Consider the following 115343-nt stretch of genomic DNA (forward strand, 5'->3'; position numbering starts at 1 on the left):
TCAGTAGTGAAACGAAACAGCGCCGATGATAGTGTAGCATTTGTTATGTGAAAGTAGGTCATTACCAGGCTCCAAATAAGAGAAAGCCCGACTCGAAAGAGTCGGGCTTTTTTACGTCTGCAGGAAAGTGAAATAGCTATAGGGTCTTAGGCTGTAAAAATTTCACCTCTAATTTAAATAAAGTGTCTAACCACTTCATTGTGCTCAAAGAGCATCCTTATAAAGGATATTGACTGACTTGTTACTTACTGTAACTATAAGCGTGTTTATTAGGTTGTAGTAAAGGAATAAGTTGTATGGCAACGGCGCAGATAGTGATCATTGAAGACGAAAAAGCAATTGCAGACACCTTGATCCATACGCTCGAGATGGATGGCTTTAGCGTCGTTTGGTTCGATACCGCAGGGGCTGGTCTTAGTTATATTAAAGCTACACAGATAGATTTACTGATTTTAGATGTTGGTTTACCTGATGCAAATGGTTTTGAGCTATGTAAGCAAGTTCGCGAATTTTCTTCTTTACCCATCATTTTCTTAACGGCGCGCAACGATGAAATCGATCGCGTTGTTGGATTAGAGATTGGCGCAGACGACTATGTCACTAAACCCTTTAGCCCTCGAGAAATGCTTGCTCGCGTTAAACTTCGTTTAAAGCCTTATGCTGTCAGAGAAACACAAATAAATACTTCTACTGAGCAATCAGGTCTGTACAGTAATAATTTTGATTACTACTTCAATAACACCCCGTTAAATTTAACGGCTTTAGAGTTTAAATTGCTTGATAAGCTAGTGTTATCCCCTAAGCAGGTATTCTCTCGAGAGCAACTGCTATCATCAGCACAATTATGCCAAGACAGTGTATACAGCCGCAATGTTGATAGCCATATCAAAGCCATTAGAAATAAATTACGCGCTGTATGTCATGAGCCCATGATTCATACTAAGCGAGGCTTTGGTTATTTTTATGAACCTATTTAAACGCTCCACGCATTCATTAGCTCGCTTAAAGCGTTGGCCTAAAATCCCGCTTGGGCTGAGATTGTTTTTGCTTTATTTTATCCTCGTGATACTAACGACTTACTTAGTTAGTTCAACGGTTATGCGCGAGATTAAGCCCACAGTTCGTCAGGTTACCGAGGAAACCTTGGTTGATATGGCTAATTTGCTTGCAGTGATGGCGCGAGATGATTTAGCTCGTGGTACGCTGTCACAAAGCCACTTTACTAATGTGGTTAACTCGTATGGCAGCAGGCAACCAAATGCAAAAATCTGGGGGGTAAATAAACAAGGGACAAATCACCGTATATATATTACGGATGCTGCGGGAATCGTTGTTGTTGATTCTTGGCAGCAAGATATAGGAAAAGATTTTTCACAATGGAATGATGTTTATCTCACATTACGGGGAGAGTACGGTGCTCGCTCGACCGCAACTGCTCAAGATGACCCACTTTCAACCGTCATGCATGTTGCTGCGCCCATAATCGATAATGGTAATATTATTGGGTCAGTCACTGTGGCTAAGCCCAATCGCTCTGTACAACCTTTTATAAACATGTCTAAGTACCGTGTATTAAGTTGGTTAGTCGTGATGAGTATTTTGGCATTAATGGTTGGAGCATTGATTGCCTGGCGAATCAATGGTGCCTTGTATAAGCTGGCAAACTATGCGGATAAAATGGGGCGAGGTGAAAAAGCATCTAAACCAAGGTTTAGGGTTTTCTATGAATATAGCTTGTTAAGTGATGCGCTAGAAAAAATGCGCAATCAGTTAGATGGCAAACGTTACGTTGAGCATTATGTTCAAACACTAACTCATGAATTAAAAAGCCCTCTATCTGCAATTAAAGGTGCAAGCGAGATTTTACAGTCTCCCCTAAGTACAGATAAAAAACAGTTATTTGCAAATAATATTGAGTCTGAAACAGTGAGAATGCAGCAGCTAATAGATAAGCTGCTTACGCTTACCAAATTAGAGCAGCTTCCTGAACTTGAACAGCGAAAGAAGGTGTTTGTAAAACCTTTATTTGAAGCAATTAAAGATTCTTTTATTGCCAGAACCACAACGCAAAATGTACAAGTAGTAATTAGCTGCGACACTAGCAGTGTGTGTTTAGGAGACGTATTTCTAATTCAACAAGCGCTATACAATATTTTTGATAACGCATTGGACTTTATCAACGAGGGGGGGGAGATTCACATTCAGGTAATACAAGAGCCATCCTATGTTCAAATCTATATTGATAACACGGGGCCTTGTATCCCAGATTATGCCCTTGAACGCATCACAGAACGGTTTTATTCACTCCCTAGAGCCAATGGTAAAAAAAGCACTGGATTAGGCCTAAACTTCGTTGAGCAGGTCGTTAAATTACATAAAGGGCAGCTCAACATAAAAAATACTAAAAATGGCGTCCGTGTTCATATAAATATGCCTACTCCATAAAAGCTCCATCTAAGCACCTCAGTAAATCCATATAGCTTCGTTACTCTATGCTTATGTAATAGATGGAGTACATAACAGTGAAACAAAAAATAGAAACCAAACTGATCATAATAATAGGGCTTATCGTGTTGTTATTGATCCCTATCTTTATGATCCAAAATCTAATTGATGAGCGATCAGAGTTGCAGCAGCAAGTTCAGGCTGATATAGCTAAGAGTAGCAGTGATGAACAGCAGGTTATTGGCCCATTTATTCATGCTCAGTACCTAGAAACTGTTACGGTTGATGGTAAAACGAGCGAGCAATTGATGAATATGACGCTTTTACCTGAATCGCTCAATGTCAGTAGTAATCTAGCAACATTTGAAAAGTACCGTGGTATTTATAAAGCGTTGTTATATCGTTCACAGAACCAATTTGAAGGACGGTTTAAAACAAGTGCATTAGCTGTCTTAGCGGACAAAAAGATAAAACGCCTCAACCTTATTTTAGCCATTTCTGATATCCGAGGGATAGGACAAGGATCACACATTAATGTTAACGAGCGAAGTTATGAACTACTCCCCGGTACCCAGCTAGATCAGTTACCACAAGGGATTCGTGTAGAGCTTGATTATAAAACCATTCTCAAAAGTGAGGTACTGCCGTATCAAATAGGCTTAAACCTGCAAGGTATGCGTCAACTTTCATTTGCACCGGTTGGTAAAAACAGCTCATTGACAATGCAAGCCGATTGGCCACACCCAAGTTTTGTAGGGGATTACCTGCCTATCGAGTCATCAATTTCGGCACAGGACTTTTCTGCGAGTTGGCAAACCAATTACTTTGCGACCAATTTAAAAGAGCTATTTAACCAATGTTTATTTCGTAATGAGTGCACCTTGTTCAAGCAACGTAACATGGGAGTTAATTTAGTCGATAGTGTTAATCACTACCTTAAAAATTATCGAGCAAGTAATTATGCCATCTTGGTTATTGTACTTATTTTTGCGAGTTTCTTTTTGCTCGAGGTACTGCGTGATGAGCCTATACACCCTGTACAGTATGGTTTTGTCGGGCTTGCTTTAGCGGTATTTTATTTACTACTGATTTCACTTAGTGAGCACTTGGGCTTTAATATTGCGTATTTATTATCGGCGCTTGCATCAGCAATTCTATTGAGTGTTTATGTTGCGGGTATGCTTAAAAATAGCAAGCATGGAGGGCTATTCTTATGTGGGGTGTTATTTCTCTATAGTCTTTTATACGGATTACTCAGTGCAGAGGATTACGCATTATTAATGGGCAGTGTACTGGTGTTCGTGGTACTCAGTTTAATAATGATGTTGACGCACAGAGTAAACTGGTACGGCAGGCAAGCGCAAGACGATGAAACAAACTAAAACCACCTAATTGAAAGGGGCTGACAGCTTTGCCAGCCCCTTTCAATTAGCTATTAGATAAAAACACCGTTAACTTCTCACCTATTTGCAAACGATCTCGCGACAGGTTATTCCATTGTTTTAGCTTAGTAATGCTGACGTTGTAGCGTTTGGCTATTTTCCATAAACTTTCGCCTGACTTTACTAAGTGTTCTACCTGTTGATCTGCTAGCATCGGCAGTATTAATTTCTTACCTGCGCGGATGCGATCAGTCTTCAAATTATTAAACGCTTTTAGCTGTTTAACGCTGATTGCATAACGTTTTGCAATCACGCTTAAACTATCCCCCGGTTGAATTGTGTAATGCTGCCATTGGCTGTAATCGTTTTCTTTTTGATTAGCCAACATACTCTTAAATTCGGCTTGTTTACTCGCTGGCACAACAATGTGAGGTGCATCAATGACCGCAGGAAAGCGGATAACGCCATAGTTTAACCCCTCTAATGACCGCCATTCTTCTTGGTTATCTAAAATAACTGCACCAGAGACGGGTAAGGCTACTATAGTCTGTTGATTGCTGATGGGTGGAAAGACCATTTTATTACTTTTTAAAAGTTGTGCCGCAGCTAGTAATTTTGGCACGTACTGACTGGTTTGTTTGGGCAGTTTTAAGTTGAAAAAATCAGTGGGTTTGCCTTGTTTTTTATTATTACTAATTGCTCTAAGTACACGGCCTTCACCTAAGTTATAAGCTGCTATTGCATGATACCAATCACCATCAAAGCGCTTGTACAAGTACTCCATAAAATCCAGCGCTGCGCGAGTGCTATCAATAACATCTTGTCGGCCATCATACCAAGGGGATATTTGCACTTTAAAATATTTAGCAATGGCAGGCGTTAATTGCCAAAGTCCAGATGCATGCTTGTGCGAATAGGCACTGGCATCAAAGTCACTTTCAATTAGCGGCATTAATGCTAATTCTATGGGTAAGCTCCGCTTTTCAACCTCTGTGACTATATAATAAAGGTAAGGCTCAGCACGGCGACTGATTTCATCCATGTAATTTGGGTGAGATAAATACCATGCAATGCGTTGTTGTACATCTGGGTGGCTAGAATTGGCAAATGTAAGCTGCGCTCGGATGCGTTGCCACACATCATCGAGTTTCTGAGGACTTAAGGGAGCTATTTGCTCAATATTTTCGTTTTGTTCTTTAACAACAATATTTGGGTTAGCTTTAATATCAGGTTGTGAAGAGGGCTGTTCGGGTGTGGTTTCACAGCCGGATAAAATAAATACTAATGGCAAAATGCGGATAAATCGATTTGAGAACACGTACTACACTACTCCGAAAATATAAATGCGGCTAACCTAAAGCAGGTTAGCTTAACATAGCGTGAGTTAAGAATGACTTGTAGTTGAATTTAACAGTTCCTTAAATTGATCTTTATAGCGACGCGATAAGTTAAGTATTTTTCCTGTTGTAAGTTTTACTTCACTATCTCCACTTGCTAATGGCGTGATTGATTCAACCGCGTCTAACCTAACCGCATGAGAACGGTGAATGCGGCAAAATCCTTGTGGTTCTAACTGAGTTATAAGTTGTGTCATGGTTGCACGAAAAGGGTAAATTCGAGCGCCAATATGTAGATTTACATAATTGCCATTTGATTCAAGCCAATCTACTTCTGCTACGCGAACAATAAATTCTTTTCCCAGCTTTTTTACCAGTAGCCTGTCTAAGTTTACATGTTCAGCAGTATCTTCGCCTTGACTGATCGGGGCTGCTTCACCTGTTAATTGGCTCACGACATATTGATAGGTTTTAATAACAACAATCAAAAATAAGAATCCCCACAAATCTTTGCGGTATTCATAAAGTAACTCAAACCATACTAACCCAAAGTCATATTGCATACCCTGCACGGTGTAAATGAGTTTGCGGATAGCGACCATAATACCAATATGTAATAACGAAAAAGCAATGCTCGCTACTAAGTACAGTAATATTGAATGAGAGATTTTTTGCCAATTAAAGGGCTTAGCTTTTAATAACCAAACTAAAGCCGGAAACAACAATAAAGTGCCAATAGCACTCGAGTATTCCCACACAAAGGGCTCCCAGATCATAAAAGGAAGTGCGCCATCACGTTGGGCTTCCATAATATTTGAGCTGGCATTAATCGTGTTGTTTATAAAAATATAACTAGATAAAAATAATGCCGCATACCATCTCTGGTAGCGCTGAAAGTGCGATAAAGTGATCATTATTATTGTAACTCTTTAAAAGACCGCAATTAGACTAGCAAGAGAGTGATAAAACACCAAGTTTATATCATCCCTGATATCCACCGCTTATCCCTATTGACTGTTTTATAAGCCTTTTGTGATTGCTTAACACAATGTGTTGTCCATAGTTGTTATTAATTAATCGTAAGTTAAATCTTCTATGAATCTTAAAATAGTCATTAAAAATACAACACGTACGCTATTAAAACCTTGGTTAAATGTGTTTAACCAAGGTGAAGAGTTACCATCTCGCCGTTATGATTTAGATTGGCTGAGAGTACTTGCATTTGGTTTATTAATTTTTTACCACACCGGTATGTTATACAGTGAAAATTGGGGCTTTCATTTTAAAAGTCAGTACTTATCCAGCGGTATTGAAAACATCATGCTTTTATTGTCGCCATGGCGGATGGGATTAATTTGGTTTATTTCAGGTGTGGCGCTGCGCTTTATTGTTGCGCGCTTTAGTCTAGGTATGTTTTTAACTACGCGAAGTGTAAAAATATTACTGCCTTTATTGTTTGGCATTTGGTTTATTGTGCCTATTCAGCTTTATGCGCAAATGAGCCAAGAAGCCAGTTTAGCTATGGGCTTTTGGCAGTTTTACAGCCAGTTTTTTGATTTAACCAACCCTTTATTCGAGCGCTATCAAGCAGGGATTTGGCCTCATGTCGATGTGAATCACCTTTGGTACTTACGTTCGTTATGGCAATTTACTTTATTGCTGGTGCTAGCAATGCCGCTGCTTCATCACGCTACTGTGCATACAATAATCACGCGTTTATGTGGGCGCTCGTTATTTACAGTTTTTATTGTATTGCTATTGCCGCTGTGTATTTTAAAACTGAGCTGGCCGAGTGATACTTTTCGATACCCCATGGGCGCGCTGTTCTTACTTTATGGTTACTTGCTTGCTTGGCAGCCTACATTTTATAGCCAGCTACTTCGCTATTGGCGAGTATTATTCGTGGTATTTACGTTAGGTTATATAGTTGTTGTGCTGTGTTATAACACGATTTGGCAAAACCCTGCTGCTAGTCAATGGCAAATTACCAGTATGGATATGCTGTATACTGCGCAACGATTAATGGGCGTGTTGTTAATGCTGGCACTAGCACAACATTTTTTGAATCACGATCACCCTAAACTGGCTTTATTAAACGGTGCAGTATTCCCTTTTTATCTATTGCATCAAAGTGTGATTATTGGCCTTGCGTTTTATTTGTCGAAGCTGCAATTAGGTGGTTTTGTGGAGCCATTACTTATACTCAGCCTCACTTTCATTATTTGTTGGCTGGTGTTTATTGTTGCGCGCCGTATCGACTTATTAAGCCCACTGTTAGGAATTAAAGTCACAGGTAAATATAAAGCATGGCAAGTTAGAGCTGGCTTTTATTGCGGACTTATATTGGTAAGCCCGGTGATCTTTAGGTTGATTTAGCATCAAAAATATAACTTAGAATATTTTATAAATGGTTGGTTTTAGGTGGTATGTGCTACAAAACTCGGTTAGATTAAAAGATTACTATGTGGTTATAACTACAACCTTGGCAAAGCAAATTTATTTTAGGGATGATTAATGCGTTTTTTCTTATTTGTATTTTTATGGGGCTTGACTAGCACAGCTTTTGCTACAACATCACCTAATTCAACGCCTGTAAATTCTGCTCCTATTATAGCTAATACGCAAAATAGCCAAGATTTGATGTATCAGCAACTGTTTAGTATGCAAAGCCAACTAGTTCGACTAGATGAAAAGCTACAGCAACAAAAATCACTCGGTAATGATTTTAAGACCTTAGAAGCCGCGCAGCAAGCACTCAAAGCTCAACTTGCTAACTTACAAACTAAACTCGAAACGCAAGAAAAGCTGCAAACTAATCAAATGAATGGAGTTGATGGACGGATTTCTGACATAGCAAGTAATACTAATATGTGGGGAATGGCATTTACCATTTTTGGTTTGATTATCACGGTTGCAGCAGTAGGGCTCGGCTTTAACGCAAAAAACAGAGCTGTATACGAAGCCAAGCAGGCTGCTAATACAGCCTCAGAAAGTCATATGGAAAAATGGTTATTAGATAATAAAGGTAAATTAATTTCAGAGACCAAAGTTGAGCTTGAAAAGGTGAGCCTTGAGCTAAAAGAGCGAGCCGAAAAGTTAGCAACAGAAGCGAGTGCTGCACTAAATAAAATTGAGCGTGATCTAATAGAAGAAAGTAAAAGAATTATTACTTCAAATAAAGGGGAAACAGGTAAAGGTTTAAGTAAACACAGCAAATCTCCTACAAGGGCTTCAGCTAAAAATTGGTTTAAAGTTGGTTTAAGTGCATTTGAAAAGAATGAATATGATGAGGCGTTAAAAGCTTGGGCAAAAGTATTGCAGTTATTAGATCAAAAAGAAGAGCCCGAACTTTATGCTGTCACACTGATGAACCAAGGTATTACTCATGGAAGACTAGCCAAGCCAGATGACGAGCTCAACAGCTATGAAGCTTTGATTGAACAGTTCAAAGACTCATCGAATGAAGAGATTCAAATTCAAGTGGCTAAGGCAATGATTAACCAAGGCATTGCTTATGGTCAGCAAGGCAAACCTGATGAGGAGCTAAGCAGCTACGCAACCTTGATTGAGCAGTTCAAAAGCTCAGCGAATGAAGAGATTCAAATTCAAGTGGCTAAGGCAATGATTAACCAAGGCATTACTTATGGTCAGCAAGGCAAACTTGATAATGAGATCAGAAGCTACGCAACCTTGATTGAGCAGTTCAAAAGCTCAGCGAATGAAGAGGTTCAAATTCAAGTGACTATGGCGATGTATAACCAAGGCGTTGCTTATGGTCAGCAAGGCAAACTTGATAATGAGCTCAGAAGCTACGCAACCTTGATTGAGCAGTTCAAAGGTTCAGCGAATGAAGAGGTTCAAATTCAGGTGGCTGAAGCGATGTGTAGCCAGAGTGCTGTATATGGTCTGAACAAAGACTTCCTCACAGCTCTAAAATCGCATTCAATGTTACTTGAAGCATTTCATAACTCAGAAAACAGTGAGATTAAAAAAATCATAGCTAATTCAAAAGCCAATATTGCAGAACAAGCATTACTTTATGAAACGCCAGAGCAAGTCCTTATTCGTGTTGCAGAGGCAGAAAAATACTCAGAGAACCCACAGCTCTTAGCCGTAATGCAGTTTATCCGCTTTCTACTTGACGATAAATCGATTGAAGAGGTGTTTACTGCCTTAACCAAAATCCCAACGGAAATGGAATTAAAATGGGCCTTTAGAGAGATTAACGATTATCTAACCGATAATTTTGAAGGTATAAAGCAACAACAGATTCAAGCTGTTGTACAGTATTTTGAGCAGCATAAAGATATTGAACAATTAAGGGTTGAATTAGGAATTAAAGGCTAGCTCAATATAAATTAAATATCGCCGTAAACGACGACCTTTAGGGCGGGCTTTAGCGTGTTAAATATCCTTGAGCTTTATCGCGGGGTTACCAGCAACAACAGTGTTCGCAGCCACGTCTTTGGTTACTACCGACCCTGCGCCCACAACAGCGTTTTCGCCAATGGTAACGCCAGCTAACACAATAACTCCCGCGCCAATCCACACGTTATTACCAATAGTAATCGGTGCTGCAAAGTTTTCTTTATTGAGTCGCTCTGTGGGGTTAACCGCATGAGATACGGCCAATAGTTGAACGTTTGGGCCGATTAAACAATCGTCGCCAATGCTTATGGCTCCTTCATTTATTGGCGCATCCAACACAGTGCAGTTAATGTTTATAAAAGTCCGATCACCTATATGCATTTGCGAGCCATAGTCACAATGAAAGCCCGCTTCAATAATTACTCCATCACCACAGTGTGAGCATAATTCTTTTATTCGCTTTAAATTACCTTTACTGGGGCTTTTATTAAATAAGCGGCAAATTTCGTGCACAGCTTTACGCTGCGCTAGATTCTCTTTACTAATACTATTAAATGACTGCATATCAATTTTGTTTAACTTAAATAATGGTGTCTAGCTTAACCTACTTTAAGCATGATGATAATTTGAATAAAACTGTGCTTTTTTTACGCATTCACTTGCCATTTATTATGTTTCGTTTAAAATTCACTAACTTTCGAAACGAAACTTAATTGTAATCACTTATGACCAAACGTAACACTCAGCAACGCCGCCATCTGATCCTCACTCAAGTTAATGAATTAGGTGAAGTGGCTGTCGATATTTTAGCTGAACAGTTTCAAACATCAGAAGTAACTATTCGAAAAGACTTAACCGCGCTTGAAAAAAGTGGCTTATTGCTGCGCCGTTACGGCGGTGCTATTGCTCTGCCTAAAGAGATTGTTAGCGATGAGATTGATTCTAAGCGCAAAGTCGCAATAGCAAAAGCTGCAGCGACGCTTATAAAAGATCATAACCGCATTATTATTGATAGCGGGCGTACTACGGCCGCCATGATCCCAGAACTTGCAAATAAACGCGGATTAGTTGTAATGACTAATGCGATTAAAGTGGCGAGTCGTTTACTCTCACTTGAAAACGAACCAACCCTTTTGATGACAGGTGGAACGTGGGATCCGCATTCTGAATCGTTTCAAGGGCAAGTAGCTGAAAATGTTCTATGCTCATATGATTTTGATCAGCTATTTATTGGTGCTGATGGCATTGATGTAGCGCGTGGAACAACCACGTTTAATGAACTTGTTGGATTAAGCCAAGTGATGGCTAAAGCGGCGCGCGAAGTTATTGTGCTGGTTGAGTCAGAAAAGATTGGCCGAAAAATACCAAATTTAGAATTACCGTGGCAAACAGTAACCACATTAATAACCGACAGTGGCTTAGCAAGTAATAAACGTGCAGCCATAGAGGCGTGTGGTGTAAAACTAATTTGCGCAGAAATTATGGAATAGCAACTAAAACGTAAGTTGCTAGAATTAAAAAATTAATGGAGACACTATGTGTGGAATCGTTGGGGCTGTTGCAGAACGTCCAGTAAATAAAATCTTAGTTGAAGGCCTTAAGCGTCTTGAGTACCGCGGTTATGACTCAGCAGGTGTAGCTTTACTTGAAGGCAATACACTTAATACAGTTAAAGCAGTTGGTAAGGTTGTAAACTTAGAGTCAGCACTTGAACAAGCTGGTGTTAGCGGCCACACAGGTATTGCACACACTCGTTGGGCGACTCATGGCGGTGTAACTGAAGCCAATGCTCACCCACATGTTTCAAGCAATCAATTAGCACTTGTACATAACGGAATCATTGAAAACCACGCAAGTTTGCGTGCAGCACTTAAAGGCGACGGTTACGAGTTTTTATCAGACACCGACACTGAAGTCATGGTGCATTTAATTCATCAGTTACGTCAGCAGCACACCACTTTATTAGCGTCAGTTCAAGCTGCTGTTAAGCAGTTTGAAGGTGCATTTGGTACCGTTGTGTTTGATAAAGCGAATGATAACGAAATTATTGTAGCTCGCTCAGGTAGCCCGTTAGTTATTGGTTTAGGCCTTGGTGAAAACTTTATTGCTTCTGATCAACTTGCATTATTACCAGTGACTCGCAGCTTTATCTTCTTAGAAGAAGGTGATGTAGCGCGTATTACTCGCGACACTGTAGAAATTTTTGATGCAGATGGCAACGCGGTTGAGCGTGAAGTTGTTGAATCAAACATCACACAAGATGCATCAGGCAAAGGTGATTACCGTCACTACATGCTAAAAGAAATTTATGAGCAGCCACTTGCAGTACGTAACACCCTTGAAGGACGTTTAAACGATGACCGCGTAGCGATTGATGCTTTTGGCGATAGCGCACAGCAAATATTTAAAGACGTAAAACACGTACAAATTATTGCCTGTGGTACGTCATACCACTCAGGTATGGTTGCTCGTTACTGGCTTGAGCAATATGCAGGTGTTAGCTGTAACGTAGAAATTGCCTCTGAGTTCCGTTACCGTCAGTCATTTGTACACGAAAATAGCCTACTAGTAACTATTTCACAATCAGGCGAAACGGCTGATACTTTAGCTGCACTGCGTTTAGCTAAAGAGCAAGGCTATATGGGGTCAATGACTATTTGTAACGTACCTGGCTCATCGCTTGTGCGAGAATCAGACCTTGCCTTTATGACCAAAGCAGGCGCTGAAATTGGTGTAGCCTCTACTAAAGCATTTACTACACAGCTTGTTGGTTTGTTAATGCTTACTGCGTCTATTGCGCAAGAGAAAGGCTTAGATCAAAGCGCGATTGTTAACGCTATTAAACTGCTACCAGCTAAATTAGAAGAAACGCTACTATTGGCTGATGGCATTGCAGACCTTGCTGAAGAATTTGCTGATAAACACCATTCACTGTTTTTAGGGCGCGGCTCACAATACCCAATCGCGATGGAAGGCGCACTTAAGCTTAAAGAGATTTCATACATTCACGCTGAAGCCTACGCAGCAGGTGAGCTTAAACACGGCCCATTAGCGCTTATTGATGCTGACATGCCAATTATTGTTGTAGCACCAAACAATGAATTGCTTGAAAAGCTTAAATCAAACGTAGAAGAAGTACGTGCTCGCGGCGGCATCATTTATGTATTCGCTGATAAAGACTCACACTTTGAGTCAGACGACACAATGCGTGTAATCAACGTAAACCACGTAGATGACGTAATTGCCCCTGTTGTATATACAATTCCACTACAGTTACTGTCGTACTATGTAGCGGTCATTAAAGGCACTGATGTTGACCAACCACGTAACCTAGCAAAATCGGTTACAGTTGAGTAAAATCAAAAGGTTATAGGTTTTTATTAATGTTAAAAAAGCGCTTAAGGCGCTTTTTTTGTGCCTGAAACTCTGTTAGCTTAAGTAACTTATTATTCTCTAAGGGGTTAGTCATGCGTTTATTAACCGTTATTTGTTTTGTTAGCTTTAGTATTTTTAGTTCACAAAGTGCCTTTGCACAATCTGGCACTAAACAGCAAAGTACAGATTACTCTCAGTACACACATACTATTAAATCGGTTGTTTTAAACGAAGAACGCACAGTTGTCGTGCAATTGCCTAAAAGCTACCAAGCTCAGCCAAATAAGGTATACCCAGTTGTTTATCGCTTAGATGGGGCGGGTAATATACCGCTTGCGAGTGTTGTTATTGAGCGTTTACAAAATGATAATCGTGCTCCAGAGGTAATTATTGTCGCTATTGAAAACACTAATCGACTTAGAGATTTTTATCCTACAGTGAACAAGGAACCGCAGGGCCCAGTTGGTGAAGGGGGCGGTGCATCAACGTTTTTAGCGTTCTTTGAGCAAGAACTTATTCCTTTAATAAATAAGAACTATCGCACGCATGACTATAAGGTTATATCTGGCGCCTCTGCGGGTGGTGTATTTGCGCTATACGCGTTGCAGGCAAACCCAAAACTATTTCAAGCGCATATTGCTTATAGCCCCGCAGTTTGGTGGAACTATGGCGCAATGGTAAAAAGCACAAAATCATTTATAGCTAAAACGAAAGACCTGAATAACTACGTGTACATCAATATTGGCGAAGAAGCCGGCATAATGCGTGAAAGGTACAATGAATTGAAGCAATCACTGCAATCGCATAAAGTGCCAGGGTTACGCTTCTCTAGTGATGCGTTTGATGGTATCTCGCATAACTTAACTTCCTCTGCTGGCGCATTTAATGCCTATTACAACTTATTTTTACCTAAACAAATGCCTATAAGTGCTTTAACTGACGATTTAGCGTCTATTGATACTTATTATCAAAACTTATCTCAGCAATGGGGTGAGCAAATATCTCCACCAGATCGCGCTGTTAGATTACTTGGTTATAACTTAACGGACAGCAAGCAGTTTACCCGTGCTATAGAGGTGTTTAAGTACAATATAAAAAATCACCCCAAATCAGTCGATGCGCTTTCAGCCTTATCATATGGCTATGAAATGCAGGGTGATACTCGCCAAGCGTTTGAACAGATGGAGTCGGCTTTAGCCATTGCAGATGACTCATATCCTTATTTAAATTACTTAAAAGAAACAAAAGTCAGGTTACAAGCAGAACTGAGTAAGAACTAATAATATTGCCAACTTAGTTGTTGGCTTTTTATGAAAGCCTCTTTAAGTTTGGAGTGCTCTCGGTGACAGTCAAATTAATTACAAGAGTAGGGTTTAGATTCAAAGAGTGATCTTTAACGTGATTAAAGCTTTACCAAACAAATTAGAAGAAGCAATATTACTTGCTGATGGTATTGCAGACTAAGAAGAGTTTACTGGTAAATACTCATACTGTGAGTCAGATGACTATGCGTGTAATCACTGTCGCACTATAAAGCGGTAATTAAAGCACAGATGTTGACGAACCACGCAATTTGGCAAAGTCGGCCTAAAAATTTTAAAATCAATAGGCGACAGGTTTGATGTAAAAGGCGCTTTGTGCTCCTTTTTAGTCTGCGCGATTACCTAAATCATAGGCAAAGTAGCCATAGGCAATTACGAACATCAAACCTATAAATGATATATGCATTACGCGAGCTAAAATTAGATCGATAGGTCTGGCGTGTCGCAAAATGGCTTCGTCATTAACAACCGTCGCTTTTGCGGGTTTTTGCCGCCTTATTACTTTGCCATACATGCTCACTCTTATGCCCAGCCCTTTATCCCAAAGTGGTTCATGTATCCCTTCCTCACGCATTTTTTTCTCAATATGTTTCATTGAAATACGAGTAAAGCATAAAGTTGAAATTAGATAGCTAATTATTATTGGTAAAGATATAAATAAAAAAATCTTTTCAGGCATCACATACATGATTTAAAACCAATTCATATCAGAGAAGTAAGCATATATTAAGGTACAAGTGATTTTCTGTAGCATAAAACCTTCTGCCTATAATTTCGTCATGAAATTAATAAGCGCGCTCACCTAAGTCATATGCAAAATAACCATATACAGCTAGGGTCATCATAATTACGAAAGAGTAATGCATTGTGCGAGCTAAAATTAAATCGATAGGTCTGGCGTGTCGTAAAATTGCTTCGTCATTAACAACCGTCGCCTTTGCGGGTTTTTGCCGCCTTATTACTTTGCCATACATGCTCACTCTTATGCCCAGCCCTTTATCCCAAAGTGGCTCATGTATCCCTTCCTCACGCATTTTCTTCTCTATGTGTTTCATTGAAATACGAGTGAAGCACAAAGCTGAAATAAGAAAAGCAATTATAAATGGCCCAGTTATTATCCAGTAAAAAGTTTCAGGCATAAGATACATAGCTTAAAACCAGCTTATATTAGAGCTAAGGTCATAAACTAGACCTGAGAAACCCTTTCCAACAGCATCACCAACTTTAGCTGCAGCATAACCAGCCCCCAAGCCTACACCTATAAGAATTACCCAGCCAACTGGACCCATTGCAATTGCTATTCCTACCCCTGCGGTTATAGTCGTACCGCCAACATATGCTCCTGCAGCTGTCCCTAAACCAAAACCTGTAGCTTCCCTTACTGCACTGCGCTGCCAGTCTTTACCTGCTTTGTAATCGTCATAAACGCTATCAGCTCGAAGACCAGCATCAATCGCAATGACAAACTTTCCTGCAATGTTGGATCCTTGCTCTAATTTACGTAAGTGCTGTATGTTAGCTAAAGAAGTTAATTGCAAGGGAGCTGAACTTCTTGCGCTTCTTGCTGTATCTATGCCTCGCTGCGCATTAGACCAGATATTACCCCGTGCAGATGCTTTCACTTTGCCTTTGAATTTAACCATTTCTCTTTTAAATACAGTGTTTAACTCTAGATGGGCTTGCTTTGCTTTGTTACCTAGTTTGATTAATTCTAATTTAGGCTGCTTGTTCTGCGATGCTTTTCTAATTTCAATTAAGCTAGTTTGGTATTTTAGAATCGCTTTTCCAAATGTACTTAATCTCACTTGGCTTGACTCTAATGAGGTAAGTGCTGCGCCAGTGGCAGTCAAGGTATCAAGATTTCTTCCAAGAACTTGTTGACTCGTTAAACCTCTTACTTTATCAACATATGGAGATATTTCCGCATCGTATAGCGCGGCAATAGCCAAAGCATCTTCATCACCGAAGTTGTTTACTATAGTACTGACATTTCTCTTTGTATGCTCAGGCCAAGACACCGTATTATCAAGTGCACAAGCTATGTCTGGACGAGAGCGCCTGAAATCACTCATATCCCCAGATTGTGGAGTTCTTAAAATGAACGGGGTTCCTTGAGGTATAAAGTTACCTATAATATGAGGGTTATCCTCTCTAAATCGCTTTAATTGCTCTAAGTCATTACTGTTAAAAGGTAAACTTGCTCGACTTTTCGTATTGAAACATAAATCAAATTGAGACATGACATTTCCTTGTATCTAAAATTAATCCATCAGGCCGCAAAAATAACACACTTGAAATGCTGAAATCAATAATACAGCGTGTTCAGCTATTATTTGTAATGATTGATGTATGTGATAAATAGTATTAATGCAAAGTGATATTCAGTGAATCATCGTTTAATAAAAAACAAGATGCATTTTATTTAAATCACTAACCTCTACTTAATAGCTGCTAAATACGCTAAAATTACAGGCTATTTTTAGCAATGAGCCCGCACCTTTTATGACCTCAGCCGCAAATCCTAGTAATTTCAACGAACTTGGCCTTATTCCAGAGCTAATTGCTCGTTTGTCTGATCTTGAATACACGCAACCTACGCCGATTCAGGCAAAAGCAATCCCAAGTATCTTGGCGGGCAGTGACTTAATTGCGGGGGCAAATACCGGCTCAGGTAAAACAGCAACCTTTGCTTTACCTATGCTACAAACGCTATTTTTAGCGCAAGGTGCTAATAAAGCGCCGAGCAAAGGCAACTTTGTAACAGGGCTTATTTTGGTACCTACTCGCGAGCTGGCAGTGCAGGTAGCCGATAGTGTTAAATCGTATTCTGCTAACTTTAATGGCGCCATTAAAACGGTGGCGGTATTTGGAGGTGTGTCGGTTAATACCCAAATGCAGGCACTTCGCGGCGGTGCTGATATCATTGTTGCAACCCCAGGGCGTTTACTCGACTTAATATCAAGCAATGCTATTAAGCTTGATAAAGTTTCAACCTTAGTGCTTGATGAAGCTGATCGCATGTTAAGCCTTGGCTTTACCGAAGAGCTTGCAGAGCTGTTGGCGTTAATGCCAGCTAAAAAGCAAACCATGTTGTTTTCAGCGACTTTCCCAGAGCAAGTCACACAATTAACACAAAAGCTGTTAACCAATCCTGTTGAAATACAAGTTCAAAGCAAAGACGAAAGCACTTTAGTACAGCGTGTATTTACGGTTAATAAAGGTGAAAAAACCACGGTTTTGGCGCATTTAATTAAGCAGCATAAATGGCGCCAGGCGCTGATTTTTGTCAACGCTAAAAAAGACTGTGAGCACTTAGCAGGTAAGCTTGAAAAACGCGGCGTGAACGCACAAGTATTCCATGGTGATAAAGGTCAAAGTGAGCGTACTCGCGTAATTGAAAAATTTAAAGCTGGCGAAATAGAAGTACTTATTGCCACCGATATAGCAGCCCGTGGTATAGATATTGCCAAACTGCCTGTTGTTATTAACTTTAACTTACCGCGTAGCCCCGCTGATTACATGCACCGTATTGGCCGAAGCGGCCGTGCTGGTGAAGTCGGTTTAGCGTTATCGTTAATTGATTATGAAGACTTCCATCACTTTAGAATTATCGAAAAGAAAAACAAACTTCGCTTAGAGCGCGAAGAGGTAGCAGGTTTTGCAGTAAACCAAGCCAACCTTGATGCGGCTGAGGCGCTAAAAAACGATAAGCCAATGGCCAAGCCAGAAGGTACAGGTAAGAAAAAGAAGAAAAAAGCCAACCAAGAAGATGATGTATGGAGCGGCTGGAGAAAAAGATAAGCCTTAATACATATAAGTCATTAAATCCAAGTCATAAAAAACCCTGCAAATTTGCAGGGTTTTTTTATTGGTATTAGCTTGTTTAGCTATGCAGCAAATTAAAACTTAGAAGGTGCTGGTGGTATCACTAAGGGTTGTTTAGGATTTTCTTTAAGCTCCTTTAATAACTCTTGTACAGCACGCTCTATTGATGGATCTTGGCCTTTATAAATAAGCTCTGGACGATCAATTACTTTAATATCTGGTGCAACACCTTCGTTTTCTATGATCCAGTTACCTTTTGTGTCTAAAATACGGAATGTAGCAGCAATTACTTGTCCGCCGTCTACAAGGCTTGGGTTACCAGAAATACCAATTAAGCCACCCCATGTACGGGTACCAATTAGCTTACCTAGACCAGCCTGGCGGAAGTAGTAAGGGATTGCGTCACCACCAGAACTTGAATAGCCATTTATTAGCATGGCTTTAGGACCATTGTGCGCAAACTGCGGTGTTTTAGTTGGCTCTACACCGCGGCGTTTCCAATAGTTAAGCGGTTTACGCGCAAGCCACGTGATTATATGCTCAGGAATAAAACCACCGCCATTGTAACGGTCATCAATAATCATGGCATCTTTGGTTGTTTGCGGCATGTAGTTTTTAAACATGGCGCGGTTACCCTCATAGGCTGTATTTGGCAGGTGCACATAGCCAATACGCCCATTTGATAGCTTATTAACGTAGGCTGCACGCGAGTTAACCCAATCTAAATAACGTAGACCTTGCTCACTGGCTACCGGTTTTACTGTTACTTGCCACGCACCTTTGCTACGCGGTTTGCTGTTTAGCACTAGCTCTACTTGCTCACCTTGGGTGTTTTCAAGGAGTTCGTAAAAGTTAGCAACGTCTTTTACCGAGCGGCCATTTACCGCAATAATGTAATCGCCGTTATGTGCTTTTACGCCTGTGGTGCCAAGCGGTGAACGGAAATCGTCATGCCAGTTTTCACCTTTAAAGATTTGTTCTATTCTTGCATAACCAGATGGGTCGCTTGCAAGCTTAGCGCCTAATAAACCATGGTTTTTACGTTCGGCTTTTGGCATATCGCCCGATTGCACGTAAATATGACCTGAGTTAATTTCGCCGGCAATTTCGCTAAGTACGTAATCAAGGTCGCTACGGTGGCTAATAGCATCAGCCATAGGTTGGTATTTAGCTAAAATAGCATCCCAATCTTGACCGTGGTGATTTTCGTCGTAGAACCAGTCACGCAGTGTGCGCCAGCCTTCTACGTACATTTGTTGCCACTCAGCTTGCGGGTTGATTTTAAGCGTCATTTTGCTTAAATCTAGCTTGTTGGCGTCTAGGTCTTGCTTTGGTTTAGGCTCTATTAAGCTGTAACCGCCACTTGTGCGTACAAGTAGGTGTTCGCTGTTGCTCGATATAGTGTAATTGCTAACACCTTTAGCGACTGTTTCTAGCTCACTGTCGTGCTCGGTACCTATAAGTTGTAATGCGCCATTAGCAAGAGTCAGTACGCCGTCTTTTACTGCGGTTAAGCCACGGTAATCGCCCGCTGGCGCGTTAAGATCGGTAACACGCTGCATAAAGTCGCTGCTTTGCAGTGCGTTTTTAACTTTTTTGTCGTCTTCTTTTTCGTCGTCATCGTCTTTTACAATCGTGGTTTCATCACTTTGTAAGGCAATAAGCGGTTTAACACTGTCGTTTACTGCGGCCGCATAAATACGGGTTGCACGATTAAACATGTAATCAAACTCGTAGCTACTAAATGCCAGGTTAAAGTCGCGCTCTGAGCTAAAGTAAAGGTATTGACCATCAGGCGAAAAAGTAGGGTTTTGCTCATTACTCATTTCGTCTGTTAAGCGCGTTACCTTTTCTTTTTTAAGGTTGTAGTGCCATAGCGAGGCATAACGGTTTTCGTTATTTTTAACAAATACAATGTCTTGGCTGTTAGGCGACCAAGTATATTGAGTAATGCCGTCTTCGTCGTAAATACCGGTATCAATTTTGTGTTGCTTGCCCGATTTTGCATCTAACCACCAAAGTGTGTTGTTTTTATCTGAAAACAACAATTTAGAGCTATCTGGTGACCAAATGGGCGTAAAGCGCCAAATAGTGCCATTGCTAGTGAGTTGCTTAATAGCATTATTTTTACTGCGATCTTTTAAGTAAATTTCGTACTCGCCGCTTTCATCGCTCATGTAGGCTATGTAGCGCCCATTTGGTGACCAGCTTGCATCTATTTCGCGGCTTTTTTCTGTGTAAGATAAGTTGCGTGTAGGCCCTTGTTTAATTGGTACACTAAATAGCTCACCACGGGCAGTAAATACAGCGCGTTTACCATCGTGAGAGAGCGACATAGAATCAATAAAATCGCTAACATTTTTGCTATACGGCATTGCGTACTGGCGCACGCCAGCAATGTTAATGCTTAGCTTAGCGCTTTCTTGTGTTTTTGCGTCAAAGCGATATAAATAACCGCCGTTTTCATAAACAATCGCATTTGGGCCAGCTGAGGGCCAAAGTACGTCAAAGTTTTTATAGTTGGTAAGTTTTTTTGGTTCGCTGCCTTTGCGGTACTGATAAAGGTTTAGCGTGTAATCACGGTCAGACACAAAGTAAATATCGTCACCAACCCAAGTTGGTTGCTGGTCGGTTGCACGGTTTGTAGTTAGTTGTTCTGATGTGTTTTTTTCTAAATCATAAATCCATACATCTTGCGCACGACCACCACGAGTACGTTTCCACGTACGAAATTCTCGATCAATTGGCGTATAAACATATTTGCTGCCATCTGGAGATAGCATGCCGCCACCAGTTTCTGGAATCGCTAATGGCTGTTCAAGTCCGCCATCTGCAGGAACCATGTAAGGGCGACCCATACGTTTCCCCCATGGTGTGCGGTTAGCTCTAAATACCACATTTTTACCGTCGGCGGTCCAATCTAAAACGCGGTAATCAAAACCTCCACGCGGTGGCATTGGGCCAACGTCATTATAATAAGTAAGTTGCTTTAGGTTTGAACCGTCACTGTTGATCACATAAATTTGTCGGCTACCGTTATACTCGGCTGAAAATGCAATGCGCTTACCGTCAGGGGAAAACTTAGGAAATGTTTCAAAGCCAATATGGTCGGTTAAGCGTTTGCTTTCGCCTGTTTGCGTATTCGCAATATAAATATCGCCACTGTAGACAAAGGTAACGGTTTGGTTATGGATATCTGGAAAGCGAAGTAAACGAGTGTCTTTAGTCTCATAGGCCGATACACCCGGCGCGATTGCTGCAGCCAAGGCAAGAGCCAATGTTGTTAGTTTTTTCATGGAATTACATCCTATATTAATAGCGATCCCATCATAACAATAAGGTGCAAAATAGCGATGCACTTACGATAAAAGGTCTGTTACAAAATGTGAATAAAAAAGGTTGGCAAAAAGCGCCAACCTTTAAGTAAATACAGATATAAAATTAATGTACGTGGTCGTGCTCTTCCTCTTGTGCAATACCTAACCAAGTGATCGCGGCTGGTGGGAATGTAAGTTCTAGTTCACCTTCAATCTCTAAGTCTTCTAGGTGTACTTGCACAACGTGTTGGGCTATTGGGTCGGCTACGTAAGCAAACTGACCATTTTGCGCTACTGTCATACTAAACTTCATGCCTTCAGGCATAGTTGTTACATCTTCTTGTGTAATATCAACTTGACCTGCTAGCTCCCAGTGTATGTGATCGTCGTGCGCATGCGCCTCAAGCACGTTTAAAAAACCAAGGCTGTCTAAAACTAAAAAGTGCTCACCGTTGGCAGAAAAAGAGTAAGAAACAGCGCTTGCGCCATCAGCTAGTTGCCATTCAAATTCTTCCATTTCAGCTTTCGCAGGATTTATACTCACAATCACAGCAGGGCCGCCGCCGTGACCAGATGCAACACCAATAAAGGTTTCGCTGCCCTCATGGCCGTATATACTACCAATGCGTAAGTCGCCGACGGCATCAATATTTATTACTTTTTCAGCGTGATATTCGTCATCATGCTGGTGGGCTAATAGCACACCGTCACTACAGCCGAACGCTACGTAATCATGGTTTTGTGCTGCGCCGTGCAAATCAGGGCATGTAAGTTCTAGCGTTTGTTCAAGTTCGTATTCGCCATCATGAAAATGATAAACACCCACTTGGTCAGGCAGGATTTTAGCGTTTGATGTACTTTGAGCATCATCGCGGCGAAGGGTCGCTAATAAGTGCTCACCACGCGGCTCTGCTACACCATGCATATTAATGTCGTAACTAATACCAGGTAAGGTCGCTGTTGCGTTTGTTATGTCGTTATCTGTTAATACTTCAACAGACGCAGTTGTGCCTGATGCTGCATCACCATCATAAAATACCGCTAACTGACCATCGTGCTTTACCAAGTGAGTAGGGCGACTGCCGCTAGTTAGCTCATAACTGCTAAACTCAGGGCTTTGTTCGTAATCATGAAGGTGTGCGCCGTGATCTTCACGCCATAAGCCACCGTCTATAAAGCCGAGGTAATCTTGAGCGCGGCTAGCAATCACGGCATAACGAAAGTCAGGCGACGACGATAGCGTGTTTGAATCATTAGTAAGAGTAAATGTATCAAGAAGCTCATTGTCGTCTAAGTCGAAAAAGTTCGCTTCGTTGCTATCGCCAGCAAGTATCGCAAGCCTACCTAATGAATCAATAGTGTATTCATCACCGTGGTCGCCACCATCGCCATGATCGTGGCCGTCATCAGGTACTTCTATTGGGTCTTTTTCAACAATGTTTGTTTCTGCATCACCACAAGCGGTGATTAATGTGCTGCTTATTGCCAGTGCAATTAATTTTAATTTGAATAGTTTAGTCATGTTAATTTCCTTTATTTATAATTTTTTAGCGCTTAAAAGTAACCGCGAATACCTAGTGCAAAGCTACGACCTGGACGTGGCGCTATATTCTTTAAAAATGAGCTATGCACGCGCGCTTCTGTGTCTGTTAAGTTAGTACCTCGTAGATACACAGACACATCTTGATTTAGCACTGATAAGTCATATGAAACGCTGGCATCAAGCATGGTGTAGCCGTTTGTAGCTGTTTCTTCTGGTGCTGTGCGGTCTTGCTCTTGATAGCGAGTTACGTGGAGGTGCGCACTCAGCTTATTTGTTTGGTAGCTAAACTCAGTACCAAAACGTAGCGGTGGTGTGCGTGGTAAATCGCCACCGTCTTTAAGGCGTGCACGAACGTAATCTGAGAATAAATCTACTTTAAATTCATTGGTTAACTGCCATGCAACTTGGGCTTCAAAGCCATGTAAAATTACGTCATCTGTTTTAAATAAATAAACTGGGAGTTCAGATGAGTGATCATGCTCGTCACCGTGGTCATGATTATGCTCATCACCATGGTCGTGGCCGCTTTCGGCGTATAGGCCTGTGTCGATTTGGTAATAATAATTGTCGACTTGGTTGTAGAAAGCATTAAGAATGAAACCGATATCACCTTGGGTTTTACGAAACGTTAAATCAATATTGTTTGCTGTTTCTAGGTCAAGCGCTTGCTCAGATAAACCAAAATGGCCGTCTTCATGAATATCAAATAGTGCGCCTACTTCATAAGTACCAGTTCCAATGTGAGGGCCGAATGATAATAGCTCCGACACCGAAGGAGCACGCTCAGAACGAGATACCGACAAGCCTAAGTTGTAGCTAGGTGCAAAATCCCACACGACACCTGTTGATAAACTAACTGGTGTGAATTCTTGTTCTACGTCAAATACGCGAGTATTGCCGGCATGTTCTTCATGAGCATGATCGTCATGAACACCGGTGTCATTGTGTGCGTGTGCATCAATGTTAGGTAGTAACACGTTATCAGCATCGATGGTTACCCGTTCAACTCGGCCACCTAATTGCACTAAAAAGTCACCAAAGTGTTTTTCTTCCATCAGTGCTATAGCAAAGCTTTGTGTTTGTGACGGTGGTGTGAATGCCTCAGAGCCTTGCGCTTCAACATCACTGTGTTTGTAATGAAAGCTCAAACCACCATTCCACTGCGCAAACGGGTTATGCATTAAGTCTACGCGTAACTCATTGGTTTCATTTTCAAACGTGGTACCCACTGCGCCATGTTCAATTTCAGCATGTTCGTAATCTGTAAAACCTGCGCGCAGGTTTACTCTATTAAGCCATTTGTTATCAAGGTTATATTCACCTAGCAACTGCACTTTAGTTTGCTCTAAGTCGGCATATACGCTTTCCTCAGCGCTATTAACATCTTCGCCACCATGGGTGTGGCCTGGAATGCCGTATTGACGATTAAATTGCTCAACAGCTATACCTACAAAACCTTGGTCAAATAGATAGCTAGTACCTAAGGTGAAGCCGTCAGACTCTTCATTACTATTTGCAACGGTGTAATCGCCACTATGCTCTTCATGGTCATGGTCATGGTCATGGTCATCGTTGGCTAATTCAGCGGCCACAGGGATTTCATAGTCATCAGCTTCACGCCAAAAGGCATCAGCATAAAATGCAAAAGAATCAGTGCCAGTAGTGGCATTAAATGAGGCGATTTTTTGATTATCAACAGAGTTGTGCTCTACATTCCACTCACCGCGAGTAGTGCTATCTGTTGGCACCCGATTATCAACTACATTAACCACACCACCAATGGCGCCGCTGCCATAAAATAATGTGGCAGGGCCACGTAATACTTCGATTTGTTTTGCGGTTGATGCCTCTGATGCGACTGAGTGATCAGGGCCAACGCGCGAAACATCACTGACATCAAGGCCATTTTGTGTAATTAGAACACGCGGCCCGCTTAAGCCACGAATAATAGGAGTACTGGCTACTTTTGCATGAAAGTTAGTATTAACCCCCGGGAGTTTTTCAAGGCTATCGCCAAGGGTTGCAGCTTGCTGCCGTCTTAATTGTTCGCCAGATAACACGCTAACGGGAGACGAGGATTCCATTGCCGACATGTGAATAGGCGTTGCTTCAATATCAATTACTTCAATGGGTGAACGTTCTAAGTTAAAGGTAATTGACTGGCCTTTATCATCACTAAATGTGATATCTCGATGCAGATGGGCATAACCAGGGGCGGTAATATGAAGTTCTTTTAAACCACTTTTTAAATCAGTTATTACGAACTTACCGCTTGCATCTGTTACTGCTGTTATATCTGAGCCTTCAACTTCTACAGTTGCATTAGTCACCACTTTACCTTGGTTGTTTAGAACAACACCTTCGATGGTATTTGCAAGTGCATTTGTTGGTAGTAGGGCTGCTATAAACAAAGCTAATTGAGATTTTCGTGTCATTTGAATTCCTTTGCGAATGTTATATTGTATCAATTGTGCTTGAAATGTTATATTGTATCAATAGTTAATTAACTAAAAATCACTCAGGATATATAATTTGGCTACTTCACCTACATAACTTAAGTTGAATTTTTATTTAAATTCAGTGCGTTAAGTGTTTCTGTCATTGTTTAGGTGTTATTCGTGGGGGATCTGTTTGCTGTAAAGCAAAAGTTAGTTGTTACATTTATTTATCTCTAGTTAATAAATTTTTAGATAAAACCACAGCGGAGGCATTGAGCAACAAGGATGGCAAAGTTAAAACATCAGCCCACTACATTAGAGTGGGTAATATGAAAAAGCAGCAATTTAAAGAGATGATGGGCTTTGCGATAAAAAGATGTGAAGCCTTTGAAAAAAAATTAACGCCAAAACGTCAGCAGGTATTTGAAATTCTATTGAAAGCAAATAAACCTTTGTCTGCTTATGAGTTAACAGATCAATTTAATAAGCAAATAAATACACCGATTTTGGCAATGTCCGTTTATCGGATATTAGGTTTTTTAGAGTCGGTAGGTCTGGTACATAGATTAAAGTTAGAAAATAAGTTTATACCGTGCAGTCACGTTAATGATGATAGAGAGCATCAACTATCGATGTTTTTAATTTGTAGCTCTTGTAATAAAGCAAGTGAGGTGAATGACCTTAACAATTCGGTTAAATCTTTGTTTAGGGAACTGAAAATGAAAGGGTTTACGCCAGCAACTTCGCAATTAGAAATCTCAGGTGTTTGTTTTGGGTGCCAGCAAAGTACCGCTAACACAATTAAAAAGAAGGATAAATAATGAAGCTGACTCAAACGACAGCAGATAAGTTTGCCATTGGGCTTTCGTTAATGTGCACGGTACATTGTTTTGCAACATCGGTTATTTTAGCGCTGTTGCCAAGCCTTGCTGTACTACAAATAAATGCTGAACAGTTTCACTTATGGGTTCTTGCTGTAGTATTACCAACAAGCTTATTAGCTTTGAGCTTAGGCTGTAAAAAGCACAAACGTACACGTTATATGGCGTGTGGAGTTGTTGGTCTAGCTTGTTTGATAATTGCAGTATTGCTAGGTCAAGAAGAGGCCGAAAAAGCGCTCACTTTAATTGGCTCCGCTTTTATCGCACTAGCCCATTGGTTTAATTACCAACAGTGTTTTAAAAAGAATAACGAAAATTGCCCCTGTTCAGGTGATAAATCAGATCAACTTGTTTAACACTGCCAGTGTTAAAAATAGCGACTATGTGGCATTGTAATTATAAATATCGTTTTTTAGGTAAACTAATTTAGTGAATACTGCTTTAAGGCTTTTGCTGTTACTTTGTGTTTTCATCTGTTTTAAATTAAGCGCAAATACCCCCTACGAGATCCCTAGAAGTAGTGTTATTGAGCTCACCGAACCTGCTACCAAGCGGGTGTATCCTATTTTTATCCAGCTACCTAAGTCATATGTAAAGGAGCCTAATAAAACGTATCCTGTTATTTATTTAACCGATGCGCCGTATGCATTTCCTATCGTTGCCGGTGCCACACGGTTTCCAATGAATAGCGGCAAAATGCAACAGGCTATTATTGTGGCGATCAGCTATGAAAAAGGCTCAAGAGGAGCTAGTAGTCGAGTTAGGGATTATACGCCCACTCAATCCCTGAGCTGGAAAAAACAAACCGGTAACGCTAAAAATCATGCACTGTTTTTAAAAAATACTGTGCTGCCGTTTATCGAAAAAAGTTACCGAGCAAGCAACACGCAAAGAACGTATATAGGTAACTCGTTGGGCGGTTTATTTGGCGCCGCTGTTTTATTTACGATGCCTGAGCTATTTAGCAATTATATTATTGGCAGCCCGTCGGTTTGGTTTGATAATAATGCACTGCTAGCGTTAAAAGCGAATAAGCCCCAAATACCAATAAAGGTTTATGTATCTGTTGGGGCAAAGGAAACTCCAGCCTTTGGTGAAGGGCAAAATATGGTTGAAGGCGCAGCGCAACTTGTGAAAAAAATTAATGCGCTCAATAGTGATAATATAAAATTAAAAAGTATTGTTATTGAAGGGGCACAGCATGCGACCGCATTCCCAACCACCGCAATACAAGGGCTTGATTGGGTATTGGGAAGCAGTCAATAAGCTCGCAATGGATTTTCGATGCTTTTATAGTTAAATAATTGATATTAAATCGCTTTAATGTCGCTTTTCCACTTTACCAGCGCTGCTATAAATTCGGGGCCAATACCACAGCAGCCGCCAATAATTGTTGCGCCTAGGCTATGCCATTGTTTAGCAAATGCTACATACTCAGCAGGTGATAAATCGCGGTAACCTTGCGAGCCTTCATTGGCTTTATAATCACTGGCGATTGGTGTAAAACCATTCGCAAATGCCCCTAAATCAACATGTTTATTTTGCTGTTTTAGCACGCGATTAGTGTCGCGCAGCGCTTGTTCAATAACCTCGGGAATAGAGCAGTTAAAGAATATGCCCGCTATTTTATATTCGAGTAGTGCTAGGATAGCGTCTGATACTAATTCACCAGAGCGTAATGTCGCTTGTTCGCTTACTTCATCACTTAGGGTAAATGCGTAATAACATGGCTTGTTTGAATTCTTCAGTACGCTTGCCATTACCCGCGCTTCTTCAATGTTTGATATGGTTTCACCAATCCAGATATCTACATATTCGTCTTGTGCTTTATACAGGGTATCTAAAATAGTAAATGCGCGATCACTTTGGAAAAAATCAGCACGATACGAGCCAAAGGCAGGAGGCAGTGAACCGGCAACGAGTACCGTTTGCTTTGCGTTTTGAGTCACCTTTTTTGCAATAACCGCTGCCTGCTCAGCAAGCGCAGCACCTTTTGCTTGGTAAAGCGTTTCACCCAAGTGAAAGGGGACACATGCATAGCTGTTAACAGTAATTATTTCAGCGCCAGCATCTATAAAACCTTGGTGTGCTTGGGTTACACATTGCGGTGCTTCTATTAAAGCTTGCGCACTCCACAGTGGCTGTGAAAACGGCGCGCCCATGCGTTTGAGTTCACGACCCATGCCGCCATCTAATATTATTAACTTGCTCATAATGGACTTCTATACGTCTAAATAATTAAAGCTATTCAAACATACTTTTTGAAAATTCATAATGAAACTTCATCAGGTTGAGTATGAAAAAAGTTCAACATGTTAAAGCTGTTTTTAAAAGGCACAAAAAAAGCGACTACCCAAAGGTGTCGCTTTGTTTTAATAAGGCTTAGCTTACTTATAAAAGGCTTCTACAGTGCCTTTTACTTTCATAAGTAATGGCTGACCACGACGGTCTAGCGCTTTAGGCGCTGCTACTTTAATCCAACCTTCGCTGATGCAGTATTCTTCAACGTCAAAACGCTCTTTACCGTTAAGAGTAATACCGATTTCATGTTCAAATACTTCTTCTACATAAAATTTGCTACGTGGGTTAATAGACAGTTGATTAGGTAATTCTGGTTTGTTTGTATCAGTCATAATAGTGATCTGCGTTGAATTAATTATGCGCTATTGTAGGCAATAGCTGGCTTATGCTCAAGCAAGAGATCAATAAACTAATATATTGTGATGTGCTTTTATAGAGCTGTTACATATATTATGAGAAGGGTTAAGCAGTCGATGGAAATACAAAGTAGGTGTTATTGATATAAAATTTGGCTGTCACCTTCTTGTCATTAAAATTACCTTTATTAGTAACATCTATTTCCTATAGTGCAGCGGTTGATGTTTTTGAGCTCACAGTTTTTAAAAATAACCACTACATAATGGGAATTACGGATGAAAATTAAAAAAGTCGCTGCGGCAATCGCACTCACCTGTGCGTTTAGTGCCGTTAGTCATGCCAATGTTCTACCGCAAAGTCAAAAAGACAGCAGCTGGTACAGTGCCGCACAAACAAAACTAACAACTAAAACAACGCAAGCACAAGCGGTTAAAAGCACCAAAGCTAAAAATGTAATTTTATTTGTTGGCGATGGCATGGGTATTTCTACCTTAACAGCGGCGCGTATTTTACAAGGTCAACGAAACAACCAGCTCGGTGAAGAAGGCTATTTAAGCTTTGAAAAATTCCCGTATTCAGCACAAGTTAAAACCTACAATGTTGACGCACAAACGCCAGATTCAGCAGGCACTATGACAGCAATGATCTCAGGGGTAAAAACCGATGTGGGTGTTATTGGGGTTGATGAGAAGGTTGAACGAGGTAACTGTACAACGGCTATCGGTAATGAACTATTAACAGCCACGGAGCTGGCTGAAATTAAAGGCTTAGCTACCGGTGTTGTTTCAACTGCACGTATCACTCATGCGACACCGGGTGCAACGTATGCTAAATCAGCTGATCGCAACTGGGAAGATATCTCAGACATGCCAGAGGCAGCAGTTAATGCAGGCTGTGAAGATATTGCCTCACAGCTAGTTAACTTTGAAAAAAACCTAGAAGCGCGTTTTATAGGTACCGATGTTGATGGCTTAGACTTTGTAATGGGTGGCGGCCGTCGTCACTTTTTACCTAAAGATGCATCTGCAAATTCAAATGATGCAATGAGCGCCGTAGAAGGCGATCGTACTGATGAGCGCAACCTTGTTACTGAGTGGCAAACACAATATCCAAATGGCACTTATGTGATGGATCAAGCTGGGTTTGATGCTATTGCCGATGATGCAACCCAAGTCTTTGGCTTATTTAACGAATCGCACATGCAATACGAAGCTGACCGTGCCAACGATATAGCTGGTGAGCCGTCGCTTACCGATATGACAACCAAAGCGATTGATGTACTGGGTAAAAACGAAAAAGGCTTTTTCTTAACCGTAGAGTCGGGCCGTATTGACCATGCTCACCATGCGGGTAATGCTTTTAACGCACTTAACGACACTATTGAATTTGCAAAAGCCGTTCAAGCTGCCGTTGATAGCACCGACCCTGAAGAAACGCTTATTTTAGTTACAGCCGATCACAGCCATGTGTTTACTATTGCAGGTTACCCGAAACGTGGTAACCCAATTTTAGGTAAAGTGGTTGGTGTTGGCCAAACTACACCAACGCTAGCTGCTGATAACATGCCATACACCACAGTAGGTTATGCAAATGGCCTCGGTTTTAGAAACTTAGTTGATGAAACGGATGCAGATGCAAGCTATGAAACAGCTGCGGTTGCAGGACGTGTTGAGCTAAATGGTGTTGATACAAATACGCCAGGTTTTCACCAAGAGGCTACTGTTCCACTTGGCTCTGAAACGCATGCAGGTGAAGATATTTCATTGCATGCAATGGGCCCAGGTGCTCACCTTGCTCAAGGTGTTATAGAACAAAACGTTGTATTTCATTTAATTAATCAAGCTCTTGAACTAACTCAGCAATAATGGCGGCTCACATGAATAAATTAACAGTACTTTCTTTAGCAGTAATGGTCGCATTAACTGGGTGTTCGAGTGATGACGACAAAAACAGTAATAATATTTTAGCGGTAGATAACCAAATCGCAGTAGGCTCAGCACAATGTGTTAATGGCGGCGTAGAAACGCAAAGCGGTGTTGATACCAATACTAATGGGCAATTAGAGAGCAGCGAAGTAACGCACACTAACTTAGTATGTAACGACCCAGCTACCTCATTAACGAGTGAACAGCTCGCTTCATTAAGTAATAATGCTTGGTTTAGCGACGCACAAACTAAACTTGCTAGTGCGCAAGATGCAGCAAGTAAGGTAGTAACAGAGTCAGGTAAAGCGAAAAACGTGATCTTATTTGTTGGTGATGGTATGGGTATTTCTACCATAACGGCAGCGCGTATTTTAGCGGGGCAATTGCAGGGTGAAATGGGTGAAGATCACCAATTAAGCTTTGAAACTATGCCGTATTCTGGGTTTGTAAAAACTTATAACGTAGATGCACAAACACCTGATTCTGCCGGTACGATGACAGCAATGGCCTCTGGTGTAAAAACCGATGTGGGTGTAATTGGTATTGATGAAGCAGTTGAGCGTGGTAATTGTGCATCAGGCAAAGGGCATGAGCTTGTTACTTCGTTAGAGCTTGCTGAAATTGCTGGTAAATCTACCGGTATTGTTTCTACGGCACGTATTACCCATGCAACGCCTGCGGCAACTTATGCTAAGTCGGCTGATCGTAACTGGGAAGATATTTCAGATATGCCAGCTTCAGAGTCAGCCAATTGTGAAGATATTGCTTCACAGCTGGTTAATTTTGAAAAGAACTTAGAAGCCCGTTTTAGTGGTGTTGATGTAGACGGAATCGAAGTGGTTATGGGTGGCGGGCGTCGTCATTTTTTACCTAAAGATGCAGCCTTTAATTCTGCAGATGCGGTGAGTGCTGTTGAAGGCGACCGTACTGATGCGCGTAATTTAGTGACAGAATGGCAAACAACTTACCCGACTGGTACTTACGTAATGGATCAAGCTGGGTTTGATGCCATTAGCGATGATGCCACAAAGGTATTTGGTTTATTTAACGAATCGCACATGCAATACGAAGCAGACCGCGGTAACGATATCGCTGGTGAGCCTTCGCTATCGCAAATGACCGAAAAAGCTATTAATGTTTTAGATAACAATGATAAAGGCTTTTTCTTAACAGTTGAGTCGGGCCGTATTGATCACGCCCACCATGCGGGTAACGCTTACAATGCATTAAACGACACTATTGAGTTAGCGAATGCAGTAAAAGTGGCGATGGAAAATACTAACCCAGAAGAAACACTAATCGTGGTCACGGCCGATCACAGCCATGTATTTACCATTGCGGGTTACCCTAAGCGTGGTAACCCAATATTGGGTAAAGTGGTTGGTGTAGGCCAAACAGAGCCAAGTTTAGCTGCCGATGATATGCCTTATACTACGGTTGGTTACACTAATGGTGGTGGCTTTAGAGACTTAGGCAATGAAACCGATGCAGATGAAGGATATAACTTTGCACCCGTTACAGGGCGCGTTGATTTAAGCAATGTTGATACTACAACGCCGGGCTTTCACCAAGAAGCACTTGTGCCACTATCATCAGAAACCCATGCGGGTGAAGATGTGGGTGTGTATGCAACCGGACCTGGTGCCCACTTAGTGACTGGAACTAATGAGCAAAGCTTTTTATTCCATGTAATGGACTTTGCCGCAGATTTTGTAAAAGCGGCGGATGAAAAAGTAGCGCAATAAATTAACTAGCAAAACAAACAGCCCGCACACTGTGCGGGCTTTTTTGTGTCATACAAATGCCATTATTAAGCGTTATTTTAGAGTCATAAAGTAATGTTTAACTAAGAGATTACCCCAATGAAAAAGTTATTATTTATATTCTCAGCACTGGCCAGCACGAGTACGCTCGCTCAGCAGTGCGACATTGATGCTGCGCAACTAAAAGCCGACTATAAAATTACCAATCAGCACAAATCGCAGCACAGCACCCAGTCACTTACTCTTTGGCGAAACAATCAGCAAGTGGCTCATCAAAGTGAAACACTAACCGAGCTTTGGCAGCAGCTAAGTAATAACCAGCTTCGTCCTATTCGTTACTTTAATGCCGAACAACGCGGTATTGAGTACCAACCATCGGAGGTACGTGGAGTGCAAAATTGGAGTGCTAAAAGTCAGCTGGTGGATAACCATTTAATTGCAAAAATGACCCTAGTAAGTTCACAAGGTGAGGGTTGTAATGAGGTAAAAAATTATGTGCTTAATGAGGGCGATAACCAATTTAAGCTGGCTTTTCTCCCGCAAGCAAAATTAGTTAAAACTTTTAGTGTGACCAATAAAAAAAGTGATACTCAAACCTTGCTTAGCTTAAATGATGTAAACAGTGATACACCTGCAATTAAGGCTCAGTTTGCAAAATGGGATAACTTTCAAACCACCGATTACGCGGATATTGGCGATAACGAAAGCGATCCATTTTTAGCTAAAATGATTAACCTAGGTTTTATAGAGCACGGCGCTACCGGTTTTTATAACCAGCAAGGCGAAGCTATTCAAGGTGGGCATCATCATTAGCGTTTTTTGGCTTAATCGTGCTCTCGGTTAAGCCATTTTTATAGTCGTTGGCGTCACAGGTATTTAAGTTTTGCCGTGCTTGTTTATCTTGTTGTAATACTTGCTTTAAATCCTCCATACGCTGACGCACAGCCACACCATAACTGGCATCATCACCCCATAGTTCGGCAAGTTGCAGTACCGCTGCACGGTCGTGATCTCTAAATAATTTACCAGCACGTTCAGCATCTTCTTTGCTATTACCAAGCAATTGCAACGATTCTATGGCTAAGTTTATGGCTGAGTCGACGGTTTCGCGGTTAAATGCATCTACTTTTAAATTAAGTAATTGGTATGCATGGCGGCGATCTATGGCACGCGCTACTATTTTTAATTGTGGATAGTTTTTATGCGCCAGCTTAATAATCTCAATGGTTTTATCAGGGTTATCAATTGCAACAACCAGCATTTGTGCTGTGTGCGCGCCTGCTGCTTCAAGCAGTTCTTGGCGTGCTGCATCACCATAAAATACGGTATTACCAAAGCGGCGCAGCAGTTCTATTTGGCTTGGGCTGTGATCAAGTACGGTAATTTCGTAGCCTTGCGCATGTAATAAACGTCCCATTATTTGCCCAAAACGGCCATATCCGGCAATGATCACATGTTTTGCTGTGCTTATTTGTTCTGGTTTATCAAACTCGGGCTTAGTGCTACTACTTCGTTTTTGTAGTTGTTCATAAAACATCAGGAGTAAAGGGGCTATTAGCATAGATACCGCAACCACTAAGGTCACTAGGCTGGTTTGCTCTGGAGTTAAAATACTTAATGTGGTGGTCACGCTTAAAAGTACAAACGCAAATTCTCCACCTTGTGCGAGTGCTAGAGTAAACAAGAGTTTTTGCTTTGAGCTGATATTAAATGTGACAGCAAGGGCAAATAAAATGCAGGCTTTAATGACAATTAATAACACCACTAAGGCAATCACGATACTGAACTGGTTAAACAGCAATTCAAAATTAATTGATGCGCCAACCGTGATAAAAAATAACCCCAGTAATAAGCCTTTAAAGGGCTCTATATCGGCTTCTAGCTCGTGTCTAAATTCACTTTCGGCCAATACAACACCGGCTAAAAAAGTACCGAGTGCGGGTGATAAGCCAATACTTTGCATCACTAGCGAAATAGCCACCACTAAAAACAATGCAAAAATTGTGAATATTTCACGCATGTGGGTTTGCGCGATGTATCTAAACAGTGGTGCCGATACATATTTACCGCCAGCAATAATAGCGGCAATAACCGCAACAGAAACCCCTACTTGTTGCCAAATAGGCCAGCTAGCAATGATGGAGTCGTTAATGTCTTTTGAGTTACCTTGTGGTGCAAAAGCGAGTAAGGGGAGCAGCGCTAAAATAGGAATAATGGCGATATCTTGAAATAATAAAACTGAAAATGCATTTTGTCCGGCCTCTTGCTTTAACCAGCCTTTTTCTTCAAGGCTTTGCAGCACAATAGCCGTTGAAGATAGCGCGAGCATTAAGCCTATAGCCAGTGCGGTTTGCCAATGCATAGCAAAAAACCAATAACAAAAAGCAAAAATAGCTGCTGCACTTAATACTACTTGTAATCCGCCAAGCCCTAAAATTGAGTGGCGCAGAGTCCACAAACGCGAAGGTTGCAGTTCAAGGCCGACCAAAAATAGCATCATCACTACGCCAAATTCGGCAAAGTGCATTACATCGGTTTGGTCACCTACAACTCCTAATGCATATGGGCCTATCAAAATGCCGGCAATTAAATAACCCAGCACAGAGCCAAGCCCAAGTCGTTTTGCTATGGGAACTGCAACGATAGCGGCGGCTAAGTAAATTAAAGCAATTTCTAGCATGGGGTGCTCTCTTGAGGTTAGGAGTTATTTATATTTTGATACTACTATAAATTAAGTTTGAGTTAATTGTGAAAGAAACATTATTAACGCATACTAATCCGCAATACTATTTAATCATTTGAAGGGGTAAACCAGATGTTAGTTGCGTTAAAAACTTCTCTTTTAGAACAACTAAATAACAATGTTTTACCTTGCTATCGACACGATTGCCCTCCCTCAAAATAGTTCACTTAATTAAGCGAATTGGTATTACTTTATTGTGTACCATTAAATTTAATAATATGTTTTTTATAGGAACTAAAATGAGTATTAAGCTGCTTTTAAAAATTATGCTGACCACTGTGTTTGCTGCGGTATTTACACAAACGGTGCAAGCTCAACAGTACAAGGTTGAGTTTGAACCACAGCGAGCTGAGCTTGAACAGCAAATTACTGGTGATGAATTTAATGACTATTTAGTTAGTGCAAAAGCAGGTGATATTCTGAATGTGACCCTGACTCCTTCAAATTTAAGTAACTACTTTAATATTTTGCCCTTAGACAGTAATGAAGCCGTATTTATTGGCTCAATAGAAGGGCATGAAGCTAAATATCAACTCAGCACAGATGGAGATTATATTGTGCGAGTTTATTTAATGCGTAATGCAGCGAGACGTGGTGAAACAAGTGATTATAAGTTAACCATCATTAAACATGCAGGTGTAGCCGTGCCTGTAAAAACTATGCACCCAAGCTGGGATAGCGATGGCGATGGAATAAATGATTGTGAAAACGATGGCAGCTGTGACCACACTATTGATTATACAAAGCCAAAAACGGTCAATTAATTGACCGTTTTATATAATTCGAAAGCAAAATTAGATTATTAGTCTAGCTTTACTGAACCAGAGATATTATCGATGCTAACATCGCCAGAGCCTGCTTCTGTAATAGTTAGCCCTTTAGCGTGATTAACGCGAATATCGCCAGAGCCATCTTCAATAGTTACGCTTGAGTCAATATGTTCAATCAGCATATCTCCAGAGTTATCGTCTACGGTAACTGCGCCATTAATATGCTTGATAGTTATGCCGCCCGAGCCATCTTCAACGTTTAATGCGCCTGTTACATTAGTGACTTGCATTTCGCCAGAGCCATCTTCAATTGCGACATTACCACTGACATTATCAATATCAATGCTACCTGAACCATCATTTAATGCTAAATCGCCGACTACATTTTTTACGTAAATACTGCCCGAGCCATCGTCAATATTTAAGTTTTTAGCACTATTAATATCAATACTGCCAGAGCCATCTTTTACATCAATATTGCTTTGCATCGCGTTAATAACAATATCGCCTGAGCCGTCGTTAATATCTAAATTTAGCTTGTTAGGTACAGTGACCACTAAATCAATACTTGGTGATTGACCGCTGTAAAAGGTAATTCCAGTATTACTTTTGTTTTGTGCAATAAGCTTTGCTTGTGTACCGTTTTGCTCGAGTGTGAGTTCGTATTCATCGTCAATGTCGGCAGTGTATATAGTGGCGTTAACACTAATACTGGTTGCTGTTGATGAGCCTGTTATTTTAAGTGAACCTGCGCCGCTTAGTACGTCTAGGTATTCAAGGTTATTGCTAGGTAATGTAAGTTGTTGTGTTTGTTTTACCGACGCAACGCTAGGCGATATATGAAATACACAACCGCTGAGTAATAAAATACCGCTAATTAGTGAAACGGGCTTAGTGAAGTTGAATAGAGTTGATGCGCTCATGTTTAGTCCTTTGATATTGATTATTTTAGTTAATATACAAAGTATAGAGCAAAAATGAGACCGAAATGTAAGTTATTGTTTTATATGAAATGACAGTGATTGCTAAAAAGATAAAATGCCAAAATATGGTGAAAAAGACTAAATGTTAATAAAAAGGATGCGCGATGCATCCTTTTGTAATTACTCTATTTTTAATTGATGTTTACTTAAAAGCTATAAGTAATGTTACCGTATAAAAAGCGCCCATCTAAACTGTAGGGTGTATAAGGCGTGTATGGAAATATTTGCCCAAAGTTAGAGTAGCCAATGTTATCTACCGTTGCTTGTGGATACTGATCAAATAGGTTATTTGCACCTACTGCAAACTTCCACGCATCATTAGGGCGATAAGCAACTTCTAAATCAGTGATCCATTTGGCATCTAAATATTCATCACCATCGCTGGTAGTTGAAATATCTGCCACTTCCCCATAGCGAGTTGCACGCAAGGTTGTTTGCCATTGGTTAAAGCTCCAAACGGCTGATAGGTTTAGCTTGTTATCGGGTGTGCCTTGCTCAAAACGACCGACTTCACGACGGGCAAATACCACGTAGTCATCACCTAAAGAACTTAGCTCGCTTGGGTTTGCATCAACATGAGTCACTTCGGTGTCATTAATGTTTGCTGCTGCGTTTAAGCGCAGATCACCCAATGTATTTAAATCAAGCATGTACGTTGCCACAATATCAACACCTTGCGTGCGCGAATCTATGGCGTTAGTAAAGTAACGCACACTTTCGGTATTTAGTTCGCCCGCATTGGCTAGAATTTGCTGCACAGCGTTACCGCTTAAGTTTTCAGAGAGTACGATCCGGTCATCAATATCAATGCGGTACGCATCAACCGTTAAACTAAAGTTACCTTGGGTATAAACAAATCCAGCGGTAACATTAACCGAGTCTTCGGCATCGAGCTGTTTTGCACCTAATGCTTGCGCTGCAGGAGCAGAGCTTGGAAATAGGCCAACTTCAAAAGGCTGGTTATTTTCAAGAATAGTCGATATTTGACGGTACGAGCTTTGTGCAAGTGACGGCGCACGAAACCCAGTACTGGCAGCACCACGTAATGATAGGTTGTCGGTAATACTGTAACGCGTGGCTAATTTTGAAGTAAATGTGTTACCAAAATCGCTGTAATCTTCATAACGACTGGCTAAAACTACATTCCACTTATCAGTTAAATAAGTGTCAAATTCAGCAAATACGGCAACGTTATGACGGCTTTCGTTAGTTGCGCTTTGTGGTCCAAAACCAGGAAGCACTTGCGCGCCGCCAGCAGCAATTGGGTTGCCGTTGTCATCAAGTGCAGTAATATAAGAAGCTTCTTCACCTTGCTCTATTTTATAGCTTTCACGGCGATACTCAGCACCAATAGTGAAAAATATATCATCAGGTAGGCCAAAATCAACGGTGGTATTTGCATCAAAATTAACTAAAAATTGATCGTAAACCATGGCGCCGTTATCAAACTCAGTTTGGCTATTAGTACCTAGCGAAGTATTTAGGCTATTTACAACCCCTAAACCAAAGTCATTTCGACCATAGTTAGTACTTACATCCCATGCCCAATCGCCACTCTCGCCTTGTAAACCAAATGCCAGCGAGTAATCTTTTACGTCTGTAGCAATTTGTGGCAAAAAGCCATTGGGGTATAGCTCTAAAACATTGCGGCTGTCTTTTGCGCGGCGGTAAAATCCGCCCGAGTTACCTTCACGCTCAGAATAGCTACCAAACGAATAAACATTAAAGCCGTTATCTAAGTCGTATCCCATGTTGTAAAACAACGCGTAATCTTCAAGCTCAGCTTTACCAAAACGATGATTATAGCGGTTGATTGTAAATTCGCGTGGGTCTAGGCTGCCATCATCTAGGCGGCTGTATTGTTCGCGCGGATCAAAACCAGAGCGTTGAGTTGAGTCGTTATCACGGTATTCAATCGAGACGTTTAAAAAGCCATTGTCTGCCAGTGAAAAACCAGAATTTGCGCTAATTGTGCGGGTATTACCGTCGTTAACTTGACGATCGTCGCCTAAATTAAAAGCAAGGTTACCGTTCTCATCAGCATAAGTGCTATTTAGTTGTGGTACACCGGCCATTTGGCTGTCGTATTGGCCATAAGTTACGCTAACACTACCGCCTTCGGTTGCATCTTTTAAAACAATATTGATTACACCCGCAATGGCGTCAGAACCATATTGTGCTGCTGCCCCATCACGTAGTACCTCAACACGCTTAATTGCAGAGGTGGGGATCATGTTTAAATCAACCGCGGTAGAGCCGCGACCAACCGTACCGCCTAAGTTTAATAACGCACCAGAGTGGCGACGTTTACCATTAATAAGCACTAGAGTGTGATCAGGTGCAAGGCCTCTTAAAACCGCTGGGCGAGCATGATCAGTACCATCAGACAGTGTGGCACTTGGGTAGTTAAAGCTTGGTACTTGGTTAGCGAGCACTTGGCTGATTTCAAGTTGACCTGTGCTTGCCATATCGTCGCTGCTAATAATATCCACAGGCACGGTACTTTGCGCAATACTTCGTAAGCTGCGGCGCGTGCCAGTTACTGAAATTACTTCGATATTCTCTTCCACTTGGTTAGTTTGCTCAGCCGCATTCGCAACTGAAAAAGAGGCGCTAAGTGCGGTGGTAATAGCCAAGCTAAGTGCTAATTTTTTATTAGCTGATAAATGCTGAAAAGTCATTAAGCGTGCCTTGAAGATTTTGAAAAGTGCGCATCATATAGAAGCGGCTAGTGCACCGCAAAGATCTAAATTGACTATGTTATTCAACTATTTTTATAAAAAGAAGTGATCCTAATACTAGGCTAAAATGAGGATAGAGCGAAAAGTGAAAAATATTAAGAATATGCCGATTTATGCAGAGAAAATGGCAGACTAAGTGATAAAAAAGGCCAAACTATTTGCTTGGCCTAATAAATAATATTTAATAATTACTCAGGTGCTACTTCAAGGGTTGTAAATAGTGCATAGCGACCTACGTCTACGCCAGCTTCATTAACTGTTACTTTTTGAGACGTTTCAATTAGGTATAAACCAGGGTGTTGCCAAGTAGTGGCAAAAAAACCGTCTTTATCTGTGGTTACTTTAATCTCACCACGGCTATTACGGTAACGTGTATCACCTTTTAAAATACTTATTTCAATCCCTTCGCCAACCGGCTTGCCATCGCTTAGTAGTTGAAAGCGTGCTTGCTCACCAACAAATAAGTCGTTTGGATGGGTTGGGCCGCTTAGCTCTAAGCCTTGACCTAGTTGAGCGGGTTTTGACGTGCCATTATGGCTAACAAAGGTATCAACAGTAGAGATGGTTTTAATTGTGGTGATATCGCTGGCGTCTTTAGGTAAGTTGGCATCTGCTTTTTTAGCGAATACACGGCTTCGCTCACCTGCTGCATTTTTGTAAAATGTCATGTACATAGGTTTTTGCGTCATCGCAATATGATAGGTGCCTTGTTGCTGAAGTTTTACTGCTGCAGAGCTTTTGCGCTTTAGGTAATAGGCACGAATGGTATCGGTAACTTGCTCGCCATTTGGGGCAAGTGCCATAAGCAGAGTATCGTCGTACTCTGCGCCTTTTGTGCTTGGACGAAATGCTTTATCAGGTGCAAAAATTTCGTTAGAAATACTTGCGTCAATCATAACGTAATGCGCTTTATCGCCAGAAAGCGAAGTGTGCGAAGGTAGTAACCAACGGGCATGTGCATTTGCCGCTGTTGATACAAGCGCCGATAAACTCAGTGCGCCTATTAATGCAATTTTTGATAAACTAACGTTCATTATTTTTCCTTTAAATTTGAATGATAAGTAGGGGTTACCTAGCGCTTACAGTGACAAAGCTGGTCGCAAATTCGTTTTTACCTTCAATAGTTATTTTCTCTGATTGAGTTAAATCAAGCTCAATGCGGCTGTAATCACGGCCACCTTCTTCGCGCACAACTTCAATATTAAGTAGGTATTTACCGGGCGTCACAGGGTTACCGTTTAGATCGTTGCCATCCCAACTAATTGTATATGTGCCGGCACGCTTGGTTGCGCCGCTGACACCATCAAACTGAGCATTACTTTTACCGGCTTTGCGCCACCATTGGCGTAGATCTTTAAACCATTCTGCTTTTTGAACCCATAGTGCAAGCGTTGTTACGTGTTTGCGATCTGGTGTTTCCAGCCATACAGCAACATAAGGTCGGTGGTAAGGTTGCACGTTTAAATCGGCGAGGGTTAATTCAACTTCTAACCTTGGCGATTGTGCATGAGCATTAATTTGAAATAGCGCGGCGACTAACAGCGTGATGCTTAGCCATGGTTTAATTTTAAACATTAAGACACTCCTTTTATTTGTGGTACCCAACACAGGTAAATAACGATAGGTGTTGCTACACCTAATGCGGTTATCCATATTCCTGCTAAGCGTTTTTTTCTATTTTGAAATAAAATAATCATGCCGGTGATGGCAAATAGGATCATCAGCACTGCTGATATATCAATAACCCAGCTCCATACTTCACCGCTGTAACGACCTTTATGTAGGTCGCCAATTACACTTAAAAACCCCCCGGTTTGATAATCGAGTAACAATTCGCCACTAATAAAATCAAATTCTGCGTAGGCGTAGCCTGCTGGTAATGGATAGTCGAGCATGACCAGTGAATCTTGCTTTTCCCATTCAATGCTTTTTACTTTATTCAGCCCATATTGCTTGGCTAGGTAAGCTTCTATTTGAGGATAAATAGTAGGTAGTGTATTTAATTCTGTTTGTGCTTTTACAAGTAGTTCAGCTGGAATTGCTGCGGTAATTTGGCCGTTGTTTTTATCGTTTTTTAACCAGTCAACATGATTTAGCACTATGCCGCTTACACAAAATAGAATAAGTAAAAAAAACAAAGCGGTAGAAATATAGATATGTAAAGCACGACTCGTACTATATAAAGCGCGTTTATTAACAAAGGGCATAAAAGGTGCTGATTTAATTAATTTATACGGATGATAATGATTTGCATTAGCTGTTACAAATTTATTTACCAAACTTTACACTTTATTTTGCTTATATCGAACGTATTAGTTTTTAGGTGGAGTTGAGGGCTTAGAAATTAAGTAAGTCAAAACCAGCACTTCAACAACAGCAACTAGGACAATAACCCAAGAAGGAGAGCTGCTGTATAATAAAAATATAAAGCCTATTAGCATACCTATGCCCGCAAACCATTTAGCTTTTAGTGGCACGACCTTGTGGCTGTGCCAATGGCGCAAAGTCGCGCCATAACGAGGGTGTTCGAGTAACCAAGTCGCAAGCTTTGGCGATGAACGTGTAAAACATGCTAATGCCAAAATAAAGAAAATAGTGGTGGGCATAACAGGTAATAAAATGCCAATAATCCCCAAACCAACTAACGCTAATCCTAATAGTTGGTATCCCGCATTCTTATATGCGACTAAAGCGACCTTTAAATTCATGAATAGACATGCGCCTGAAAAAGTTGGAATCGAGTAAACGCTTGGCGTGCACCATTGATCAATGCGCGCTCTTGTGTGTCATTTAGCTCAATACTATCAATTAATTGTACTAGATGACGCCAGTCACTGCCACGACCTGCACCAGGGCCTGATAAATAACGGGCACCATACTTTTTTGTTAACAGTAGTCTAGCTTGCGCTTGTTTGCCTAGCATTGCAGCGCCAACTTTTGACCCTTCTACTACATAAAGCCAGCCCAGCGCTGTTGCTAAGTCAGTCTCGTTGCTAATTAATGAAGTGAACGCTGATGCAGGCACTGGGTATTCAAGATCTTGAAAGTCTTGCTCAAGCATATTTAAACGTCGGCGCGCTGCTAAATTTTCAATGACCATATTTAATTCGCTGTGGTCATAAAGCGCAGACACATCATTTAAAAAATAATATTGTAACGTTAAAAACTGGATATAGTTTTCAGTGTTTGCAAATGGGTCTTTATCCATAATGCTTTTATCTATGTTGTCATGTACGTCAGCTGTACTGGCTTTTAATTGTAATGCACGAGAGGGGGCTAAAGTGGTGCTAGTCATGTTGACTCCTAGTTATGACGGTTTAAGTAAAAGTGGGCTAAGTGAATAGCCCTAATTAGCTATAGCTTTATCTCTAGCCCCAAAGTTACAGTTCTGCCTGGCTCTGGCATGGCAACAATTGAACCGGATGACACTATGTATCTATCTGTGAGGTTAGTGATTGTGGTAAATCCGCTGAACATATCGTTAAACTTATAGTTCGCGTAAAAATCGAGTTGATAACTTGCTGGAATTTTACTAACTGCCTTGGCACCAGTACCGCTTAAAAATCCTGCCGGGTGCTGTTTATCAGAATGCCCTTTATAAGTGAAGCCGATGTCCAGTTGATCATCAATGAAGGTGCTCCCAAAGCCAACAACAAGGTTTCGTTTAGGAGGAATACGAAGGGGCGTTAAACTGCCTGAAAAACCTTGACCGTTACAGCGATCAACTTGCTCAATATTACTAATTAAGGCAGAACAGATTTTTATATTGGTGTAATTGGTATATGAAACTGTGCTGTAAAATAAATCACTTTGGTAATTTAGATTAAGCTCAATACCTGGTAACTCAAAGCTATCGTAATTGGTGAATGTATATTTTGTAGTTTGCCATGGTTCAGCATCCGGATCTTTATTTGGCAATTGTGCGGTTGCTAACATGTGTTCAATACGAGTGTCGAAATAGCTAGCGGATAGCGTTAGACGATCCCCTTTAATTAACGCATTACTAAAATGGCTTTCGATACCTAACTCAAAGGTGTTGCTGTTTTCAGGTATAACAGGGTAATCAGACGAGTAGGTAAATACTTCATTTGAAATAGTCGTCTCGTAGATATTCGGCATTCGATACGCTTTGCTGTACTTTGCTTTTAGCGTGGTGTTATCAAATACATTGTAATGAAGCAGTGCTGTAAAATCTGTTTTTGGCGAAAACTTTATTGCATGCTCCCCTTGATGGTCATGCGTACTAGAATCATGATGGTTTAGGTTCAAGGTTAACTCAATGGGATCGAAATCAAACTGGCCATTTACAAACACACTGCGAACAGTTTGTTTGCCGTCACGAGAGGTGGTTTTATCGGTGTAAAAATACTCCAGTGCTCCTGCTTTAGGTTTTAGTACCTCGTTTTGCCAAGAAGCGCCATACATTAATACTGTGGGGATTGAAGAAACAGTAAAAGCAGCGCTGTTATAAATTCCGACACCGTGGCGTTGGTTGCTGTATTCGTGAAAGTATTGCAGTGCATTAGGGCCTAAATTACTGGCCAAGGCGTTATACTGTTGTAACTTTGCGTTGGTTGTCCATGCGTTGATCTTCAAATCGACTAATGGATTATTCGTGGGTAGAAAGCGATAAAGCAAGCTTGCGCTATTAACCAGCGCTGTACCAGGCTGCCATTGTGGCATGGTTTCTATGTTGGCGGGTATTGTGCCATATTCACCATCAGGGAGTATCCAAAAATCCCCTTCGCGTTGCTTGAACCAGTATGAAGCCAACATTTCACCCGCTTGTTGCTGGTGATGGCGAGTATTTAATTCAATGTCATGTTCATCGTTAAAAGCATATTGTACTTTTGCAAGGTAGGATTCGCTTTCAAAGCTGGTATTGACTACTTCACCGTGTTGATTAACAGGGGGTAATACTTGGCCCCAATCATACGTTTCAACAAAGTTTTCAAAGCCGTGTTTACCAGCAAAATAGTTACCTGTTTTTTTATCACTATAGGCAAGCACAGCATTTAATTGATCCGTTTTAAATGCACCTGCGAGTAAAATACCGCCATTATCAAAGTCACTAGTGCTATTGTGGTTACTCACCTGATAGTACTGTTGCTGCCATGGGTTATCGGAGACTGTAGGTGTGTGATTATTGTTATACGTTTTAAGTTTAATCAACGCGCCAACGCTTTGATCCTTTGTCAGAATATCAGTGGTGTTGAGTGTTCTGATATTAACTGTTCCGCCAATTGCGCCAGCACTAAATGCGCCACTTTTTGCTGTTGTACCCTTTTCAAGGGCAACAGTACTAATAAAATCTGAGTCGATGTAGGTTCTATCTGAGGTGCCCATGTAGCCACGGTTTGTGTGGGTGGACTGCAAGCTCCCATCAATAAAAATAGGCACTCGACCTTCACCTTGAACACCACGAATACCAATATCGAGTGCGCCAGCTTCGTTACGTAAATTATTTGCGTCGATGCCGGTAAACGTTGAAAAAATATCTGAATTTGAACTGCCTTTACTGCGTTCGAGCTGGTGGCGGTCTAATTGAATTTTGTTGCCACTTACAACAATGACTTCGATGTTTTCAGGGATATCTTTATGGGCATGCTTATTCGCTTTTTTATTGTGCAAATCACGCTTATTTTGTTGTTTTGTTTCTTTTATAGCACCATTTTTCTGGATAATAATGCTGTTATTGACAATTTTTGCACTGAGGCCAGTTTCTTCTAATGTAAATGTTAAAGCGCCTATTAGTGTTTTTTGTCCATAAATTGCTGGTGCTTTTAGCTCTCGCAATAAAGATGCATCTGCAATGAGATTCATATTTGCTTGCTCAGCGAGCAAATTAAGTGAAGTACTCAAAGGTTGTTGAGCAATATTAAACGTTACTATAGTGGAGGTACTTTGAGCTGTTGTGGGAAAGCTAACAGCAACCCCTAAAGCTAAGGCGATGGGAGATAGTTTAATACCGTAACGAGTTATTGTATTCATTGCAATTGTTCCATATAAAGCAAAGTTGTTTATATGAAAACGAATGATAATGAGAATCCCTCAATAAAAAGATTATTTATTTTTAAGAATTGTCCGCCTTACTTATAATAACTTGATTATTTTCGCGTTTAATTTCAACAGGGAGCACGTGTGGTAATAGGTTTAGAAAGTTATCAAGTTGAACAGCTGAAAATGTCCCAGATACTTTTAGCGCAGCAACTCGATCATCGGAGAACGTAAACTCTGTGTCATGATAACGGTTAAATTCAGCACATACTTCCACAAGCGGTGCGTTACTAAAAACTAATCGGCCACTACGCCATGCATCAACAAGTGTAGGGTCTATTGTTTGCACATCCATTCCAAGCTCGTTAAATACAACGTGCTGTCCTTGTACTAACTCAATTAGGTGGTGGTTGTTTTGTATCTTTACCCTTCCATGTTCGACGCTGATACGCGTGCTATGCTTTTTTTTATCAACGCTGAAGCGAGTGCCCAGCACAGTGATTTTTGTATCATCAGTGCTAACAATAAAAGGACGCTGTAAGTCACTGGCTACATTAAAAAATACACGCCCTTGAACGAGTTTGTTTTTACGTGAGTTAGGGTTAAAGTCGAGTGAAATTTGTGTTTTTGCATCTACGCTTAGCTGGGAACCATCGGGTAGAGCAATATCAAATTGTTCACCTCGGTTTGATTTATAATGAGCAGTATACTGGGTGGGCGATACTTCATTTGGCCACAACTGATACCCGGTAATAGTGAGCATTAAACAGGCAGCACATGCTGCTATAGCCCATGTAGATAAAAATCTTTTAGGTTTTGGTGTATTGAGTTGTTCAATTTCATGTTCACTAAATTGCGTTAATAGCCGTTCAACCTGCACACTTTCTTGGTAAGCGGTTTGATGCGCCTTACTGGTATTGAGCCATTGAATAAAAGCCTTTTTTTGTGATGCAGTTAACCCAACTTTTTGTTTTTCAAGCCAAGTATTTGCTTGCAGTTGCAATTGTGTTTGCTGACGGTCCATTGCTTATATTCCCGTGGTTATTTTTTTATTGTATTGCGACATGCCAGCATAGCGATGGCTAAATGTTTTTCAACCATACTGACAGAAATCCCCATCTGATCTGCAACTTGTTGGTACGTTAGGTTTTTAAATTTATATAGTACAAAGGCTTGTTTAGTTTTTTGAGGTAATTGCTCAATACACCTATAAAGCAGACTGAGTTGTTGTTGGCTTGCCAGCTTTGCTTCGGGTTCATAATCGCTAGGTGCGATTAACTCTTGCTCAACAGGGTCTGTAACGGCGTAATTACGGCGATAGTTATCAATAACGATGTGTTTAGCCGTTTTGAAAAATAAAGCCCGTTGCTGGGATGTGTCATGCTCAGGGTTGCGTTTACGGTAGCTTAATAAGCGTGTGTATGCTTCTTGAACGATGTTTTGCGCTTTATGTTTGCATCCAATCGAGCGAGAAATATAACTTAATACTTCAGCGTAATAGCGTTCCAAGGCGCACCAATTTAAGGTTTCTAAAAAGGGGGTGGATACTAACGTCAACCAATGCAAATGGCAATCGTTTTTATTTGTGTTTGTGCTTTTTAAAGCAGCTATTTGATTTAAGTTCAGCCCAGTATGGCTACTGGGCTGAGGAGAGAGTTAAAAGTAATAGCCTAAATTAATATTAAACCGGCGCTCGGTATCGCCACCACCAATAATGGTACCGCCAATAAAGGGTTGATTGCGGGCTTGTACAAAATCAACATAACTAAAGAACCCCCCAGCAGTAATGCTCATACCGGTTACATTCATCCAAGTATTGGCGCTATTATCTGATTTGTTGTAGATGATCCCATAGTCGTTATAAAACTGTAGGTTGGTAACTGGACCCCATTCTAGTGCGTAGTCGTAGGCAACATTAAAGTTGGTCATTGTAGCTTGGCTCGACACGCTATCGAAGTAATTGTAGGCACCCACTGCAAAGCGGTTGCTGCCATCATCTAAGTCGTAGTCGTATTCGCCGTGTTGAAATTGAATGTTCCAGTTATTAATGTTGCTGTTTAAATGAACAGCCCACGCACTGTAATTACCCGCGCGGTCTTCACCATCATGTAGTCCACCACTGAGTAGCGATACACCTAAATCTGTGGTTATATTTTTACTGTGCTTAAGTTGATAAGTGGCTCGACCAGCAAAAGTGTTGTATTCACCAAGTTGCTTTGCAGGCTCGGCATAGGTTCCTTCATCGGCAGGGCGACTGCCAATAATGTCATAAGAGTAACGGTGGTTTTTATCTGATGCTGAGCCATCAACTCCGCCAAGTTCATCATTTTTAAAAAAGCCAAGATCAAGTGTCCAGTTGTCTTTAAGCTTACGTTTAGCAACTACCCCTAAATCAAAGTCATCTTCTAGGCCAACATAGTAGTTAGTGCTAAAAAAGTAGCTGTGAGAATTGTAAGGGCCATTACCAAACGGTACGGCGGTTATACCAGCTTGACCTTCCCAGCCATCAATAAATTCATACCCTAAGTAAGCGTATTTCACTACTGTCATGTAATCGTAAAAGCGTACTTCACCATTTACTGAAATATCATTAATTTCACCAGAGACATTTAAACGGAAAATATCAAAATCAAAGTCGCCACCGCGATCTTCATTGTCATCATCGTAAGAGTTAATGCCGTAGTTAGCGCGAATGGCACCCCCTATCTTTATTCCTGATGATTGCTGTTCAGGCTTTGCAGCTTCATCAGTTAGTTGCTGAGCTTTTTTTTCAGTGAGTTTGCTTTCAAGCTTTTCTACTTGTTGCTTTAACTGCGTTAATTGGCTTTGGAGAGGTTGAAGATTTGATGCATAAGAATTACTAGCAACACCACCTAAAATTAAGGCGAGTGTTAGTTTTGAGAGTTTAGTCATAATAGCCGTTTTGATTGTGATTAAAAAAATAAAGGCGCAAAAATGCACCTCTTAGTGTGGAAAAAGGGGAAAATGGCAGGCTAATTTAGTTTATTGTTTTTATACTGCGTTTTATTCTTTAGGGGTTTGAAACAGTGCGCCTACTTCTAAAAGCGGGGAGGCGTCTAGCTTATCTGCATCCATCATTGCGGCAATACGCTGCATTGATGAAAGGAGTAAACTCTGTTCCCATTCAGCAAGTGCTGAAAATTTTTCGATAAAATGCTCTTGTAATGGCTGTGGTGCTTTTTCGAGTAGTTCTTTACCTTGTTCGGTAAGGTATAAGCTGACTCGGCGCTTATCCATTTGACTGCGAACACGTGTTACTAAGTTTTTACTCTCGATTCGGTCAAGAATATTAGTAACCGTTGCTGGGCTTAAGTTAACGTTTTGCGCAATACGGCTGGCGGTAATACCATCAGTTTGAGACACTTCCTGCATGATAAGCAGTTGTGGCCCTGTTAAACCCGCTGTTTTATTAAGTTGCTTTGAATGTAAGTCAATCGCACGGATCACCTTACGTAAAGAAACTAGTAATTCGTCATATTTTTGCATTTGCTTGTCTCATGGAAGGCGAATCATTTGCCGTAATCATGAAATGTTACACATCAAATAAATTGAATTCAAATGATATATGTTATTTCAGCCCGCTGTTATTAGTTTTTATTGGTTTTTATTAATTTGAGCAGTAATTAAAATAGTATTTATTATCTTTAATTTATTAAACGTTCATAACATTCTGTTTGCTAAGGTTGCGCACCTTACGTAGGTTAAAAGCGATACGCAAGCCACGGATGTAAAACTTTAGTCGTAATTTAGCCATTGATGTGGCATAAAAGTATAGTAACTAACTCAATTTAAATAACTATTCTATGTAGCTTATGCTTTAAGCATGCATTATTGTTTGTGTACAAGTAACCTGTACTCAGGTTAAGTATTAGAAATTAGTCTCAGTGTTAAAGGAAATAAAATGCAATTATCACCCTCAGTATGTATTGAGCGTACACATAGCGGTTTAGAATTTATTAGTATTAATAGTCGCCAATGTGAGGCGAAAATATTTTTACAAGGTGGGCAAATAACTGAGTTTACACCCAAAGGTAAATTGCCATTATTATGGGTGTCTGGGGATGAAACCTTTAGCGAGGGGAAAAGTATTCGTGGTGGCATTCCTATTTGCTGGCCTTGGTTTGGGCAACATGAAAATTCGGACTTCCCCGCGCATGGCTTTGCCCGTACGCATGTATGGCAAGCCGATGAAGTACATGAAACCGACAGCGAGGTTACTGTGAGCCTTAAATTACCAATGAAGCAGGTAGATTCTACTTTTTGGCCGCATCAGTCGTCATTACGGGTTGAGTTTATCTTATCAGAGCAATTAGAGGTGCGTTTAACCACCTGTAATTTAGGCAACGTACCATTTAGTTATACACAAGCACTGCATACTTACTTTCCAACAGAAGATATTAATAATACCCGAGTGGCAGGGCTGCAAGGGGCGCAATATATAGAATTTGGTCAAGGGCCTCATCAGCAACATGATGTGGTCGACTTTTCCCGTGAAACCGATATGGTTTATACCCAAGCCGCAGCAGTTCAAACAATTGATACTCCTCAGGGGATGATCAGTGTTAGCAGAGAAAACTCGCAGTCGTGCGTACTATGGAATCCATGGATTGAAAAATCAAAGCGGCTATCAAATTTTGCCGATGATGATTATAAAAGCATGTTATGCCTAGAAGCTGCGAATGTGCTTGAAGATGCGGTTACGCTTGAGCCAAAACAAAGTCATACCATAGTAACAACAATAAAGTGGCTTGGTTAAAGCCAATACGTCCAATGGAGCGAAGCGTGTTTACGAATCAACAAATAACCGATCTACCGCAACATAAAAGCATAGAGTTTGAACCGCTTGCCGATAAAGCATTATTGCATGCACAGTTGAATTGGTTGTTATTTTTCATTCCTTTTTGCTTAGTGCTAGCGGCTGTTTGTTATTTCAATACAGATTTTGCAGCCATGGCGCAAGGTTACTTATTGGTTGCTGTTCCGCTATTAATTTTACTTTGTATGTTATACAGCGTGTTCAGTATTAAACTACAAGGTAGTGCATTACGTACCCACGATATAGCGTTTAAAAAGGGTATTATTTGGCAACAGGTAACTATTTTGCCGTTAGCACGAGTGCAGCATATTGAAATACATCGTGGGCCAATAGAGCGAAAACTGGGTCTAGCAAGTTTACGGCTTTACAGCGCAGGTGGTATGAGTGCTGATTTACAAATTAGCGGCCTGACCCACGAAAAGTGCAAAAATATTCGTCAATTTGTACAAAGCTATCGCCACGATGATACCACAAGCGAGGCTACTGCCAGTGAGTGTTGATGCTACGCAAATGACTCCACCTTCACTTAATTGGCAAAAAGTGTCGCCCTGGGCATTGGCTTATTTTGTGATGCATTTTAGTGTTCGCTTTGTCAAAGACGGCTTATTTAATTTACTGCCTGTGTTAGTGGTATTTGTTACCCAGGTAGAAAATAAACTATTTTGGGGGCAAGTTGCGCTCGCGATTGCTTTGACTTCATTGCTTGCTTATTGTTTTTTGTATTACCGTAGTTTTCGTTTTTGTATTACTGACGAGCATGAAATTTTACTAAATAAAGGTGTATTTAAAAAAGAGCGACTCACCTTAAAGTTTTCTAGGGTGCAAAATGTAAACATAGCTGAGCCCTTTTATTTTACTCCAGTAGGTTTAGTTAATTGCATTTTTGATGCTGCCGGCAGCGTTGCCCAAGAAGCGGTATTGCCGGGAGTAACCAGCGGTTATGCCCAGCAAATGCGCAAACAAGTATTTGACTACAAAGCACAGCAGCAACCATCAGCAGAAGTAGCTGATACAGCGCAATCTCATATTGAAGAGCAGGGCGAAAATAGTTTATTCATTTCAAATAAAGAAATAGCTAAGTTTGGTTTAATGTCGAACATGGCCATTTTAGCGCTTGCCGCTATTGCCCCTTTTATGAATGTGGCTATCGATTTTTTAGAGCAGCAGTTTATAACAAAAATAGAGGGTTTTTATCAGCAAGAGCTGGGTATGATGGCTAATGCAGCGGTATTTGCAGTAATTACTTTGATTTTTATATTGGTATTTATAGCGGTGTTTTTATCGGTAACTATGTCGCTCATTCGGTTCTATAATTATCAGCTTTATTTTAAAAATAAAAAATTTAAACGTATTGCAGGGCTGTTAGAACGCCATCAACTATCAATTAGTTTAGATAAAGTGCAATCTATAGTTATTAAGCAAAACCTAATTGCTAGGCTATTGAAACGTTTTACTGTTGAGTGTTTGCAAGCCAGCAGTGGTGGCGCTGCAAGTATGGCGAAAAAGAATAAACAAACCTTAGTGTTACCTGTGCTCACGCAGGAGCAAGTTGATAATGTGTGTCAGTGGATTTACCCATGGTTTGACAGTAAAAAGCTGGCATTCAAGGCGGTAGAAAGGGCATTGTTATATAAAAATATGGTGTTTTATGCCTTGCTACCGAGTGTTGCTTCTGGGTTTTTAATTAGCTTTATGCAACTTAATGTATTAATTCCGTTAGCATTATTTTTGGTATTAGCTACGTTAGTGTTTTTATCTTATAGACGTTATGGGTATTACCTTCATCAACAAGATGGGCGTTTTTATATGGTAGTGCGCAAAGGTATGATTGGCGTACATTACCGGGTATTTGAGCTGTACAAAGCACAAAGCGCTCGCAGTGTGAGTACCTTTTTTATGCGTCGTTCTGGCTTAAAAAGCCTGTATATACAACTTGCTGCAGGCGGTGCGTATGTTCCGTATTTAAAACAGCAAGATGCTGACTTTATTATTGATTTTACGCTTATGCAGGCTGAGTCAGACTCCCGTAGTTGGATGTAATTTCCTCCGTTGTAAATAATTAGCGTTCAGGTTAAATAATAAAGCAGGTGTAAATACACATTTGCACATGCTTTATTACACTTTTTTACTGCCCGTTTTTTCCTTTTAATAATAACCTAGGTGTATTAAGGAATTATTTTAGGGAATTTTATGAAACAGACACTGCTGGCATCCGCTTTATTACTTGCCTCACCAAGCTTCGCTGCTAATTGGCAAACCATTCATACCGAGCATTTCAATGTACACTTTAGTAGTGAGCATACTGATTTTGCTAAATCGACCGCAGTAGAGCTGGAGATTGTTCGTACTAAAGTGCTTGAGCAACAAAACCGTGCGCTTGATAAAATCGTCGATGTGGTGGTGTTTGATCCTTTAAATGCAGCTAATGGCTTTGCCTTACCAACCTCTAATAATCCTGTTATGGCGCTTTTTACTACGCCACCACAATCGGACACAGTAATCTCAAACTCATCGGGCTGGCAGCAATTACTAGTGCTGCACGAGTACATTCACTTAGTTCATTTAGCGCAGCCGACTCGCAGCGAGTGGCAACAAAAAATTAGAGGGGTATGGGATCTTTACGATTTAACCTATGGTGACACACCGCGCTGGGTAGCTGAAGGATACGCCACCTTAATTGAGTCTAAAATGACAGGGCGAGGGCGGCTCTTTGATAACTATTCTGAGGCAATACTCAGGGAGTTTGCTCAGCAAGGAGCGCTTCCGACCTATGGGCAACTAAATAGTGATGAAGGCTTTATGGCGGGCTCCATGGCGTATTTAATGGGAAGTCGGTTTTTATACTGGCTAGAGCAAAATTACTCAGAGCAGTTGGTCGATAATGTATGGGTTCGTATGCGAGCGGTTAAGTCTCGAGATTTTGATGATGCATTTTCTGGTGTATTTGGGCAAAGCGCTGCCAAGCTATATCGTCGATTTATTGCTGAGTACACTTATAAAGCAATGCAACAAGAGCAAACCGAGTCACCACTTAATAGCAAGCTTTGGTTAAAGCTTGATTTATACGCTAGCAACCCCGTTCTTTCAGATGATGGCAGCAAAATTGCCATAGTGGAGCGTGATAAAAAAAGTAATACCAAGCTCATAATTTATAGCACTGAAGACAACACTAAAGCGCAACAGCAATTTACTAAAGCACAAAAGCAATTACTTGAAGATGATGCTAAGGATATTCCTGATACTGCGCCAAGTGTATTTAAGCGCGAACAAAAACAAATATTAAATCAAATAAATCGCGCAGGTATTGCCAATCCGCAGTGGGTAGGCAATAACACTCTTTATTTTAATGCCTACAGTAGTGAGGAGTCGGGGACTTATAACAAAGTGTCTGACATTTTTAGCTATAACATAGATACTGGCAACGTCGAACAACTCACGGAGCTGGCTGGTATTCGTCGTTTTAGTGTTACCCGCGATGGTGAAACACTTTACGGTGAGCAAATACGAGCTGGGTATTCTGAATTAGTAAAAGTCGATCTTAATACACAAACAATCACGCCACTTTTTATCAAGAGCTTAAAAACGACGTATGATTACCCGACCCTAAGCCCAGATGAAAAAAAATTAGCTTATTTATCAGCATCATTAAACGAAAACTGGCAGTTGTATATACAAGATTTAGGCGGTGATGTCAGGCAGTCAGTCCCAATGCCTAATGGGTATCAATATTTAAGCCAGCCGAGTTTTAGTCAAAATGGGGAGTCTATCTATTTTGTTGCTGGCTTAAATAATAAGACTGATATTTATAATTACCATATAAAAAATAACACCCTCACCCGCTTAACTAACGGGCAAGAAGCGCTCGCATATCCGATTGAAACAGAAGATGGCTCACTACTTTATTTCTCTATTAATGCTGATGGCCCTGATGTAAAAACGCTAACAACAAAAGACCGGACAGCCGTGACGGATTTCGCTGTAAACAGTGAAGCTCCATTGTTGATGGTAAATAAGCATACCTTGCCACCGGCAAAAATATATACCGATGAGATAGCAGAACAAAGCGATTACGCAGTGCTTGAGCAGCAAGCGACGTTTGCCTTGGGATCACAGTATTATTCAGCGTCAACCAGTTTGCTAAGTGTAGGTATAAAAAGTAGCGACCTATTAAAACAACTTGATTTACAAGCGGGTTATAACATTGATTTGCACTACGGTGGATTATATGGAGGATTTGTACAAGCAAAATACAATGCGTTAAATACAAAGTTTAAGCTTGCGCTATTTGATTATAATTTGGATACATCACGTCAATATCAACCTAGCTTAAACGCTGATATTGATGCCCGAGGTGGTTTTGCTGCAATAAGCCACCCATTGAAGTTTGGCCAGCTTCAATTAACCCCAGAGCTAGCTTATAACTATACAGATTATAAAAATAGCCATAAAAATTGGACGCGGTTGAGTATTAGACAGCAATGGCAACATGACCGCCAAGCATTTGCCATAGGGCAGAGTATTTATGCCAGTATTTATGAGGGACAAAATCAAAGTAGTCATTGGCAAGGTTATGACTTGGCAACAAAAGTATTTGGCAAAGCATTTAATATTCCCATGTTTGTGAGCTTTGAACAAAAACAGCGAGACGATAGTAATTTAGCTTTAGGTGGATTTAGTTCTAACCTGATTAATCAGCAACAAAGTAGCGAGTTTGTACTTGCTGCTGAATTGCCTTTTTACAGTGCAACTGCAGAGCGCTATCAAGGTTATGGCGGTGGCATTAGCTTTAAAGAAGGCATGCCCTGGTTTTACTATAAGCAACATCAATTAGATAACAGCGTTTATGCACAAAGTTATGGCTTAAAATACCAAGGTGATTTTAGCTTTGGGATGGGGCCTGCAGGCGTAAACGATTTAACCTTCAATGCTGGGTTGTCGCGTGTTGAAGGCGACAGCTTTGAAGATGAAATGCGCGCATGGTTAAGCTTTTACTATTCATTGTAAAAGCTTATTTAGCTAAGTTACTATCTCAAGTTAGTAACTTAGCTGAGCATTAATACTATCAAGCGTTAGCGCTTTTTCGCTGCATTACACGATTTCTTTGTGAATGCTTTTTACGTTTGCGGCGGGTAAGCCATAAATAAAAGCCTGTACCAGCGAGCCATACAGGGCTAAGGCCAACAATACACCATAGTATTTTACTGATAAGCCCAGCAAAATAACCAAAGTGTAGTTTTCTAAAACTGTCTATTACTTGCCAACCAGCACCAGCCTCTCGAATATCCCAGTTAGCCATGTGTTCACCTGTTTGCTTATTGTAAGTTATGGTATTGGCGTATTCACTGGTAAGTGGATTACTGGTATTTACTTCGCCATAAAGAGTAATATTTTCATCGGGCTCTCGTGGAAAAACTAAAAAAGTTGTATTAAAAGTGGGTATTTGCAGCTTGCTATCATTAAGAATCCGCTCAAAAGAGATGTCGTCACTATATAATTTATTTGTAATAGTGTAGTGCTCTTCTTCTGCGTGTTCTATTACTTCGTGATACCACACTGCACCATTAAAATAACCACCGGTAATCGCTAAAACGATAAGGATAGGTGAGCCTAATACTCCAGTCATTTTATGAATGTCGCTAAGTACTATTTGTAAAGTTGCGCGCCAGCGTACGCTAAATAGTCGCTGCCAAAATTTACGGTAAATAATTAAGCCTGTAATGCCCAGAGTTAATAAAAATAAAGCAAAAAAGAACCCTAATACGGTACCTGTTTGCCCAGGTAAGCTTTTTAAGTCGTTAAGTAAAAAGGTGTAATGGAGTTCTAGAAACCAGTCGGTAAAATAATGAGTTGTGCTTACTGGTTCTGATAAAACCTCTCCGGTGTATTGGTCTAAATGCAACTTATACCAATCGTCAGTGCCACGCTTAACCAAATAAAGCCGGTCGGCGGTGGTGTTATTAAAAAGCTCCCAGCTTCCTACTACATACTCAGGAAAGGCTGCTTCGGCTTTATTTATTAATGAGTCCATAGGTAAGCGAGCAGCTTGCTGCTGTACCACAAAGTGTTTGTCAGGCATCAGTAAGCCATCAATTTCACTTTTAAACACTAAAACACTGCCGGTAATGCTAATAACAATTAACGGAATAATGGCAATTAGCGCCAACCAACTATGAACTTTAAACAGTGTTTTTCTCATTACTTAAGCTTGCATGTTAATTTTTAGATATGCGCATGATAACAGTTATCATTTGTGTTGCAATTATAAAATAGTGAGACTGTGAAGTTATAGCAACGGTTTTTGTATACTCAAGTTGCCACAGGAGGAAACTAAAGTAGGTGTGAAGCTTGTATAAAACCTAGCCAGCTCTACAATGCGCGCACAAAAATAAAGCCTTTAAAAACAAATGTTTAAAAAATGTTTTATTTCTTCCTTTTTATTAACAACAATGTAACGAGCGAGGTTTGCTTTGGCGTATTATTTGCCTATTTTATCAGTGTTTATTTTGGTTTTTAGTTTTTTACCGTTACTTAATAAAATTATTAAAAACCGCAGTGTATCGGGTGTATCACTGCTAATGATGACATTTGGTTTAGCGCAAAGTGTGTACTTTATTAGCTACAATCTTTATTTTGCTCGTTTTTATATTGCCTTGCCGTTTTTTGCGACAGGTTTATTAAGTGGTTTAATTTTATACTTTTTTGCACGTTATAATGCCGCTAAACGTCAGAAGCTGCAGTTACTTGGCATGCTTAGCTTTTCGTTATTACCTTTTTTGTTGCTGTTAAACCCTAACCTAGATACTGCCACTGTGCTAAATGGCTTAACCTATGTGGGCTTAATTATGAGTTCAGTACGGGTTATGCCACAAACCTATAAAACACTGCGAACAGGGAATATTAGTAACCTTAGTGCGCGCTATTTTAGTTTGCAATTTATAGCAGGTATCTGTGGTTTGTTTGCAGAGCTAGCCATGCCAGTGCAAAGTACTTCGCATATATTAATGTTTATTATGATATTGCTAACTAATGCGCTGCAATTTGCGTGTATGCAGTATTATCGCGTACGTCCTGTGTTGGCATAAAATTATAGTGACCGTTAATTTCATTTGTGGCACTTTGAGTGACCAATAAATAAAAAGTGCCCACTATGAAATTAACTATCCATCAAATCGATGCGTTCAGCAGTGAACTGTTTAAAGGTAATTATGCTGCCGTGATCCCACTAGAGTCTTGGCTTAGTGATGATCTTATGCTGAATATAGCTTCGGAAAACAACGTGTCTGAAACCGCTTTTACTTGTCAGTCGGCAGATGGAAGCTTTGCGATACGTTGGTTTTCGCCATTAATGGAGATTGATTTTTGCGGCCATGCTACTTTAGCAGCGGCCTATGTGCTTTGTGAGCAACATAGTATATCGCAGGTGCGCTTTAGCGCAGAGGCGGTGGGCAAACTGATTGTTAATAAAAATAACGATGGCAGCTTTGCTATGACCTTTCCTAAACAAGCCCCTGAAGAGGTTCAGCTTATCCCTGATGCTTTATTAGCTGGCCTGTCTATACAACCTGTTAAAGTGCTGCAAAACCGCCAAGCTTATTTTGCTATTTATGATAATGAGCAGCAGGTTGTAGATCTGAAAACAACCAATGAACAACTAAAAAAATTAGCCCCATTAGATGTGGTTGCAACAGCACCGAGTGTTAAGTATGACTTTATTTCTCGTTATTTTTGGCCTGCCAGTGGGGGTGATGAAGACTTTGTAACCGGCTCAATTCATACTGGGCTTGCCCCTTATTGGGCAGGGCAGTTTGGAAAAAATTCTCTCAGTGCTTATCAAGTCTCACAACGAGGTGGGAAGCTACACTGTGAAGTGGGCAATACAACAGTGACATTAACGGGTCATGCCGTAAGGTACCTTAAAGGCACTATTTACCTTTGAGTTAGTGTAAAAAAGGCCACGTAAAACGTGGCCTTGGTTTACTCAGTGTTATTTACGCTTCTAGCGCTTTGCTAATTAAGCGATCGATATACTTTTTATGTGCTTTGGTTGCGGTGTCTGCACCCCATGCAACATCTTGATCGGCTATTTGAGTTAGCTGATATAGCGCAGCTGTTTTTGCTAAGTTATCGTATTTACTTGCTTTTTTTAAGCCTGCAATTGCAATAAGCTGATTTACGTATTCAATCTGTAAATTATGACTGATCGAATTAGCATTTTTACTATCAACAAAAATACTTGCAGTTAAATCCCCCATAAATTGCGTAAGGGTGTATTCATTACCATATAAAGCGGTATCTGAAATACGCAGTAACACAGCAGGATGCAGTAGTTGCGCTAAGACACCTTTTTGCATGCCTAAAATCATTTTATGCGGTTTAGGGTCTTCGTTTTTACCGTAATGATTAAACCCACGACGCTGCTGCTGCATAAAGTTATACAATGGCTGCATGCTTTGCAGTACATTTGGAGCAAACACATACTCAGCTAAAATAGCCATTGCTTGGGTTTGACGCTCAAGTGGTACCGGTGTAAAAGGCTTTGCTGCATTTTCATCGCCCACGACGGCACGCTCTACATAAACCCCTCCAATTTGACGAGATACCACACCTGCCTGCGCACGGTATTGGCCAAATAGGCTGTTAGCAGAAGTAACAAGCTGTTGGTAAGACTCGCCTTTTACTGTAGCTTTGTCTTTAAGTTCAGAAAATAGTGTATTGATCAGTGCCATTCTATCTGCACCATAAGCTGCAGGGTTAGACGATAAATCGCCAATCATCACGCGAGGGTCTATATGGCGACCTGGTGCACGCATATCGTCGGCATCGTTACCAAAGGCCAGTGCATGTTCGCTTGAGCGAGCGAGTATTTTATCAAGACGAGCTTGTTCTGCTGCTTCATCTTTAAGAGCTGCGCTGTAGCCGTAGTTTATTGCCCAATCATCGTATGGACCGGGTTTAGTTTGGAAGATATCGCCTTGAGTCACACCTGTTGGCGCTATATTTGCTGGCGCATAGTCCATTACTGAGCCGGTTACTATACCTTGGGTTTTACTTTTGTCGTGAACTTCTTTCTCATCCCACAAAATAGAAGATTTCATGTTGTGATTGAGACCTAGAGTATGCCCTACTTCATGTAAAACCAGCTGGGTTAAGCCTTGGCGTAACATTTCAGTATCTTCAATATCAGCGCCATTTGCTAAGCCTTTTGCAAGTATTAGGTTTTGTTGTAACTCATGACCTAAAGAGCAATTAAGCTCAGTGTTGCTTCCAGGTTGTGTATGGCTCATAGTGCCTTGAGTATAAAGCGTATCGTATATCCAGCGGTTTTTCATAAATACAAACTCAAGCATGATGTCTGAGCCTAAAATTTCACCGGTTAGCGGGTTAGCTAATGCTGGCCCATACCCACCAAAAGGTGGCTTAGGTGATGAAGTCCAGCGCAGTACATTATAGTTAATGTCACCAGCATCCCAATCGGCATCATCAGGTTGTACTTTTACTTCTATTGCATTTTTAAAGCCTGCCTTTTCAAATGAGCTATTCCAAGCAAGTACGGCGTCACGTACTGTATCTCGCCACTCAACAGGCGTAGTATTTTCTATCCACCAGGTAATCGGCTTTACTGGCTCTGAAAGTGCTGCGTTTGGATCTTTCTTTTGTAGGTCCCAGCGCTTTATTACATCTTGGTATGGTGCCCAGTCAGTTGATGTCATTTTATCAAACTGATTGGTGAAATAACCAATGCGCGCATCATCAAAACGAGGTTGGTAGCTATTATCAGGTAAAGCTACAAATGAGTGCTGAACTTTTACTGACACGCTTCGTGGATCGCTTATCGCACCTGAGCCTCGAACGGTTGGGCTACTATTAGTAAATACATAGTCAACCACCACATCTAGATTGTTAGGGTAAGGACGCTGTTTGATGATACGTGATTTTTTATCATCTAATTTACCTACTTTAAAACGCTTTTTAGCATTTTTATCGTTCGGATTAGGCGTTGGTGATACTTTATGCAGTGCTTCACTTAAAAATAGCTTGTTAACATTAAAGGCTATTTTACCTTCTTCTTGCTTTTCTATTTTTATACTTGCAAGTACCGCTTCGCTAATGTTTGCCTCGCTGGCTTTAGCTAGCGCGCTATTTTCGTTAAATAAGTAACGCGGGGTTTTACTAACAATATCGATACGATCAAAGTACTTTCTAAATTCAATTAACTTTGTTTCACGGTACGCGCCACGAAAATGACCCGCATCAGTCGCACCATCAATGGTATGTGCAAAATAAACAAAAGGGGTATCGAGCTGTGACTCGTTAATTACCATTAGGTGGTCACCGGTTTTTTCATCTTGGTAAAGATTAAAAATGCCAGCAAATTCGGTTTGGCCTTTAATCATTTCACTTAATGTTTGTGGCTTTTTTTCTTCTTTTTTTTCTGCAGCAACAGTATAGCTACTGCCAAGCGCTATACTAAGCGCCAAGGTAAGTGTGGTTAATTTCATAATTTGTCTTTTGTCGTTGTTAATGTAATTTTACTGTACGGTTTGTCATGCCGTTTCGTACAGTATCGTTCCTAAATACTACCCCAAAGTGATTAGCTTTATGATTTATAATGGTAAAAATTTGTAACAATACATTTATGAAGCGACTCAGTGAGGCTTTTTATTGATTTATACTTCACTGCATAAGACCTAACCTATACTTTTTTGTAACAGTTGCTTACAAATGTCACGTTAATGTTTCATTAAGCTTTGGTATCATGGTGTTAATAGTAATTTGGGAGTAATAAACAGATGCAAGGTAATGTACTTAGGTGGATTTTTCCGTTCGTAGCATTAACATTAGGTGTGGTTGGTTTTGCTGCAATTAATGCGATTGCAAAAGAGTCAGATAAAAAAGAAGTCATAGACACTCGTCCAACGGTGCAGGTTGAAGCTGTTTCCGCTAACAATCATCAAGTTATCATTAATAGTTATGGTGAAGTGCAGCCGCTAGAAAATACCCAGCTTTCAGCGCAAGTATCCGGTGAGGTAGTTAGCTGGCATCCAAGCTTTGTGGCCGGTGGGGTCGTGGGTCGCGGCGAAATCTTATTTACAATTGAAAAAGATAACTACGAAGCAGCAGTACTGCAAGCCGAGGCTGAACTTGCCCGCGCGCAAGCGATGTTAATTGAAGAGCAAGCGCAAGCTAAAGTAGCAGAAGACGAAGCAAAACGTTTCCCAAATAAAGCGCGTACAGATTTATTTTTACGCAAACCACAAGTATTGAGTGCGCAGGCATCGGTTAAATCGGCCCAAGCTGCATTGAAACGGGCACAACGCGATTTAGATAATTGTGAAGTGAGCGCACCATACGATGCATTAGTCGTGAGTCGTAACGTAGGTGTTGGCCAGTTTGTCACTATGGGCGCTCAAGTTGCCGAGCTGAATAATATTGAAACCGCTGAAGTGATTATTCCGATCGCTGGCTTTGACAGTGTGTTTTTACCTGAGCGTGTTAAAGGGGTAACTGCAACGGTTATTAAAACAGGATTAAATGGGTTTACTCGCCAAGCAGTAATAGATCGCGATTTAGGGATTGTTGATAACGCGACTCGCATGAGCAGTTTAGTAGTAAGAATTGAAGATCCTTATGGGCTTACTAATCAGCAGCCTGCAATTAAATTTGGCACTTATGTACAAGTAAACTTTGCTGGCACTATGCTCAATAACATTTATCGTTTACCGCAAGAGTTAGTAAATAACCAAACCGTGTGGGTAGTCAATGATGAGCAACAGCTAGAGCCGCGTAAGGTGAAAGTAATTCGTGAAGAAGGTGAATACTTCTATATCAGTGATGGCTTAGAAGCCAACGACAAGCTTGTTACTACCTTGCCGGAATATCCACAAAAAGGAATGGCAGTAAAAATAGCCGGTTTAACAGAGACTAAAAGTACAGATGCAGCAGAAAACGCATCCACTGAAAAACTTTAAGGTAGGGTGAGTTATGAATAACAAAGAACAGCCCAATACAACCAAACAAACAGGGTTAATTGCTTATTTTGCTAACAACTCTGTTGCTGCCAATTTGATGATGTTTTTTATCATTGTCATGGGGCTTATAAGCTACTTTACCATTCAGCGACAAATGTTCCCCAATATAGAAGTTAACTATATTACGGTGAATGCAAACTACCCTGGGGCGTCGCCACAGGAAATTGAAGAAAGCATCTTAATAAAAATTGAAGAGTCGTTAAAAGATATAACTGAGATAAAAAAAGGGGTGTATCGCGCTTTTCGTAATGGTGGTTCTGCCAGCCTTGAAATTAATACTGACGCAGAGCTCACCGACGTTCTCGATAAGGTCAAGCTGCGAGTAGATGGTATTGCAACTTTTCCAGCGGGAATGGAGCCGGTTACCATTAGCCAAATAGAGTTTCGCCAAGATGTAATTGGTATGACGCTCGTTGCCGACCTTCCGCTAAATGAACTTAAGCCAATCGCAAATCAGGTTGAAGATGAATTATTGCAGTTATCGAATGTATCTTTAGTGGTAAATGATGTGCCACTGGATGAAATTGCCATAGAAATAGAGCCCGACACACTTCGCCAATATAATTTAACCTTATCGGATGTAGCGAACGCGGTACGTCGTTATTCGGCTAATTTTTCGGCGGGACAACTAAAAACTGATGCTGGTGTTATTTCGGTTCGAGTAGAAAATCAGTTTTATTCTGGTGAAGAGTTTAGGCAAATTCCGGTAAAAATTGGCGCGAACGGTGCCAAAGTGTTGCTACAAGATATTGCTACCATCAAAGATCAGTTTGTTGAAGGTGAGCGTTACTTTAAATTTAATGGCGAAAACGCGGTTTATTTGTCGGTAAAAGCCACCGAAGATCAAAACATTATTCCGGTGGCCGATTCAGTTAAAGCGTATATTGATCAAAAAAATAAAGAGCTGCCATTGGGTGTTCGTATAGAGCCACTAATGGACTTTACTTATTACCTAAATGCACGCTTAGATATGATGAAAGCTAATTTGCTGCAAGGTGCAATTTTAGTTGCTCTTATGCTCTCGTTATTTTTACGTTTTAAGCTTGCACTGTGGGTAATGATTGGTTTACCAGTGTGCTTTTTAGGTGCGATGATGCTGATGCCATTATTTGGTATCACGATTAATATTGTGTCTTTATTTGCCTTTATTATGGTGCTGGGGATTGTGGTGGACGATGCCATTGTTATAGGTGAAAGTGCCTACACCGAAATAGAAAAAAAAGGCGGTGGTGTTGTTAATGTGGTTAATGGCGCCAAACGAGTGGCAACCCCTGCTACCTTTGGTGTACTAACAACCATTGCTGTGTTTGCGCCATTTACGCTTTCAAGCGGCCCTGAAAGTTCCTTTTTTATAGGTATTTCAGTGGTGGTAATTTTATGCCTAATATTTAGCTTGATTGAATCTAAGCTGATATTACCGGCACACATTGCGCATACTCACTTTTCTCCTATTAACCCTGACGGTTGGCGAGCGCGCTTTAATAAGCGCTTTTTTGGTTTTGTAAATGGGCCGTATAGGCAGTTTATTGTTACTTGTATAAAGTGGCGTTGGACGGTGCTATTTAGTTTTGTTGCGCTATTAATTTTTACCTTTGCGTTAATATCGTCTAATCAGGTGAGAATGATCCCATCACCTAAAGTGCCGCATGACTTCCCGCAAATTAATCTTGAGATGAACGATAACGTATCAGACATCCAAACGATTAATGCTATTCGCCAAATCGAAGCCATGGTACTTGAAATAGATAAGCAAACAGCGCGCGAAGAAGGGCAAAAAATGATTCGCGATGTATTGGTATTTAATCAAGGTCGTACAGAGGCGCAACTACTAGCGCCATTGGTTGATGAAGATTTACGCCCTTATAATGCCTTTGAGCTTTCGCGCCGCTGGCGTGAAGCTATGCCAAATATTGCAGGTGTTAAATCGTTAACTATTCAAGATGATGTAGGCGGTGGAGGCGGCGGTAGTGGCGGTGAGTTCGGCTATTTACTGTATGGCTCTGACATTGATACATTGAATGAAGCCGGGCGTCGCTTTATTGGATTATTGCAGCAACAAGAAGGCTTATTCGACATAAGCTCTACCATTGACCCTGCTAGCAAAGAAGTACAAATGAGCTTAAAACCAGTCGCTTTTGACTTAGGGTTAGATTTGGCCTCAATTGCAAATCAAGTAGGTGCGAGTTTTTATGGTGGCGAGGCGCAACGTGTTATTCGCCGCGGTGAAGAAGTGCGGGTGATGGTACGTTACCCTAAACTTACCCGTGAAGCGTTTTCATCGCTTAAACACGCGGTTATCACCACGCCACAAGGTAGGGAAGTGCTGTTAGGAGATGTGGTTGAGCTAACTGAAACCCCTGGTATTAGTTATATTCGTCGTGAAGGCGGTTATCGTACTGTTTATGTGTATGGCAACATAGACGAAGAAGTAATTGAGCCAGGCGAAGTGGTTAAGCAAGTAAAAGAAAATCTACTACCACAATTGTTGGACGAATATCCGAGCGTTAAGTCAGAACTAGGTGGCGCAATTGAAGAGCAGCAGGCACAAGCCGATGAGCAGTTACTGTTTTTTGCTGGTGGTATGATTTTAGTTTATATATTACTGGCCGTGCCACTAAAAAGTTACTCACAACCATTAATTGTAATGTCGGTTATTCCATTTAGTCTAACGGGGGCAATATGGGGGCATTTTTGGTTTGGCTTAGATATTAGCTTAATGTCGGGCTTTGGTTTAATTGCCGCAGCAGGGGTTGTTATTAATGACTCATTAGTTATGACTGATTTTATTAATCAGGCGCGTCGTGCTGGTATTAGTATAAAAGATGCGGTTATTGAGGCAGGCTGTGCACGCTTTAGGCCGATACTACTTACCTCAATTACTACCTTTGCCGGCGTATTACCGATTATGTTTGAAACCAGTCTACAAGCTAAGTTTGTAATACCTATGGCGGTAGCACTTGGTTTTGCGGTTATGTTTGCAACACTGATCACCCTTATTTTGGTACCGTGTTTGTATATTATTTTAACCGATATAGGCGCTCTAATTAAACGCCCTTTCGCAAGTAAAAAGGTGAGTGTAAGTTAACATCACACATATCATGCAGTTAAATAAAAAAGCTAACCGTTAAAGCGGTTGGCTTTTTTTATTTTTATGATTCTATACTTAAGTATTGTTTTTAAACTTCAGTTACATTCTTTTGTTTGATTGTTGTGACGTTGCTGATTACAATGGTTGATGTTGGTTAACGCATATTAGCCTACGAGCTAGTTTGCCTGTTGTAAGCCATATGATATGGGCGAGACGTTTGACTCTTTAAGGTGTTGCAGTGTTTATACATTCATCATTAACGTGTGGAGAATGGTTAACTATTGGTTGTCTTGGGCTGGATCAGTATAGCCAGCTATTTGTTGGTGATACGGTTAGTGTGAACTTTTACGATGAGCATGGCGAATTAACTCAGCTAGCGTTTGATTATGAAATACTTTCCCCTGAACAGGGAGAACCCCATGCTTGGAGTTTACTGGTAGTTGAGCATATTAATATGCATATTCCACTGGTGTGCGCTGGCAGAATGACAGAGCAAGGATTGGTTGTTGCGTATCGACATAACAAAATATTTGCACTTGAAAGCAGTGGTATTTGTAGCGCAGTGGTCCATTTTAATCGCGCTGAAAAAAATAAAAAATTAATTGCTGTAAATAGCCTTGGATACGACGCAATTTATCCTCAAAATGGCGATATGTATAGTGCGGGCACCAAAGTATTACAGCCAAAAACTGGGCATATATACCAGTGTAAGGCATGGCCATTTAGCGAATTTTGCCGTGTAGATGAGCATAACACTATGTTTGAGCCTGGCGTTGGCGAGAGCTGGACTATGGCTTGGCAGCAAATACAGTAAATCAACTTCCCTTAGGTATAACGACAACAATAAAATTCACGTAGTTTTTAGTTATCGAATTTATACCGCTTTAGCCCACTCAACTATGAGTGGGCTTTTTTATTTTTATGATAAACTGGCCGCCATTGTTATTTTTTAAGCGGTTTTTTTGTGTCTTCTTCTGATTATTCTTTAAGCTTATTGCCTAATTTTCCTATTGCTAAAAAGCAACCTTATGCGCTTACAACTCACGCAAAAACACGCAGTGATGATTATTATTGGATGCGCGATGATGAACGAAAAAGTGCCGAAATACTCGCGCATTTAGCACAAGAAAACGCTTATTGTGATGAGCAATTAGCCGCTATTAAGCCATTACAAAGTGCATTATTTGAAGAGCTTAAAGGCCGTATTGTAAAAGATGATAACACTGTACCGGTAAAAGACGGCCAGTATTGGTATCACTCAGAGGTTCGCGGAGATGATGAATATGCACGCCATTATCGCAGTAGCAGTATGGCAATGGCTAATAAAGTGTTGCTACTTGATGTGAATGAACTTGCTAACGGCTATGAGTTTTATGAGCTAGGGGAAGTGGCGCTGAGCCCCAGTGAGCAATTAATGGCATACTCTGAGGATACCGACGGCAGACGTATTTACACTGTTCGCTTTAAAGATTTAAACAACGATAAAATGCTCGACGATGTACTTGAAAATACCGAGGGGCAGGTTGTTTGGGCGAACGACAATAAAACCGTATTTTATGTAAAAAAGGATTTAAAAACCTTATTGGGTTATCAAGTTTTTAGACATGAGCTAGGGAGTGAGCAAGACCAAGATGTGTTGGTATATGAAGAGCAAGACAGTAGCTTTTTTATGGGGTTGGGTAAAAGTCGTGATGAAAGCTTAATTATTATCGATTTAGCAAGCACAGAAACTAACGACATGTGGATACTTGATGCCAATCAACCCCATGGCGAATTTACTGCTTTAATGCCGCGTGAAGAGGGCCATGAATTTGATATTGATAAGCTCGGTGATACTTTTTATATAGTGACTAACTGGCAGGCTAAAAACTTTAGATTAATGACCGCGACAAGCAATACCATTGCTGATAAAAACCAGTGGCAAACACATACCCCTCATCGTGAAACTGTATTATTAGAAGGCGTTGAACTATTTAACGACTTTTTAGTGCTTAGCGAGCGCGAACAAGGCCAAGCACGCTTTGTTGTGGTTAATCAAAACGCCGAGCGAATGAACCTTGAGTTTGATGATCCTTGTTATTACGCTGCTATTGCCATGAACCCAGAGCCAAATGTAGCTCATGCACGCATTTACTATTCGAGCTTAACGACTCCCGGCTCGCTTTATAATGTTGATTTAACTACCGGTGAAAAAACCTTACTTAAACAACAAAAAGTACTTGGTGATTTTAACGCAGGAGACTATCAGTCAGAGCGACTCATGGTCAGCGCTCGTGATGGGATAAAAGTACCGGTGTCGTTGGTTTATCGTAAAGATAGTTTTAAACAAGATGGTTCAAATCCGTTATTTCAATATGGCTATGGCGCGTATGGGATCACCATAGATCCAAGCTTTTCAAGTACATCACTGAGTTTACTCGACCGTGGTTTTGTTTATGCAATTGCGCATGTGCGTGGTAGTGAAATGCTAGGGCGTTCATGGTACGAACATGGTAAAAAACAGCATAAACAAAATAGCTTTAATGACTTTATAGATGTAACCAAAGCGCTCACTGAGCAAGGGTACGGCAACAAAAGTAAAGTGTTTGCCTCTGGTGGCAGTGCTGGGGGGTTATTAATGGGAGCTGTGGTAAATCAAGCGCCTGAACTTTACTGTGGAGTGGGCTGCCATGTGCCATTTTTAGATGTGCTCACCACCATGTTAGATGAAAGCATTCCGCTTACAACAAATGAGTATGATGAATGGGGTAACCCAAACGACCCCTATTTTTACGAGATTATTGAAGCGTATTCACCGTACGACAATATTAGTGCGCAACACTACCCCAATATATTGGTGACGACCGGCTTGCACGACTCACAAGTACAGTATTGGGAACCAATGAAATGGGTGGCTAAAATGCGTGAATATAAAACCGATGATAATATTTTAGTGTTTAAAACCGACATGGATGCAGGGCATGGTGGGGCATCGGGTCGCTTTAAGAGCTTAGAAGAAAAAGCGCTAGAAATGGCCTTTTTTATCGCTTTGTCATAGCCAGTATATGATTATCACAAAAAAGCCTCAGTCATAACTGAGGCTTTCTATTTTTTAAAATAACTTAATCTAGGTAGGCTTTTAACATCCACACTAGTTTTTCTTGCTCTTTAATGTAGTCACTCATTAATGACGCGGTACCTTCATCATCAGCTTCAGCGGCTTGTGCAAGAATATCGCGCTGCATTTTAATTAAGCTGCTGTATCCGGCAAGTAAGTTCTCTACTGCGGTTACTCCATCGCTGATCCCTTTTGCTTCTTTAATTTCACTTACTTCTAAGTAATCTGAAAACGCATGTAGCGGTGCACCATCAAGCGTTAAAATACGTTCTGCGATTTCATCTACTTTTAATAGTAGTAAGTTATAAATTTCTTCAAACTTTAAATGTAATTCAAAAAAGTTTCGGCCTTTAATATTCCAGTGAAAACCGCGCGCATTCATATATTGAATTTGATAGCTGCTTAAAAGCGTATTCAGTGACTTAATAATATCTTCACTTTTTGTACTGTTTAAACCAATTGCATTTACTTGCGACATACCTTGCTCCTTAAATAACCGTTTTTATGAATTTTCACATATTGCTCAGTAAAATAAGTATTGCTCATAATCGTCTATGGATAAAATCGTTTATACATATTGATGCCATAGCTAAAAGCTATCAGCGTATCTGTGGTTTTATAAATAAGTTAACTAACGCTGTTCAATAGATATGGGTTGTGTTTATAAAAATACTACCTTGAGCAGCGAAATTGTTTATTTTGTGAGTACAAAATATGATCTAAAACAAGCTTTTGAAAGGCTCAGCACAGACTTATTTTATTTATTGATTTAGGTCAAAAAACGCGCACAAGTAAAGCGCATAATCAATATAACCCAACTTGATAGAGAGTACTTTATTAAGTTAAGGGGCTACTTGATTAGATGCGGAGAGAAATAATGGAAGCTAAAACACGTAAAGAGAATAAAGCTGAACTCATCGTTATTGGTATTGCTTTGGTCGCGTTTGTTGTTGGATTAGTTGCGCACTTAGCGGGTGCGAGTTTTGCAAACTCTGATACCTTTGGTTATATCGCTGCACCCATGCCGCTGGTGTTAGGTATTATATTTTTGATCAGCTATAAAGTGGCCGCTGCAGCTGAGGACTAAATGTCCTCGTTCAAGCGCTCAAGAATATAATTAACGACTTGGCGAGAGTAAATCATACTGGTATGGCTTAAATGAAACACCTTGTGTTCAGCCATACCTTTGAGCTTGGTTTCATCTAGTAATACGGTGCCATCAGAGCGGCTGCCTTTTACAATGAGTGGCATTAAGCCAATCGGTAAGTCGCCGGCAATGCTATATAGCTTGGCTTTAAAAGGCCAATCACCATTTTTTGAGAGTAAAAATTCAACACTATTTTTTAATAATAGCTCAAACCCTTTTTGTTGCATTTTCTCAGCAATATGACTGCCAGTATGTGGCGTACCTAAGGTGATCACCTTTTCAACATGGTGACTTGGCGCTGAGTTTGCTTCTAAGTAGGCGCGGGCAACTAAGCCTCCCATGGAGTGGCAGACTAAAGCAGAAGGCTCATTGCTAATAAACTCATCTATTTGCGTAAAAATAGCATCTCGATTAGGGTCTCGAGTATTGTAGGTTAAGTTTAAAACTTTAACCCCCGACTCTTCTAGACGCGAACATAACGGGCGCATAACCAAGCCAGACATATACAAGCCATGTAAAACAATAACGCGTTTAACTTTCATACGCCCCCAAATACCAATTTTATTAAAAACATGATCATTCTAGCGTATTAAATAATCCGCTACCTGCGTTAAAAATTATTTATATAGAGCAACTATATGTCATCATTTTCGCCTTGTTATCGACTTATTTCTTTGTCGCTATAATAGATAACTAATTTAATGCAATTGGTATAACCTATTCTAATTACATTAATTGCTGAGGTTTTATCTCAATGTTAGTGGTGTCGGTATTAACCCAAACTTCACCATCTTGAATGGTAATAGCCAATTTAATATTACGATCAACCAACGCAGCTAATAACTGAGTAGCAGCATAATCAAGGCTAAAAATGCTTAAGTTTTTAAACTCGTACAATTTAGGCTGATGCTTTTGCCACCAAATAGCTTGGTTATTCTCGCCATAGGTATATAAAACTACTTTTTTAGCTTTATTACAGGCTTTTTTGAGGCGTTTTTCATCAGGTAGCCCCAGCTCAATCCACAGCTCTATCTCTTCGCTGTAATTGACATGCCAAAGCTCCGGCTCATCATCAGCACATAAACCTTTAGTAAACTCTAATCCATCACAGCTATTAAGTGCAAACGCTAGTAAGCGGATCATCAAGCGCTGCTCAGTTTCTGAAGGGTGTTGTGCCAAGGTTAAATTAAAGTCTTGGTATACGTGACGGTCCATATCGCTAAGCGATAGTTGCGCTTTAATAATGGTAGATTTGAGAGCCATGATATCTAATCTGAAAAAATTTGCGCCAGTATAGCGCAATTAAATGAATTGCCAGTTAAAATAGCTACAAATTATATGTTAGGAGTTAAAAATGGCTATCCAGTGGTTCCCTGGGCACATGAATAAAGCCCGAAATGAAATTAAAGAAATAATGCCACAAATGGATGTGATCATTGAAGTGCTAGATGCGCGCATTCCTTACAGTAGCGAAAACCCGATGGTGGCTACCCTGCGTGAAGGTAAGCCGGTCATCAAAATTCTCAATAAAGCCGATTTAGCTGATCCTAAAATGACGCAAACCTGGAAAGACTATTTTGAGCAAGAAAATGGCGTAAAAGCCATTGCATTTGGTAACGATAAAGCGGCTGAAGTGCATCGTATTAATGAGCTATGTAAAAAGTTAGTGCCGCATAAAGTTGGTGCCGATAAGCAAATTAAAGCCATGATAATGGGGATTCCAAACGTAGGTAAATCTACGCTTATTAATGTGCTTGCTGGGCGTATAGTGGCTAAAACAGGTAACGAGCCTGCAGTAACTAAGGCGCAGCAACGTATTAAGCTTGATGATGGCATTATGCTTTATGATACGCCAGGGATGCTGTGGCCAAAAGTAGAAAACGAAAACTCAGGTTATCGTTTAGGCGCAACCGGTGCGATACGTGATACCGCTATTGAGTACGAAGAAGTAGCAAGTTACACCGCTGAGTATTTATTGCATGCTTATCCTGAGCTTTTAAAAGCACGTTATAAGTTAGATGAGCTACCAGAAAGTGATTGGGAGTTTGTTGAAATGGCGGGTAAAAAACGCGGCTGTATTCGCGGTGGTAACCAAATCGATACGTATAAAATGTCAGAAATTCTAATTAATGAATTACGAGATGGTATTATTGGCCGTATCACCATGGAAACACCTACCATGCGTGAAGAGGAAGAAATAATGGTGGCTGGATTGCGCGCTGCTGCAGAGGCTAAAAAGCAAGCCAAAGAAGAAGAGAAAAAACAACGCCGAGCACGTGCACGAAAAAACCGCCGTTAATTTTTAAAGCGTAGGTAAAGCCTTACGCATTAAATTACAGACATAAAAAAAGCCCGTAAGGGCTTTTTTAGTTTCATATCTACCGTCACCGATATGAGCAATGTAGCAAGTAAATGAGTAGGGCGGAAACAGGTCATAAACAGCAAGGGGCGTTGTGGTTTATAACAGGTTTCCATAGCTGTTAACGTGCGCCACACGTTTGTTTCAGGGTCGAGAAACACATGAATTTTCCGTCACAAGAAGCAATGTACCGCCTTCTTGTTGATAGTGATTATCAGTTAGATTTGAGTGGCTGTCAACACCTTAATGCAAATAATTCTCATTAACTTCAGGTTGGTTTTATATTAAATTACAGGCATAAAAAAAGCCCGTAAGGGCTTTTTTAGTTTCATATCAACCGTCACCGATATGAGCAATGTAGCAAGTAAGTAATAGACGATTATCTGCAATCAATATCAAGGGGCGTTGTGATTAATAACAGATAATCTTGGCTTTAACGTGAGCCACACGTTGTTTCAGGGTCGAGAAACAAATGAACTTTACCGTCACAAAAAGCAATGTACTTCCTTCTTGTTGAGATTGATTATCAGTTAGATCTAAATAACTGTCAATACCCAAATGCAAATAATTCTTATTTTAATTTTTTGTTCATTTATAGCACTAAAGTAAGGGCTGATTTTTGCTGCATTTCTCCTTATGCTAAGTTAAGTATTATAAAAATAATAACAAGAACAAAAATATGTTTTCTATTTGGTTTATTAGCCTTATTGCCGTGGTGTACCTAGGAGTATTATTTGCAGTTGCGGGGTGGGCAGATAGGCGAAAGGTGCTGCCATTTAAAGGCATGATTTATGGTCTGTCATTAGGTGTATATTGTACCTCATGGGCTTTTTATGGCACAACTGCGCAAGCCGCAAGTAATGGTTGGTGGTTAGCACCAACTTATGCCGGCACTATTATATTATTTATTTTTGGCTGGCAATTGTATTGCCGTATTGCACATATTTGTCGACAACAAAAACTCACGTCATTGGCTGATTTTATTGCTACGCGATATGGGCAGTCGTCAAGTCTGTCAGGGCTGATCTCACTTATTTCAGTAATAGCGATTGTGCCGTATATTTCTCTTCAGCTAAGTGCAACTGCGCAGAGCATCAACTTAGTCACCGACCGAGCCCCTACTCAAAGTAACCAAGTGTGGGCTGATAGTACGTTTTATATCACTTTATTACTGGCTTTATTTGCGATTTTATTTGGTGCCCGAAGGCTTAAACCTAGCGAGCATAACCCTGGACTAATCGCCAGTATTGCCTTTGAATCAATAGTAAAGTTACTGGCTTTTATTGGGGTGGGTTTATATGTCTGTTTTGTTTTATTTGATAGCCCAGTTGCACTCTACGAGCAAGCACTAGCGCTAAATATACCTAATCAAGTTGCGGCAACTCAAAGCCCTGTTTATGTATATGTTGCGCATACTTTTTTAGGGATACTGGCAACGCTATGTTTACCACGCCAGTTTCATATGAGCTTTATTGAAAATAACAATAATAATGAACTGGCTACCGCTCGGTGGTTATTTCCGCTTTATTTATTGGCCATTAATTTATTTATATTACCCATTGCTTATGCGGGGCTGGTTTACTTTAACGGCAATAGTGTAGGTCAAGATACCTTTGTATTAGCGTTGCCAATGGCGGCAGACAATAGCGGGGTAACCTTACTTGCCTTTTTAGGTGGCTTTTCGGCGGCTACCAGTATGGTAATCGTCTCGTCAATTGTGTTGTCGGTGATGATCACTAACGATTTTATCAATCAGTTTATCTTACGTCGTTCACAGTTAACTTCAAGTAGCCGAGGGCTAGATAAAAATCACTTGCTGCATGCGCGTAAAATAGTGATTGTGCTGATATTGTTACTTAGCTATTTCACTCATAGAGTGCTTGCAGAAACTACCACGCTAGCCAGTGTTGGGCTAATGTCGTTTACCTTGGTGGCACAATTTGCTCCTGCGATGATCATTGGTTTGTGGTGGCGACACGCATCGTGTCGTGGTGCACAGTTTGGGATTTTAAGCGGCTTTGTTATTTGGGGGTACACTCTATTACTACCGAACTTGGCTAGTGGCTTAGGCAGCCAAAGCAGTTGGTTAGTTGAAGGGCCGTGGAATATTAAGTGGTTGGCTCCAACTGATTTATTTTCATTGGGTTTAGAAAGTATAAGCCAATCATTACTATTGTCGTTAGGGGTTAATACACTAGTGTATTTGCTTGTACCACTATTTAGCCGTGCAACGCTTGCTGAGCGTCTGCAAAGCAATAAGTTTATTTCACAATTAAACGACTCGCGATTAAACACTGCATTACAGCCACTCAATTATGAAGACCTAGGTGCATTATTACAGCGTTTTGCTGAAAAAGACGCGAGCCACTCTTTAGTGCAGCAGTATTTCCCACATGAAAAAAGCCAATGGAAGCGGATTGCTAATGTTGAGCTTGAGTTATTAGTTGAGCGTGAAATGTCAGCGGTTATTGGTGGCGCATCAGCACGGCTAATTTTAGATGTAGCGAAAAATGAGCAGCGTCAGCCTTTAGAACAAGTCGCCGAGTTTGTAGATGAAGCTAGCCAAGTACTTAAATTTAATCGTGATTTGCTGCAATCTACCATTGAAAATATTCAGCAAGGCATTAGCGTAGTTGATAGGGAACTTCGTTTGGTAGCCTGGAATCAAGGTTATAAGCAGATGTTTAATTATCCTGAAAGTGCTTTGTATATAGGCCGACCTGTTGCCGATATTATTCGCTTTAACGCTGAGCGAGGCTTATTTCGTGGTGAGGATATTAATACTGAAGTTGATAAGCGTTTAGCGTATTTAAAGCAAGGTAGTGCTTATAAATATCAGCGTGCTCACAACGATGGGCGAGTATTTGAAATGCAAGGTAACCCTTTACCTGGCGGTGGATTTGTAACGACCTATACCGACATAAGTGAATTTGTAAAACAACAAAAAGCGCTAACACAAGCTAATTTAAGTCTTGAAGAACAAGTGGCTACGCGAACTGCGGCATTAACACAGGCTAACCAAGCGCTTTCTAAAGCTAAGCAAGTAGCAGAGCAAGCAACAGTAAGTAAAACGCGTTTTTTTGCCGCAGCGAGTCACGATTTATTGCAGCCATTTAATGCAGCAAGTTTGTTTTGCTCGCTGATGAACGAAAAAGCTCAAGATACTGAGCTTAAAGAGCTAGCCATGAATATTAAAAATTCATTAGGCAGTGCGGAAGAGTTACTTTCAAGTATTTTGGAATTAACTAAGCTCGATTCGGGCTCGTTTAAAGTACAGCTAACGGAATTTAATGTGAGTAGTTTAATAGAGCCATTGCGTAATGATTATTTAGCTCTTGCTCAAGAAAAAGGCCTCAGCTTTGTTGTTGAGTCGTGTGAAGCGCGAATTTACACAGATAAAGCATTACTTAAGCGTGTACTAAGAAACTTACTAAGTAATGCGATTCGCTACACTGAGCACGGTGAAGTACGCTTAAGAGTCTTACTTGATGAACGCCATGTGTCGTTTGTGATTGAAGACACAGGCATAGGTATTGCCACTAGTGATCAGCAGAGTATTTATCAGGAATTTAAACAATTGGGTGAAAAACCCAATGCTGAAGGACTTGGTTTAGGGTTGTCGATCACCAAACGAATTTGTGACTTACTCGGGATCCCGTTAGTAATGGGGTCGCAACTTAATCAAGGCACCCAATTTACTTTAACCATGCCATGCAAACCTAGTTTAAAAACACCAGCCACTGCGCATGTACCTGCCAATTCAGAAACTGAATTGGGTCGTTTATGTATTTGGCTTGTGGATAACGATCGTAATGTACTTGAAGCGCTGAAACAGTTGCTAGAAAACTGGGGCTGTGAAATTGCCACGGCCACTAACTTAATTGAACTTGAGCAACTCAAAGCAGAAAATACACTACCACAGCTACTTATTGTTGATTATCAGTTGGATGACGGTGTAACGGGTCTTGAGGTGATTGAACAAGCAGGATTAATGACGCTGCCTGCCATTGTTAATACTGCAAACCACGATGAGCAAATACGCGAGCGCGTACTCGATGCAGGTTATCCTTTATTGTACAAACCACTTAAAGCACCGGCATTAAAAAGAATGATAAAACGACTGACTTAGAGACGTACACTATATTAGCTCGCCTCTAACTTACCAACTTGAGATAGCTGATTAAACAAAATGCCTGCTTGGGTACGGTTATACACATTCAGCTTTCGCAAAATGGCCGATACATGTTGTTTTATGGTGGTTTCTTGAATCGACATTTCAAAGGCAATTTGTTTGTTCAAAAGCCCGTCGGCTATCATTGCGAGTACACGGTATTGCTGTGGAGTGAGTTTTTCTAGGTTGCGGGCAAAATTGCTCTGTTCGTCATTAACAACCACATCAGTTAAGTCAATATCTGTTGGCAACCAAGAGTCTCCATTGAGTACATGTTCAATGGCTTCACTGATCACATCAAGGGATGATGACTTTGGAATATAGCCTGCAGCACCTAAGCTCATGGCTTGTTTTATGATAGTGGGGGTTTCGTTAGCCGATACCATAATAATTAATATATCAGGGTATTGATTTCTTAGTTGTGAGAGCGCTTGTAAACCATTGGCGCCAGGAATTGTTAAATCTAAAAATATCAGCTCTATCTCGGGGTGTGATTTTAATAAGCTAAATAACCCGTCGATATCGCTGGTTTCTTTTATATATTGTTCTGGTACGGAAGTCGCTGCCGCTTGACGTAGCGCACTTCTGAATAAAGGATGGTCATCAGCAATTATGGTATTCACAGCACAAGCCATTTCAAATAGTCTCCAATGCATTAAGTTATATGTGATTTTGTGATGTGAAACAAGGTTTGTCTGTGGGGATAAACAGGCAAACCCTAGGGTCTGTTCACCTTTCAAGATTGAATTTGCAGCAGTCTGTTTGATATTTAGGCAAGGTAGAGCCTATGTCATGTGGTTATTCCACATAAATAGGCGATAACGCAGCATCAATGCCAAACAGGCGCTGCCCTTCGGGTTCTTCCGAGGGGCGATTTACTCTTTGTTGCTCGGTTTTTACTTAGCCCACTAGGTTGCAAACCTCGCGCCGCGATTAAAACAGCCCCTAGTTTGAACAAATTTCAATCCGCAAAGGTCAACAGGCCCTAATGATATTAAATTTTAAAAACGATAGCCCACAGTGAGTGATATTGTGCGAGGGTCGCCGTAGTAACCAATCAAGGTATTGTCTCCACCAAGACCCGGCGTGTATTTGCTGGTATCAGTTGGATCTGACGGGTCAGGAGCCACGAACTGATAACCACCAATCATGTATTCTTCATCGGTTAGGTTTTTACCATAAATACCCGCAGTCCAATGGCCATCTGCGCTGTACCAAGTAACACCAATATTTAATAATCCGTAGGCGTCTTGTGTTAAGAGGCTATCTTCTTCGAACAGTGCGTAATCACCACGATGGTAATAATTACCATTCATAACAAAGTCGCCCATATCTGTGTATAAACGGTACGTTGCACCTAAATTAAAGGTCAGATCAGGAGTATTCGAGACGCTAAAACGGTCTGACTTATCAAATGTTTCACCGGTATCAGGATTGGTATCAATTACATTTTCAAAACTACTGTCGATGTAACCTATTGACGCGTCGAAAGTTAGTGCATCGCTTGCAACATAGCTAAGTTCTAATTCAACGCCATCAGACTTAGACTCGCCAATATTACCTAAGCGCTGGTTTAAATCTGCGGCGCTGTCACCAGGTAATACCGAAATATACTGACGATCCTTGTGATCAAGTGTGAATACGGTTAAGTTTGCGCGTAAATTATCATTCCATTCGCTTTTCATGCCTAACTCAATTGAGTCAACTACTTCGGGTCTTGCTGCTGGTTCTGCTGTTGTAGCTCGTGGATTAAATGTCCCTGACTTAAACCCTTGCGAGTAACTAGCAAAAAACATAATGTCGTTATTGTATTGGTATTCCACACCTGCACGAGGTGTAAAGCGTGACCAATCTTCGCTGTCATCGAGTACGGTAGGCACTAATTGGCCTTCAGGGCGTACATAGCCTGGGATCCAACCTGATTCAGGATAAACAACGTCAAAAATAAGACCATTATTTACAATCGCTTCTTTGCTGTCTTTGGTATAGCGTGCGCCTAGGGTCATTGACCATTTTTCATCAAAGTCATAGCTTCCTTGTATATAAGCTGCTTTGCTGGTGGAGTTGCTACAACCGCTTACTTCACGGGTAAGCCCAGGGGCACCTAAACTTTGACCAAGCACACCTAGTACAGCCTCAAACTGGCCACACGATTCACCATCATAGTAATATAAGCCCGATACTAATTTGTAGTCATCGCCACTGTGATTTAGCTGCAACTCATGCGTGGTTTGTTCATCGTCATAAATGGCTGGAACATCAAAAATAGGTAAAGAGGTATTATCAAAGTCGATATTGGTTGGTGAATAGCTTTCTCTTGTTGCTGCAACGTATTTAATGCTGGTGTTTGCGCTCATATCCCAGCGAGCAGTTAAGCTCATACCTTCAAGTTCTACTTTGTTCCATGTTGGTAAACTAGTATAAGAGTCATACACGCTATCTGGCACAGGCGCATTAGTTAATATGCTTGGAAGTAAGCGATATCCGCCTTTCGCGTTAGAGTCATCATCGGTTTTATCCCACGCTAAACGAAAGAATAAGTCATCGGTTGGGGTGTACTCTAGCGTAACCCGTGCAGCGGTAACATCTTTGTTGTAGTTTTCGCGATCTTGGTTATCAAGCGCAGACGTTAAAAATTCACCATAGCCATCACGGTTCAATGTGGCAAAACCAAAACCAACATAGAGTTTTTCGTCAATAAGTGGGAGCTGCCCAGTAACTTTTAAATCTTTTTGGCTGTAGCTGCCTACGGTGCCTTGAATATTTAGCGTTGCATCTCCGCTCATTTCTTTGGTGACATACTTTACTGCACCACCAATAGTGTTTTTGCCATATAGCGTACCTTGCGGGCCACGTAATACTTCAATTTGTTGCACATCAAGTAAGTCGAGCACGGCACCTTGCGGGCGGGCGATGTATACATCATCAATGTAAATACCTACACCGGGTTCATAACCCCAGAGAGGGTCTTGCTGACCTACACCGCGAATAAACGCAGTGATAGTAGAGTTAGTGCCTCGGCTTGATTGTAGTGTGGTGTTGGGCGAAAACTGCTGTACCTCGGTCATCACACTAATGCCATTTTCTGCTAATTCTTGTGCGCCAATTGAGGTTACGGCAACCGGAACTTCTTGTAAGTTTTCAACGGTTTTGCGAGCGGTTACTTCTATTCGCTCTAACTCTGCTTTTTTTACTGTAGAGGCTTGTTCAGCTGCCACACTTGTTGTGCTTAATAAGGCCAGTGAAACAGCGAGTGTAACGGGTGTGATATTTTGTTTGAGCTTTATCATTGGTGTGTTCCTGTTGTTATTAGTTGATTATTTGTTTGCTCATGTCACCTGCACTTAATGTAGAAGATAGTGTTAAAAAATGAATTAGTACCATAGTGCTATATGTTTTTAACACCTTGACTTATCTTGCTTTTAAGCCAAATTTAAAGCATGTAGTACCTTAGTGTTATGTCTTTATTTTCGCTGAGCGATAAAACTAACAGCAGTTACTGCGATGTCACCTCATCTGGGTAATAACAATAATTATAGGAATGTCTATGCTGAGCATGATAGGGCTGTTAGGCGGTTTAATACTGCTAATAATTTTAACGTTGCGTGGGGTCAATTTATTTATTGCCGCGCCAATATGTGCATTGTTGGTAGCACTAACTAGTGGGATGGCTATATTCCCGGTGACTGCCGATAGTAATTTTATTAACGCGTATATGGATGGCTTTGCTGGATTTTTAAGCGCATGGTTTTTTATGTTTTTGCTGGGCTCGTTGTTCGGTAAATTTATGGAAGATACAGGCGCAGCAGACAGTGTAGCCAGTTACATTGTTGGCAAATTAGGTATGAAGCATGCGGTGCTCGCGGTGGTGATTGCTTGTGCCGTACTGACTTATGGCGGAGTCAGCGTATTCATTGTGGCGTTTTCGGTTTACCCGATGGCGCTCAGTTTATTTAAAGACGCTGATTTGCCACGGCGCTTTATACCTGCAACGTTAGCGTTTGGTTCAGTGACGTTTACTATGACCTCTGCGGGATCGCCTGAAATTCAAAATTGGATACCCGTAAAGCATTTAGGTACCTCACCTTATGCCGCGTGGGAAGTAAGCTTAGTGGTGGCTATTTTTATGGCGACAGTAGGTTACTTTTGGCTAAATAAAATGATTAAAAAGGCGGTTGCCAAAGGTGAGCGCTTTGCTGCTAGAGACGATGATCCGGTTATTTTAGAGCGTAAGCGGCCGCACCCAATCACCGGGGTTATTCCTTTGCTGGTGGTGCTACTTCTATCATTTATATTACATGATGTTTTACAGCAAACTGCGCTGATTGTGGCGCTGCTTGGTGGTGTTTTGAGTATTGTGGTCATTAATTATAAGTATTTCCATAACATGGCCAATGCAATCAATATGGGTACCACTGGTGCCTTAGTGGCGATAGGTAACACTGCAGCTGTAGTTGGGTTTGGCGCTGTGGCTAAAGTATCACCGGCTTTTATTGCTGCTGTTGATGCTATGACTCATATGCCAGGTAATGAGCTGGTGGGGGCTGCTGTTGCAGTGAGCGTCATAGCTGGGTTAACGGGGTCAGCATCCGGCGGGCAAGCGATTGCACTACCGCTTGTGGCTCCTGGATATTTGGATATGGGAGTTAATCCAGAGCAATTACACAGAGTGGTTGCTATTAGTTCTGGTGCATTAGATAGCCTGCCACATAATGGCTACGTTGTCACAACCATCAGGGCCATTTGTAAAGAAACACATCAACGCGCTTATTGGCCATTAGCTGCATTGACCGTGGTTATCCCATTGGTTGGGGTGGCTCTTGCACTAAGCTTATTCATCACTTTTTAAGGAATTGCAATGAGAATAATATTAATAATAGGGTTGCTGTTTTTATTTAGTAGTACCGTGTTTGGCGCTGATAAAGCAGAGCCATTACTAGTAGAAAAGCAACATTTTAGCACTGAAAACTTCACAACGGTTTCAGGTACAACGTTGCCACAGGTTGATATTGGCTGGGAAAGTTATGGTGAGCTTAACGAAGCCAAAGATAATGTGATTTTGATCACTCATTATTTTTCTGGAACCTCTCATGCTGCAGGTAAATATTCAGCCGACGACGCCGCAGCAGGGTACTGGGATGCGTTAATTGGCTCAGGAAAAGCCATAGATACTAACAAGTATTTTGTGATCAGCTCTGACACCTTAGTCAATGCCAACTGGCATGATGAAAATGTCATCACCACAGGCCCAGCGTCAACTAATCCCAAAACAGGTAAACCATATGGTTTAGATTTTCCTGTGGTTACGATTACTGACTTTGTGAATGTGCAAAAGCGTTTACTCGAAAGTCTAGGTATCACTAAGTTACATGCCGTGATGGGCGCATCAATGGGGTCGTTTCAAGCTCTTGAGTGGGCAACGCGTTACCCAGATAAAGTAGAGCGATTAATTCATGTGATTGGCGCTGCAAAAATGGATGCATGGACAGTCGCTGCCCTTGAAAAGTGGGCATTGCCAATTCGGTTAGATAAAAACTGGCAGCAAGGTAATTACTACGACAAGGAACGCCCATTAGATGGACTTGCCGCCACCATGCTTAATATTACCCAAGATGCCATGCACCCGATTATTTATAACGCTAGCTTCCCTGACTTTAACGTACTTGATGAAGGCGCGTTAAAAGACATTCGTACCTTGCCAAAATTGAGCCAAACACTGGCGCAAAGAGCCATGGCAAGAGCAAAAGCCCAAGATGCAAATCACGTATTGTATTTGGTACGGGCATCACAACTGTTTACTGCCGGTATGGAGCAAGACTTAAGTACAGCACTTAAAAAGATCAGCGCTAAAACATTGTTATTACCTGCCACCAATGACCTACTTCTACGCCCTGAAAATATGCGAACCGTGTATGAGTCAATGAAGTCGCTGGGGAAAGACGTTCAGTTTTCTGAAATTGAAGGCGGTTGGGGACATTTGGATGGCATTTTTTCAATCTTGCCTAAAGCGCAGCTTATCAGTGAGTTTTTAGAGGAATAGCAGTATGAGTCAAAACGTTTTAATCACCGGTGCAGCTAGTGGAATAGGGTTTTATATTGCTGAGCAGTTAGCTCTTGCTGGGCATACTATTATTGTTACCGATCTTAATGAGCAACAGGCTCAACAAGCAGCGCAAAAAATAGTTAATCAGGGTGGTAACGCTCATGGTTACGCACTTAACGTTGCTGATAGCCAAGCGATTGAGGACTTTTTTAGCACCTTTACGCAACCTATCGATGTATTAATTAATAATGCAGGAATACAGCATGTGGCAAAACTTGAAGACTTTCCTGCAGATAAGTGGCTGCTTTTACAGCAAGTGATGTTGGTTGGCCCGGCAATGATGAGTAAAGCAGTTTTGCCACGTATGCGGGCTCAAAACTTTGGTCGAATCATAAATATTGGTTCTATTCATGCGATGGTCGCCTCTAAATATAAGTCGGCTTATATCGCTGCAAAACATGGCTTAATCGGCTTTACTAAAACTATGGCACTCGAAACAGGGGGTGCCAATATTACTATTAACACTGTTTGCCCTGCCTATGTGAAAACGCCTTTGGTAGAACAGCAGATTGCCGCACAAGCAAAAGAACATGGTATTTCTGAGCAACAAGTGATCGACACGATTATGCTAGCACCCATGCCGAAAAAAGCATTTATCGGCTTAGACGAGATCCTGCATACCGTTAGTTTTTTAATGGCAGATGCCGCACGAAATATTACCGCTCAAGCGATCGCCATTGATGGCGGCTGGACAGCACAATAGGGGTTATTATGGCAGGTTTTGATAAAGTAGTAACAAGCTACAGTGAAGCAATGGCAGGGCTTGAAGACGGGATGACTATTATTGCTGGTGGTTTTGGTTTATGTGGTATTCCTGAGGGATTAATTGCACAGATTAAGCGCCAAGGCACCCGAGACTTAACCTTAGTGTCGAACAACTGTGGTGTTGATGGCTTTGGATTAGGGTTGTTACTTGAAGACAAGCAAATTAGTAAAATGATTGCCTCGTATGTGGGCGAAAATGGGTTATTTGAGCAGCAGTTACTGAATGGTGAGTTAGATGTTGAATTGACGCCACAAGGAACATTAGCTGAAAAAATGCGTGCTGGTGGTGCGGGCATTCCTGCCTTTTATACCGCAACCGGTGTGGGCACTCCGGTCGCCGAAGGCAAAGAAACACGCAATATTAACGGCCGTGATTACTTACTTGAGCCGAGTATTACCGGTGATTTTGCTATTGTAAAAGCCTGGAAAGCGGATCGCTATGGAAATTGTATTTATCGTCATACGGCGATGAACTTTAATCCTATGGCAGCCACTGCTGGTAAAATTACCGTGCTCGAAGTTGAAGAAATTGTAGAGCCTGGCGAGCTTGAGCCAAGCCAAATTCATACACCCGGTATTTATATTGACCGTGTTATTAAAGGTGAATTTGAAAAACGGATTGAAAAAATCACAACGCAACCGGCCGAGCAATAAGGAGTATATAGTTATGGCATTAACACGAGAGCAAATAGCAAAACGCGTGGCGATGGAACTCGAAGATGGCTACTACGTCAATTTAGGCATTGGTATACCAACACTTGTCGCGAATTATGTGCCTGAAGGCATTGAGGTGATGTTGCAATCGGAAAATGGCCTCTTAGGAATGGGGCCATATCCACACGCTGACTCAGTGGATGCGGATATGATCAACGCGGGGAAGGAAACAGTAACCGCAGCAACTGGTGCCGCTATTTTTAATTCTGCAGAAAGCTTTGCCATGATCCGCGGTGGGCATGTTGATTTAACTGTTTTGGGTGCTTTTGAAGTTGACCAAAATGGCAACATTGCTAGTTGGATGATTCCTAACAAGCTGGTTAAAGGTATGGGCGGAGCGATGGATTTAGTGGCTGGGGCAAAAAACATTATTTGCACCATGACCCATGCAAACAAGCATGGTGAGTCAAAACTATTAAGTGAATGTAGCCTGCCACTAACCGGTGTTGCCTGTATTAATAAAGTAATTACGGATCTCGCTTTATTAGAAATTAAAGACGGCGCTTTTCACTTGTTAGAATGCGCTCCAGGAGTAAGTGTTGATGAAATTAAAGCCAAAACGGCGGGTAATTTAGTTATTAACGACAAAGTCAAAACCATGACTTTTGAGTAATTTTACTAATGATGGGCATGGAGCAAAATAATTTTATATGCTTCATGCCATCACTGCATTGCACTTATTAAGCACTTAAGTCATTTAAATTCAGTTTATAACGGGCCCCTATCAAGCCCATCTCATACCCCAAAATATCTTTAAAGCAAGTTTTTTATAAATTGATTGCATTTTAAGCGACTTCTATGGTGATGTTCGCTTTAAGTAATGCTATACTCCCGCCGAATAATTTATCGACTTTATTAAGAGTAAAATTAATGGCAGATTTATCGAAGTACAGAAACATTGGTATTTTCGCGCACGTTGATGCGGGTAAAACCACAACTACTGAGCGTATCCTAAAGCTTACAGGTACTATCCACAAAACAGGTGAGGTTCATGATGGTGAATCGACTACCGATTTCATGGATCAAGAAGCTGAGCGCGGTATTACTATCCAGTCTGCGGCAGTAAGCTGTTTCTGGAAAGATCACCGTTTTAACGTTATCGATACTCCTGGACACGTTGACTTCACAGTTGAAGTTTACCGTTCACTTAAAGTATTAGATGGCGGTGTGGGTGTATTCTGTGGTTCTGGTGGTGTTGAGCCACAATCAGAAACTAACTGGCGCTATGCGAACGAATCAGGTGTTGCACGTATCATCTTCGTAAACAAATTAGACCGTATGGGTGCTGATTTTTACCGTGTAACAGCGCAAGTACAAAAAGTACTTGGTGCTACTCCACTTATCATGACTTTACCAATTGGTATTGAAGATGAATTCGTAGGTGTTGTTGACGTTTTAAACAAGCAAGCATACGTTTGGGATGACACTGGTCTTCCTGAAAACTACGAAATCACTGACGTTCCTGCAGACATGGTAGACAAAGTTGACGAATACCATGAAATGCTTATCGAGACTGCTGTAGAGCAAGACGATGACCTAATGGAAGCATACATGGAAGGTGAAGTACCTTCAGTTGAAGATATCAAGCGTTGTATCCGTAAAGGTACTCGTGACCTTGCATTCTTCCCTACGTTCTGTGGTTCTGCATTCAAAAACAAAGGTATGCAACTTGTTCTTGACGCAGTAGTAGATTACTTACCTGCACCTACAGAAGTTGATCCTCAACCTCTTATGGATGAAGAAGGTAACGAAAACGGCGAGCATGCAATTGTATCTGCAGACGAACCTTTCAAAGCGCTTGCATTCAAAATCATGGATGACCGTTTTGGTGCGTTAACATTCGTACGTATCTACTCTGGTGTGCTTAACAAGGGTGACACTATCCTTAATGCATTTACAGGTAAAACTGAGCGTGTTGGCCGTATGGTTGAGATGCAAGCAGATGAGCGTAAAGAGCTTACTACAGCACAAGCGGGCGATATCATCGCTATCGTTGGTATGAAAAATGTGCAAACTGGTCATACTCTATGTGATCCTAAGCACCCAGTAACACTTGAGCCAATGGTATTCCCAACTCCAGTAATCTCGATTGCTGTACAGCCTAAAGATAAAGGCGGTAATGAGAAAATGGGTGTTGCTATCGGTAAAATGGTTGCAGAAGATCCATCTTTCCAAGTTGAGACTGATGAAGATTCAGGCGAAACTATCCTTAAAGGTATGGGTGAGCTTCACTTAGATATCAAAGTAGATATCCTTAAGCGTACTTACGGTGTAGACCTTATCGTTGGTCAACCACAGGTTGCTTACCGTGAAACTATCACTCGTGAAATCGAAGATAGCTACACGCATAAGAAACAATCTGGTGGTTCTGGTCAATTTGGTAAAATCGATTACCGCATCAAGCCAGGCGAAGTGGGTTCAGGTTTCGCGTTCACTTCATCAGTTGTTGGTGGTAACGTACCTAAAGAATTCTGGCCTGCAGTTGAGAAAGGTTTCAAATCAATGATGGGTGAAGGTGTTCTAGCTGGCTTCCCAGTACTTGACGTTGAAGTTGAGCTTTTCGACGGTGGCTTCCACGCCGTGGATTCATCTGCAATTGCTTTCGAAATCGCTGCTAAAGGCGCTTTCCGTCAGTCTATCCCTAAAGCGGGTGCACAACTTCTTGAGCCAATCATGAAAGTTGACGTGTTCACACCAGAAGATCACGTAGGTGATGTAATTGGTGACCTTAACCGTCGTCGTGGTATGCTAAGCAATCAAGAAGCTGGTTTAACTGGCGTTCGTATTAAAGCTGACGTACCGTTATCAGAAATGTTCGGTTACATCGGTTCACTACGTACAATGACATCTGGTCGTGGTCAGTTCTCTATGGAGTTCTCACACTACGCTGCATGTCCACAAAACGTAGCTGATACTGTAATCGCTGCAGAAAAAGAGAAAAACGCTGCTAAGTAATTAGCACTCTAACTCTTTAAAAAAACCCGCACTTGCTGCGGGTTTTTTATTGTTTAACTTTTATAAAGCATGATTGATTTAAAGATAATGAAGCCCGTCGTATTAAATGAACATGGCTTAAAAAATAAGTGTAAACGCAGCTAAAAAAAAAGGAGCAACACAAGGTTGCTCCTTTTTTATTTGTAGTGGCATTAACTTAGCTTATTAGCAGTTTTTGTGATGAGTGCTTTAAACTTCTTTCGATGTGATTCACTACTAAAGTTCTGAATAGGCATTGTCACTTTATGTTCTAATGGTAACAATGGTGTTGCTGTTGAATAACGCCCTACAGGTGGAACGGCTATCTCTTTGAGGTGTACTTTAAGAGCCGCTAATGTTGCATCGTCATCTACTTCACTCGGGCAGAGGAAAATGCCCCACTGCCTTAGCTTAATGCCTAGCTTGATACTACTTGAGTAACGCACAATAGGAGCAGCGAGGATGAGCCCTAATAAAATAGGAGATAACCACCAAAAAAAGACCGGTGTAAAGTAATAAGCAACACTACCCCATACAATGGCAACAAGCGAAGAAAACAATGTATAACCAAACGCTTCTTTCCATGGCACCATTCTACCTTCACGCGGTTGAGCATCCCATTTTACTTTTTTGCCTAAAAATACACAGACTACAAAGTACGCATGAAATACCATCATCAATGGTGCCACAATAATAGCAAAAATGGTTTCAATGATAGATCCTAAAATGAGCTTTAATGCACCACCAAAGCGCTGTTTACGGTGCACTAAAGTAACAATGACGCCCATAAGTTTAGGTAATAACAAAATAATAATTGTTAGGTAAAGTAATGAGTCAATGAGATCTGTTTTGGCTATTTGCCAAGTCGGAAATAACTGATAGGCACGATTAAAGTAGACATCACTATTTAAAGCACGTGTTACCGCATCTATGGTACTTAATGCCAGCATAGACAACCAAATAAGAGATGAAATATACGCTGTTGCACCTAGTAAAAAGTGCAGTTTGCTCATTAGCTTTAGCTTTGCTGATGAAAGTAAACCTAGGTGTTGAATATTACCCTGAACCCAACGTCTATCTCGTACAGCATAATCTAAGATATTACTGGGAACCTCTTCATAACTGCCTTCAATATCGGCAAGTAATAATACGTCCCAATTTGCGCTATGTAATAGAGAAGCTTCCACAAAATCATGGCTTAAAATTTCTCCACCAAAGGGGGCTTTACCTTTGAGTGTTGGCAAGCCACAGCAATCAATAAACGCACTAACACGAATGATGGCATTATGCCCCCAGTAATTGGCTTTATCGGTTTGCCAAAAAGCAGAGCCAGTAGCTAACATTGGGCTATAAAGAATCGAAGCAAACTGTAAAAAGCGTCCAAAAAAAGTATCTTGGCGCACAGGAATAGGAATAGTTTGAATCAATCCCGCTTGTGGGTTATTCAGCATACTAGTAGTGAGTTCTAGCATGCATTGACCCGTCATCACACTATCAGCATCCAATACAATCATATGCTCGTATTGGCTACCCCAACGTTCGCAAAAATCGGTTAAGTTACCTACTTTACGATGTTTATTATCTTCACGACGACGGTAAAATATTTGTTTTGCTGTATCGCCAAGACGTTCACATAAAGCATGCCATGCGCTTAATTCATTACTGGCAATAGTTGCGTCTTGTGTATCGCTCAGTAAATAAAAATCAAAGTGTTTTAATTGCCCAGTGGCTTTTAACGATTGCAAGCTCACTTCAAAGCCAGCAATAACTCTATGGGTATCTTCATTATAAATTGGCATAACTACAGCCGTTTTTTGCTGTGATAGTGCTTCATTGTTAATGGAGACCGGTTTTATTCTTCTAAGCGTGAGCGGATCTATACGAAATAGCTGCAGTATAAAACCAATGCAGCCACTACAAAATGCGGTGACTATCCAAGCAAAGGTAATAGAAAACAAAGCAAGCAGTGCATATTCAAGCAAGGTCATGCCATTTGAGTTTAAAATTTCAAACATAATTGAAATGCCATAGCCTGAGAGGCCAATAGCAGCTATAGCAAATAACCATACGCGAAGTGTTTTAAAAGGCATTGGTGTGCCAGTACTTTGTTTACTTGATGTCATTTGGATACCAAACATAGCTCCATACCTCGCTCACTGCTTTGTTACGTAGTTTTAGCGATAAACGCATATCTACAGGATTACTGTCTTTTGGGGCGACTTTGAAGGCAACTCGCCAGCCTAATGATTTTGGTAGCTTTTGCACTGTAATATCACGCACTTCACCTGTGGTAAGTTGCAAGTCTGCGCTAAGTACTAATTTTTCAGATAATTGATTGATATCAGGGCCAGTAAAGTCAACAGTAAACTGACGATGGCTCTTTGGAGGTGGGTTATCTTCACCAGGCAATGCTGCACTGCCAATGCGTGTTCTAGCCACTTTAGCCAAATTATTTTGGCTTAGATAATCATTAAAGGTCGATATTTTGTAGCTAAACTTTAATGCTTCTCCTGCTTTGAACGGCTTTTCAGGAACCCAATAACTTACAATATTATCGTTAGTTTCAGTATCTGTTGGAATCTCAACAAGCTCAACACGGCCATTCCCCCATTCACCTTGTGGTTCTATCCAAAAGCTAGGGCGGTCATGATAATGCGCTTCTATATCAAAGTAGTTATTAAAGTCACGGTCACGCTGTGCAAGGCCAAAGCCTTTAGGATTTTCATATGAAAAAGAGGTTACGCTAAGTTGGGATGGATTATTAAGTGGACGCCATACCCAGTTACCTTCTTGTGATTGCGTGAGCAAACCGTCTGAGTCGTGTACTTCAGGGCGATAATCATCAAAAAACTTGGTACTATTTTCACCGTGATAAAACATACTCGTTAATGGTGCTATACCAAGCTTTTTAACATCTTTACGGGCAAAAATTTGCATGTCGACGCTAACACTTGTCTGCGTGTTAGGGTCTATCTCAAACTTGTAAGCTCCCGCTACTGATGGACTATCAAGTAAAGCAAAAATAGTAATATTAGTTTGCTCGGGTGTTGGTTTAACTAACCAGAATTCTTTGAATGAAGGAAACTCTTCACCAGATGTTTGTGCGGTATCAATCGCCAGTCCTCGTGCAGATAAACCATAAACTTGGTTAGGCCCAACTAAGCGAAAATAAGAAGCGCCCTGAAATACCATAACCTCATCTTTATAGTCATCGTTATTTAATGGGTAATGTAATCTAAAACCAGCATGCCCTAACTGCGTACCTTCAATACTTTTTGCTATTTCATCTTTTAGGTGTGCTGCTGTTCCATCATATTGATAAAACTCTGTGCTAAATGGAAGGCGGCTAAGCTTTGCATTTTGATCAACGATATTGATTTTTACTGGCGTTTTATATAAAAAACCGGGGTGAAATAATTGCAGCTCATAAAGCCCTTCATCTTTCCATACCGATTGGTCTTGCTTAAAGCGGATTGAGCGGTAGTCTTGATAATCAATACTATTAAGCGCATCTAACTGTATTTCTTTTGGTGCAATGTAATCTTGTTCAGCAAGCTTTTTAGCTCGCGCACTTAGCACATCAAATAAACTGCTCTGCGGTATTGCGGCTTCAAGTGAAGATGCAGCAATCGCGCTGTTAGTTCCCCACAGTGAAAAAACCATCAACATCCCAAACAAAGGCTTTTTAAAAACCCTTTGATAAGTAGATATAAGGTGAATGCGCGCTTTCATTTTGAATCCTTTATAAAAAAATATGTTTACTGCTAAGATTGACGTTTATCTCAGTTGCTCTTGGTATGGATTAGAAGGACAAGTTGTTTATCACTTTCAATCAAGCCGCTATAACGCATTTTGACTTTTCGAAAAACAAACAGTGTTAGAGTTACCTTGAGTTAGATATGTACTAAGTCAATGCTTGCATAGATAATAAGCAGTGCTTGATGAAGCCTGTCTGAATTACATTTGTATATAAAATAAAAAAGCCGCGAATGCGGCTTTTGAGTTACTTCAAGTAGATACTGGCAACAACTTTAAGTCATGAACCGGTTATTGAAGTCGAAGTTAATCAGCATATTTGGTTGCTTTATAAGTGAGTTTTACATTGCCAAATGGTAAAAAGCCATTTACGCGGACTTTCCATTTACCCGATTTAGGATTGGTAAATGTACAGTTTTCTGCGTTTCCTCTACTAATTGATGCGCAGTCACTTCTAAACAAAGTCGGGCTTCTTTTGTGTCTAACAAATAAGTTTGCATCGCCCCATCCACCGTCTAGGCTAATAGTTAGCTCGTCATAACCTTCAGGAATATCAATGCGGTAGTTTTTCCACCAAAACCAGCCGCGAATATTATCAATTTCACCGGTGATCACCTCTGGTTCTGGCTCAGGTGGCGCGATAATCGTTGAACGAATATCGACAATAACAGGGTCATGATCTGATGCTCTGTAAGGTCCTTGAGCATACAAGCTTGATTGCTGTGCGTCAGATTTAAATTCAACATTATAATCAAGTGAAATAGGCTCATCGGCGTTAATATGCCAATCACTGGCGCTCACTACTTTACTTAATAAGCTCGGGCTTGCTAGGGCGTGATCTAAACTTCCTGCACGACCAGAAAAGCTGTAAGAATAACCTAAGGTGTTGCCATCTAACTCAGCAACCACATTTTTAAGGCCCTTATCAGCAAATGCACGGATAGGATCTTCCATTGCATACGCGTTCATGTCGCCAACAAGAATGATATCTTCATCATCAACTCCTGTTGGTTTGCTATTTAGCCAATCAGCAAATGCATTTGCGCCAGCAGTTCGGATTTCATTCCAACATGCTTGACCGTCACCTTGATCTGCATTGCCGCCAGTGGCACTTCTACAACCACCTTTAGATTTTAGGTGTGCTACGGCAACAGTAAAGACTTCCTCTGTATCTAAAGATTTAAAGCTTTGTGCAATTGGTGCACGGTTGCTGTAATCGAAAGGCGCATCGGTAGTGATTGCTGCAGTACCCACTTGCTGCACTTTATCAGCACGATAAATAAGCGCAGTCGTGATAGCGTCGGTGCCGATTTTATCAACACCAAAATCCACGAATGCATACTGATTTTGACTATCAGCGTCATTAAGTGCATTTACTAAGCTTGCAACAGCACTGAATTCACCAAAGCCGTCATTTTCAATTTCCATTAAGCCAATCACATCCGCTTGCAAAGCACTAATAGCGCTGACTAGCTTGGCTTGTTGGCGAATTAACTCGGCTTCTGAATCAGCACCACGGCTAGTTGGAAAACCACCGCTTTGGCCATCGCCATTAAAGTAGTTAAGTACGTTAAAGCTGGCAACACGTAAATCAGCGTCAGGGTTTAACTCTGGCGCATCGGTGCGTGGATTGGTTGCTATAAACTGAGGTGTTGTTGTTGGGTGAATACGGTAAGTACTAAAGCTGTAAGCTAGCGCACCTGTTACAGAATTTACTGTATCGCCTGTGCGTAGAGTATTCTCTGCTGATAATCCTGGGACAGGGTAAGCGATAGGATCGCGGTTTTGACGAGTTGAGCCATCATCTAAGAGTATTTTTTTATTTATATTTTGCGCTTCAATCGCATTCGCAGCCGCGCCAGGAAGTGCAACTTGAGTACCTTGGTATAAGCGTTCAGTAGCAAGCTCTAGTTCACCATAGCGACCTAAACCATAATTGTTGGTAACAATAAGTGGCTGCTCTAAGGTCACTAACATACCCTCAAACGCTTCTAATTCACTTTGCTCAGTAACGGGTAAAGTAATTTTAGTCGGATAAGCTGAAAGGCCGGTGTCACATATAGCAACTTGACTAACATTGCCAATTTGGGTGGCATCAAAATACTCTTCAACAGTACCTCGTACGCGAACGTGGTCACCAACATTAACATCAGTATTAGTAAAGTAAACAAATACCCCTTCAGAGGTAAGTGGGTTTGTATCTTCATCATAACTCAGTGAGTTAACAAAAAAGCCTTTGAGCTGATCATCAGCCTGGAAGTCAGCTGTTACTACACCTTCAAACTCAACAACAGTGTTAACCATTGGGCTGCTTGCGCCTTCGCCTTGAATGCTGCTAATTAATGTTTTATCAGCGCCACATAATAAAGGCTCTTCAGGTTCTGGGTCTGGATCAGGGTTAGGTGAAGAATTCCCTGCAAAGATACCTAAATCACTAAAGTCATCTTGATCAAATTGCAGCCATAGCTCACTTGGATTAAAAGCGCCATCGGCATCAGTGCGTCCGTTTAGCTCGGTTTCTTTGCGGCGCAATGTTTTATTTTGTGTTTTCACGCCCCCTTCTGACCAAAATGAACCCGGGTCTACACCGCGCTGGCCAAAGCTATCAATAACCACAGAGCCTTGAGTAAGTACCAGCGCATCATCGCCATTAAAGTTAGTCACGGCGCTGAGTTGGTCAGCTTTTTCTTTTAGTTCTGCTGATGCATTCCCATTAACAATGACGTAAGTGCTGTTTGCAGCAAGTTCACCAGTTAAATCGAATGTATTATTTGCATCTGTATTGCCATTTGAATAGAGGCTTAGCGTGTAGCCATCTAATGACAGAGGGGTAGTCGAATTATTAAATAGTTCTACTGCTTTATTATAGCTACTGCCTTCTACGTACTCAGATATAACGAGGTTAGCGGTAGCGGGTGCACTGAGGCTTGCTAATACAAGCGCCAATGGCGTTATTTTTGTTTTCAACATTATTATTTTTCCCGTGTTTTTGTTTCCCCAAATGGGACGCTTAGTGTAATGAAAAATAATTACAAATAGAATACAGAATGTTAACAATGTCGAGATTTGCTTATTTTTTGAGGTTGAAAATACGTTGTGTTTTTAGTTTTGGGTAAGGAAGGGTCTATGTAGTGTGGTTACTTCCCAGAAATGAGAGTAACGCAGCATAAAAAAGGGCTGCCTTTAAATATACAAAAGGGCAATAAAGCCCTTTTATATCAATATGTCGTTATTATTTATTTAAATAGCGAGCAGCTTGCTTAGCAAAGTAAGTCAGAATGCCATCTGCGCCTGCGCGTTTGAATGCTAATAAAGATTCCATAATAGTAGCTTCTTCGCTCAGCCAGCCATTATCAATAGCGGCTTTATGCATCGCGTATTCACCACTTACCTGATAAGCAAATGTTGGTACACCAAACTCATCTTTAACGCGGCGTACAATATCAAGGTATGGCATACCAGGTTTAACCATTACCATGTCGGCGCCTTCCTGAAGGTCAAGCGCGACTTCGCGAATTGCTTCATCTGAGTTAGCAGGATCCATTTGGTAGGTTTTTTTATCAGCGCCTTTTAAGTTCCCAGCAGATCCTATGGCATCTCTAAATGGGCCATAGTAGCTAGATGCGTATTTAGCTGAATAAGCCATAATACGAGTGTGAATAAAACCATCCGCTTCGAGCGCTTCGCGGATTGCGCCAATACGGCCATCCATCATATCTGATGGAGCAACAACATCGGCACCTGCAGCTGCATGTGATAATGCTTGTTTAACTAATATTTCAGTAGTTACATCGTTTATTACATAGCCTTCGTCATCAATAATGCCGTCTTGCCCGTGAGTAGTAAATGGATCGAGCGCCCCGTCAGTGATCACCCCAAGTTCAGGGAAGGCTTCTTTTAAAGCACGAACAGTGCGTTGTACTAAGCCATCATCGTTATACGCTTCTTCGGCATATAATGATTTTTTATCTGCAGGCGTAACAGGGAAGATAGCCACCGCAGGCACACCTAAATCAACTAATTCTTTAGCTTCTTCGATCAGTAGATCAATTGATAAGCGTTCAATACCGGGCATCGATTCAATGCTTTCACGACGGTTTTTGCCTTCAAGCACAAAAACAGGGTAAATAAGATCATTAACACTCAGCTGATTTTCAGCCATAAGGCGACGAGAGAAATCATTACGGCGCATTCTACGCATGCGAGTATATGGGAAAAGGTCTAGTCCAGATTGGGCCATAAGTATACGCTCCTACTGTGGGATTGAAAAATTAACCACTTGATTGCGGCCATGTTGTTTTGCTAAATAGAGTGCCTTATCGGCATAATCAGTAAATAGTTCAGGTTTATGAATATCATCGGCAATTTGAGTATAAACACCGGCACTAATGGTAAAGTCGATAATAGTCCCCGCTACATTCACACTATTATTTGCTATTGCTAAGCGTGTCTGCTCTGCAATGACCAGTGCACCTTGGTTATTAGTATTAGGTAGCAAAATGACAAATTCTTCACCACCATAACGTGCTACTTCATCTAGTGGGCGCTTAAGCTGTTGTTTAATGGTATCAGACACAGCCCTTATAACTTGATCGCCGGTTAGGTGGCCATAGTTATCGTTAATTGACTTAAATTTGTCAATATCTAACATAATAATGCTCAGTGGCGTTTGTTCGCGGCGCGAACGACGAATTTCCATAATTAGTTTTTTATCGAAAAAGCGCCTATTTTTAATGCCTGTTAAGGCATCTTCCATATTGAGTTGTTCAAGTTCGCGGTTTTTATCTTCTAATTCCCTCAGTGTTACTTGTAACTCAAAGGTGCGTTCATCTACTTGGCTTTCAAGCTCTTGGCGGGTGCGCTCTTGTAATTCAATCCGCTCATTTAATAGCGCATCTTGTGCAGCGTTTTGTGCAATTAATGCTTGCTGCGCTGTTACTTGCTCATCGCGTTGTAATATAAATAACTTTATGACGGTATAACTTAAACAAAATGAGCAACCTAAGGACGCTGCAAAGGTTATCATTAAGCTAGCTCGAGTCACTGTATAAAGGCCGGTTAATGCAATGGCAAAATGAATCACAATAATGAAAAACAATATAAGGGCAATTAATAAGCTTTTATTAGGGCTTGTCGGTTGCTGGCGCAAATAAAGTAATGTAGTTATCACGTGGTAAATAAGAATTATAGGTATAGTTGAGATGGCAAATAAAGTTACACTGGGAGTAGGTAATAACCATATAAAACCGATAATTAACGCATACAGTGTTGTAATAGCAGTTTGACCCTTGAGTAACTTAGAGGCGTTAGGTTTGCACACATGCCGCTGTAAGGGCAGAAGCAGAATTGTGCTCAGCATAAGTAATAGAGGCAGCATTAACTGTTGTAGGCCTGCTATGCTTGAGGGAGCATAACGAAACCCAAAACCACCTATATAAGCTAAAAACAGGCTGAGCATCAATGTAATCACACCTGCATAAGCAAAATAATGTTTACGTGAAAAAGCAAATAAAACTATGCTACTGATAGCCAGTGAAAAAATAAATCCAATCAGCAATCCATAAAGCAAGTTAACCATGCTTTTATGGGCTAATAATGCATCCTGTTGCCATAAGGTGAGAGGGACGCGAAGCCCAATTCCCGCATTATTATTAACTTTGAGGTAAACGGTGGTTTCGCTGTTAGCGGGAAGAGTTAATTTAACCAGCAAAGACTCACTTCTAATCGCTCTATCAGATAAAGGCAGAGCATCACCAATATGTTCCGATTTTAGTTGCTCCTCACCTATAAAGTGGTACAGGTATATATTGTTCAGAAGTGGGTTATCGAACGATAGGATTGGCTCTATTGGCTCATTAAGGTAATTATTTAGTTGAAATTGAATCCACACAGGCCGAGACTCAAGGCCTAAATTAAGTGGCTTATTATTAAGTAGCAGCCATTCTTGTAAATTGCTTTGTCGTGCATCTTCTAATGAGGTAGGAACAAACGAATAATGAATACCTTCTATTGTTTTTGAATTAAATTCGCTATTTATCTCGATTGCACTTGCAGGAAAACAGGATGCATAAAACACCATAGTGAATACCAGCAAAGCGCAAAAGGTTCGCATTATTTTTTCTCTATTCCAAACAAATGATTAAAGTTTTCACTTGTATGCTTTGCAACATCACATGCAGGAATACCATAAAGCTGAGCAAGCGTGTCACAAACATAATGCAGCAATGCTGGCTCATTACGTCTTGATTTTGGCTTAGGTTTAACAGTGCGAGGAATTAAAAAGGGTGCATCGGTTTCAATTAATAAACGCTCAATGGGAATGCTAGGGATCAGTTGTTGTAATTCTTTGCCACGTCGTTCGTCACATACCCAGCCGGTGATACCAATATAAAGGCCCAAATTTAAGTAACCTGCGAGTGCTTGTGCATCACCAGTAAAACAGTGCAGTACACCGCGTACAGTAAACTCATTTAAAATAGCAAGCATGTCGTCACTGGCGTCGCGTTCATGCAAATAAACAGGCAGGTTTAGCTTTTCAGCTAATGCGAGCTGACGACGAAACACATCACGCTGCACATCTCTTGGAGAAAAGTCGCGATTATAATCTAGCCCGCACTCACCTATGGCAATAATCTGCTCATGTTGAGCTAGCTGAGTGAGTTGTTGCTCAAGTTCAGAGGTTGCTGTTTTTGCATCATGAGGGTGAATACCCGCGCTAGCATATTGGTCATAGCGTGCAGCAAGTGCTAATGATTCTTCGCTGGAGCTGATATCGCAGCCAATAATTAGCATATGCTTAACACCGACCTCTATTGCCCGAGCGAGCACTTCTTGATGCTGACCATCAAATTGATGATTAGTTAAATTTATGCCAGCATCAATTAACGTGTATTGCATTACTGGGTGCGTTTTACACGAATTGAACGGTTTTGATCTGCTTTTTTAAGTAAAAAAGAGTTGAATACGCCACGGCTAATAATAACGGTATCGCCCTCATCTAATCTCAAGCTATCTGAGCCAATTTGACGCCACTGCTGATTATTCTCTAAAGTAATAATTAGCTCACCATAAGGTGCTTTTTTAACAGATGAAATTATTGATGTAATAGACTCTTCCCCATTTTCAGTAATTTCTTTGTGCTCTAAACCAAATTCTTTTTCTTTGATAGCCACGGGTGCTGTTACGGTAGACGTGTCAGCTTTTACATTAGCTTGAGCAGGTTGCTCTGGCTGTTTACGAGCTGATTGAGTGAGCGATTTTCCGGCAATGGTGTTGTCATAGCATAGTAAACGATTAAAATCGTTTTCAATAAAACTACAGGCTTGCAACGCTTGTTCATTGATAGGAGTTGCGGCTAAAACCGGTACACTTGCTAAAGCGAGTAAAGAAAGTAAATGCTTATTCATATTATTCCTCAGATTCTTGTTGTGGTTTTGCGGTATAAAATTTCGCTAAAATTAAGCCAAGCTCAAATAACAGCAGCATAGGGAGTGCTAATAGAGTTTGTGATAAAACGTCTGGTGGCGTTAAAAACATCGCCACTACAAATACGCCGACCACTATATAAGGGCGCTTTTCTTTTAGGCTTTGTGTGGTTGTTGCACCGCTCCAACAGAGCAACATAATCGCCACTGGAATTTCAAATGCAATGCCAAAAGCAAAAAATAGCTTAAGAACAAAGCCTAAATAGCTACTGATATCTGGGGCTAGGGTCATCATTTGAGGACCTGCACTGGTGAAAAACCCTAAAATAATTGGCAGTACTACAAAGTAGCAAAAAGCAATGCCACCATAAAATAAGAAAATACTGGAAGCTAATATTGGCATCAGCATTTTCTTTTCGTGCTGATATAAACCTGGGGCTATAAATCCCCAAATTTGATGTAAAATCCAAGGGATGGCCGCAAATAAAGCAACAAACAACGTTAGTTTAAAGGGAGCAAAAAATGGCGCAGTGACATCCGTTGCTATCATAGTGGCAGTACTAGGTAAATGAGCGACTAGAGGAGCAGCTACAAACGTATAAATATCGTTTGCAAAGTAAACCAAACCAATAAATATCACTAAAATACTCAATAGCGATTTTATCAACCGGTCACGCAACTCGATTAAATGAGCGACAAATCCTGATTTTACTTCTTCAGTCATTGTTTTCTATACCTGCATTAAGCGCATGAAAAAAGAGAGTGCCATAATTATTTAGAGTCATCTGTTGCTTGGTTATTAGTGGCTTGGCTTTGATTTTTTTTATAGCTGTGAGTAACTGATTGCGCTGCTTGTTGCAGCTCAGAAACAGAGTGTTGTAGGTCAGGGCTTAAATCTTTAAGACCTTGTTGCTCTGCTTTTTTTAGGTTTTCATGTAGCTCGTTTACACGAAGCTCTTCACTCACTTCAGCTTTTACTGAGTTAGCCATTGCTTTGGCTGTTTTAACCCAGCGGCTTACGGTTCTAATAGCAACAGGTAAGCGTTCCGGCCCTAGTACTACCAAGCCGACAATAAATACCACAACAAGCTCCCACATTCCCATGCTAGTTAAACCTTGTCGTTATCTTTAGTTTTGCTAGTTGTACTTGAATCGATTGGTGTTGATTCTGATGATTTTTGGATCTGTTCAGTTTTATCTTCGCTAGCTTGTTTTTCAGCATTTTGGTCATCAGACATAGCTTTTTTAAAGCCTTTAACTGCGCCACCTAAATCACCACCCATACCGCGTAGTTTTTTTGTACCAAATAAAAGTACAATGATTGCAAGTACAATTAATAATTGCCAAATACTAATACCACCAAAACCCATGGTTTTCTCCTGCTTTTAAGCCATAAAATAATAAGGTTAAGTGCTGATTATACGCCCAAAGTGGCAAATAGCACTTAGTTTATGAGCGGCGCCAAGCCGCTATAAAGCCAATAACAGCACAGCTTAAGACAACGCCAGCAGCGATTAAGTTGTGTTGTAAATAAAATAAAGCTGAGACAATCATCGCAGCACTACTAAACAGTCCTAAAACCAATGGTTTATGTGAAACCTTAATTTTAGGTGCGTGAGAGTGTGGTGCTCGCTTTAAATTTTGATAAATTAAATCGGGTAGTTCAGGCATTTTTTCTGCCCAAAACGGTAAGTTTGCATACATTTGCTTTAGCACAGACAGCGGGCCCACTTGTTGTTTAACCCAGTCTTCTAAAAATGGTTTTGCTGTTTTCCACAAGTCCAGTTGTGGGTATAGCTGACGACCTAAGCCCTCAACATACAACAAGGTTTTTTGTAATAATACGAGTTGCGGTTGAACCTGCATATTAAAACGACGTGCGGTATTAAATAAGTTAACCAATACATGACCAAATGATATTTCAGCTAGTGGTTTATTAAAAATAGGCTCGCACACGGTGCGAATAGCAAATTCAAACTCTTCAATGCTGGTATCAGGTGGTACCCAGCCTGAATCAACATGTAGCTGTGCTACTTGGCGGTAGTCGCGGTTAAAAAAGGCAATGAAATTTTCAGCTAAATAGCGTTTATCTTCTTTGTTAAGAGTTCCAACAATACCGCAATCTATACCAATATATTTAGGATTATGCGGGTTTTCGCGTGACACAAAAATATTGCCCGGGTGCATGTCAGCATGAAAAAAACTGTCGCGGAATACTTGAGTAAAAAACACTTCTACTCCGCGTTCTGCTAATAACTTCATGTTGGTGTTTTGTGCCATCAACGCTTCAGTGTCCGAAACCGGAATACCGTAAATACGCTCCATAACCAGTACATTACTGCGGCTATAATCACTATATACTGTTGGAATGTATAACGATTCTGAACCTTCAAAGTTACGCTTTAATTGAATACCATTAGCGCCCTCACGCATTAAGTCGAGCTCATCGAGCAATGTTTTTTTATACTCTTTAACCACTTCCACTGGGCGTAATCGCTTGGCTTCGTTAATTAACTTACCGACAACCTTAGCCAATTTTTCCATTAGTGCTAAGTCAGCGTTGATTTGTTGCTCAATATTAGGGCGAATAACTTTAATAACAACATCTTGCGATTCACCTTGAGGATCAACAAGAGTAGCAGTATGCACTTGAGCAATTGAGGCCGATGCCAAAGGTATTTGTGAAAATTCGCTAAATAGCTGGCTAATATCATCTATTTCTAATGCTTTTTCGATGATTCTCTGGGCTAGTTCACCTTCGAACGGTTCTACCTGATCTTGTAAAAAGGCTAATTCCAAGGCGATATCATGAGGCAGTAAATCGCGCCGAGTTGAAAGCATTTGGCCAAACTTTATCCACACAGGGCCAAGTTGTTGTAGTGCTAAACGAAGTCTTAAGCCAGGAGGTTTATCTTTGTGTTGGTTGCGCAACCAAAACAAACTGCCACGAGCAAGTTTAGCAAACCAAGGTACTTTATGTTTGGGTACAAGCTCATCAAGTCCGAAGCTAAGCAGGGTTTTAGTTATGTAATACAGTCGGGCAGTTGACACAAAAAATCCTTAGCGCGTTAAAGGGCTTTAATTAGGGCGTTAATACGTTGCTCAATGGCGGCAACATGGCCTTTTAGTGCTCTATTTTGTTGTTTAAATTGCTCAAGCTCTAATGGGTGAATGGTGATTGCCAGTTCGTCTTGGCACACACTAATAAAAGTATTATCGAGCTGAGACTTTGCTTTTTTACCCTGCTGCTTAAGCGACTGCAAGTGCAAATAAAGTTGTTGTGCAGGCGCGTCGCCAATATGCTTTGCTAGTTGCTCTGGCCAATCAATCTCTACACTTGAAAAGGCTGAACTATAGTGTTGAGCTATATTTAAATCGCCTTGTAAATCAAGCTTATCTTGGCGAATAAGTTGAGTCAGCATGGCTGGGTTTTTCAGTGCTAACAACGTATCTATATTGGCGCTGATCATACAATCAGCGTCAGCATGTTCGAATGCAGTGTAAAGATGTAGCTGCTGATTGGCATAAGTAATGGCTATTTTTTGCTGCCAGTCTCTAACCTCAACTAATAAGCGCTGATGCTCTACCGTTTTTAGTTTATCGAGTAAGCTCGGATCGAGTTTAAGCGCTTGATTTAATACTTGCTCAATAAGCGAAAGTACAAAGCTCGGTAGCATAAAAAAACTGCTTGCAGCCAGTTGTTCTTTACTGTGTTCTTCAAGCGCCATAAATTACGAACCTTAGTATTTAAATCCACGATGCAGGGCAACAATGCCACCAGTTAGATTTTGATAAGTCGCTTGCTCAAACCCTGCTTCGACCATCATCGCTTTAAGGGTTTCTTGATCTGGATGCATACGAATTGACTCTGCTAAGTATTGGTATGATTCACTGTCGTTAGCAACTAGTTTACCCATAGTAGGTAAAATGTTGAAAGAGTAAAAGTCATACGCCTTGCTGAGAAGCTCTTGCTCTGGTTTTGAAAACTCAAGAATGAGTAAACGACCACCTGGCTTTAAAATGCGGTACATAGAGCGCAATGCTTTATTTTGTTCGGTGACATTACGTAAGCCAAAAGCAATCGTAATTAAATCAAAACTATTATCAGGGAAAGGTAAGGCTTCGGCATTCATTTGTACGTAATCAATGTTGCCTACAAGGCCTAAGTTATGCAGCTTTTCGCGGCCTACTTTTAACATTGAAGAGTTTATATCACCTAAAACAACCTGACCGGTTTCGCCAACAAGCTGGCTAAACTTTGCAGTTAAATCGCCAGTACCGCCGGCTAAATCTAATACATGATGACCTTTACGAATACCTGAGCTGGCAATTGTTTGACGTTTCCATAAACGATGAATACCAAAAGACATGAGATCATTCATAACATCGTACTTTGTCGCAACAGAATGAAATACATCAGCAACCATAGAAGCTTTTTCGGTTTCGGCAACAGTTTTATAGCCAAAATGCGTGGTCTTTTCAGGGTTCTCGTTCATGATTAATCTCTATCGTGGTAATAAAGACTAGTGTACTTGATTGTGCACCAAGGGTGCAATTTGAATATGATTTATCAGTTAATTTTATTGTTTGAACAGTGTACTGGGTTATTGAGATGCGCGTGATTTAAACGCCGCGCTTGAGGCACTTTTAACTAGTTGGTTAAAGTCGCCTTGTTGTTGTTCCGTAATCCCTAATGAGAGAGAAATGGGAGGGAGTTTTAGATCGCTTTTTGAACTTATAAAGCGTAGTTTTTCAACTCCAGTTATTACTTTTTCTGCAATCAGCTTAGCAGTTTCTGGCTCAATGTTAGCAAGTAGAACAATAAATTGGTCTTTTGCAGAGCGCCCGGCTAAGCCACTTTGTGAAACATACTTTTGAACTTGCTTAGCTACTTTATTTAAAATCACTTCTCCAATGGCATCACCAAAGTTATTAATAAAATGCTCTAAATTATCAATTTGAATGGCAATTGCTGAAATTGACTTGTCTTGTTTTAGCCATAATTGTGTTTGCTTAGTTAAATAATGGCGTTTGTATAAGCCTGTTTGTGGGTCAATCACATGTTGTTTGCGCAAGGTATTAAGTTGTTTTTTAGTGGCTTCGTGTAGTTTTTTTGCCTGGCTAAGTTCTTGTTTAAATTGTGCTTGTTGTGAGAGAAGTAACTGTGTTTGCTCATTTAACCTTTCTAAAGCGAGGCGGCTGTTAGCAATATTATTTTCATCTAAAGAATGCAAGCAGTCATTAACATGGCCTGCAAAATCGTTAAGTTTTTTTTCGGTTTGCTGTGCATTTCGCGATAGTGAATTGATCACGCCATTGACGTTTTCAATCATTGCTACTTCGGTTTTATGACCCTGATTTAAATATTCAAAATAGAGTTGCTCAATAAATAGCTCATCAATATTTTGATTTGCATCTATGGCATCATCAATAGCATTGTTAAGCGCAAAATGGATTTTACTAATGTATGTATACACAACTTGAAAATTTAAGGGAGTAGGAGGCAAAACATGATGCTCTAAAAACATACATACTTTTGTCATTTTTTCTTGTGCTATAGCCATGGAGTCATGGAACATCATTTGCAATTACCAACCAAATACGCATAAATGCTGATTTATAAAACTCGTCCAATGAGGCAATTTGCTTCCAAGCGCAGATACAATAATCATTATATCTGTGATTTAAAAGTAAAATGAGTCGTAGTTGATTAAAATGACGCTATAAATTCAATAACCGTTGCTTTTTTGAGCAATTACTCTAATTTTATTTATAGTTAAGTATTAACTTAAGTTAATAAAATGACTGCTGGCGTATATTTTTCGCAGTTGGTCGTATATCTATTTGCTATTTATTCAGCCTAAGATAGGTTTATCACATCTGTAACGTCATTAAGCTCAATAACTATGAATTTATCTCTTTCGAAAAAAATGCGCCTTTCCTTATTAAGTGTCACCTTAGTGTGCTCATTAAGCGCGTGTCAGCTCACCACAATTAACGCCGATCAGCAATTTACGCAAACGGCCGAAAATATCGTCCAGTACCGCCAAAAGGTAAGTCCGTACAGTAACCCTGAGGGTGTTGATGGCTATTTACTTCCTAACTTATCGGCTGACTTTTTAGCCCAGCAGTATCAAAAAAACACGCAGTTATTGGCTGATTTAGATGCAATAGATATGAGCAAGCTGAGTGACGAAAACCAAATTAACTACAGTATTATTCGAGCGCAAGTACAAAATACTATTGATGAATATGTATTTAACGCTCACTACATGCCTTTAACGTCAGAATATGGCTTTCATTCAAGCTTATCGTTTATTGTTAATAGCTCTGATTATAAAACCGCTCAAGATTATCAAAACTACTTAAAGCGATTACAACAAGTGCCGCGCTTTTTTGAGCAAAACATAGGCTGGATGCGTAAAGGATTAGAAGTTGGTTTAACTCAACCCAAAGCGGTATTAATTGGCTACCAAGATTCTATTACTGCCTATATTGTTGATGATGTAACACAGTCTGAATTTTACAAGCCGTTTTTAAACAATACCGCGGGTTTAAGTGATAGTGAATTTATAGCGTTACAACAACAGGCTAAAGCCACTATCAGTGGCCAAGTTATTAAAGCCTATAAAGATTACTTAACTTTTTTTAATACTGAATACTTACCTGGCGCGCGCAGTGATATTGGTATTTCGTCAACTCCTAATGGCGAAGCCTTTTATGCAAATCGTGCTAAGTATTACACCACGACACAAATGACCCCAAAAGAAATCCATGAGCTGGGTTTAGCTGAGGTGGCGCGTATTCGCAGTGAAATGGAAGCGGTCATCAAAGAGGTGGGTTTTAAGGGCACGTTTGCAGAATTTATCCACTTTTTACGTACTGATCCGCAGTTTTACGCCACAACGCCTGAACAATTATTAAAAGAGGCCGCGTACATTGCCAAAAAAATGGATGCACAGTTACCTAAATTATTTCATACCTTACCACGCAAACCCTATGGCGTAGCGCCGGTGCCTGCCAATATTGCACCTAAGTACACTACTGGGCGCTATTCAGGTTCGAGCCGTGATGATCAAGCCGGTTTTTATTGGGTGAACACGTACGCTTTAGATAAACGACCACTCTATGCTTTAGAAGCGTTAACGCTGCACGAAGCCGTACCGGGCCATCATTTACAAATATCACTCAATGCAGAGCTTGAAAGCTTACCTAGCTATCGCCGAGATGCCTATTTATCAGCATTTGGTGAAGGCTGGGGATTATATTCAGAGTACTTAGGGGTTGAGGCTGGCTTTTATCAAGACCCATATAGCAACTTTGGTCGTTTAACCTACGAAATGTGGCGTGCTGCACGTTTAGTGGTTGATACGGGGATGCATATGTATGGCTGGAGTCGAGAGCGTGCAATGAATTTTATGGCTGATAATACGGCACTTTCATTACATAATGTAAAAACGGAAACCGACCGTTATATTTCGTGGCCAGCACAAGCGCTGTCTTACAAAATTGGTGAGTTAACAATTAAACGTCTGCGCGCAGAGGCTGAGCAAGCATTAGGTCAACAATTTGATATTCGTGAGTTTCATCATCAAATATTACGCCATGGCTCAGTACCTTTGTCGGTGCTTGAGCAACAAATACGTTTGTATATACAAGTGGAATTAGCAAAAACAGATAGCTAAAAGCGCATTATTTTGAAACTATAAAAGTGTGGTGTTATTTGATGGCATCACGCTTTTTTAGCATTTAAGGATAAGTAATGAGTCAGTTTATAATGTTCAGTATCGATGTGTTTGCCAGCCTATTTATTGTTGCATTGGGATTGCTGGTTGTATTAATTGCTATTTTTTATATTCGAGATGTTACGCAAACAAAGCATGCTATTAGGCGTAATTATCCCGTGATTGGACGTTTTCGTTATTTCTTTGAGCGCCAAGGTGAGTTTTTCAGACAGTATTTTTTTGCCCTCGATCGTGAAGAAATGCCCTTTAATCGTGCCGAGCGTAGTTGGGTCTACCGCGCGGCTAAAGATGTTGATCACACGGCCGCTTTTGGTTCAACTCAAAGTTTAGAGGCCACAGGCACAGTCATGTTTATGAACTGTGCGTTTCCTACCTTAGATGAAGAAGCCTTAGCGCCGAGCAACGTAACTCTTGGCCCTTACTGTAAATTTCCTTACACCACAAATTCGCTATTTAATATATCGGGCATGAGCTTTGGTGCGCTATCAAGCCCTGCTGTGCGTGCACTATCCAAAGGGGCAAAATTAGCAGGATGTTGGATGAACACGGGAGAAGGCGGCCTTAGCCCATATCACTTAGAAGGAGGTGCCGATATTGTATTTCAAATTGGCACCGCAAAATACGGTGTACGCGACGAGCAGGGAAATTTAAGTACAGAAAAGCTAAAAGCCGTTGCTGCACATCCAGCGGTTAAAATGTTTGAACTGAAAATGAGCCAAGGTGCTAAGCCCGGAAAAGGCGGCATGTTACCTGGGCGAAAAGTGAATGCTGAAATTGCCAAAATAAGAGGTATACCCGAAGGGCAGGATTCGATTAGTCCAAACGGGCACCCAGAAATAAAAAATCCAAACGATATTCTAGACATGCTTACCACCATCAGAACTGCAACGGGTAAACCGACAGGCTTTAAAGCGGTTATTGGTGAACATACTTGGTTAGAAAGTTTATTCGCCGAGATTAATCATCGTGGCATTGAGTCCGCACCCGACTTTATTACTATTGATAGTGCGGATGGCGGTACCGGCGCAGCACCACAATCTTTATTAGATTCTGTGGGGTTACCGCTTAAAGAAAGCCTTCCTTTAGTTATACAGCTATTAAAGAAACATGGTCTTAGAGAGCGAGTTAAAATTATTGTTTCGGGTAAGTTAATTGTTCCTTCCAAAGTTGCATGGGCATTAGCACTAGGAGCCGACTTTGTGGTTTCTGCGCGAGGGCATATGTTTGCACTAGGCTGCATTCAGGCTATGCAATGTAATAAAGATACCTGCCCAACAGGAATTACTACGCATAATGAACGTTTACAACGTGGTTTGAATGTTGAAGATAAAGCGCAGCGGGTTGCAAATTATAATAAATATATTCATTACGGTGCGGGGCTTATTGCACATTCTTGTGGCGTTACCAGTGCTCGCGAATTAAAACGCAAACATGTACGTATAGTACAAGAAAGCGGCCTTTCTGAGCCGCTAGATAAAATTTACGAAAATCATAAATAAGTCGTAATAGATATTTTAGTAAGCTATAGTTTTAATATAGTTGTGCTACTTGCAAAAAGAGGCTTATGAGGCTTCAGACTATTAGGCTCATTTTAAATGCTCCTCGCTTTCTTTCGGGAGAGTTAAAGTTACCGCAGTAGCAAGTTCAAGGTATGAAGAGGTTGCTTGTGTTCTGCCATTATTTATATAGGCAATGGCAGAATGCTAAACACTTTAAATTAGAGACTAAAAAAAGACACAGGCCGTTCGGTTGTATGCATATTTTTTGTGGCGTCAGTATAAAGCTCAATGTAGTTTTTATTTCGTGCTCTTAAAACTGAGAGATGAAGAGTGTTATCTTGAATGTTACTACCAAGTATAAAGCTCATTCCTTTATTCGAGAGGCTAAATACAGTTTCAACCTTTGTAAGCTTATCGAGAGGTGCTCTGTAAATATCAGTTTCGGTAGTAAAGTATAAAAATCCGCTATCGTAGTTGAGTTGCTGTAATGATTGTTTTATTTTTTGTAGCTCTTTCGATAGAGATAGCTTTTTAAATTGGTGGCTTACCACGTCATATTGGATGAGTTGCTGGGTTTTATTGTTTGCAATGAGTTCAGTGCTATTGATCCAGTCAAATGAAAATGGCGTTAAGATATCAACTTTATCCCATGTAGATTGTTGACGGTCGTAAATATTCAATGTGCTATTCATCTGCTTGTCTGTGCTTAATAGGGCGATGTATTTGCCGTTAATTTTTGCAGTTATTACATTTCCTCTAGCTGGCCATTGCTCGATGACAGAAAAGTCATTTGTGTTTAAAAGTGTTAGTAATAATTTTTCTTTATTGTATGCCAGTAATGCACTCTGGCTTAAATCAGCATCCATTACCTTATTATTTTTACCAATAATAGAGGTAATGTCTTTGTATTGACTATTATGTTTTAGCCAATGGCTAACCCCATGAAAGTTTTTTACTTGAAAGTAAGTTTTTTGCTTTTCTAATTTGAAGCCATTCGATTCATTTTTAGCTGGATTAGCAATTTCTGCTTGAGTATTTTTATCTAAATCCAAAATTAATAAATCATGATCATGCAGATCTGTACTACTTAAAATACTATTTTTGCTTAGTGAAAAAGCGTAGTTAGATCTTGCTATGGGGGCATGTATAGCTGGCAACATCTGCATTTCATCTAAAGAATATGATTCTATCGAGCTTTTATGGCGGTTATACCATAGTAGTTCATTATTTTTTCTATCATAAGTTATAACCCATGTTCTATATGGCTGATCGAAGAGCTTCATAGGAGAGCTACCATCTAAGTTAGACATATATATTTCAGAGTGGGTAATTTGATGGCGCTCATATATAATTCGGTTTGGATTTGGTATGACGGCTAATAATAAATCTCCGGTACCATTAATATTGGGGTTGGTAATTCGAATTTCTTCTTTAGTATCTAAATCTAATGAATACAAGGCTGTTAAATGAGCAATATTACGATAATTATTACGTGAAAATATGGCTGTGTTGTCTATTTCAGTGTAATCATATATATATTTTAAATTTGAATCTAAAAGTGGGTTATCTAGATGTTGAAGTTTGGGCTGCGCACTCAATAAATCGCTTGCTTGAATTATCTCACATTCTGCCTTGGTAGAGTTTTTACATTGGGTATAAAATAGTCTTTCACTGTCATGAGACCAGCCATTAACCACAAGGTAGCCTGAGTCGATCAATAGCTCTTTTCCCGTTTCTAAATTAATTATGTAAAGTGTGGTTTTGGTATTCTTGTCCATAGTATCAACTAAAAAAGCAAGCTTATCTTTATGTGGGGACAGTTTGAGATTGTAATGCGTACCTTTGTGCCAAGATATTGTTTGTGCAGAGAGCTTTAGCTCTTTAGGCGTTGGCGCTGAATGTGTTTGCTGTTTTTTTTGTTTTTGATCGGTGGATGTCATTGTAACAGCCACGAATGCTCCAAGTAATAAAATAAAACTAAGTAAAGGTAGAATGAGCTTTCGCGAGCGCTCAATTGTGAAATAGGTATTATTAGAGGTAGTAGTGCTTTTTTGAACCGAGACTACGTTTTGAATAGTTTCAACAGATTCTGTAGAAGCTATTATTGGAGACGCTTCTGGCATTGTTATCGGAATGAATAAGCTGTAGCCAGTACGGTAATGGGTTTTAATGCTTTGGCCTGGCTGTTTTGCTGATTTGAGAGCTTTTCTTAACTCTGAAATAGCTCGATTTATCGCATTATCATCTACATAGCTTTGTAGCCAAATCTTTTCAGCGAGTTCTTGACGAGGAATTATCCGCCCATTATGCTCAATAAAATAGCATAATAATTTGAATAATAAAGGCTCTAACTCTCTGCTATTATCGCCGTCGCTAATAGTTTGAAGATCAATGTTAAGTTGCCACTCACCAATTACGACAATATTTCCTTTAGTGAGAAAACGAGCTAACCTCATGCCTAATCCTTTAATTATTTACACTTTTATCACCATGGAATGATAACAGATGTTGTTTGTTATTAGGGTATTTTTGTTTACTGTATGTAAACTATAATTAGTTGTTATCAATATATGCAATAAAGGTCTTCTATCACCATGTTAAATTTAACGTTAGTATTACTACAAAGTTCGCTACACTGGCTTGATAAAGATGCTAACTTAGCTATGTTTGAAAAACAGCTTGCTAATATCACCAATCAACCTGATTTAATTGTATTGCCCGAAACCTTTGCCACTGGATTTGCGGTTAACCTTGATTGTGGCGAACCTGAAAATGGCTCAGTGCTTAGTTGGCTTAAAACACAAGCTAAAAAACATAATGCAGTGATTGCTGGCTCAGTATTGGTAATCCAAGGAGACAAAAAGGCCAACCGGTTTTATTGGGTACAACCAAGTGGTGAGGTACGTTATTACGATAAGCGCCACTTATTTTGTTTGGGTAACGAGGGCGAATTTGTAGTAGCAGGACAAACCCGTGAAGTGTTTGAACTCAAAGGGTTTAAAATTTTACCACAAGTTTGCTACGATTTACGTTTTCCGGTGTTTCAGCGCAATAACAATGACTACGACGTGATGATAAATATTGCCAACTGGCCAGCTGCAAGGCGTAGTGTGTGGGATACCTTATTAATGGCGCGAGCAATGGAAAACCTATGCTACGTGATTGGCGTAAATCGGGTTGGCGAAGATGGTAATGGTATTGACCACAGCGGTGGAACCGCAGTGTATGACTTTAAAGGTGAGCCACTGATTAAAGCGCATGACGACCAGCAAGCACTATTAACAATCACGTTAAATAAAGCGCCGCTCAATGAGTTTAGAGCTAAATTCCCGGCACATTTAGATGCAGATGCTTTTACATTGGTATAAATTAGCGCCTAGCCGATAAAGTGCTAAAATAACCGCTGATATTTTTATTGGCGGCTTTATGAATACAACCCTTATTACACCGGTAATTTTAGCTGGCGGCATTGGTACACGGCTTTGGCCGCTATCGCGCCAAGCAATGCCAAAGCAGTTTTTATCTTTGCTTGATGATAATAACCAGCAGTCGTTATTACAAAGCACATTATCACGGGTTGCAACTGATGGCTTTAATCCCGCTATTTTGGTCTGTAATGAACAGCATCGATTTATTACAGCAGAGCAGGCAGCATTTGCAAAACCCTATGCCATAGTACTTGAGCCAGAAGGCAAAAATACCGCACCAGCCATCGCCCTTGCCGCGCACCATGCTTTAAAAAATAATATTACGGGCCCTTTGTTGGTGATGCCTGCCGATCATCATATTGCAGATTTTACCGCGTTAACGGCTCACTTATCTGATGCGATTAAACTTGCTGAGCAAGGTAAATTAGTTACATTTTCAATCACACCAACAGAGCCACACACAGGTTATGGTTATATAAAACAGGGCGCAGCCATTAAAGATACCTGTTGCTTTGAAGTTGACCAGTTTAAAGAAAAACCTGATTTAGCAACTGCATTAACTTATTTGGCTGAGGGCGGTTATAGTTGGAACAGTGGTATGTTTTTATTTACTCCCGCTGCTTATCTGCAAGAGCTTGAGCGCTTTGCCCCCAAAATTGCTAAAAGTGTTGCCAGTGCTACTGATTTTAAACAAGACTTAGCGTTTACCAGAGCAAATGCCCATGCACTTGAATCTTGCCCAAGTGACTCAATTGACTACGCTATTTTAGAGCGCAGCAATAATGTAGTGGTAATGCCTGTGGCGTTAAAGTGGAGCGATGTGGGCAGTTTTTCTGCACTGGCTGCGCTTGCAGAAAAAGATTCGCAGGGCAATAGTCAAAATCAGCAACATATTGCACAAAACAGTATTAATAACCTAGTTATTAGCGAAGATGGACACACAATTGCCACTTTAGGTGTGAGCGATTTAGCGATTGTTCATACTCATGATGCTACCTTGGTTGCAAAACAAGATTCGCTTGAAGGCTTGCCTTTAATACTTAAACAATTGGCAATTACGCAAAATGACAAACTGGCACATCATCAGGTGGTTTACCGCCCTTGGGGACATTATCGTACGCTAGTAGAAAGTATCGGCTTTAAAGTTAAAAAAATTACCGTAAAAAGTGGTGCAAAACTCTCAACCCAGCGTCATCAGCATCGTGCTGAGCATTGGGTGGTCGTATCAGGCACTGCAGATATATGTATTGACCAACAAAGCTTAACACTGACCCATGACCAATCTTGTTATATTGGTGCAAAGCAACTGCACAGCTTAGCGAATAATCAGCCCGAGCCGTTAATTGTTATTGAAGTGCAAACGGGTGCCACATTGGATGAAAGTGACATAGAGCGATTTGACGATATATACGGTAGAAAATAACAGTATAAATAGTGAATATACTTGATCATTTGTTACGGTCGTAAAACTTGGTAGCCCGAAGCCCGAAGCCCGAAGCCCGAAGCCCGAAGCCCGAAGCCCGAAGCCCGAAGCCCGTAACCGTATTACCCTAGCCCTTGGCGTACATACTTTAAATACGCCTCTAAACTGTGTTGCCACAGTGTGCTGGCTTCATTTAACGAGTTATTTAATGGTTTTTTATCTAGCAGGCGTCGCTCAATTTTTTTAAGAGCCAGTCCATAGCTATTAAAGCCAAGTTGCATTGCGGTGCTGGCTTGGCGATGTAATAACTTAATGCATTGCTCGGGGTCTTGCTCTAATAAAGCTTGGCAACGGCTCAGTTTGTTACGCGCAGATAGGATAAACTCATTATAAATAGAAGATACTTCATCAATACTAAAAGAGCTTGTTAGGGTTTCTGTGGCAGTTTCATCGTATAACGTATCAACCAGCTCGACGGCAATGCTAGCGGTTTGTGTTGACTGTGAATCACTCAATGCTTGGCGTAGTTTTTCTTGCTTTAATGGCTTGCCAACAATGTCTTTAATACCCAGTGCTAAGTATTCTTTTATTTCATCAGGGCTCAAACTGGCGGTAAAGGCCAGCACTGGAGTTCGCTGATTTTTATGCTCCACTCGTTTGAGTTTTTTTAGCACTTGCTGCCCTGTTAAGTCGGGTAAGTTCATATCAAGTAACACCACATCAAAGTGATATTTTTTCATCAACTCAATCGCACTTTTGCCATCTTTAGCGAGCTTAATTTTATGCTCGTCGTCAGCCATAAATTCAACAGCTATTTTTTGGTTTAAATCTAAATCTTCAACAAGTAACACATCAAGTCCGGTTAAATAATCCTTACTTTGATGGCGCTGCTCTACAAGGCTAAGTTCACCTATGGCTAGTGTCATGTTAAAGCTAAATACGCTACCTACTCCCAGCTCACTGGTGATTTCTAGTTGGCTATTTATTTTATCGAGAAGGCGACTAGTTATAGCCAGACCAAGCCCCGTTCCGCCTTTTTCCTTACCGGCGCTGCTTTGAATGTAGGGCTCAGTTAAGTAATCAATTTCATCTTTTTCAATACCCGGACCTGAATCGAGTACACTTACTTTAAGAGTATGATCGAGCTGAGTTTCATTAATTAAATCAATCTGTACTTTTACTGTGCCGGTGTCGGTAAATTTAATCGCATTACCAACAAGATTAATAATGATTTGTCTGAGCTTTTGTTGGTCGCAGTAATAACAGGCTTTATCAGGGATGTTACAGGCAAGCTCAAATTTAAGCTGTTTTTGTTCGGCCAGAGGACTTAACAGCAGGCATAAGTTTTGTAGCCAAGTTTTGAACTCTATGTCTTCTTCGTACAAGGCTTCGTCATGCTGATCTAAGCTTGCGTATTCCAGCACTTTATCTACTAGTAAGTTGAGTGACTCAGCTGAGTTGATAATGGCTTCGCAATAAGCTTTATTGCGGCTGTCGCTCGTTTGGTTTAACACCAGTTGTGCGCTGCCTAAAATGCCGTTTAATGGGGTGCGTATTTCATGGCTTATAGTTGATAAAAAGAGCCCGCGAATCTCTAAGTCTTTGTGTGCTTTTTCGGTAAGTTTATTAAGCCTTAATTCTCTGCGTTCATTACACAATAGCGCCATACCGGCTGCATAAAACATAGGGGCAATCACACTGTTCAAAAATAATAGTGAGTCAAACCATGGGTTTAATATGGCATCTTGTTGTGCAACGCGATCCATAAAAATAGTTCGAGTGATAAAACTGGCTGCAACCAAGGTTAAAATAATAATGTAAACAATACTGGCATTAGGATAAGGTTTTCGCGCATATTTAAAAAAAACAAATAGTAAAAAAGCGGCTTCTACAATATGTTGAAAGTCAGAAATATAAACCCGTGAGCGCATAGATGGCTGAAAAAAAGTGAAGTAAACAAGCAATAAAGCGCTGGCAGCGGTAAATAGGCAAACAAATTTAAAACCACGACCACGATAATTTAAAAACTGACTCAGCGATAAGCAATGCACAATGGACGCTAAAAACATCATGCTATTAGCAAAGGTAATGGCAAGCTTTTCAGGGATTTTCCCTATGAGCGCAAAGCCCACAATGGCGGCTAATAGTAGTAAAGGGTAGGAGATATAAAGTAACGTGCCGGGGATATGCTTGTTAGTACGCCAAGTTAAAAAATTTAGTAACGTCATCACTGTCATGACAGCGATACTGGCAAAATAAAGCGTAAATGAGTCGAGCATTAAGACCCCATTTTAAAGAAGATATAAAAACAGGCACCTAAAGTGCCTGTATTGAATTTATTAAAATAAGCCTTAACGAATCTCGTCAGGAATATTTTGTTGTGCCCAAGAGAGTAGTTCAATACGGTTACGACATTTAGTTTTTCTAAATGCACTGTATAAATGAGTCTTAACCGTGTGCGGGCTAATGCTTAACTCTTCAGCAATTTCTTTATTTTTAGAACCATTACTCATTAACGAGATAATTGCTTTTTCACGTTTAGTGAGTTTGATTGGCTCAATATCACCATCGGTTAGCTTGTGTAGTGCGTCTTTATTAAATTGCAGCATGCGGTTAAGCGCATTACACATAATATCACGACGATACCAAAGCTGATCTTCAAGTAGTAAACGAATCCCTTTCATGAGTACATCAGCATTATCGGTGGTGTAAAATACACCGCGAATACCACTGAGTAATGCACGATTAGCGAGCTCTGGGTTTTCATCTAAATTAAACAACACAATATCGCATTTGATACGCAAATTAACGAGTTGTTCTTTTAGCTTAGTCCACGCGTCTTTACTTGATGTTTCAATGAACAATAAGCGAGTACCTACCGGAACATCTAAAATATTTGTACCCGTAGTTACGTCAAGGCCCTGTGTTTTTAACAAAGGCTCTAAAACGTTAATACCAATAGTGTTAATTGG

General features: G+C 40.6%; 87 protein-coding genes (1 of these 87 running past the window's edge). 39 read left to right on the forward strand and 48 right to left on the reverse strand.

Annotated features, from left to right (window positions below; translation table 11 throughout):
* Window positions 1-296: 296 nt before the first annotated feature.
* The 3 genes from MTF66_RS24950 to creD all read left to right on the forward strand — a co-directional run bounded on the left by MTF66_RS24950 (window position 297) and on the right by creD (window position 3827).
* Entirely contained in the window at window positions 297-977 is a 681-nt protein-coding gene (locus MTF66_RS24950) for a response regulator (RefSeq protein WP_010392155.1), read from the forward strand.
* Window positions 964-2445 (forward strand): two-component system sensor histidine kinase CreC, encoded by a 1482-nt coding sequence (creC, locus tag MTF66_RS24955; RefSeq protein ID WP_198527846.1) that lies wholly within the window; start codon window positions 964-966, stop codon window positions 2443-2445. Before MTF66_RS24950 ends, creC begins: the two co-directional genes overlap by 14 nt.
* A gap of 77 nt (window positions 2446-2522) precedes the next feature.
* Complete coding sequence (gene creD, locus MTF66_RS24960) at window positions 2523-3827, forward strand: cell envelope integrity protein CreD (protein ID WP_248529011.1); 1305 nt, start codon at window positions 2523-2525, stop codon at window positions 3825-3827.
* A 46-nt stretch (window positions 3828-3873) separates the two neighbouring features.
* Here creD and MTF66_RS24965 read toward each other — a convergent pair whose 3' ends face one another.
* A complete protein-coding gene (locus tag MTF66_RS24965) occupies window positions 3874-5145 on the reverse strand; it encodes a LysM peptidoglycan-binding domain-containing protein (RefSeq protein ID WP_138623601.1) in 1272 nt (423 codons plus the stop codon).
* Window positions 5146-5211: 66 nt separating this feature from the next.
* On the reverse strand, window positions 5212-6075 hold the full coding sequence (locus tag MTF66_RS24970) for a LytTR family DNA-binding domain-containing protein (RefSeq protein ID WP_028834743.1): 864 nt from the start codon (window positions 6073-6075) through the stop codon (window positions 5212-5214).
* 184 nt (window positions 6076-6259) lie between these two features.
* Between MTF66_RS24970 and MTF66_RS24975 the strand changes: the two genes are divergently transcribed.
* Together MTF66_RS24975 and MTF66_RS24980 are read left to right on the forward strand one after the other, a co-directional pair.
* Window positions 6260-7540, forward strand: coding sequence for an acyltransferase (locus MTF66_RS24975; RefSeq protein WP_138623603.1), 1281 nt, complete (start codon window positions 6260-6262; stop codon window positions 7538-7540).
* A 138-nt stretch (window positions 7541-7678) separates the two neighbouring features.
* On the forward strand, window positions 7679-9511 hold the full coding sequence (locus tag MTF66_RS24980; protein WP_248529013.1) for a tetratricopeptide repeat protein: 1833 nt from the start codon (window positions 7679-7681) through the stop codon (window positions 9509-9511).
* Window positions 9512-9568: 57 nt separating this feature from the next.
* Here the strand turns inward: MTF66_RS24980 and MTF66_RS24985 are convergent, their stop codons facing one another.
* Window positions 9569-10096: a sugar O-acetyltransferase gene (locus tag MTF66_RS24985; protein ID WP_138623769.1), complete on the reverse strand. Its 528-nt coding sequence runs from the start codon at window positions 10094-10096 to the stop codon at window positions 9569-9571.
* Window positions 10097-10257: 161 nt separating this feature from the next.
* Between MTF66_RS24985 and MTF66_RS24990 the strand changes: the two genes are divergently transcribed.
* From MTF66_RS24990 to MTF66_RS25000, 3 genes are all read left to right on the forward strand, one after another.
* Window positions 10258-11022, forward strand: coding sequence for a DeoR/GlpR family DNA-binding transcription regulator (locus tag MTF66_RS24990; RefSeq protein ID WP_138623767.1), 765 nt, complete (start codon window positions 10258-10260; stop codon window positions 11020-11022).
* 46 nt (window positions 11023-11068) lie between these two features.
* The gene (gene glmS / locus MTF66_RS24995; protein ID WP_010392174.1) at window positions 11069-12889 is read left to right on the forward strand and encodes a glutamine--fructose-6-phosphate transaminase (isomerizing); all 1821 of its coding nucleotides are present in this window, start codon (window positions 11069-11071) and stop codon (window positions 12887-12889) included.
* 110 nt (window positions 12890-12999) lie between these two features.
* On the forward strand, window positions 13000-14187 hold the full coding sequence (locus MTF66_RS25000) for an alpha/beta hydrolase-fold protein (protein ID WP_138623765.1): 1188 nt from the start codon (window positions 13000-13002) through the stop codon (window positions 14185-14187).
* Window positions 14188-14554: 367 nt separating this feature from the next.
* On the opposite strand, the gene MTF66_RS25005 is transcribed toward MTF66_RS25000, so the two are convergent.
* The 3 genes from MTF66_RS25005 to MTF66_RS25015 all read right to left on the reverse strand — a co-directional run bounded on the left by MTF66_RS25005 (window position 14555) and on the right by MTF66_RS25015 (window position 16469).
* Window positions 14555-14917 (reverse strand): hypothetical protein, encoded by a 363-nt coding sequence (locus tag MTF66_RS25005; RefSeq protein WP_178956796.1) that lies wholly within the window; start codon window positions 14915-14917, stop codon window positions 14555-14557.
* A gap of 97 nt (window positions 14918-15014) precedes the next feature.
* On the reverse strand, window positions 15015-15368 hold the full coding sequence (locus MTF66_RS25010; RefSeq protein WP_147154738.1) for a hypothetical protein: 354 nt from the start codon (window positions 15366-15368) through the stop codon (window positions 15015-15017).
* 12 nt (window positions 15369-15380) lie between these two features.
* Entirely contained in the window at window positions 15381-16469 is a 1089-nt protein-coding gene (locus MTF66_RS25015; protein ID WP_138623865.1) for a hypothetical protein, read from the reverse strand.
* A 262-nt stretch (window positions 16470-16731) separates the two neighbouring features.
* Between MTF66_RS25015 and MTF66_RS25020 the strand changes: the two genes are divergently transcribed.
* Complete coding sequence (locus tag MTF66_RS25020; protein ID WP_138623867.1) at window positions 16732-18030, forward strand: DEAD/DEAH box helicase; 1299 nt, start codon at window positions 16732-16734, stop codon at window positions 18028-18030.
* A gap of 98 nt (window positions 18031-18128) precedes the next feature.
* Here the strand turns inward: MTF66_RS25020 and MTF66_RS25025 are convergent, their stop codons facing one another.
* From MTF66_RS25025 to MTF66_RS25035, 3 genes are all read right to left on the reverse strand, one after another.
* Window positions 18129-21350, reverse strand: coding sequence for a S41 family peptidase (locus tag MTF66_RS25025; RefSeq protein WP_248529015.1), 3222 nt, complete (start codon window positions 21348-21350; stop codon window positions 18129-18131).
* Window positions 21351-21495: 145 nt separating this feature from the next.
* The gene (locus MTF66_RS25030) at window positions 21496-22893 is read right to left on the reverse strand and encodes a 5-methyltetrahydrofolate--homocysteine methyltransferase (protein WP_138623477.1); all 1398 of its coding nucleotides are present in this window, start codon (window positions 22891-22893) and stop codon (window positions 21496-21498) included.
* Between the two features lie 32 nt (window positions 22894-22925).
* Window positions 22926-25349, reverse strand: coding sequence for a TonB-dependent receptor (locus MTF66_RS25035; protein WP_248529017.1), 2424 nt, complete (start codon window positions 25347-25349; stop codon window positions 22926-22928).
* A gap of 332 nt (window positions 25350-25681) precedes the next feature.
* Between MTF66_RS25035 and MTF66_RS25040 the strand changes: the two genes are divergently transcribed.
* From MTF66_RS25040 to MTF66_RS25050, 3 genes are all read left to right on the forward strand, one after another.
* On the forward strand, window positions 25682-26173 hold the full coding sequence (locus MTF66_RS25040) for a Fur family transcriptional regulator (RefSeq protein ID WP_138623473.1): 492 nt from the start codon (window positions 25682-25684) through the stop codon (window positions 26171-26173).
* A complete protein-coding gene (locus MTF66_RS25045) occupies window positions 26173-26589 on the forward strand; it encodes a MerC domain-containing protein (RefSeq protein ID WP_138623471.1) in 417 nt (138 codons plus the stop codon). Before MTF66_RS25040 ends, MTF66_RS25045 begins: the two co-directional genes overlap by 1 nt.
* Before the next feature lie 73 nt (window positions 26590-26662).
* Window positions 26663-27499: an alpha/beta hydrolase gene (locus tag MTF66_RS25050; protein WP_055012357.1), complete on the forward strand. Its 837-nt coding sequence runs from the start codon at window positions 26663-26665 to the stop codon at window positions 27497-27499.
* A gap of 44 nt (window positions 27500-27543) precedes the next feature.
* On the opposite strand, the gene MTF66_RS25055 is transcribed toward MTF66_RS25050, so the two are convergent.
* Window positions 27544-28446, reverse strand: coding sequence for a homocysteine S-methyltransferase family protein (locus MTF66_RS25055; RefSeq protein WP_010392193.1), 903 nt, complete (start codon window positions 28444-28446; stop codon window positions 27544-27546).
* Between the two features lie 174 nt (window positions 28447-28620).
* Window positions 28621-28866, reverse strand: coding sequence for a DUF3297 family protein (locus tag MTF66_RS25060; protein WP_008112798.1), 246 nt, complete (start codon window positions 28864-28866; stop codon window positions 28621-28623).
* Between the two features lie 300 nt (window positions 28867-29166).
* On the opposite strand from MTF66_RS25060, the gene MTF66_RS25065 reads away from it, so the two are divergent.
* The 3 genes from MTF66_RS25065 (at window position 29167) to MTF66_RS25075 (ending at window position 33392) form a co-directional block, all read left to right on the forward strand.
* On the forward strand, window positions 29167-30756 hold the full coding sequence (locus tag MTF66_RS25065; RefSeq protein WP_138623469.1) for an alkaline phosphatase: 1590 nt from the start codon (window positions 29167-29169) through the stop codon (window positions 30754-30756).
* 11 nt (window positions 30757-30767) lie between these two features.
* Window positions 30768-32561, forward strand: coding sequence for an alkaline phosphatase (locus tag MTF66_RS25070; protein WP_138623467.1), 1794 nt, complete (start codon window positions 30768-30770; stop codon window positions 32559-32561).
* 117 nt (window positions 32562-32678) lie between these two features.
* Entirely contained in the window at window positions 32679-33392 is a 714-nt protein-coding gene (locus MTF66_RS25075; RefSeq protein WP_138623465.1) for a hypothetical protein, read from the forward strand.
* On the opposite strand, the gene MTF66_RS25080 is transcribed toward MTF66_RS25075, so the two are convergent.
* Entirely contained in the window at window positions 33367-35259 is a 1893-nt protein-coding gene (locus MTF66_RS25080; RefSeq protein WP_138623463.1) for a monovalent cation:proton antiporter-2 (CPA2) family protein, read from the reverse strand. The genes MTF66_RS25075 and MTF66_RS25080 overlap by 26 nt on opposite strands.
* A 302-nt stretch (window positions 35260-35561) precedes the next feature.
* Here MTF66_RS25080 and MTF66_RS25085 point away from each other — a divergent pair, with 302 nt between their 5' ends.
* Window positions 35562-36086, forward strand: coding sequence for a hypothetical protein (locus MTF66_RS25085; protein ID WP_016899006.1), 525 nt, complete (start codon window positions 35562-35564; stop codon window positions 36084-36086).
* A 38-nt stretch (window positions 36087-36124) separates the two neighbouring features.
* On the opposite strand, the gene MTF66_RS25090 is transcribed toward MTF66_RS25085, so the two are convergent.
* From MTF66_RS25090 to MTF66_RS25145, 12 genes are all read right to left on the reverse strand, one after another.
* On the reverse strand, window positions 36125-37015 hold the full coding sequence (locus MTF66_RS25090; protein ID WP_248529019.1) for a DUF4097 domain-containing protein: 891 nt from the start codon (window positions 37013-37015) through the stop codon (window positions 36125-36127).
* Window positions 37016-37221: 206 nt separating this feature from the next.
* A complete protein-coding gene (locus tag MTF66_RS25095; RefSeq protein ID WP_138623483.1) occupies window positions 37222-39756 on the reverse strand; it encodes a TonB-dependent siderophore receptor in 2535 nt (844 codons plus the stop codon).
* A 248-nt stretch (window positions 39757-40004) separates the two neighbouring features.
* Window positions 40005-40850 carry a DUF4198 domain-containing protein gene (locus tag MTF66_RS25100; protein WP_138623485.1) on the reverse strand — a complete coding sequence of 282 codons (846 nt, stop codon included), beginning with the start codon at window positions 40848-40850 and terminating at the stop codon, window positions 40005-40007.
* Between the two features lie 34 nt (window positions 40851-40884).
* Complete coding sequence (locus MTF66_RS25105; RefSeq protein WP_138623487.1) at window positions 40885-41391, reverse strand: DUF2271 domain-containing protein; 507 nt, start codon at window positions 41389-41391, stop codon at window positions 40885-40887.
* Window positions 41391-42023: a PepSY-associated TM helix domain-containing protein gene (locus MTF66_RS25110; protein WP_041709754.1), complete on the reverse strand. Its 633-nt coding sequence runs from the start codon at window positions 42021-42023 to the stop codon at window positions 41391-41393. The genes MTF66_RS25105 and MTF66_RS25110 overlap by 1 nt, the downstream gene beginning before the upstream one ends.
* A 105-nt stretch (window positions 42024-42128) precedes the next feature.
* Window positions 42129-42524, reverse strand: coding sequence for a YbaN family protein (locus tag MTF66_RS25115; protein ID WP_054202718.1), 396 nt, complete (start codon window positions 42522-42524; stop codon window positions 42129-42131).
* The gene (locus tag MTF66_RS25120; RefSeq protein WP_138623489.1) at window positions 42521-43111 is read right to left on the reverse strand and encodes a biliverdin-producing heme oxygenase; all 591 of its coding nucleotides are present in this window, start codon (window positions 43109-43111) and stop codon (window positions 42521-42523) included. Before MTF66_RS25120 ends, MTF66_RS25115 begins: the two co-directional genes overlap by 4 nt.
* A gap of 59 nt (window positions 43112-43170) precedes the next feature.
* Window positions 43171-45807, reverse strand: coding sequence for a TonB-dependent receptor domain-containing protein (locus MTF66_RS25125; RefSeq protein WP_248529021.1), 2637 nt, complete (start codon window positions 45805-45807; stop codon window positions 43171-43173).
* An 82-nt stretch (window positions 45808-45889) separates the two neighbouring features.
* Complete coding sequence (locus MTF66_RS25130; protein ID WP_138623491.1) at window positions 45890-46837, reverse strand: FecR domain-containing protein; 948 nt, start codon at window positions 46835-46837, stop codon at window positions 45890-45892.
* Window positions 46838-46854: 17 nt separating this feature from the next.
* Window positions 46855-47322, reverse strand: coding sequence for an RNA polymerase sigma factor (locus tag MTF66_RS25135; protein ID WP_138623494.1), 468 nt, complete (start codon window positions 47320-47322; stop codon window positions 46855-46857).
* A gap of 147 nt (window positions 47323-47469) precedes the next feature.
* On the reverse strand, window positions 47470-48726 hold the full coding sequence (locus MTF66_RS25140) for a porin (RefSeq protein ID WP_138623496.1): 1257 nt from the start codon (window positions 48724-48726) through the stop codon (window positions 47470-47472).
* Window positions 48727-48837: 111 nt separating this feature from the next.
* Entirely contained in the window at window positions 48838-49320 is a 483-nt protein-coding gene (locus MTF66_RS25145; RefSeq protein ID WP_008112832.1) for a MarR family winged helix-turn-helix transcriptional regulator, read from the reverse strand.
* A 415-nt stretch (window positions 49321-49735) separates the two neighbouring features.
* Between MTF66_RS25145 and MTF66_RS25150 the strand changes: the two genes are divergently transcribed.
* The 4 genes from MTF66_RS25150 (at window position 49736) to MTF66_RS25165 (ending at window position 55654) form a co-directional block, all read left to right on the forward strand.
* Window positions 49736-50590: a D-hexose-6-phosphate mutarotase gene (locus MTF66_RS25150; RefSeq protein WP_138623498.1), complete on the forward strand. Its 855-nt coding sequence runs from the start codon at window positions 49736-49738 to the stop codon at window positions 50588-50590.
* 14 nt (window positions 50591-50604) lie between these two features.
* Window positions 50605-51150, forward strand: a complete 546-nt coding sequence (locus MTF66_RS25155) for a PH domain-containing protein (RefSeq protein WP_138623516.1) — start codon at window positions 50605-50607, stop codon at window positions 51148-51150.
* Between the two features lie 10 nt (window positions 51151-51160).
* Window positions 51161-52690 (forward strand): PH domain-containing protein, encoded by a 1530-nt coding sequence (locus MTF66_RS25160; protein WP_374237588.1) that lies wholly within the window; start codon window positions 51161-51163, stop codon window positions 52688-52690.
* A gap of 150 nt (window positions 52691-52840) precedes the next feature.
* A complete protein-coding gene (locus tag MTF66_RS25165; protein WP_138623500.1) occupies window positions 52841-55654 on the forward strand; it encodes a PD40 domain-containing protein in 2814 nt (937 codons plus the stop codon).
* Between the two features lie 58 nt (window positions 55655-55712).
* On the opposite strand, the gene MTF66_RS25170 is transcribed toward MTF66_RS25165, so the two are convergent.
* Window positions 55713-56846 carry a PepSY domain-containing protein gene (locus MTF66_RS25170; RefSeq protein ID WP_138623502.1) on the reverse strand — a complete coding sequence of 378 codons (1134 nt, stop codon included), beginning with the start codon at window positions 56844-56846 and terminating at the stop codon, window positions 55713-55715.
* 271 nt (window positions 56847-57117) lie between these two features.
* Between MTF66_RS25170 and MTF66_RS25175 the strand changes: the two genes are divergently transcribed.
* Window positions 57118-57732 carry a PQ-loop domain-containing transporter gene (locus tag MTF66_RS25175; protein WP_010392228.1) on the forward strand — a complete coding sequence of 205 codons (615 nt, stop codon included), beginning with the start codon at window positions 57118-57120 and terminating at the stop codon, window positions 57730-57732.
* Window positions 57733-57797: 65 nt separating this feature from the next.
* Window positions 57798-58586 (forward strand): PhzF family phenazine biosynthesis protein, encoded by a 789-nt coding sequence (locus MTF66_RS25180; protein WP_138623504.1) that lies wholly within the window; start codon window positions 57798-57800, stop codon window positions 58584-58586.
* A 52-nt stretch (window positions 58587-58638) separates the two neighbouring features.
* Here MTF66_RS25180 and MTF66_RS25185 read toward each other — a convergent pair whose 3' ends face one another.
* Window positions 58639-61149, reverse strand: a complete 2511-nt coding sequence (locus MTF66_RS25185; RefSeq protein ID WP_138623506.1) for a zinc-dependent metalloprotease — start codon at window positions 61147-61149, stop codon at window positions 58639-58641.
* A 291-nt stretch (window positions 61150-61440) separates the two neighbouring features.
* Between MTF66_RS25185 and MTF66_RS25190 the strand changes: the two genes are divergently transcribed.
* From MTF66_RS25190 to MTF66_RS25205, 4 genes are all read left to right on the forward strand, one after another.
* The gene (locus MTF66_RS25190) at window positions 61441-62619 is read left to right on the forward strand and encodes an efflux RND transporter periplasmic adaptor subunit (RefSeq protein ID WP_010392234.1); all 1179 of its coding nucleotides are present in this window, start codon (window positions 61441-61443) and stop codon (window positions 62617-62619) included.
* Window positions 62620-62632: 13 nt separating this feature from the next.
* Window positions 62633-65764, forward strand: coding sequence for an efflux RND transporter permease subunit (locus MTF66_RS25195; RefSeq protein WP_138623508.1), 3132 nt, complete (start codon window positions 62633-62635; stop codon window positions 65762-65764).
* Between the two features lie 241 nt (window positions 65765-66005).
* Entirely contained in the window at window positions 66006-66581 is a 576-nt protein-coding gene (locus tag MTF66_RS25200; protein ID WP_138623510.1) for a chitin-binding protein, read from the forward strand.
* Window positions 66582-66731: 150 nt separating this feature from the next.
* Window positions 66732-68804 (forward strand): S9 family peptidase, encoded by a 2073-nt coding sequence (locus MTF66_RS25205; protein WP_138623512.1) that lies wholly within the window; start codon window positions 66732-66734, stop codon window positions 68802-68804.
* 64 nt (window positions 68805-68868) lie between these two features.
* On the opposite strand, the gene MTF66_RS25210 is transcribed toward MTF66_RS25205, so the two are convergent.
* Window positions 68869-69342, reverse strand: coding sequence for a Dps family protein (locus tag MTF66_RS25210; protein ID WP_008112861.1), 474 nt, complete (start codon window positions 69340-69342; stop codon window positions 68869-68871).
* Window positions 69343-69741: 399 nt separating this feature from the next.
* Between MTF66_RS25210 and MTF66_RS25215 the strand changes: the two genes are divergently transcribed.
* Window positions 69742-69951, forward strand: a complete 210-nt coding sequence (locus MTF66_RS25215; protein WP_008112863.1) for a hypothetical protein — start codon at window positions 69742-69744, stop codon at window positions 69949-69951.
* On the opposite strand, the gene MTF66_RS25220 is transcribed toward MTF66_RS25215, so the two are convergent.
* Complete coding sequence (locus tag MTF66_RS25220; RefSeq protein ID WP_010392243.1) at window positions 69948-70553, reverse strand: alpha/beta hydrolase; 606 nt, start codon at window positions 70551-70553, stop codon at window positions 69948-69950. The two genes, MTF66_RS25215 and MTF66_RS25220, sit on opposite strands and share 4 nt — an antisense overlap.
* A gap of 184 nt (window positions 70554-70737) precedes the next feature.
* Window positions 70738-71274: a YaeQ family protein gene (locus MTF66_RS25225; protein WP_008112865.1), complete on the reverse strand. Its 537-nt coding sequence runs from the start codon at window positions 71272-71274 to the stop codon at window positions 70738-70740.
* Between the two features lie 91 nt (window positions 71275-71365).
* On the opposite strand from MTF66_RS25225, the gene ylqF reads away from it, so the two are divergent.
* Window positions 71366-72310, forward strand: a complete 945-nt coding sequence (gene ylqF / locus MTF66_RS25230; protein WP_010392245.1) for a ribosome biogenesis GTPase YlqF — start codon at window positions 71366-71368, stop codon at window positions 72308-72310.
* 739 nt (window positions 72311-73049) lie between these two features.
* Window positions 73050-76499 carry a PAS domain-containing hybrid sensor histidine kinase/response regulator gene (locus tag MTF66_RS25235; RefSeq protein ID WP_054202697.1) on the forward strand — a complete coding sequence of 1150 codons (3450 nt, stop codon included), beginning with the start codon at window positions 73050-73052 and terminating at the stop codon, window positions 76497-76499.
* Window positions 76500-76513: 14 nt separating this feature from the next.
* On the opposite strand, the gene MTF66_RS25240 is transcribed toward MTF66_RS25235, so the two are convergent.
* On the reverse strand, window positions 76514-77176 hold the full coding sequence (locus MTF66_RS25240; RefSeq protein ID WP_010392247.1) for a response regulator transcription factor: 663 nt from the start codon (window positions 77174-77176) through the stop codon (window positions 76514-76516).
* Window positions 77177-77542: 366 nt separating this feature from the next.
* The gene (locus MTF66_RS25245; RefSeq protein ID WP_138623605.1) at window positions 77543-79831 is read right to left on the reverse strand and encodes a TonB-dependent receptor; all 2289 of its coding nucleotides are present in this window, start codon (window positions 79829-79831) and stop codon (window positions 77543-77545) included.
* Window positions 79832-80088: 257 nt separating this feature from the next.
* On the opposite strand from MTF66_RS25245, the gene MTF66_RS25250 reads away from it, so the two are divergent.
* The 6 genes from MTF66_RS25250 (at window position 80089) to fusA (ending at window position 87078) form a co-directional block, all read left to right on the forward strand.
* Complete coding sequence (locus MTF66_RS25250; protein ID WP_010392249.1) at window positions 80089-81390, forward strand: GntP family permease; 1302 nt, start codon at window positions 80089-80091, stop codon at window positions 81388-81390.
* A gap of 9 nt (window positions 81391-81399) precedes the next feature.
* Window positions 81400-82581, forward strand: a complete 1182-nt coding sequence (locus tag MTF66_RS25255) for a homoserine O-acetyltransferase (protein WP_138623607.1) — start codon at window positions 81400-81402, stop codon at window positions 82579-82581.
* Window positions 82582-82585: 4 nt separating this feature from the next.
* Window positions 82586-83347, forward strand: coding sequence for a 3-hydroxybutyrate dehydrogenase (locus MTF66_RS25260; RefSeq protein ID WP_138623609.1), 762 nt, complete (start codon window positions 82586-82588; stop codon window positions 83345-83347).
* A gap of 8 nt (window positions 83348-83355) precedes the next feature.
* Window positions 83356-84063 carry a CoA transferase subunit A gene (locus MTF66_RS25265; protein WP_138570596.1) on the forward strand — a complete coding sequence of 236 codons (708 nt, stop codon included), beginning with the start codon at window positions 83356-83358 and terminating at the stop codon, window positions 84061-84063.
* A 13-nt stretch (window positions 84064-84076) separates the two neighbouring features.
* Window positions 84077-84736, forward strand: a complete 660-nt coding sequence (locus MTF66_RS25270) for a CoA transferase subunit B (RefSeq protein WP_055012315.1) — start codon at window positions 84077-84079, stop codon at window positions 84734-84736.
* 257 nt (window positions 84737-84993) lie between these two features.
* Complete coding sequence (gene fusA / locus MTF66_RS25275; protein WP_010392256.1) at window positions 84994-87078, forward strand: elongation factor G; 2085 nt, start codon at window positions 84994-84996, stop codon at window positions 87076-87078.
* A 191-nt stretch (window positions 87079-87269) separates the two neighbouring features.
* Here the strand turns inward: fusA and mdoH are convergent, their stop codons facing one another.
* From mdoH to MTF66_RS25345, 14 genes are all read right to left on the reverse strand, one after another.
* Window positions 87270-89234 carry a glucans biosynthesis glucosyltransferase MdoH gene (gene mdoH / locus MTF66_RS25280; RefSeq protein WP_138623611.1) on the reverse strand — a complete coding sequence of 655 codons (1965 nt, stop codon included), beginning with the start codon at window positions 89232-89234 and terminating at the stop codon, window positions 87270-87272.
* Entirely contained in the window at window positions 89206-90828 is a 1623-nt protein-coding gene (locus tag MTF66_RS25285; protein ID WP_138623613.1) for a glucan biosynthesis protein G, read from the reverse strand. The genes mdoH and MTF66_RS25285 overlap by 29 nt, the downstream gene beginning before the upstream one ends.
* Before the next feature lie 330 nt (window positions 90829-91158).
* A complete protein-coding gene (locus MTF66_RS25290; RefSeq protein WP_138623615.1) occupies window positions 91159-93822 on the reverse strand; it encodes an ExeM/NucH family extracellular endonuclease in 2664 nt (887 codons plus the stop codon).
* A 262-nt stretch (window positions 93823-94084) separates the two neighbouring features.
* Window positions 94085-95092: a porphobilinogen synthase gene (hemB, locus tag MTF66_RS25295; protein ID WP_055012311.1), complete on the reverse strand. Its 1008-nt coding sequence runs from the start codon at window positions 95090-95092 to the stop codon at window positions 94085-94087.
* A gap of 12 nt (window positions 95093-95104) precedes the next feature.
* Window positions 95105-96964, reverse strand: a complete 1860-nt coding sequence (locus tag MTF66_RS25300; protein WP_109875739.1) for a diguanylate cyclase — start codon at window positions 96962-96964, stop codon at window positions 95105-95107.
* Window positions 96964-97749: a TatD family hydrolase gene (locus tag MTF66_RS25305; protein ID WP_109875740.1), complete on the reverse strand. Its 786-nt coding sequence runs from the start codon at window positions 97747-97749 to the stop codon at window positions 96964-96966. The genes MTF66_RS25300 and MTF66_RS25305 overlap by 1 nt, the downstream gene beginning before the upstream one ends.
* On the reverse strand, window positions 97749-98258 hold the full coding sequence (locus MTF66_RS25310) for a hypothetical protein (protein ID WP_055012309.1): 510 nt from the start codon (window positions 98256-98258) through the stop codon (window positions 97749-97751). Before MTF66_RS25310 ends, MTF66_RS25305 begins: the two co-directional genes overlap by 1 nt.
* Window position 98259: 1 nt before the next feature.
* Window positions 98260-99000: a twin-arginine translocase subunit TatC gene (gene tatC / locus MTF66_RS25315; protein WP_008108549.1), complete on the reverse strand. Its 741-nt coding sequence runs from the start codon at window positions 98998-99000 to the stop codon at window positions 98260-98262.
* A 47-nt stretch (window positions 99001-99047) separates the two neighbouring features.
* A complete protein-coding gene (gene tatB / locus MTF66_RS25320; protein WP_008108547.1) occupies window positions 99048-99380 on the reverse strand; it encodes a Sec-independent protein translocase protein TatB in 333 nt (110 codons plus the stop codon).
* Window positions 99381-99385: 5 nt separating this feature from the next.
* Window positions 99386-99646, reverse strand: coding sequence for a Sec-independent protein translocase subunit TatA (gene tatA, locus MTF66_RS25325; RefSeq protein ID WP_008108546.1), 261 nt, complete (start codon window positions 99644-99646; stop codon window positions 99386-99388).
* 79 nt (window positions 99647-99725) lie between these two features.
* Window positions 99726-101327: a ubiquinone biosynthesis regulatory protein kinase UbiB gene (gene ubiB / locus MTF66_RS25330; protein ID WP_138623620.1), complete on the reverse strand. Its 1602-nt coding sequence runs from the start codon at window positions 101325-101327 to the stop codon at window positions 99726-99728.
* Window positions 101328-101344: 17 nt separating this feature from the next.
* Window positions 101345-102004: an SCP2 domain-containing protein gene (locus tag MTF66_RS25335; RefSeq protein ID WP_075170760.1), complete on the reverse strand. Its 660-nt coding sequence runs from the start codon at window positions 102002-102004 to the stop codon at window positions 101345-101347.
* Window positions 102005-102016: 12 nt separating this feature from the next.
* Window positions 102017-102772, reverse strand: a complete 756-nt coding sequence (ubiE, locus tag MTF66_RS25340) for a bifunctional demethylmenaquinone methyltransferase/2-methoxy-6-polyprenyl-1,4-benzoquinol methylase UbiE (protein ID WP_138623622.1) — start codon at window positions 102770-102772, stop codon at window positions 102017-102019.
* Between the two features lie 108 nt (window positions 102773-102880).
* A complete protein-coding gene (locus MTF66_RS25345; protein WP_138623630.1) occupies window positions 102881-103840 on the reverse strand; it encodes a diguanylate cyclase domain-containing protein in 960 nt (319 codons plus the stop codon).
* A 342-nt stretch (window positions 103841-104182) separates the two neighbouring features.
* Here MTF66_RS25345 and MTF66_RS25350 point away from each other — a divergent pair, with 342 nt between their 5' ends.
* Complete coding sequence (locus tag MTF66_RS25350) at window positions 104183-105961, forward strand: DUF885 family protein (RefSeq protein ID WP_138623624.1); 1779 nt, start codon at window positions 104183-104185, stop codon at window positions 105959-105961.
* 77 nt (window positions 105962-106038) lie between these two features.
* On the forward strand, window positions 106039-107520 hold the full coding sequence (locus tag MTF66_RS25355; protein ID WP_109875743.1) for an FMN-binding glutamate synthase family protein: 1482 nt from the start codon (window positions 106039-106041) through the stop codon (window positions 107518-107520).
* 218 nt (window positions 107521-107738) lie between these two features.
* Here MTF66_RS25355 and MTF66_RS25360 read toward each other — a convergent pair whose 3' ends face one another.
* Window positions 107739-109976 carry a winged helix-turn-helix domain-containing protein gene (locus tag MTF66_RS25360; RefSeq protein WP_138623626.1) on the reverse strand — a complete coding sequence of 746 codons (2238 nt, stop codon included), beginning with the start codon at window positions 109974-109976 and terminating at the stop codon, window positions 107739-107741.
* Between the two features lie 138 nt (window positions 109977-110114).
* Here MTF66_RS25360 and MTF66_RS25365 point away from each other — a divergent pair, with 138 nt between their 5' ends.
* Entirely contained in the window at window positions 110115-110888 is a 774-nt protein-coding gene (locus MTF66_RS25365) for an amidohydrolase (RefSeq protein ID WP_055012302.1), read from the forward strand.
* Window positions 110889-110946: 58 nt separating this feature from the next.
* Window positions 110947-112371, forward strand: coding sequence for a mannose-1-phosphate guanylyltransferase/mannose-6-phosphate isomerase (locus MTF66_RS25370; protein ID WP_138623628.1), 1425 nt, complete (start codon window positions 110947-110949; stop codon window positions 112369-112371).
* A gap of 122 nt (window positions 112372-112493) precedes the next feature.
* On the opposite strand, the gene MTF66_RS25375 is transcribed toward MTF66_RS25370, so the two are convergent.
* A complete protein-coding gene (locus MTF66_RS25375; protein WP_138623632.1) occupies window positions 112494-114650 on the reverse strand; it encodes a response regulator in 2157 nt (718 codons plus the stop codon).
* Window positions 114651-114722: 72 nt separating this feature from the next.
* Window positions 114723-115343: the 3' portion of a response regulator transcription factor gene (locus MTF66_RS25380; RefSeq protein WP_008108518.1), read on the reverse strand. Its footprint extends 36 nt past the window's final position; only the last 621 of its 657 coding nucleotides appear in the window; its start codon lies off the right edge, out of view — the gene reads right to left on this strand; the stop codon is at window positions 114723-114725.

This window comes from Pseudoalteromonas sp. 2CM39R, assembly GCF_023161845.1.

Bases quoted from the DNA above. Each gene is read 5' to 3' on its own strand.
- MTF66_RS24950 (WP_010392155.1), top strand. From the start codon at position 297: ATGGCAACGGCGCAGATAGTGATCATTGAAGACGAAAAAGCAATTGCA.
- creC (WP_198527846.1), top strand. From the start codon at position 964: ATGAACCTATTTAAACGCTCCACGCATTCATTAGCTCGCTTAAAGCGT.
- MTF66_RS24975 (WP_138623603.1), top strand. From the start codon at position 6,260: ATGAATCTTAAAATAGTCATTAAAAATACAACACGTACGCTATTAAAA.
- MTF66_RS24980 (WP_248529013.1), top strand. From the start codon at position 7,679: ATGCGTTTTTTCTTATTTGTATTTTTATGGGGCTTGACTAGCACAGCT.
- MTF66_RS24985 (WP_138623769.1), bottom strand. From the start codon at position 10,096: ATGCAGTCATTTAATAGTATTAGTAAAGAGAATCTAGCGCAGCGTAAA.
- MTF66_RS24990 (WP_138623767.1), top strand. From the start codon at position 10,258: ATGACCAAACGTAACACTCAGCAACGCCGCCATCTGATCCTCACTCAA.
- glmS (WP_010392174.1), top strand. From the start codon at position 11,069: ATGTGTGGAATCGTTGGGGCTGTTGCAGAACGTCCAGTAAATAAAATC.
- MTF66_RS25000 (WP_138623765.1), top strand. From the start codon at position 13,000: ATGCGTTTATTAACCGTTATTTGTTTTGTTAGCTTTAGTATTTTTAGT.
- MTF66_RS25005 (WP_178956796.1), bottom strand. From the start codon at position 14,917: ATGTATGTGATGCCTGAAAAGATTTTTTTATTTATATCTTTACCAATA.
- MTF66_RS25010 (WP_147154738.1), bottom strand. From the start codon at position 15,368: ATGCCTGAAACTTTTTACTGGATAATAACTGGGCCATTTATAATTGCT.
- MTF66_RS25015 (WP_138623865.1), bottom strand. From the start codon at position 16,469: ATGTCTCAATTTGATTTATGTTTCAATACGAAAAGTCGAGCAAGTTTA.
- MTF66_RS25020 (WP_138623867.1), top strand. From the start codon at position 16,732: ATGACCTCAGCCGCAAATCCTAGTAATTTCAACGAACTTGGCCTTATT.
- MTF66_RS25025 (WP_248529015.1), bottom strand. From the start codon at position 21,350: ATGAAAAAACTAACAACATTGGCTCTTGCCTTGGCTGCAGCAATCGCG.
- MTF66_RS25030 (WP_138623477.1), bottom strand. From the start codon at position 22,893: ATGACTAAACTATTCAAATTAAAATTAATTGCACTGGCAATAAGCAGC.
- MTF66_RS25035 (WP_248529017.1), bottom strand. From the start codon at position 25,349: ATGACACGAAAATCTCAATTAGCTTTGTTTATAGCAGCCCTACTACCA.
- MTF66_RS25040 (WP_138623473.1), top strand. From the start codon at position 25,682: ATGAAAAAGCAGCAATTTAAAGAGATGATGGGCTTTGCGATAAAAAGA.
- MTF66_RS25045 (WP_138623471.1), top strand. From the start codon at position 26,173: ATGAAGCTGACTCAAACGACAGCAGATAAGTTTGCCATTGGGCTTTCG.
- MTF66_RS25055 (WP_010392193.1), bottom strand. From the start codon at position 28,446: ATGAGCAAGTTAATAATATTAGATGGCGGCATGGGTCGTGAACTCAAA.
- MTF66_RS25060 (WP_008112798.1), bottom strand. From the start codon at position 28,866: ATGACTGATACAAACAAACCAGAATTACCTAATCAACTGTCTATTAAC.
- MTF66_RS25065 (WP_138623469.1), top strand. From the start codon at position 29,167: ATGAAAATTAAAAAAGTCGCTGCGGCAATCGCACTCACCTGTGCGTTT.
- MTF66_RS25070 (WP_138623467.1), top strand. From the start codon at position 30,768: ATGAATAAATTAACAGTACTTTCTTTAGCAGTAATGGTCGCATTAACT.
- MTF66_RS25075 (WP_138623465.1), top strand. From the start codon at position 32,679: ATGAAAAAGTTATTATTTATATTCTCAGCACTGGCCAGCACGAGTACG.
- MTF66_RS25080 (WP_138623463.1), bottom strand. From the start codon at position 35,259: ATGCTAGAAATTGCTTTAATTTACTTAGCCGCCGCTATCGTTGCAGTT.
- MTF66_RS25085 (WP_016899006.1), top strand. From the start codon at position 35,562: ATGAGTATTAAGCTGCTTTTAAAAATTATGCTGACCACTGTGTTTGCT.
- MTF66_RS25090 (WP_248529019.1), bottom strand. From the start codon at position 37,015: ATGAGCGCATCAACTCTATTCAACTTCACTAAGCCCGTTTCACTAATT.
- MTF66_RS25095 (WP_138623483.1), bottom strand. From the start codon at position 39,756: ATGACTTTTCAGCATTTATCAGCTAATAAAAAATTAGCACTTAGCTTG.
- MTF66_RS25100 (WP_138623485.1), bottom strand. From the start codon at position 40,850: ATGAACGTTAGTTTATCAAAAATTGCATTAATAGGCGCACTGAGTTTA.
- MTF66_RS25105 (WP_138623487.1), bottom strand. From the start codon at position 41,391: ATGTTTAAAATTAAACCATGGCTAAGCATCACGCTGTTAGTCGCCGCG.
- MTF66_RS25110 (WP_041709754.1), bottom strand. From the start codon at position 42,023: ATGCCCTTTGTTAATAAACGCGCTTTATATAGTACGAGTCGTGCTTTA.
- MTF66_RS25115 (WP_054202718.1), bottom strand. From the start codon at position 42,524: ATGAATTTAAAGGTCGCTTTAGTCGCATATAAGAATGCGGGATACCAA.
- MTF66_RS25120 (WP_138623489.1), bottom strand. From the start codon at position 43,111: ATGACTAGCACCACTTTAGCCCCCTCTCGTGCATTACAATTAAAAGCC.
- MTF66_RS25125 (WP_248529021.1), bottom strand. From the start codon at position 45,807: ATGAATACAATAACTCGTTACGGTATTAAACTATCTCCCATCGCCTTA.
- MTF66_RS25130 (WP_138623491.1), bottom strand. From the start codon at position 46,837: ATGGACCGTCAGCAAACACAATTGCAACTGCAAGCAAATACTTGGCTT.
- MTF66_RS25140 (WP_138623496.1), bottom strand. From the start codon at position 48,726: ATGACTAAACTCTCAAAACTAACACTCGCCTTAATTTTAGGTGGTGTT.
- MTF66_RS25145 (WP_008112832.1), bottom strand. From the start codon at position 49,320: ATGCAAAAATATGACGAATTACTAGTTTCTTTACGTAAGGTGATCCGT.
- MTF66_RS25150 (WP_138623498.1), top strand. From the start codon at position 49,736: ATGCAATTATCACCCTCAGTATGTATTGAGCGTACACATAGCGGTTTA.
- MTF66_RS25155 (WP_138623516.1), top strand. From the start codon at position 50,605: ATGGAGCGAAGCGTGTTTACGAATCAACAAATAACCGATCTACCGCAA.
- MTF66_RS25160 (WP_374237588.1), top strand. From the start codon at position 51,161: ATGACTCCACCTTCACTTAATTGGCAAAAAGTGTCGCCCTGGGCATTG.
- MTF66_RS25165 (WP_138623500.1), top strand. From the start codon at position 52,841: ATGAAACAGACACTGCTGGCATCCGCTTTATTACTTGCCTCACCAAGC.
- MTF66_RS25170 (WP_138623502.1), bottom strand. From the start codon at position 56,846: ATGAGAAAAACACTGTTTAAAGTTCATAGTTGGTTGGCGCTAATTGCC.
- MTF66_RS25180 (WP_138623504.1), top strand. From the start codon at position 57,798: ATGAAATTAACTATCCATCAAATCGATGCGTTCAGCAGTGAACTGTTT.
- MTF66_RS25185 (WP_138623506.1), bottom strand. From the start codon at position 61,149: ATGAAATTAACCACACTTACCTTGGCGCTTAGTATAGCGCTTGGCAGT.
- MTF66_RS25190 (WP_010392234.1), top strand. From the start codon at position 61,441: ATGCAAGGTAATGTACTTAGGTGGATTTTTCCGTTCGTAGCATTAACA.
- MTF66_RS25195 (WP_138623508.1), top strand. From the start codon at position 62,633: ATGAATAACAAAGAACAGCCCAATACAACCAAACAAACAGGGTTAATT.
- MTF66_RS25210 (WP_008112861.1), bottom strand. From the start codon at position 69,342: ATGTCGCAAGTAAATGCAATTGGTTTAAACAGTACAAAAAGTGAAGAT.
- MTF66_RS25215 (WP_008112863.1), top strand. From the start codon at position 69,742: ATGGAAGCTAAAACACGTAAAGAGAATAAAGCTGAACTCATCGTTATT.
- MTF66_RS25220 (WP_010392243.1), bottom strand. From the start codon at position 70,553: ATGAAAGTTAAACGCGTTATTGTTTTACATGGCTTGTATATGTCTGGC.
- MTF66_RS25225 (WP_008112865.1), bottom strand. From the start codon at position 71,274: ATGGCTCTCAAATCTACCATTATTAAAGCGCAACTATCGCTTAGCGAT.
- ylqF (WP_010392245.1), top strand. From the start codon at position 71,366: ATGGCTATCCAGTGGTTCCCTGGGCACATGAATAAAGCCCGAAATGAA.
- MTF66_RS25235 (WP_054202697.1), top strand. From the start codon at position 73,050: ATGTTTTCTATTTGGTTTATTAGCCTTATTGCCGTGGTGTACCTAGGA.
- MTF66_RS25240 (WP_010392247.1), bottom strand. From the start codon at position 77,176: ATGGCTTGTGCTGTGAATACCATAATTGCTGATGACCATCCTTTATTC.
- MTF66_RS25245 (WP_138623605.1), bottom strand. From the start codon at position 79,831: ATGATAAAGCTCAAACAAAATATCACACCCGTTACACTCGCTGTTTCA.
- MTF66_RS25250 (WP_010392249.1), top strand. From the start codon at position 80,089: ATGCTGAGCATGATAGGGCTGTTAGGCGGTTTAATACTGCTAATAATT.
- MTF66_RS25255 (WP_138623607.1), top strand. From the start codon at position 81,400: ATGAGAATAATATTAATAATAGGGTTGCTGTTTTTATTTAGTAGTACC.
- MTF66_RS25260 (WP_138623609.1), top strand. From the start codon at position 82,586: ATGAGTCAAAACGTTTTAATCACCGGTGCAGCTAGTGGAATAGGGTTT.
- MTF66_RS25265 (WP_138570596.1), top strand. From the start codon at position 83,356: ATGGCAGGTTTTGATAAAGTAGTAACAAGCTACAGTGAAGCAATGGCA.
- MTF66_RS25270 (WP_055012315.1), top strand. From the start codon at position 84,077: ATGGCATTAACACGAGAGCAAATAGCAAAACGCGTGGCGATGGAACTC.
- fusA (WP_010392256.1), top strand. From the start codon at position 84,994: ATGGCAGATTTATCGAAGTACAGAAACATTGGTATTTTCGCGCACGTT.
- mdoH (WP_138623611.1), bottom strand. From the start codon at position 89,234: ATGTTTGGTATCCAAATGACATCAAGTAAACAAAGTACTGGCACACCA.
- MTF66_RS25285 (WP_138623613.1), bottom strand. From the start codon at position 90,828: ATGAAAGCGCGCATTCACCTTATATCTACTTATCAAAGGGTTTTTAAA.
- MTF66_RS25290 (WP_138623615.1), bottom strand. From the start codon at position 93,822: ATGTTGAAAACAAAAATAACGCCATTGGCGCTTGTATTAGCAAGCCTC.
- hemB (WP_055012311.1), bottom strand. From the start codon at position 95,092: ATGGCCCAATCTGGACTAGACCTTTTCCCATATACTCGCATGCGTAGA.
- MTF66_RS25300 (WP_109875739.1), bottom strand. From the start codon at position 96,964: ATGCGAACCTTTTGCGCTTTGCTGGTATTCACTATGGTGTTTTATGCA.
- MTF66_RS25305 (WP_109875740.1), bottom strand. From the start codon at position 97,749: ATGCAATACACGTTAATTGATGCTGGCATAAATTTAACTAATCATCAA.
- MTF66_RS25310 (WP_055012309.1), bottom strand. From the start codon at position 98,258: ATGAATAAGCATTTACTTTCTTTACTCGCTTTAGCAAGTGTACCGGTT.
- tatC (WP_008108549.1), bottom strand. From the start codon at position 99,000: ATGACTGAAGAAGTAAAATCAGGATTTGTCGCTCATTTAATCGAGTTG.
- tatB (WP_008108547.1), bottom strand. From the start codon at position 99,380: ATGGGAATGTGGGAGCTTGTTGTGGTATTTATTGTCGGCTTGGTAGTA.
- tatA (WP_008108546.1), bottom strand. From the start codon at position 99,646: ATGGGTTTTGGTGGTATTAGTATTTGGCAATTATTAATTGTACTTGCA.
- MTF66_RS25335 (WP_075170760.1), bottom strand. From the start codon at position 102,004: ATGGCGCTTGAAGAACACAGTAAAGAACAACTGGCTGCAAGCAGTTTT.
- ubiE (WP_138623622.1), bottom strand. From the start codon at position 102,772: ATGAACGAGAACCCTGAAAAGACCACGCATTTTGGCTATAAAACTGTT.
- MTF66_RS25345 (WP_138623630.1), bottom strand. From the start codon at position 103,840: ATGGCTATAGCACAAGAAAAAATGACAAAAGTATGTATGTTTTTAGAG.
- MTF66_RS25350 (WP_138623624.1), top strand. From the start codon at position 104,183: ATGAATTTATCTCTTTCGAAAAAAATGCGCCTTTCCTTATTAAGTGTC.
- MTF66_RS25355 (WP_109875743.1), top strand. From the start codon at position 106,039: ATGAGTCAGTTTATAATGTTCAGTATCGATGTGTTTGCCAGCCTATTT.
- MTF66_RS25360 (WP_138623626.1), bottom strand. From the start codon at position 109,976: ATGAGGTTAGCTCGTTTTCTCACTAAAGGAAATATTGTCGTAATTGGT.
- MTF66_RS25365 (WP_055012302.1), top strand. From the start codon at position 110,115: ATGTTAAATTTAACGTTAGTATTACTACAAAGTTCGCTACACTGGCTT.
- MTF66_RS25370 (WP_138623628.1), top strand. From the start codon at position 110,947: ATGAATACAACCCTTATTACACCGGTAATTTTAGCTGGCGGCATTGGT.
- MTF66_RS25375 (WP_138623632.1), bottom strand. From the start codon at position 114,650: ATGCTCGACTCATTTACGCTTTATTTTGCCAGTATCGCTGTCATGACA.